Here is a 115343-nt window from a genome sequence, read left to right as displayed (position 1 = left end):
CTGCTTCAAAGCAATGTGAGAAAGCGTTTCGCTCATTCCGTAAGTCTCGAAAATTCTAGTGGGAGAATTGGAGAATTGGAGAGTAGTAGAGATTTCATTTTTCAACTTTTCTGAAACGGTTGCTCCTCCAATGATGAGATTTTTGATGAAATGAATTTTATCTAAAGAATTTTGAACTTGCAATGGTGTCATTGCACAGAATTCCACATTTTCAGAAATTTCAGGAGCGGAACTTGGCACAGAAATAATGATTTTCAGTTTTCTTTCGATGGCTCTTACCAGCATCATTTTACCAGAAATATATTGAACTGGTAAACAAAGCAAAGCTGTGTGACCTTCTTTCAATCCTAAAAAATCGCATGTCATTTTCGCAGAACTGAGCATTCTCTTTTTTTCGATTTCAAAGACTTTCGGAATTCCTGTAGAACCCGAAGTTTGAACCGAAACGGTTTCAGAATGAGAAAACCAATCTTGCAAAAAAGAAATCACCTTTTCCTCGAATTCATTCTCTGGAAAAAGTAATTCTATATTGATATTTTTAGAAAAATCTAAAATCATTTTACATTCTATTTACGACTCCAATTCCTAAAAGATTTAAAGCTTTTTTGATGGTTTTCGCAGTTAAATCTGAAATCTGGAGTTTGAATTGCTTAGCGTTTTCGTCTTCCAAAGTCATTATAGGATTGTTTTGATAGAAAGAATTATACGTTTTCACCAAATCATACACATAATTCGCAACTTGAGCCGGACTTAATGTTTCAGCTGCTTTTTCTACAACTTCCTTAAAATTAGATAATTGCATAATCAATTCTTTTTCGGAATCATTTGGTTGATAACTTCCAAAATCTGCTTCTACAAAATTTGCTCTATTCAATAAAGACTGAATTCTAGCATACGTGTATTGAATAAAAGGCCCTGTATTTCCATTGAAATCAATACTTTCGGCAGGGTTGAAAAGCATTTTCTTTTTAGGATCTACTTTCAGCATAAAATATTTCAAAGCACCTAAACCTACAATTTCGTAAGATTTTTCTTTTTCTTCGTCTGAAAGACCTTCTAATTTTCCTAATTCTTCAGATTTTTCTTTGGCAGTAAGATACATTTCTTGCATTAAATCGTCTGCATCTACCACTGTTCCTTCTCTAGATTTCATTTTACCTTCTGGCAATTCTACCATTCCGTAAGAAAGGTGATACAATTGATTTGCCCAATCGTAACCTAATTTTTTCAGAATTAAAAATAATACTTGGAAGTGATAATCTTGTTCATTACCAACCGTATAAATAAGTTTTTGAATGTCATTTTGTTTGAAACGTTCTACAGCAGTTCCCAAATCTTGAGTCATATAAACAGAAGTTCCATCACCACGCAGAACGAGTTTTTGGTCGAGTCCGTCTTCTGTTAAATCAATCCAAACGGAATTGTCTTCTTTTTTAAAAAAAACACCTTTTGCAAGACCTTCCTCGATGATATCTTTCCCTAAAATATAAGTGTTACTTTCGTACTGAACTTGATCGAAATCTACGCCCAATCTTTTGTAGGTCTCGTTAAACCCTGCATAAACCCAAGAATTCATCTTTTCCCACAAGTCTCTGACTTGCTTATTTTCTTGCTCCCAATCTAAAAGCATTTTTTGAGCTTCAAGAATAATTGGTGCTTGTTTTTTTGCAGTTTCTTCGTCTAAACCTTGTTCTTTGAGCTCAGAAATTTGGGCTTTATAATTTTTATCGAATTCTACATAATAATTCCCCACCAATTTATCTCCTTTAAGACCAGAAGTTTCGGGAGTTTCTCCGTTTCCGAATTTTTCCCAAGCGAGCATAGATTTACAAATGTGGATTCCTCTATCATTGATGATTTGAGTTTTTACCACATTGTAACCTGCTTCTTTAAGAATCTGAGCCACAGAAAAACCTAAGAGATTATTTCTGATGTGCCCTAAGTGTAATGGTTTGTTAGTATTCGGAGAAGAATACTCTACCATTACGGTCTGATTTTTATTTTCCTTTACATCAAACTGAACTTTTATTTCTTTGAAATTCTGAATAAAAGCTTCGTTATTGATTGATAAATTCAAGAAACCTTTTACTACATTAAAATTTTCGATTGCTCCTTGTTTTTTTAATTCATTACCTAATTCATTTCCTAAAACATCTGGACTTTTCTTGGCTAATTTAACCAAAGGAAAAATAACCACTGTGAAATCTCCCTCAAAATCTGTTTTGTTTTGTTGAACTTCTAAAGTGAGATTTTCAATTTGATACTTGTTTTTAAGGATTTCAGAAATTGAATTTTGTATATTTTGTTTGATATCCATTCTAAAGATTTTTGCAAAGATAATAAATAAAAAAACCACCCGAAAAATCGGATGGTTTTTGAAAATATTTTTGAGAATTTTTTATTTTAAATTGTCATTAATATAATTTGCTAATTTCGCAAGGTCTAGGTCGTCTTTTACATCTATTTTATTATCGTCAATAAATTTTTCAAGACCTTGTACTATGGAAAACTTATTTATAATTTCTTTTTTATTTTTTGGTAAAACAGAATACTTATTATCAAAAAGACAAATATATACAGGCTTTTGGTTTGAAAAAACAGCACCTCTATGATCAACAATACCATTATTTAAACCATCTCCTTCTCTTAATTTAATACTTTCTTTTTTATATAACGCAAGGAATTTCCCTTCTGATACTATCGTTAAAAAACCATCATAATTTTTACCATCTAAAGTATATTTCATTTTTTTGAAATTCTTATTAAATTCAAAAAAATTCAAAACTGCATTATCTGGAATTTGTGCATCATAAATTTTCCCATCTTTTTCAAATTCCATTTTATCAGAATAGGCGTTATATCTCAATTTTTGAGGCATCAAAAAATCATCAATTTTAACTTTTTTATAAGTACTATCTAAATATGGAGAACCTTTAAAAAGTGAATAATCATCATTCTCTCGATAAATCAAAGTATTATTATTTACATTGTCAATATAACTTTTCAACTGATCATGAGTTAAACTTGCTCCACTAATATTAATTGGAGCCACTGGATTTATATGTTGAGAATAATAAAAATTCCCTAATAAAGCCATTATTATTAATGATATTTTTTTCATTTTTTATATAAATTTTACAATCAAATATACAATTTATTTTATATATAACAAAAAAAGACCGACTTAAGTGTCGGTCTTTAAAAAAGATTTTTTTTAATTTCTATTCCAAAATGGTGTAAAGTTATTTTTAACAAAAACATCATTAGTGGTTACATTTGGAACATTAGCAGAGTTACCTACATATTCAGATTGAGGATACACCAATCTATATGGTTTATTAGCATGAGTTGCCGTTAAAGCAAGAGGCGTATCCGGATAACCAGTTTTTAAATAATTAATATATGTTTCAACAGGTCTAGTAAGATTTAGACATACCAATCTCTGATATTGTATTGCTGCAATTTTATTTGGAGCACCTGTCCAACCCACAGATTTAGAATCTAAACTTGCCAAGTATGTTGAAGCGCCTGAAATACCATAAAAAGTGAATGAATCTTCTACTGCTTGATTATAATGTCCTTGAGCATCTGTAAAATACTGAGGATAAAGTACTGCTGCTTCAGCTTGAAGCAATTCACTTTCAGAAGCGGTCATTAAATAACCTTTACTAGAAGCTCCTGACATATCTCCAACAGCCGTTCGATCATAAATCCAGCCCAATCTTGAATATTGTGCTTCTGCTGTATTAGCTGGCTTTACAGAACCTTGTTCTATACCTTTTACAGTACTACTTACAGCTCTATACATTTTTGTTCTTCTAGGATCTGCCACCCCTGATGTTGGCTTAGTAGAATCACCTCTTAATAATTTAGCAAAATGATCTGAAATCATGATATATCTATTACCAGAATTATTTCTAGAACCATCATACAAATAATAACCATAATTACTATACAAAGGATTCATTCCTGCCTGTGTGCCTGTATTATAACCCGGCTGTATTGTCACATCTGAATCTACAAAAGTCTCTCCTGCTAATGTAGCCAACTGAGCATCTACAAATGTTTTAATGGTTGCATCTGTAACTTTTGATTGACGTAATAAGATTCTTAACTTAATCGTCTTAGCAAATTTAACCCATTCATCTACATCTCCACCGAAGATAACATCTTTTGATGAAGAAACTTCTTCCCCCGAATGAGAACTCAATGTAGCTATAGCTTCATTCAATTTAACAACCAAATCATGATAAATATCTTCTCCTTTATCATATTTAGGTGTTAATAAATCTTGCTGTTTAAAAGCTTCAGTATATGGTGCATCACCATAAAAATCCACAATATATTGCATAGAATTTGCTAATAAAACTTTCGCAATTGCAGCATGATTTGGATAATCCACAGCTTTACTAGATGTTATAATCTGCGATAAGTTAGCCATTGCTAGATAATTACTATTCCATATCCCATTATAAAATGTAGAAGTAACATCCATTTGATATTCTCTTGTCATTGGTGCTGCGTAATAATAATAATTACCTGCCCAAGTATTTGTCCAAATATTAGACAATTGTAACATCGATCCTGTTTGCGCAGCATAAGAAGTTGTTTCTGCAGCTGTTATTAAATCTGTAGGTGATAAGTCTTCAGTCCTTGGAAGATTTGGATCGATATTGTCGTCTAGCTTACATGCAACCAATGCAAGTGTTGATAGTATTAATAATATTTTTTTCATTTTTATTCAATTAAAAAGTTAAAGAAACACTTCCTCCAAAAGTTTTTAAATTAGGATATTGCCCAGCGTTTGAAATCCCTCTATATCTAGGGTCAAACGCAGTTTCAGGATCTCCATATCCTTTATTTTCATCTGCAAATTTGTAGAAAGGATTACGAGCGTGGACACCTATAGTCAAATTCTTAATTTTACTCCCCGTTAAAGAATCTGGGAAAGTATAACTTAAAGAAATCTCTCTTACTTTAAACGCTGTAGCATCTAAAACAAAATTATCCGCCACAGTATTATATCTAGAACCACCAAAATAATTCTGTAAAGCAGTTTGAGGATCTGTTGTACCTGCTGTTAAATTACTTTGATATATTGCTATACTCGTATTTTGAACATACTTAGCTCCATCCCAATAAACAGAATTAGGGACAATATAAGGTTGTGATCTATCAAATCCTGCAGAAGCAACATTTAAACCATTAAATGTAAATCCTTGTAATGCCCCAGAATAAAACTTATGTCCTGTTCTATAATCCATTACAACACCTAATTTAAACCCTTTATAAGATAAATTAGTTGTAAATCCTAATATATATTTTGGAGTTGTTCTTCCCATAACTTCTTGTGTAGAAGTAATGTTTGGTAAACCTGTTGTAGCATCTACAATGATATGTCCTTCTTGATCCCTTTCATACGCAATACCTTTAATTACAGAAAGTTCTTGTCCTTCATCAGCATAAACTCCTAAAAAACTGTTTCCTGCCAAGCGAACAGATTTAGAATCATCAGTTAATTTTGTAACAATTGTTTTATTTTGTGTATAAGAAACACCAACATCCCATCTTAAATCTTGATTTTTAATAGGTGTAAAATTCAAATTCGCCTCAATCCCAGTACCTTTAAGCTTACCAATATTCATAAGACTTGTACTAAGTCCCGTTGCATTACTTGTTGTTACCCTTGTAATTAAATCATCCGTATCCTCTCTGTAGATGGCTCCATCAAAAGTAATTCTATCTTTAAATAGACCAAATAATAAGTTAATTTCTTTCTTGGTCGTGAATTCTGGTTTAATTGCATTAGAAGTAGGCGCAGTATCAATCACAAAACTTAAAGAACCTCCTGTTGGTCCAGAAACACTGTAAGGAAACCCACTTCCTAAAGAAGCTCTACTGTATGCATCATAATAACCTATTGCACTAGAGTTTCCCGTTTTACTTATTGAAGCTGCTACTTTTAAATAATTTAATACTCCATTATTGGTTAAACTTTCAAAAGCTTTAGTAGGAATAAATGACAACCCAACAGACGGATAAAAATAATCTCTATTATTTACTGGTAAAACTGAAGATTTTTCATATCTAGCGGTAGCATTTAAATAAAGATAATTTTTATATGCTAAATCTAAACTTCCAAAGAAAGAATGCATATTTTTATAATACTTATTATTATCTAAACTGTACGGCAAAGAAGGATTTGTTAAATTCCATACCTGATATATTCCTGGTATAATAATCCCAGTACCTCCAGCTTGCGCATTATCTAATCTTGTTTCTTGATAGTTATGCCCTAATGTTAATTTAGAATTCAAATCAGTAAATAAGTCATAATCAAAATTAGCTAAAAAATCACCATAATAAGTGAAATTATTTTGTTTATACTTATTATAATATGATGTAACCGCTGTTGCATCTAAAATTACTGGCTGCCACCCATCTCCATGATTATCATTCTCTTGTCCTGTATATTGAACATTGGCTCTATAAGCAAAATTAATATGTTTATTCAACTCAAATTCAGCACTAGCAATTACATTAAAATAATTAGACAATCTATTGTGTCTATCATGTTTAATATACCAATATGGGTTGTTATAATAAACATTCCATGCATAGGCTGTTTCAGGATAATTTTTCCAAGCTGTAATAGGAATATCAGTAGAACTTTGAAGTAATTGACGATATATATCCTGATCAGTGGTTGAAGTTTGCTGTCTTGAATAATTCAAAATTGTTTCAAATCTCCATTTATTCACTTTCATACCAGCTTTAAACAACGCAGTAGTTCTTTTCAATTCATCATCTTGAACCATAAAGCCTCTATCCACATTTCCTAAAGATAACAATACATATCCATCACCATCACCAGCATTTACGGTAACTGTATTTTGGAAGATAGATCCTGTTTTAAAAAAATCTTTTACTTGTTTTTTACCAAAAGAAGCAAACGGTGATTGAACAGACCCTCCTTCATCTCCGGCTGGAGTAAAATCATTTGGATTATAGTCAATATGTCCATTTCCGTTAAAATCATACAAAGGAATACCATAAGGTAAAATTTTGTTTGCATAAGCTGGATCGCTAAAAGAAGGCCCCCAAGCTCCATTTTCAACATTGATTTTATTTCCATCCCAACCTTGTCCATATTCTGTCTGTCTATCTGGCATAAATGCAACAGTTTCAAAATCTACTGCTCCAGTATAAGAAACGGACATTCTTTTTGATTTTGCGCCTCTCTTTGTTGTAACCACAACAACCCCATTAACTCCTTGAGAACCATAAAGAGCTGCACCTGCACCACCTTTAATAATGTTTACAGATTCTATTACTTCTGGAGGAAGCTGCTGCAAAACTCTTGCACTAGAAACGACATTGTCTATAACAACTAATGCTTCATTAGATCCAGTAATAGATCTAGTACCTCTAATTAAAATACTATAAGTATCATTAACGCCAACGTTAGTTTGGGTAATCTGAACCCCTGAAACCTTACCTGTTAATGAACTTAACGCATTAGGGTTAGCAGCCTGGGTAATTTGCTCAGAGCTTACTACTTGTTGTGCTGAAGTTTGTGCGTCCACTTTCTTTTTAATACCAAGTGCGCCGGTAACAATTACCTCACCAATCTCTCTAGTCCCAGCTGTATCTACCTTCATTTTACTTTTTTGTGCATACGACACAGTAAAAGAAGCAGTAAGAACAACAGCTAAAACGCTTTTTGTTAGTTTCTTCATATCAAATTAAATTTTTCATTGAGACAAAAATGCAAAACATTATTAACATATCCAAATTTTTTGTTAATAAAACCTTAAATAATTATTAACTTTGCAATGTTTTCAATAAGAAGGTTGGTTTTTCGTTAAAATTTATGGAATTGATAAAAAAATGGTCTGAAAATTATGTGGAGGCAGGGTGCGATGAAGTAGGAAGAGGGTGTTTATGTGGTCCTGTAGTCGCTGCCGCAGTGGTTTTAGACGATAATTTTGAGCAAAATTTAGTTAATGACTCTAAAAAACTAAATTTCAAAACACGTTTAGAGCTAAATGATTACATTAAAAATAATGTAAAAGATTATGCGATTGCAGAACTTTCACCAGAATTTATTGACCAGCATAATATTCTTAATGCTAGCATACATGCTATGCATAATGCTCTTGATAAACTTACTATAAGACCAGAATTAATTTTAGTGGATGGGAATAAATTTCATCCTTATAATTATATACCTCATCAGTGTATTATAAAAGGCGATTCTAAAATATTATCTATTGCTGCGGCTTCTATTCTTGCTAAAAATTACAGAGACCAACTCATGATTCAATTGCATGAAGAATTTCCAGAATACGGTTGGAATAAAAATATGGGGTACGCTACTAAAGTCCACATAGAAGCTTTGAAGAAATTTGGTCCCACGAAATATCATCGACAATCTTTTAGATTAAACTATGATTAACACCAATAAAAAAGTCGGTTAAAAATTTAACCGACTTTTATTTATTTTAAACTGAATTATTTCTTATTCATTTTTTTGCGTTGCTCTTCTTGCATTTTTTGTTGCTCTTGAGCTTTTTCCATCATTTCACGCATACGTTTCTGGAATTTACCTTCTGGTTTTGGCGCTTTAGATTTATTTTGTTGAATCTGAGCATGAATTTTCTTTTCATCTAAAATCCAATATTTTATCGCAAGGATAATTAATATATTTAAAGCATTTGATACAAAATAATACCAAGAAAGTCCAGAAGAAGAAGTGTTCAAGAAGAAAAAGAAAGTAATTGGGAAAATATACATTATAATTCTCATATCTGGCATTCCTTCTTGCTGTGGTTGTTGCATTTGTCCAGAAGTCATAATCGTATAAATTAAAACTACGATGGTACATGCTACCGCAAAAATACTGATATGCTCCCCGATTAATGGAATATGAAATGGCAATTTAATTAAATCATCATAAGCAGTAAGGTCATTAGCAAACCAAAATCCTTTTCCTCTCAAGTCAATCATATTCGGGAAGAAACGGAAAAGCGCATAGAAAATAGGAATCTGAACCAGCGCTGGTAAACAGCCCGCCATCTGATTAATTCCAGCTTTTCTGTAAATTTCCATAGTTGCCTGTTGACGCTTCATCGCGTTTTCTTGACCTTTAAATTTCTCTGTAACTTCTTCTATTTCTGGCTTTACCACCTTCATCATCGCACTTAATTTGTGCTGCTTAAACATCACTGGAGACAAGATAAGTTTAGTGGCAATCGTCATTAAGAAAATTACCCAACCTGCAGGAATTCCCCAATCAGACAACCAATTATATACCGGCACAAAGAAGATTCTGTTCAAAGTTCCAATGAAACTCCAACCTAAAGGTAATATTGTGTCAAATTCTTTCCCTTCAAAAGTTTTAAGCAATGGCAAATCAAGTGGTAAGAAATACCATTTGAAATTTTGATTCAATTCATTTCCTGCCAATTTTACTTGACCTTCAAAATTGAATTTTTTCAAAAATTCTCCTTTTTCTATTGTTTCTTGAGTTCCTTTAGTTTGCGTAAAACCATTAGTAGACTCTATAATTGAAGTGAAAAACTGTTGTTTTACTGCTAACCAATTTAAGGTTTCTTCTGGCTCTTCAAATCCATTGGTATCATAATCGGTAGAACCATAATTATCAAAAGCGTAATTAAATTCTGAATGGGTTTGCTCTTGCGAACGCCCTTTTTCCATTCCTCTTACTGTATAATTCCAGTGAAAATCTGTTTTTTCATCTGTAACAATAGAAGATAAACCTTGAGTTTTAACATTAAAATCTAAAGTATAATTATCTAAAAGTTGATACACATACTGAATTGTAGCACCAGAAACTTGAGCAGTCATAGTAACTGTGTTATCTTTTACACTAGGTACAAAAACTAAATCTTTAGTATTAAAAACCTTTCCTGTTTTATCTTTAAACTGAAACCCGTAGCTAGAATTATTTTTTTCTATTAAATAAAGTGGCAAATCATGCTTATCGGTTTTAGCATTATAAGCTTTGTATTGATTAATTTCTACAGACGAAAGTTGACCTCCCAAACTTGCAAATTCTAAAGTAAGTTCTTTATTTTTTACTGTAACATTTTTTATTGCAGCTGCATTTACTGTAGCATTAATATTGTTAGCAATAGTTTTAGAAGCTACTTTTTGCTCCGTTTTTGCTTTAGCATCTGCTACTTGTTTTTCGTCTGATTGTTTGTTTTGAAAATAAAACATGAAAGCCATCAAAATGGCAGAAAAAATCACAAAACTAATCAGTTGATTTTTATCTAATCCGTTATTCTTTTGCATTACTTTAATTTAAGATTTGAAATTTAAGATTTGAGATTTAATTTTCTCAAATAGCATTCCTTATTAATTTGGGTGACAAAAATATGAATTTTTTGTCAGATTGTCATTTCTAAAAAATTAAACTCTCAAAAATTGAGAGTTTAAGATTTATTTTTCTGCAGCTGCTTTTACCAAAGCTACAAACAGCGGATGCGGCGTAGCTACAGTACTTTTATATTCTGGGTGATACTGAACACCTATATAAAAAGGATGATTCTTCAATTCTAGCGTTTCTACTAATTTAGTATCTGGATTAATTCCCGAAGCGTACAAACCATTTTTCTCGAAATCTTCTAAGTAATCTGAGTTAAATTCGTAGCGATGACGGTGTCTTTCGATAATATTTTTGTTTCCGTAGATTTCTATAAGTTTAGTGTGAGGTTTTAATTGACACTTCCAAGCGCCCAACCTCATCGTACCACCTTTATCCACTACATTTTTTTGTTCTTCCATTAAAGAAATGACAGGATTTTTAGTCGTTAAATCAAATTCTGCAGAATTGGCATCTTTTAATCCCAAAACATTTCTCGCAAATTCGATGGTCATAATCTGCATTCCGAGACAAATGCCCAAAAGTGGAATTTTATTTTCTCTCGCAAATTTTGCCGCAAGAATTTTTCCTTCTATTCCTCTATCGCCAAAACCTGGTGCGATAAGCATTGCATCGATTCCTTTGAAATTTTCTGCTAAATTTTCTTCGGTTAAATCGCCACTGTAAACCCATCTCAGTTTCACTTCAGTATCTTGTGAAGCTCCTGCATGAATAAATGCTTCGGCAATAGATTTGTAAGAATCTTGAAGCGAAACATATTTTCCAACTAAAGCAATTTCTACTTTTTTCTTAGGATTTTTATATTTTTTGAGGAAGTTTTTCCAGTCTTTTAAATCAGATTCTTGATTCATTGGCAAAGCCAATTCCTTAAGAACCACTTCATCAAATTTTTGTTTTTGTAATTCTAACGGGACTTGATAAATCGTTTCTACATCTATACTTTCGATTACATTTTCCGCAGGAACGTTACAGAATTGCGCCAGTTTAGCTTTAATTTCTTTGGTAATTTTATGCTCTGTTCTGCACACCAATACATCTGCTTGAATTCCACTTTCCATCAATTGTCTTACAGAATGCTGAGAAGGCTTGGTTTTCAATTCACCACTTGCTGCAAGATATGGAAGCAAAGTAAGATGAATGACCATAGAATTATTTTCGCCGAGCTCCCATCTTAATTGACGAACACTTTCTATATAAGGTAATGATTCTATATCGCCTACTGTTCCGCCAATTTCTGTAATGATGATGTCGTAATTTTCTTTGGCAAGAATTTTTATTCTGCGTTTAATTTCATTCGTAATATGTGGAATTACCTGAACGGTTTTTCCTAGAAAATCTCCTTTTCTTTCTTTTTCTATTACGGTTTGATAGATTTTTCCTGTAGTAACGTTATTATTCTGAGAAGTGGCAGAATCTAGAAATCTTTCGTAGTGACCCAAATCTAGGTCAGTTTCTGCACCATCTTCAGTTACATAACATTCTCCATGCTCATAAGGATTAAGCGTTCCTGGGTCTATGTTAATGTAAGGATCAAGTTTTTGGATGGTTACATTAAATCCTCGGGATTTTAAAAGCAGGCCAAGTGAAGCCGAAACAATGCCTTTTCCCAAAGACGAAGTTACACCTCCTGTCACAAAGATGTATTTGGTATTCTTTTTACTCATTAGATTAGGTTTGTGCAAAGTTAATGGATTTTGACTAAAGTCCCAAAAACGATTAATTATTTCAAAAATTCTGTAAATTGCAACATCATTTATCAATTATAAATCTGTGGCAAAAATAAAAACAGCATACTATTGTCAGAAATGTGGAACGCAATATCCGCAATGGCACGGACAATGCAAAAACTGTGGAGAGTGGAATACTCTAGTAGAAGAAATCGTAGAAAAAAAATCTTCTCACTATGATATTCTAGGAAGCGGGAAACAAAAAATCATCAATATTACCGAAGTAGAAACAGGAACAGAAATTCGTCTGAAAACCGTTTCAGAAGAGCTGAACCGTGTTTTAGGAGGCGGAATTGTTCTAGGCTCTGTTATTCTCATTGGTGGAGAACCTGGAATTGGTAAATCTACGCTTCTACTACAACTCGCCTTAAAAATGAAGAAGAAAATTCTGTATGTTTCTGGCGAAGAAAGTGCTTCGCAAATTAAAATGCGTGCCGACAGAATTACGGATGTTCAAAATCCAAACTGTTTCCTATATACCGAAACTTCTATCGAAAAAATATTGATGGAAGCCAAAAATCTTCAGCCAGATTTGATGATTGTAGATTCTATTCAAACTTTACAATCTCAATTGCTAGAAAGTGCTGCAGGAACGGTTTCACAGATTAGAGAATGTTCTGGAGAATTGATAAAATTTGCCAAAGAAAAAAATATTCCCGTTATTTTAGTAGGTCACATTACCAAAGACGGACAAATTGCCGGCCCGAAAGTTCTGGAACACATGGTAGACGTAGTTCTTAATTTTGACGGAGACAGAAATCACCTTTTCAGATTATTAAGAGCTCAGAAAAACCGTTTTGGTTCTACTCAAGAAATAGGAATTTATGAAATGGTGACTCAAGGTTTAAAAGAAATTAAAAATCCTTCGGAAATCTTAATCACCAAAAAATTTGAAGAACTTTCAGGAAACGCAGTTGCCGTTACTTTGGAAGGAAACAGGCCGATGCTTATAGAAATTCAGGCTTTAGTTTCCACAGCAGTCTATGGAACTCCACAACGCAGTTGCACTGGTTTTGATAGCAAAAGATTGAACATGCTTCTTGCTGTTTTAGAAAAACGCGCTGGTTTTATGTTGGGTGCAAAAGACGTTTTCCTGAACATTACCGGTGGAATAAAAACAGATGATCCTGCACTAGATTTAGCGGTAATTGCAGCTGTTTTGAGCAGTAACGAAGATTTAGCCATTTCGGAGAAATATTGTTTTGCGGGCGAAATAGGTTTGAGTGGAGAAATTAGACCGATTCCTCAAATTGAACAAAGAATTTCGGAAGCTGAAAAATTGGGCTATGAAAAGATTTTTGTTTCCAACCTCAACAAAATTCCTAAAAGAAAATTCGGGATTAGAATAGAAGAAGTGAGTAAAATAGAAGAGTTCCACGAAAAACTTTTTTAAGGATGAAATATGAAGGATGAAGGATGAATTTATGAACTAAATAATTAATAAAACTAATAACAAACATGTCAGATATCGTTAGAGATAAAAGTATGAACTTTGCAATTGAAATTGTAAACCTTTATAAATTTTTAAAAGACGAAAAGAGAGAATTTGTAATGAGTAAACAAATTTTAAAGTCTGGAACATCAATTGGCGCTAATCTTCGTGAAGCAAAAAACGCTCAATCTGATTTAGATTTTATCCATAAAAATGCTATTGCACAAAAAGAATGCGACGAAACATTATTTTGGCTAGAATTATTAAGAAAAACTGATTTTATTTCTGAAGAAAATTTTGTAAATTTATCTTCACAAGCAACAGAATTATTAAAAATAATAAGAAGTATTATTCTTACTAAAAAATCAAACTTAAAAAAGACATTATAAATCATACTTCATACCTCATACTTAAAAAAATGAATTTCCTTGCACACACTTACCTTTCTTTTACCGATGAGCAAATCGTGGGGAATTTGATTGGTGATTTTATTAAAAATAAAAAGCGAGATCATTTATCAGAAGGGATTCAGCAAGGAATTACGCTTCACAGAGCTATTGATGCTTTTACGGATGTTCACCCAAAAGTTTTAGAAGCCAAAACCGTTTTCCAACCGATTGTAAGATTGTATTCTGGCGCTTTCGTAGATGTGGTTTTTGATTATTTTTTAGCCAATGATAAAAATGTAAAATCTGCCAAAGAATGGCGGGATTTCACTGCTCATGTTTATCAAGTTCTCAATAATCACGAAGCCATTTTACCTGAAAATTTCAGAAAAGTCCTTCCTAGAATGGAAAAAGACAATTGGCTCTATAATTATCGTTTTGATTGGGGAATGGAATACAGCATTAATAATGTCTTGAATAAAGCAAAATATCTGGACAATTCTATTCCTGTTTATGGTTTTTTCCAGCATCACAAAGAGTTTTTGCGCTCTTGCTACGAAGAATTTTTCCCAGATTTACATCAGTTCTGTATTTCCTTGAATGATAATTTTAAAACATCTGATACAGATATCGATCCGGATAGTTTAGTTTAGAACTTTTTCGTTCGCCATTTACAATAATGTGAACTATGTTCATTTGATCATCAAAAAAACTGTACAATAAACTCACTGCGGTTTCTACTTTTTTAGGCATTTCTGTCGCCTCAGATTCTAGATAAACATTGACAGATTCTTTATCTTCTTCAAAACCTAAATAATTGATTTTCAAAAATTTATTATTAGATTTCAATTTAAAATATTCTGCAAAATAATTTTCTAGAGCTTGGTCTAATCCTGCTTTACTTTTTTCTTCGCCAAAGTGTAACGTTTTATTATACTTGGCATTAAGACTATTTTCTAAATCGTCTAAGAAAAATTTGGCGGAAATCTCAAAAGTTTTGGTTTTAGCATTATAATTAATTTCCACCGAACCTACATGATAAGGATGAATAGGTTTCGCAGAAACTACAAAACCCAGTAAAAAAGTAAAAAGTAAAAAGAATTTTTTCATGCTTTCATTATTTCAAAATCCGTTCCGAAATTAATCATTATTTTCGTAACTCAAATTTTAAAACATGCAAGATTTTTTATTTTATTTACAATTAGGTTGGGAACACATCATCTCAAAAGACGCTCTAGATCATCAATTATTCATTTTGGCACTTATTGCTATTTTCAGTTTTAGAGATTGGAAAAAAGTTTTAATTCTAGTAACTGCATTTACGATTGGACATTCTTTAACATTGGTTTTAAGCGCATTAGATGTGTTCAGATTTCCTTCTGATTGGGTAGAATTTTTAATTCCTTGCACTATTGTTTTCACTGCTTTAGACAACATTATTTTTTCTAAAAACGAGAAAAAACTCATTCAACTCAATTATTATTTGGCTTTATTATTCGGCTTAATTCATGGAATGGGATTTGCGAATTCTGTAAGAATGATGCTCGCAAGTGAACAAGACATTACTTTACCTTTATTTGGATTTAACGTGGGACTTGAACTAGGGCAAATTGTAGTCGTAGCCATCGCACTATTCATACATTATATTTTCTCGGAAGTTCTGAAACTTTCTAATAAAATTTGGATTTACATTATATCTGTTCCTATCTTCATTTTTGCACTAAAAATGGCTTTAGAAAGGATTCCTTAATCAATTTTATCTGCATAAAACTACATTAACAGTTATTTTTTATAAAAAAAACATGCTCTGTTGTAACAAATTTTTATATTTGTTGACAAATCGATAAAAATTAAAAATTTATAATGAAAAAAGTTCTAAGTATTTTTGTTTTTCTTTACGCTTTCGTAAGTACTTCCGCCCAAAATCATCAGAATAATCCTGGTAGCAATCATGGAAATAAATTTGAGCAACTAGGAACCATTTTACCTACGCCAAACAGTTACAGAACCGCTTCTGGAGCACCTGGTCATGAATATTGGCAACAACGTGCTGATTATGAAATCAATGCATATCTAGACGAGGAAAAACTTAACTTAAAAGGCTCAGAAACAATTACTTATTACAATAATTCGCCAGACGAATTAGAATATCTTTGGTTACAATTAGATGAGAATGACACCAGCAACACTAAAGATGCTGGTTATCAATCTTCTTCTACTCTAGCTAAACAAATTTCATCTGATAGATTAAAAGCTACTGAATTACCCGTAAAAGATAATGGTTTCGGGATTAATTTAGAAAAAGTAACAGATGCGAATGGTAATGCGCTTTCTTATGTGGTTAATAAAACCATGATGAGAATAGATTTACCTAAAAAATTAAAAAAAGGCGAAACTTTTAAATTTAAAATCGATTGGAATTATAACATTCCAGATAGAATGAAGCAAGGAGGAAGAGGCGGTTATGAATTCTTCCCAGAAGATGGCAACCACCTTTTTACCATGACGCAATGGTATCCTAGACTTTGTGTTTATTCGGACAATCAAGGTTGGCAAAATCACCAATTTACAGGTCGAGGAGAATTCACCCTTACTTTTGGAAATTTCAAAGTAAATATGAATGTTCCCGCTGATCATATTGTAGCTTCTACTGGTTCTGGAAAAAATTTCTCAGAAGTTTTAACCGCTGAACAGTTTGCAAGATGGCAAAAAGCGCAAAACACTAAAGAACCAATAGAAATCGTTACACTAGACGAAGCTAAAAAAGCAGAAAAATCTAAATCAAAAAACAGAAAAACTTGGACTTTCGAAGCAGAAAATGTAAGAGATTTCGCTTGGACTTCTTCTAGAAAATTCATTTGGGACGCAATGCCTCAATTGATTGAAGAAAATAACAATAAAGTAATGTGTATGAGTCTTTATCCTAAAGAAGCATACAATTTATACAGAAAATATTCTACTAAAGCAGTAGCTCATACAATTAAAACGTATTCAGAATTTACCATTCCTTATCCATATCCAGTAGCACAATCTATAGAAGCGTCAAACGGTATGGAATATCCTATGATTTGTTTCAACTATGGTAGAACAGAAAAAGACGGAACCTATTCAGAAGGAATTAAAAACGGAATGATCGGCGTAATTATCCACGAAGTAGGACATAATTTCTTCCCGATGATTATCAATTCAGACGAAAGACAATGGTCTTGGATGGATGAAGGCCTTAATACTTTTGTAGAATATCTTACCGAAGAACTTTGGGATAATAAATTCCCTTCAAGAAGAGGACCAGCTCACACCATTGTGAACTACATGAAATTGCCAAAAGACCAATTAGAGCCTATCATGACCAATTCTGAGAACATTATTCATTTCGGTCCGAATGCTTACGCAAAACCTGCAACAGGTCTTAATATTTTGAGAGAAACCATCATGGGAAGAGAACTTTTTGACAAAGCTTTCAAAACATATTCTAAAAGATGGGCGTTCAGACATCCTGAACCTGCAGATTTATTCAGAACGATGGAAGATGCTTCTGGAGAAGATTTAGATTGGTTCTGGAGAGGATGGTTCTACAGCACAGATGCAGTAGATATCGCCATAGACAAAGTTACTGTGGCAACTCCAGATTTTGACGGAAAACCACAAGCTAGAGATTTTAAATATAAAGTAGACGAACCAGAAGTAAATGACTTCGAAGATATTTCTAAAATCAGAAATAAAGAAGATAAGAAAGTTACTTTCAAAACTGATGAAGACCAATCTTTAAGAGATTTTTATTGGAGATACGCAAGAGGTTTAGAAAAAGTAGACACTCAAAAAGAATACACCATAAAAGGTGAAGCTCCGAAAAATCTTGACACCAAAGAAAGAGAAAGTCTAAAAAATATCACAGGCTACCAAATTGACTTCTCTAACAAAGGAGGAATGGTAATGCCAATTATTTTAGAATTCACTTTCGAAGATGGAACTAAATTAAACGACAAAATCCCAGCGCAAATCTGGAGATCAGACGAGAAAAAAGTTTCAAAAACATACTATTTTGACAAAAAATTAAAGTCAATTCAATTAGACCCAATGTTAGAAACTGCCGATATTGATACAACTAATAACCTATGGACAGCTGATAAAGTTACACCAGAAAGCACTTCTAAATTCCAAGTGTTCAAACAGAACCAAGAAAACAGAAGAAGAGGAGCTGCTGGTGGAATGGTAAACCCAATGCAAGCCGCAGGAAAGAAAAATTAAACCTTAAATAATTGATATAACCCTGAAGCCACTCACAAAATTGAGTGGCTTTTTTCTGCCAAAATTTCACTTCATTTTGAGAAAAATCTGCCAAATTATCTCTCAATTTTCAATTTATATTGCAGAATTGCCATTGGCACAAAATTGGAGAATTCCATCACAGAAAATTTAAAAATAATTATACATATGTCAGTAAATTTTAAACCATTAGCAGACAGAGTTTTAGTAGAACCTGTACAAGCAGAAACTAAAACAGCTTCAGGAATCATCATTCCTGATACCGCAAAAGAAAAACCACAAGAAGGAACTGTAGTTGCTGTTGGCAACGGAAAACCAGACGAACCAATGACAGTAAAAGTTGGCGATAGAGTTCTTTACGGTAAATATGCCGGTTCAGAATTAAAACTAGACGGTAAAGATTATTTAATTGTAAGAGAAAGTGATTTATTAGGAATTCTTGGATAGCATTCTGCTATCAGCAATCAGCAAAGATTGTTGATGTTTTTTGAAATTTTTAAACTTTATAATTTTAAATGCTGAAAGCAGAAAGCTGACAGCCAAAAAGTAAAAATATTATGGCAAAAGAAATTAAATTCGATATTGAATCAAGAGACGCTCTAAAAAGAGGTGTTGATGCATTAGCAAATGCAGTAAAAGTAACTTTAGGACCTAAAGGAAGAAACGTAGTGATTGAGAAAGCTTTCGGTGCTCCTCACGTAACTAAAGACGGTGTTTCTGTAGCAAAAGAAATTGAGCTAGAAGACAAAGTAGAAAACATGGGTGCTCAAATGGTAAAAGAAGTTGCTTCTAAAACTAATGACATTGCTGGTGATGGTACTACTACCGCTACAGTTTTGGCTCAGGCTATCGTAAGAGAAGGTCTTAAAAACGTAGCAGCTGGTGCTAATCCTATGGATTTAAAAAGAGGAATCGACAAAGCAGTAACTGCTGTTGTAGAAAATCTTAAATCTCAATCTCAATCTGTAGGTGATTCTGCTGAAAAAATCAGACAAGTAGCTTCCATTTCTGCAAATAATGACGATACTATCGGTTCATTAATCGCTGAAGCGTTTTCTAAAGTAGGTAAAGAAGGTGTAATTACTGTAGAAGAAGCAAAAGGTACTGATACTACTGTAGATGTAGTAGAAGGTATGCAATTCGATAGAGGTTACCAATCTGCATATTTAGTAACGAATGCTGAGAAAATGGTTGCGGAACTAGACAATCCTTATATTCTTTTGGTTGAGAAAAAAATCTCTTCTATGAAAGAATTATTGCCAGTTCTAGAACCAGTTGCTCAACAAGGAAAATCTCTTTTAATTATTTCTGAAGAAGTAGAAGGTGAAGCTTTAGCAACTTTAGTAGTAAACAAATTAAGAGGTTCTCTTAAAATTGCTGCCGTTAAAGCTCCTGGTTTCGGAGACAGAAGAAAAGCAATGCTAGAAGACATCGCTATCTTAACTGGTGGACAAGTTGTTTCTGAAGAAAGAGGTTTCAATATGGATAATGTTACTATTGAAATGTTGGGTAGAGCAGAAAAAGTAACTATCGACAAAGACAATACAACCATCGTAAACGGAGCTGGTAACGAAGAAGAAATCAAAGGTAGAGTAAACCAAATTAAAGCTCAAATGGAATCTACAACTTCGGATTACGACAGAGAAAAATTGCAAGAAAGATTGGCTAAATTAGCTGGTGGGGTTGCTGTTCTTTACGTAGGTGCTGCTTCTGAAGTAGAAATGAAAGAGAAAAAAGACAGAGTTGACGATGCACTTCACGCAACAAGAGCTGCTGTAGAAGAAGGAATTGTAGCTGGTGGTGGTGTTGCTTTAGTAAGAGCAATTTCTGCACTAGACAATCTTTCTGGAGCGAATCAAGATGAATCTACTGGTATCAAAATCGTAAAAAGAGCCATCGAAGAACCATTGAGACAAATCGTTGCAAATGCAGGTGGTGAAGGTTCTGTAATTGTAGCTAAAGTAGCAGAAGGAAGCGGAGATTTCGGTTACAATGCTAAAACTGATGAGTATGTAAATATGCTAGAAGCTGGTATTATAGACCCAACCAAAGTAACAAGAGTTGCTTTAGAAAACGCTGCTTCTGTATCAGGAATGCTATTAACTACAGAATGTGTAATCACAGAAGTTCCAAAACCTGAAGGTGCAATGCCACCAATGGGAGGAGGAATGCCAGGAATGATGTAACAGCGTGTCGCTGAAACAATAAATTTTAAAATCCGTTCAATTTTTTTGGACGGATTTTTTTATTCAACGATTTGAAACTTTTTTTTACTTTTAAAATGCTTACTTCAATAAATTCTTTTGTCAATTTTGCGGTTTTAAAAATTTTTTATTTCCAAAAAATTTCAAGAAATTAGTAAAATGAAACCATACATCGCCATCAATGCTTCTGCCGGTTCTGGTAAAACTTACACTTTGGTACAAAGAGTGTTGATGATTTGCCTTGAAAATCCATATCAAAAAGACGCTATTCGTTATATATTAGCGCTCACTTTTACCAATAAAGCAGCCAACGAAATGAAGGAAAGAATTCTTTCTTGGCTCAAAGAATTTACCCAAGAAAACTACACCGAAAACGATAAATTACTCGGAATTCAGCAGAATTTTGAAGAACAAGGCAAGAAAATTACCTTAGACGATTTACATCAACGTTCGCAAAAAGTGCTTGATTATATTTTGCACAATTACTCTACTTTAAACATCGGAACGATTGATAAATTCAACGCAAAATTGGTGAGAAGTTTTTCTTACGAATTGGGTTTGGCACAAAATTTTAACTTAGAAATTCAACCAGAACCTTTCTTGATTGAAGCGGTGGATCAAATGCTCAATAAAATTGGCGAAGACGAACAAATTTCCGAAGCTTTTCTCGATTATGTAAATTATAGCCTCGACCAAAATGAGCGTGTCAACATCAACAAAACCCTACTCGATTCTGCCAAAGAATTTGTAAATGACAAGCATTATCATTGGCTCGAAGAAAATAAAGATTTCGATTGGAAAGCCTACGAAAACACTAAAAATAATATCAGAACTGAAATCCGTGAACTGAAAGAAAATTCTAAAAAAATTGCCCAGGATTCTTTAGATTTAATTAAAAATAACGGTTTGGAAATCGAAGATTTTTCACAAGGAGCAAATGGAATTGGAGGCTTTTTCAAAAAAATTATTGAATTTACTTCGGGAAAAAGAGATTTTCCTTTTCCTGTAAACGAAGAAAACTTCTTAAATAATGCTGCTAAAGGCGCTTCTGGAAAAGGCAAAAACAAAGAATCTGAAATTTTTGGAATTTTAGAAACTTTAATTGAAAATCGCAGAAAAATTATTCAAAATTATATTCTCGGAGAGAAAAAAGAGAAAATTTTGCGTGCTTTGTTGCCTTTGAAAGTTAACAAAGAAATTCAAGACCAATTGCAACTCATTGAAGATGAAAACGATTTGGTTTTGCTTTCCAAATTCAATGTTTTGATTAATGAAAACCTTCGAAACGAGCCTTCTGCATTCATTTATGAAAAAGTAGGAACACAATTTCATCATTATTTTTTCGATGAATTTCAAGATACATCAGCGTTGCAATGGATGAATTTCCTTCCGCTTCGTGACCACAATATCGCTACCGAAAATTCTAGTTTTACGTTAGTTGGCGACCCAAAACAAAGTATTTACAGATTCAGAGGTGGAAATGCAGAAATAATGCTCGACATTATCAATAAAAAAGATTTTTCGCCAATTAAAGTAGAAATAGAAACGCTTCAACAAAATTTTAGAAGCGCCAAAAACATTGTGAAATTCAACAATGAATTGTATCATTTTTACGGAAGTTACCTGAATGAAGAACACGCCAAATTATTCGGGAAAGATGCAGAACAAAGTGCTTTTTCTGGAAAAGAAGGAAGAGTGAAAGTCCATTTTTTAGAAAATGATTTGAAGGAAATTTATTACCAAGATTGCACCGAAAAAATGCAACAAGATTTGCAAGAGTGCATCAATAATGGTTTTGAACTTAGCGACATCACCATTCTTTGCCGTGGAAATAATGATATTTTCAATTTTTCTAAATTGTTGGGAAACCTAAAAGTGAATTACAAAGGCGAAGAAACGTATATAAAAACGATTTCGGAGAAAGGTTTAACACTCGAACTTTCTGGAACGCTTCGAGCTTTAATTCAGTTTTTGTATTGGGAAACTTTCCCTAAAAACAGAAGATTTTTGGTGAAAATGATGTACGAATTGGCAAAATCTGGCAGAATAACAATGCAGGATTTTTCAGTAGAAATGAAGCAGATTTTAGACATCGAAAACAAAAAAGATATTGAAACCTTCATCAAAGAAAAATATGGAGTTTCGCTGAAACAGGAAGATTTTCCGCATCTTAATTTGTACAATTTTATAGAATATTACATCCACGAATTTTCGGTGAAAGATAAAGAAACCGATTTCTTACTCAATTTTTTGGAATTGCTTTACAATTACACCCAAAATGCAGGCGCAACTTTGAAGGATTTTCTCCAATTTTGGGAAGAAGAAGGTAAAAATACGAGCATTCAAGCTTCGGAAAACATTGATGCTATTCAATTAATGACCATTCACAAAGCGAAAGGTTTAGAGTTTCCTGTGGTTTTTCTTCCGATGGAAAATGCGCATAAGGACAGTAAAATTCAGGATTGGTTTTCTTTGGAAGAAAATACCGCTTTGAAATCGGTAAATATTGGTGGTTTTGACAAGAAATTACAAACCTACGATGACCAAATTTCTGAATTTAACAAAGAAAATGCTTACAAAAATTTCATCGATAGATTGTGCCTGCAATATGTAGCCACAACCAGACCTGTAGAACAATTGTTTCTTTATGTCCAAAAACCAACTACAGATAAAAACGGAAACGAAAATCCATCAAATATTGAAATTTATGATTTCTTGAAATCTAAAAATGTAGAAAATTTAGATAGTTTTGATGTTTTTAAAATCGATGAAAATTCATTAAAAAAACAAAGTAAAAAAGAAGAAAAACAGCACATTTCTCAACAGATTACATCTCTCACTCAAAAGCACGAAAAATCTGCAAATATTACGATTGCTACACCTTCTAAAAATTATCAGGAAAGAAATGAAAAGGTGAGAAAAGGAATATTTACCCACGAAATTTTGGCAAAAATTAATGATAAAAATGACATTGAAAAAGTGTTGAAATCTTATCTTTTAGAAGGTTTAATTACCAAAACTGAAAAATCTGAAATTGCCGATAGAATTTTTGAAATAATAGAAAAATACCCCAAATATTTTACAGAAAATCAAGAAGTTTTAAGCGAAAGAGAATTGATGATTGAAGGAAAAACCTACAGACCAGATAGAATGGTGAAAATAGATAACGCTTGGTTTATCATCGATTTTAAAACCGGAAATCCATCAGAAAATCACCAAAAACAAATTGATTTGTACCAAAAAGCGATGGAAAATCTCGGCAGAAAAATTGGTGGAGCCGAATTGATTTATTTGTAACTTTATAAAATTAATACCATGAAAAAATTATTTTTTCTCCTTGCTTTGTCTTTTGTTCAAATGAATTTTGCTCAAGAAAATAACCTCAGAAAAATTATTTCTAACAACTCTCAGAATGTAAAAATCCGAGATAACAAAAACTTCCAAAATGTTCTATATGTGATTAACGGAATGCCAACTTTTTCTGATTGCTTTGCAATTAATGTTCAAAATATCGAAAGTATTAATGTTTTAAAAGGAGAAAGGGCAACGGAATTATATGGTTATAGAGCAAAAAATGGAGTTTTAATCTTTATAACTAAACCTGAATCTAAACTATTAAATCTCCGAAATTTTTACACTGAATATAACATTTCAAAAGCCAACCAATTCTTGCCAATTGTGCTCAACAAACATTTCGTAGATAAAAAAAAATATCTTTTGCTTGATAAATCTGCCATCATTTCTGTGAAAATTTTGGAGGAACAACCGTTTGTAGAACCTGTTCTCTTACCAAAAGGAAAAGCAATTTATATTGAAGCAATAGAAATGAAATAGCAGAGAAAAAATAATTGAGATGGTTGTATGAAACGTTAAAATCTCGAAACACGTATCTCGTATCTCAATACTTTTTCACTATTTTTGTTCAATGAATTCAAATCTCGAACTTCAACTCAAAACACTTCCTTCAGAACCCGGAGTTTACCGTTATTACGATAAAAACGGACAACTTTTGTATGTAGGAAAAGCCAAAAATTTGAAGAAAAGAGTACTTTCTTATTTCAACAAAAATCAAAACGGTTACAGAACCAGAATTATGGTTTCTAAAATCGTACGATTAGAAACAACCGTTGTAAACTCTGAATATGACGCACTTTTACTGGAAAATAATCTGATAAAAGAACATCAGCCGTTTTACAATGTCATGTTGAAGGACGACAAAACCTATCCTTGGATTTGTATTAAAAACGAAAATTTCCCGCGTGTTTTTTTGACCAGAACCATAATCAAAGATGGAAGTGAATATTACGGACCTTATGCTAAAGTTCGTCCTGCCAAAATTTTGTTGGAAACGATTAAAAATTTGTATAAAATTCGTTCGTGTAATTTAGATTTGGCACCAAAAAAAATTGAAGACGGAAAATATAAAGTTTGCTTAGAATATCACATCAAAAATTGCAAAGGTCCTTGTGAAGGCTTAGAAAGTCTGGAAAATTATGATGAAAAAATAGATGCCATCCGTGGAATTATCAAAGGAGATTTCCGAAAAGCGAGGAAATATTTAGAAGACGAAATGTTTCGTTTTGCTGCCAATTTAGAGTTTGAAGCAGCACAAAATGTAAAAGAAAGATTAGATATTTTAGAAGATTACCAAGCAAGAAATACGGTTGTCAATCCAAACATAGATGATGTAGATGTTTTCGGAATGACGAGTGATGAAACCGCAGCTTATGTGAATTTCTTTAAAATCAGAAACGGAAATATTGTCCAAAGTTTCACTACTGAAATCAAAAAAATGCTGGAAGAAACCGATGAAGAAATTTTGGAAGAAGCACTCATAGAAATCCGACAAAAATTCGCTTCTGAATCTAAGGAAATATTGCTTCCTTTTCATTTAAATATAGAAATTCCGAATATAAAACTCATCGTTCCGAAAGTGGGTGACAAGAAACGAATTGTAGAACTTTCTGAAAAAAACGCCAAAGAATACAGACTGGAAAAACTGAAACAAGTTCAAATTGTAGATCCAGAAAGACACACCAACAGAATTATGGCAGAAATGCAAAAACTTTTGCGAATGCCAGTAGAACCAAGACATATAGAAGGTTTTGACAACTCCAATATTCAAGGAAGTAATCCTGTTTCTGCTTGTGTTGTTTTCAAAGATGGAAAACCTAGTAAATCTGATTATAGAATTTTCCATGTAAAAACAGTAGAAGGACCGAATGATTTTGCGACGATGGAAGAAGTGATTTACAGACGTTACAAAAGAATGCTCGATGAAGGTGAAAATCTTCCGCAATTGATTTTGATTGACGGTGGAAAAGGTCAACTTTCGTCTGCGGTGAAAAGCTTGAAATTATTAGGTTTGTACGGAAAAATAACCATTGTAGGAATTGCAAAACGTTTGGAAGAAATTTTCTTTCCAGAAGATCCAATTCCGTTATACTTAGACAAAAAATCTGAAACGCTGAAAATTTTGCAAAGAGTTCGTGACGAAGCACACCGTTTTGGGGTGAAGCATCACAGAACGCGCAGAACCAACAATACCATAAAATCTGAATTAGAAGAAATTCCTGGAGTGGGCGAAAAAACCATAGAATTGCTTCTAAAAAAACTAAAATCTGTAAAACGCGTAAAAGAAGCCAACCTAGAAACTCTGGAAGAAATTCTTGGGAAGCAGAAAGGGAAAATTGTTTGGGAGTTTTTTAATCAATAAAAAAGCATCAATTTCTTGATGCTTTTATTTTTTATTTCGCTGTAAAGACTTCTTTTTTGTAATTCCCATCGTTGGTTTGGATTTCTATGATTAGGTTTCCGTTTTCTGTGTAACCTAGAGTAGAAGTTCCATTTTCTAAAGTGACTCTGTAAACATCTGATTTTGTAGTATTTTTAAAAGTGGCAAAAGGAACAGAACTCCTAGAACTTACCAAGATGAATTGATCTTTAGAAATCTGAATTTTTTGGAAACTCATCGTTCCATTGCTATAACTTTCTGCTTTTTTGGAAACTTCAGGAGTTGCAGAATTTGTAGAAGCTACTACAGCTTGGACTGGCTTTTCTAGAACGGTTTCTACTACGGTTTTTTGTGTTGGTTTTGCTAAAATTTCTATTTCTTTAGGTTGAGAATTTTGTAAATTTTTGAGTGAAATATTCATCGCGTCTTGATAACCTAACTCGAAATCCTTAATCATAGAAGTTCCTTTGGTTTCAAAAACTACGTTTTTCTCGCAATTCGAAAACTGTAATTTCACTCGATTTCTGAACATGTTAGAATCATTAAGCAAATCTGCATTTAAAACTTTGCAAGGATTTTGTCTTAATTCTAAAGGCCAATTTACAATGTCATCTTGAATTACTTTATATTTCTTTGCTTCTAAAGATTTTTTCAAAAGGGTATTGAGATTATATTCATTTGCTTCAAAATCTTTGAACTTTTTAGGAACATAAATGTATTCGTAATCGGTAATATTTTGAGCGGAAAATATAAGAGTGAAAAACAAGAAAGCAAGTGCAAATGATTTTTTCATTGTGAGAAATTTTAGTGAAGTAAATGTAAAAAATAATTAAGTTCTAATGAAATTAATTTCCTGAAAACTTGCTTACGAAGAAATGAAAGTGAAAAATAGCCCTGATTGAGCCTTTGTTTGAGCTCTTTTTGTTTTTTTTTTGTCATTCTGAGAGAATTCGAAGAATCTAAAAAACAAAAAAGCGAGTGGCGAAAGCAGGTGAAAACGTGATTAAAAACTGAAAACGGGTTGTGCTTCTAATATTTAAAATCCCTCATATCCAATTTCAGAGAAAAGAAATTCGAGAAATAATTGCTGCCGCCAATTCCTGTATTGGTGATGGCGTAATCTAGCGTAAGTCCCTTGTATTTGATACCAATTCCGGCGCTTGGTTGCATAGAAACTTTGCGTTTTAGGTCTTCGATATCGGTAACAGTTTGAAATCTATTGAGACCAGCTCTTACAAAAATCATTTTCTGGAAACTGAGTTCCGCACCAATATATGGCGAAATACTCGCAAAATCGGTAGAAATTACTGCGGCGGTTTTGGCAAAATCTACATTAAGACCAGCTTCTGGCAATAATTCTAAATCTCTATTGATTTCAAAATTTTTTGAAACGCCTAGATTCAATTTAGGCATGGTAATTTCCATTTTATCTTTTGGAGCGGGATTGAATTCTTCTCCATTTACTACTGCTGACAATTCTTTTTGGTTGATGCTCCAAAAATTCACTGTAGTAGTGGCATCTCTCAACATTGCTCCAAATTGGTAACCAGAATCCGCACGATAAATGGCTCCTGCATCAAATCCAAAACCAAAACCATTGGCAAATTTCCCAATATTTCGGTAAACGATTTTGGCATTAATTCCCACGCTTAGTTTTTGGTTTCCAGCAGGACGAAAAGCATAAGAAATAATTCCCGCGTAATCTGAAGTGGAAAATTTAGAAATTTTATCATAATCTATATTTCCTTCGGAATCTATCATCTGAGTAGTGTTCAAAATATTATCCACTCCCAATCTCACAATAGAAATTCCCAAAACGCCATCTTTAGAATCGAGCGCTTTGGCGAAAGAAATATAATCGTATTTCGCAATAGATTCGAAATATTCTGCGTGCATTGCTGCGCCTTGCCAATCACTTTCTACTTCGGTTAAACCAGCTGGATTCCACATCGGAGCATAGACATCATTCTGATTAGAAATCACAGCTCCTCCCATTGCTAAACCTCTGGCTCCAGCTCCTATATTGAGAAATTCGTTAGAATATTTTCTTACGATTTGTGCGTTGCCAATGACTGACAAAAAGGTTAAAAGAAGTAAATATTTTTTCATCAAATTTGTTTAATATCACTCTTGAGTGTTTTCTATTGCTATTTCTTTGGATTTTTTTCTGGCTTTAATGACTCCATTAATGACAATTGCCAAAATCATAACCAAAGAAGCTCCATAAAAAACAGCACTCATTTTTTCTGATTCTCCAAAGATAAAAAAAGCCAATATAATTCCATAAATAGGCTCTAAATTTACTGTAAGAATCAAGGTAAATGGTGAAATGTACTTCATCAAATTCACTGACTCAAACATAGGATATGCTGTAAAAACACTCGCCAATAAGGTTAATAACGCTAAATCACGGTAACTTATTTCGCCAACTTGCGAAATATGACCAGAAAAAACATAATACAAACTAATCACCAGAAAGCCTCCGGAAATTTCATAGAAAATAATATTCCCAGATGATGTTTTGCCATATAATTTTCCGTTAAAAACTGAAAAAATCGTTCCGAGTAAAGCGCAAATTAAACCGTAAATAATCCCTAGTTTATATTGAAATTCTACTTTGAAAATTAATGAAATACAAATCACAATCACGATTCCCATCACAATCTCCGAAACGTCTATTTTTCTTTTAAAAATCAAAGGTTCTAGTAGTGCGGCAAACAAAGTAGATGTTCCCAGACAACTCAGCGCAATAGATACATTAGAAACCTTAATAGAACTGAAGAAAAACAACCAGTGAAATGCCATTAAACTTCCTATTCCTACTAATTTTAAGAGCAATTTCTTAGAAACTTTTATGCTGTCTTTTTTGATAATCCTAATGAATAAATAGAGAAAAACCGAAGCGAAAAGCATTCTGTAAAAAACCAAAACTTCTGCATTCGCATGAATCAGTTTTCCCAAAATAGCAGTAAATCCCCATAAAAAAACAATCAAATGAAGCCTAAAAGTAGAAGTTTTATACATATCTCAAATTTTCTGTACAAAAATATCATTAATTTTCTTTTTATCATAGGGTTTCCTCAATTCATTCCTATAAACACGCCCCGAATTTTCTTCGAAAATTCGGGGCGTTGCTCAAATAATAAACTATAAAAACTAATTAGGAAAAATAAATCATTTAATTCTTTTTTTAATAAACGGAGAAACAAGATTCAATATTTCTTAAAAATTAGTTAAATTTTATTTTTTTTGGCGCCAATTTCGTGCCGTCGCCAGTCGCTTCCCGAAAGCCAAATTCATTCCCATTTCATTTCGGGAGAGCTCCAACAATGGCTCCATCACGGGCGCAGTTCGGTCATAAAAACACTTTCAGAGTTAAAATTTAAATTTATGGTACATCTCATTCAGAATTCATTTCTTATTTTTTATAAAATGTGTATTTTTAGAGACACAAAATAAATTATGGACTTACAATTCAATAAAAACGAAGACACTAATAAACTCAGGCTTTCAGAAATTAATCAACTCTACGCCAAAATCAAAAAAGGTGGCGGAGAAAAAGCTTTACAAAAACAGCACGAACAAGGTAAACTCACCGCTAGAGAACGTATCGCTTATCTACTTGATAATGATGATGAAGCGATAGAAATAGCCGCTTTTGCAGGCCACGAAATGTATGAAGAACATGGTGGTTGTCCAAGTGCAGGAGTAGTTGTAAAAATTGGTAAAATTTCAGGTAAACAATGCATTGTTGTAGCCAATGATGCTACCGTAAAAGCAGGAGCTTGGTTTCCTATTACAGGAAAGAAAAACCTTAGAGCGCAAGAAATCGCCATGGAAAACAGACTGCCAATCATCTATTTGGTAGATTCTGCTGGTGTTTATCTCCCTATGCAAGACGAAATTTTCCCAGACAAGGAACATTTTGGTAGAATTTTTAGAAATAATGCGAAAATGTCTGCAATGGGAATCATCCAAATTTCTGCCATTATGGGAAGTTGTGTAGCAGGTGGAGCTTATCTCCCAATTATGAGTGACGAAGCCATGATTGTAGATAAAACAGGTTCTATTTTCTTAGCTGGAAGTTATTTAGTAAAAGCCGCAATTGGTGAAAATATTGACAATGAAACTTTGGGTGGAGCCACTACACATTGCGAAATTTCTGGAGTTACAGATTACAAAGCCAAAGATGATAAAGACGCTTTAGACAGAATTAAAAACATTATGAAATCCATTGGTGATTTCGAAAAAGCAGGATTCGATAGGACAGAAAGTTTTCCTCCAAAAGAAAATCCCGAAGAAATTTTTGGTATTATCCCCGCTTCTAGATCAGAACAATATGACACTTATGAAATTATTAAAAGACTTGTAGATCAATCAAAATTCGAAGAATACAAACCAGATTATGGCAAAACTATTATTTGTGCTACAGCAAGAATTGATGGTTGGTCCGTAGGAATTGTAGCCAATCAAAGAAAAATGGTAAAATCTGGGAAAGGTGAAATGCAATTTGGAGGTGTTATTTATTCAGATTCTGCAGATAAAGCTACTAGATTTATAGCCAATTGCAATCAAAGAAAAATTCCTTTGGTTTTCTTACAAGACGTAACTGGATTTATGGTAGGTTCTAAATCAGAACATGGAGGAATCATCAAAGACGGCGCCAAAATGGTAAATGCTGTTGCCAACTCCGTAGTTCCCAAATTTACCATAATAACAGGAAATTCCTTCGGAGCTGGGAATTATGCCATGTGTGGAAAAGCTTATGACCCTAGATTAATCGTTTCTTGGCCTTGGGCAGAATTAGCCGTTATGGGAGGCTCACAAGCAGCAAAAGTTTTGGTTCAAATTCAAGAATCTACTCTCAAAAAACAAGGAATGGAAATTACAAAAGAAGAACATAATGCACTTGTAGAAAAAATCACTCAAAACTACACCAAACAAACAAAAGTAGAATATTCTGCTGCTAGGATTTGGGTTGATGCTATTATTAATCCGTTAGACACCAGAAAATGGATATCTGCAGGAATAGAAGTTGCAAATAATTCTCCTATAACCGATAAGTTTAATTTGGGAGTAATCCAAGTATAATATATTTAAACATACATAAAATTATAAAGTAAAAAGCCTCTGTTCTAATGAAGGACAGAGGCTTTTTAATGCTTTTCTTTCTTTAAATATAAATTGATGTTTATAATTTATATATGCAAGTCAAGTTTCATGAGTATTTTCTCATTTAATGTATTATGCTGTCAAAATGATAGCTTGATGAGATTGGATTAGATAGAATAGTGATAAAACAAAAAATCCTCATCATGTAAATGATGAGGATTTCAAAATAAAAACTGGCGGCGACCTACTCTCCCGCGTTAGCAGTACCATCGGCGCTAGAGGGCTTAACTTCTGTGTTCGGAATGGGAACAGGTGAGCCCCTCTGCTAAAACCACCCTAAAGGCTTTATATGAGGGATTAGTTGTTAGGTTTTAGGACTTAGGTTTAATCTAAATCCTTAGCCCTTTCAAGACTAATTCCTTTTTTATCGATAAAAACGTTCACAAAGAGCTAACCTTATCTCTTTCGAGTGCCTATTAGGCTATAAATCTACGGGTAATTAGTACTACTCGGCTATGACATTACTGCCTTTACACCTGTAGCCTATCAACGTCGTCATCTCCAACGACCCTTAAAAGAAGTCTCATCTCGCGGCGAGTTTCGCACTTATATGCTTTCAGTGCTTATCTCTTCCAAACATAGCTACTCAGCGGTGCACCTGGCGGTACAACTGATACACCAGAGGTTTGTTCAACACGGTCCTCTCGTACTAGAGTCAACTCCGCTCAAACTTCTAACGCCCGCAATAGATAGAGACCGAACTGTCTCACGACGTTCTGAACCCAGCTCGCGTGCCACTTTAATGGGCGAACAGCCCAACCCTTGGGACCTTCTCCAGCCCCAGGATGTGACGAGCCGACATCGAGGTGCCGAACCTCCCCGTCGATGTGAGCTCTTGGGGGAGACTAGCCTGTTATCCCCGGAGTACCTTTTATCCTATGAGCGATGGCCCTTCCATACGGAACCACCGGATCACTATGTCCTGCTTTCGCACCTGATCGACTTGTAGGTCTCACAGTCAAGCACCCTTATGCCATTACACTCTACGCACGGTTACCAAGCGTGCTGAGGGTACCTTTGAAAGCCTCCGTTACTCTTTTGGAGGCGACCACCCCAGTCAAACTACCCACCACGCAATGTCCTTCTTTCGAAGTTAGGCTCCAAGTAAACAAAGGGTGGTATTTCAACGTTGGCTCCACAAACACTAGCGTGCCTGCTTCAAAGCCTCCCACCTATCCTACACATTATTTACTCAGAGTCAATACGAAGTTATAGTAAAGGTTCACAGGGTCTTTTCGTCCCATTGCGGGTAATCGGCATCTTCACCGATACTACAATTTCACCGAGCTCGTGGCTGAGACAGTGCCCAGATCGTTACACCATTCGTGCAGGTCGGAACTTACCCGACAAGGAATTTCGCTACCTTAGGACCGTTATAGTTACGGCCGCCGTTTACTGGGGCTTCAGTCAATGCCTTCGAATTACTTCTAAGCACCTTCCTTAACCTTCCAGCACCGGGCAGGTGTCAGACCCTATACAGCATCTTTCGATTTAGCAGAGTCCTGTGTTTTTGATAAACAGTCGCCTGGGCCTCTTCACTGCGGCCAGCATTACTGCTGGCGTCTCTTCTTCCGAAGTTACGAGACTATTTTGCCTAGTTCCTTAGCCACGACTCACTCGAGCACCTTAGGATTCTCTCCTCGACTACCTGTGTCGGTTTTGGTACGGGCTGTATAAATCGCTTTTCTTGGAAGCGGGTCCTTAGGATTATCAGCGCATCCGAAGACTTGCTGTACTATCGTAACCTCGCAGTTACTTCAACGTACTATTCCGTCAGTACGCACCTAATTTCCAACTCCGTCACTTTATTATTATACAGGTACGGGAATATTAACCCGTTGTCCATCCACTACCCCTTTCGGGTTCGCGTTAGGCCCCGACTAACCCTCAGCTGATTAGCATGGCTGAGGAAACCTTAGTCTTTCGGTGAGGGGGTTTCTCGCCCCCTTTATCGTTACTTATGCCTACATTTTCTTTTCTATCCGCTCCACAATACCTCGCGATACTGCTTCGGCGCAAATAGAATGCTCCCCTACCAGATGTACTATTGTACAAATCCATAGCTTCGGTAATATGCTTATGCCCGATTATTATCCATGCCGGACCGCTCGACTAGTGAGCTGTTACGCACTCTTTAAATGAATGGCTGCTTCCAAGCCAACATCCTAGCTGTCAATGCAGTCCAACCGCGTTGTTTCAACTTAGCATATATTTGGGGACCTTAGCTGTTGGTCTGGGTTCTTTCCCTCTCGGACATGGACCTTAGCACCCATGCCCTCACTGCTGCGAAACATTTATTAGCATTCGGAGTTTGTCAGGAATTGGTAGGCGATGAAACCCCCGCATCCAATCAGTAGCTCTACCTCTAATAAACTTATCGCAACGCTGCACCTAAATGCATTTCGGGGAGTACGAGCTATCTCCCAGTTTGATTGGCCTTTCACCCCTACCCACAGGTCATCCGAAGACTTTTCAACGTCAACCGGTTCGGTCCTCCACTCTGTGTTACCAGAGCTTCAACCTGCCCATGGGTAGATCACAAGGTTTCGCGTCTAATCCTACTAACTATGCGCCCTATTCAGACTCGCTTTCGCTCCGGCTCCGGACCTGAAGTCCTTAACCTCGCTAGTAAAATTAACTCGTAGGCTCATTATGCAAAAGGCACGCCGTCACACCATATAGGTGCTCCGACCGCTTGTAGGCGTACGGTTTCAGGTTCTATTTCACCCTTCTATTCGAAGTGCTTTTCACCTTTCCTTCACAGTACTTGTTCACTATCGGTCTTTCAGGAGTATTTAGCCTTGGAGGATGGTCCCCCCATATTCAGACAGGATTTCACGTGTCCCGCCCTACTCATTTATCATCTATGTATGCCTTTCGATTACGGGGCTATCACCCTCTATGGCTGTTCTTTCCAGAACATTCTTCTAAACATATAAAGACTTTTGGGCTAATCCGCTTTCGCTCGCCACTACTTACGGAATCTCTTCGATTTCTTTTCCTCCGGGTACTTAGATGTTTCAGTTCTCCGGGTTTGCTCCCATTGCTGGGTGACATGTCTTCAACATGCCGGGTTGCCCCATTCGGACATCTGCGGATCAATTCGTGTGTGCCAATCCCCGCAGCTTTTCGCAGCTTACCACGTCCTTCGTCGCCTCTGAAAGCCTAGGCATCCGCCATACGCCCTTAACGATTTCTTTCCTAATATTATATTAGTATATTTTTATACTCGGCACTCGAAAGTGCTCGGTTATCTCTTTGTGATGTCTTTATCGTTAATGTCAATGATCTATTTTTCTTCTTAAATGTCTAATAAACAAATATTGTTTTTGGCTCTATTCGTCACTTTTAAATTAGACCTCTAAAACTGTGGAGAATAAGGGAGTCGAACCCTTGACCTCCTGCGTGCAAGGCAGGCGCTCTAGCCAGCTGAGCTAATTCCCCTCTAATTCTTTAGTAGTCTCGGGCAGGCTCGAACTGCCGACCTCTACATTATCAGTGTAGCGCTCTAACCAGCTGAGCTACGAGACTTTAAATCTCTTCCCTCTTACTAATGATTAGGGGTATATTTTTATATATCAACCAGTAAAAAACCAAAGCGAACTGAGTAAGTTCTTATTTTAATTTTGTTTTACGTCTAAAGACGCTCTAAAATGAGATGTTCCAGCCGCACCTTCCGGTACGGCTACCTTGTTACGACTTAGCCCTAGTTACTAGTTTTACCCTAGGCAGCTCCTTTTACGGTCACCGACTTCAGGCACCCCCAGCTTCCATGGCTTGACGGGCGGTGTGTACAAGGCCCGGGAACGTATTCACCGCGCCATGGCTGATGCGCGATTACTAGCGATTCCAGCTTCATAGAGTCGAGTTGCAGACTCCAATCCGAACTGAGACCGGCTTTCGAGATTTGCATCACATCGCTGTGTAGCTGCCCTCTGTACCGGCCATTGTATTACGTGTGTGGCCCAAGACGTAAGGGCCGTGATGATTTGACGTCATCCCCACCTTCCTCTCTACTTGCGTAGGCAGTCTCACTAGAGTCCCCAACTGAATGATGGCAACTAGTGACAGGGGTTGCGCTCGTTGCAGGACTTAACCTAACACCTCACGGCACGAGCTGACGACAACCATGCAGCACCTTGAAAATTGTCCGAAGAAAGTTCTATTTCTAAAACTGTCAATTCCCATTTAAGTCTTGGTAAGGTTCCTCGCGTATCATCGAATTAAACCACATAATCCACCGCTTGTGCGGGCCCCCGTCAATTCCTTTGAGTTTCACTCTTGCGAGCGTACTCCCCAGGTGGCTAACTTATCACTTTCGCTTGGTCTCTGAACCCTAAAGCCCAAAAACGAGTTAGCATCGTTTACGGCGTGGACTACCAGGGTATCTAATCCTGTTCGCTCCCCACGCTTTCGTCCCTCAGCGTCAGTTATATCTTGGTAACCTGCCTTCGCAATTGGTGTTCTAAGTAATATCTATGCATTTCACCGCTACACTACTTATTCCAGCTACCTCAAATATACTCAAGACTTACAGTATCAATGGCAGTTCTATCGTTAAGCGACAGGCTTTCACCACTGACTTATAAGTCCGCCTACGGACCCTTTAAACCCAATAAATCCGGATAACGCTTGCACCCTCCGTATTACCGCGGCTGCTGGCACGGAGTTAGCCGGTGCTTATTCGTATAGTACCTTCAGCTACCCTCACGAGGGTAGGTTTATCCCTATACAAAAGAAGTTTACAACCCATAGGGCAGTCGTCCTTCACGCGGGATGGCTGGTTCAGGCTTGCACCCATTGACCAATATTCCTCACTGCTGCCTCCCGTAGGAGTCTGGTCCGTGTCTCAGTACCAGTGTGGGGGATCACCCTCTCAGGCCCCCTAAAGATCATCGCCTTGGTGAGCCGTTACCTCACCAACTAGCTAATCTTGCGCGTGCCCATCTCTATCCGCCGGAGCTTTCAATATCAAACGATGCCGTTCAATATATTATGGAGTATTAATCTTCCTTTCGAAAGGCTATCCCCCAGATAAAGGCAGGTTGCACACGTGTTCCGCACCCGTACGCCGCTCTCTCATTTCCGAAGAAACAATACCGCTCGGCTTGCATGTGTTAGGCCTCCCGCTAGCGTTCATCCTGAGCCAGGATCAAACTCTCCATTGTATGTTTGTCTGACTCACTCAAAGTTGACTTCGCTTTGGTTTATTTTTTTTACTTGGTTGTTATATTGTATTTCAAAGATCTCTTTTTCTTTCGCGCCTCAGAAAACTTTTCTGTCATCTTGCATTTCTGATTTGCGAGTGCAAAAGTATTAATTATTTTTTAATCAACAAAACTTTTTTTGATATTTTTTTTCAAGACCCTCAGTCGCACTATTTCTTACTTTAGCTTAACTTAACGTATCTCTCTCAAAAAAACTTTACTCTTCTGCGCTCCCTCATTTAAGGGACTGCAAAGGTAATGCTTTTTTCTAAACTTCCAAATATTTTCTTAAAATATTTTTACGTTCTTGTTTCGTATCTTTCTACTTAATTAGCTCCTGCGCTTTCCCGTTGTTTCGGATTGCAAAAGTACGAAGTTTTACAAAATCCCCAAATTTATTTACATGTTTTTTATGTCATAAATCACAACTTACTGAATACTAATAGGAAAAATTTACTTCTACCTTATGTTTAATTCGGAATATCAATTTGCAATCTCCATTTAGCCCCGATTGAAACGGAAATCCTTTTTTAGCGAGAGGCCTTGACGAGCCAAAAAGATTGCAGTGGAAAGCGGGAAATAGCTCCTAAATTTTATCATAAATCGTTAAAAGAAACTCTGCAAAGGATTTTTCGAGGGCTATAATGTCTCCTGTTTTATAATTTATACCTGGAGAAACTTGTGAATTGGCCGAGATTTTCTTCCCTGAAATCTGGAAATATTGTTCGGGCTGGTTATTTTTTGCCTGAAGTTTTATTCTAGAGCCTAAAAATTTACCCACTGAAATATCTGTAATCTCTTGTTGAGTTAAATCTAACTGAAGAAAACTTCTCTGTGGCAACTTTATTTTTTTATTATTAATCCTTACTTCTATTTCTTTTTCTGGATTAATGAGGTAGACTGTATTTTCTTTTTGAGGAATGGTTTGTTTTTCCTTATAATATATATATAGTATATAGTGATGTGGATTAAAAGTAGAATTGCCTTCTATATTTTCGGCGGGCTTCATAAAATAGGAATTGCCACCGATGGATTTTGCTTTTTTATAAATTTCTGAAAAAACAGCAGCATCATCGTTAGAAAATCCTGAAACTTCTATTTTTCCTAAATATTGAGCATCTGTTTTGGGTTCTTCCTTGAGAGCATACAGAAATTTATCATTATTGGCATGAATTTCTTTGGCTTCAGTAAGAAATATATTCTGTGAGAAACAAAAACTACTATATAATACTATATATATGTATAAGATTTTTTTCATTTTAATTATTTTGTAATATTTGAACACAGTCTTCTATACTTTCTTCCCAAGGTTTTAATGGGACTGCATAGGTTTTAGAAATTTTCCCTAAATCTAGAACGCTATTTTTCGGTCTTTTTGCTGGTGTAGGATATTGTGAAGTTTCAATGGCGTTTAATTTAATCTTAGCTTCTGAAAGTTCTGCAATTTTTTCCGCAAAATCAAACCAAGAAATCCTTCCCAAATTAGAAAAATTAAAAATCCCAGGGGTAATTTTTTCTGATTTTATAATTTTCATAATCGCTTCTGCTAAATCATTGGCATTGGTTGGTTGACCAAATTGGTCTGCTACAATATTTAATTCTTCCTTAGTAGCGAAAAGACTCAGCATGGTTTTTACAAAATTTTTGCCAAATTCTGAATACACCCATGATGTTCTGAGAATAACCGAACATGGATTTACTTCTAAAGCCAATTCGTCTCCTGCTAATTTAGATGCACCATAAACTCCCAAAGGATTAGTAAAGTCTTCTTCGGTGTAAGCTAAATTATTTTCGCCATCAAAAACATAGTCTGTAGAAACGTGAATAAACTGCGCATTATTTTCTGCACATGCTTCTGCCAAGTTTTCTGTTCCATCTGCATTCACCAAAAAAGCTTTTTCTATATCTGTCTCTGCTAAATCTACCGCAGTGTAAGCCGCAGCATTAATACAAAAATCAGGAGCATTTTGCCAAAAGAAATCGTTTACTTCTTCTTTATTGGTAATATCTAGTGTTTCTGAATCTGTAAAAATAAATTCGAACTCTTCAAATTGAGAAGAAATTTTCTGAAGACATTGTCCTAATTGTCCGTTTGCTCCAGTAACTAAAATTTTTTTCATTATAAAATAATTTCAGGAAGTTCTAAAAAAGAAATAGCGTTTAAATCTTTTTCGGAGATTAATTGTTGCTCTGCTGTAATTCTCCAGTCAATATTTACGGTTTTATCTAATGGATGAATGCCGCATTCTGACTCTTTATTATAAAAATCATCACACTTGTATCCAACTAATGCTGTTTCTGAAAGTACAGAATACCCATGCAAAAAACCTTTTGGCACAAATAATTGCCATCTGTTTTCTTCGGTGAGTTCTACAGCAAAAGACTGACCAAAAGTGGGAGAGTTTTTTCTTACATCTACTGCAACATCTAAAATTCTACCTTGTACGCAATACACCAATTTTGCTTGCGCATAAGGTGGAAGTTGCATGTGTAAACCTCTGATTGCTCCGTAATGTGAAAACGCAAGGTTATCTTGAATAAAATCTACTTCTTTGCCAGAAAGTTTTTGGAAAATATTTTTATTATAATTTTCGAAAAAATAACCGCGATTATCGTTCCAGATTTTCGGTTTTAAAATAAAACAATCTAAAAGAGGTGTGTTTTCTAGTTCCATCTTATCCTTTATTTAAAATTCTAAAATATTGAACTCTGTCTTTGAACTCTTGATGAGGAATTTCTACCAAATATTGAGAAAAAAGCTCTTTAGTTTCTGGAGGTAATGCTTCAGATTTTCTGGTTTTCATATTGAAATAAATAACCGTAATCCAAAGTACTGCAAAGACTTCTTTTTCGTTTTCGTCTTTCATCAGAATTTCTACTTTAGAAACCCTGTCAGACATTTCGATGGTTTTACTGCTGATTATAACTTTGGTATTTGCTTTTACTTCTTTCAAATAGGCAATTTCATTTTGAACTGCTACCCAAGTACAACCTGTTCTTCTGAAATAATCTTCGTAAGTAAAGCCGTAAAATTCTTCTACATGATCTTCTCTAGCGTTGAGCATGTACTCCAAATATTTTACATTATTAAGATGACCAATTGGGTCGCAATCGCTGAATCTAATTTTTACAACACTCGAAACTTCTTTTTCCATTTTCATAATTTAAGATTAATGTTCTTTATTTTTTTATAAAGAATGATGGTACAAAAATAAATAAAAAAACCACCTTATGGTAAGGTGGTTTTATAATATTTAGGATATAAATTAGATTCCTAATTCTTTTTTTACAGCAGCGGTAGCATCTGGACCAGCTTTGTAGATTAATCCATTAGTTGCAGAATCAAAGATAAAATCCCAACCGTTTGCTTTAGCAGCTCTGGTAATAGCATCGTTTAATCTTTTTTCGATTGGTGCATAAGCTGCGTCTTGTCTGTCTAATAAATCTTTTTGAGCAGTCTGAGACATTTGCTGAAGATTTTGTTGAGTTTTTCCCAATTCAGCTTCTTTAGCTTCTCTTTGCTGAGGAGTTAATTTAGCTCCTTCTTGTTGATATTTCTGAACATCTGCTTGGAAAGCAGTCGCTAGTTTTTCTAATTCTGCTTGTTTAGCAGTAGAGAAAGCTTTTAATTGTTCGTCAGCCTTTATTTTTTCTGGCATCATGTTAAGAATAGCTGCCACATCTACTGTAGCTATCTTCTGAGCCTTTGCAACTCCGAACGACATAAACATCATCACTGCTGCAAATAATACGCTTAATTTTTTCATGTTTTTCTAAAAATTTAAATTGTTTATTATTTTACTATTTTTTATTTTTTGCCTTAGCGTCTTTACTTTTTGTATCTTCTTTAGAAGGACCTTTAAGCAATTGGTCTAAAACTTTGTCGGTGTAATCATATCTTTTATCAAGAAAAATAACACTCATATTACTACTTTTATCAAGAACTATGCCCAAACTATTTTTTTCTGTAACTGTTTTGATGGCATTCCAAATTTGGTCTTGAAAAGGTTTTGCTAAATTGGCTCTAAATTTATTAATTTCTCCTTCTCCGCTGAATTTTTCTGCAATAAATTTTTTAATTTTTTTATCGAGATTTTTCACTTCTGCCTCTCGTTGTTTTAATTGCTCTCCTACTAAAAGTACTTTTTCATTTTCAAAAGCGGCTTTTTTTGCATCATATTCTGCTTGTAGGGTTTGCAATTCTGTTTCCCAAGCTTTGATTTGTTCTTCTAGTCTCGCTTGTGCTTCTGTATACTGTGGCATTTTACTCAATATATAATTGGTATCTACCACTCCTATTTTTTGTGCAAATGTAACAGAATTAGCAGTTAAAAAAATTAAAAATATTAAAAAAACTTTTAAATTTTTCATATTAATGATGATTGTGTGTTATAATGACTGGTTCATCAAGAAGTGAGTCTGCCATCCTGAAGGTTCTGAGCCACCAATAGTTTTATCAAATCCATAAGCGAAATCAAATCCTATTAAACCAAATGCACCCATGTAAACTCTAATCCCCACTCCTACTGATCTTTTTAACTGAAACGGATTAAATGAAGAATAATTGTTCCAAGTGTTTCCTGCTTCAGCAAAAGTTAATGCAAAAATCTTTGCAGTTTGATTCATAGAAATAGGATATCTTAATTCTGCTGCATATCTGCTGTAGATTGTTCCACCACCAATTGTTGTAATATCTGTAGCCGAACCACCTTCTGTAGAAGCATTTTCGTAACCTCTTAACGGAACCAATTCTCTACCATCAAATCTACCACCAAATAAACCTGTACCTCCTACATAGAATCTTTCGAAAGGTGGAGCTCCTAAATCTTTATTATATCCGTCTAAGAATCCCATTTCTGCGGTACTTCTTAGAACTAACTTGCCAATTACTTCGTTATAAGCATCTGCTTTAAACTTAATTTTATAGAATTCCATCCATCTGTATTTCTCTTGTGGAGTCATAGATGTATAATCTTTATTTTGGAACAATGAATAAGGTGGCGTAAATTTAATTGTAGCTTCAATATTAGAACCTGTAGTTGGGAAAATTGGGTCATACCCTGCAGAATTTCTACTTAGACCAACATTGAAACTAAAGTTATTAGCATTACCATTACTCACAGTAGTAGAACCAAACTGGAATGGATAATTCTTGAAATTATAACTCTGGAATGAAATCCCTGTATATAGAGAAAAATAGTTATCCGGCCAATTTAAAAGTCTATTCAAACCTGCACTTGCAGAGAAGATATTTAATTTCTGACTAGCTCCAGTATAATCTTTATAATTAACCATAGATTGGTTAAGACTTACTGATAGCGCTGTAGGTCTGTTCCCAAATAACCAAGGTTCTGTAAATGACAAACTGTAGTTTTTGAAATACTGACCCGCTTGCGCTTGTACAGAAAGCATCTGTCCGTCTCCTTGTGGAACTGGTTTGAAATCTTTAAGTTTCAAGAAATTTCTTAATGAAAAATTATTGAAAGTTAACCCTAAAGTTCCGATAAATGAGTTACCACCGTAACCAGCTTGTAACTGAACCTGTGATGAACCTTTTTCTACTAAAGTCCAATGAACATCTACGGTATTATCTTGTTGATTTGGTTGGATATCTTGACCAATTTGTTGTGGGTCAAAGAATTGCATCCCTGCTAAATCAAAATAAGTTCTTTTGATATCTAATTTAGAGAATAAATTCCCTGGTTTTGTTCTTAGTGAACGTAGAATTACGTGGTCATGAGTAGTAGTGTTACCAGACCAAGTTACTCTATTCCAAGTTGCTTTTTCGCCTTCTTTAATTCTAATTTCTATATCGATAGAATCTCCTCTTACTGCTTTTTCTACGGGAACAACAGTAGAGAATAAATATCCATTATTTAAATAGAGTGATTTGATATCTGTATCATCTTCTTTACCGCCATCTTCTCCTACTTTTTTGTTAAAACCTACTGCGTCATAGATTTCTCCTTTTCTGTAGCCTAATAATTTTTGCAAAACTTCTGTAGAATAAGAAGTATTTCCAATGAAATTGACATCACCGATGTAATATTTCTTTCCTTCGTTTAGTTTTACATTGATATTAAATCCTTTATCATTTCTCCAAACAGAGTCAGAAACAATTCTAGCATCTCTGAATCCTAAAGAGTTATAATAACTGATAAGATTTATCTTGTCTTCTTCGTATTTATCTTTAATGAATTTTGATGGTTTTAGAATTCCTTTGATACCAAATCTTTTCTGTTTTGTTTCTTTGAAACCTTTTTTTCTAAGTTTCGCATCAGAAACTTGGTCATTTCCTTCGAATTCTATTTTTGCAATTTTAACTTTTTTTCCTTTAGCTACTTCTATCGTCCAGTCTACAAGGTTAGGGTCATTTGCATTAATTTTATCTTGAATGGTGATTTTAGCATCAGCGAAACCTTTCTTCACATATTCTTGAGGAATTTTATTTTTAAGTGACGAAATTAAGTCATTGGTAATTTTAGTTCCAGGTTTTAGGTTATTATCTTTAATGAGTTTTTCATTTTTAGATTTTCCTACACCTTTTCCTACGAATTTCACTTCACCTAATTCCATAAGGTCTTGTAAGTAGAATTTAAGAACTACGCTTTGTCCTTCTACATCTTCTACATAAACTTCTACTTCTGAGAATGATTCAGTTTCCCAAAGTTTTTTAACAGCGCTGCTGATTTTTTGTCCAGGAATATCTACTACTTCTCCTTTGCTAAGTCCTGTAAATCTCAAAATTTGAGCAGGAGTGTATTTTTTCACACCATCTACTACAATGTCTTTTAAGATATAAGAAGAAGGCTGATTTTGAGTAGCGGCAGTTTCTTGGTTAGGAGTTACCTGCGCCGAAAGGTCTACAGACGCAAAAAATAAAAAAATTGGGATTAAAATATATCTCATTGGTTATAATATTCTATAAAAAATTAATTAGTGATTTGTTCACTGGTTTTACCAAACCTTCTTTCTTTGTTTTGATAGTTTATGATACATTGGTAAAGATGTTCTTCTTGAAAATCTGGCCAAAATATATCTAAAAATTGTAATTCTGCGTAAGCAATTTGCCAAAGTAAGAAATTACTGATTCTCACTTCTCCGCTGGTTCTGATTAATAAATCTACTGGAGGTAAATCTTTAGTATAAAGATGATTTTCAAATAGTGTTTCGTCTATATCTTCTGTAGAAATTTTTCCTTCTTTTACTTCTTGGGCAATTTCTTTTACTGCGTTTAGAATTTCTCTTTGTGAGCCATAGCTTAATGCTAAAACCAAATTACTTTTAGTATTATTTTTAGTAAGATCTACTACATTGAGCAATTGTTCTTTTACCAAGTAAGGCAGTTTTTCTATTTCTCCAATTACATGTAATCTAATTCCTTTAGAGAAAAGTTCTTCGGCTTCTTCTAGTAAAGTTTCAGAAAGCAAACTCATTAAAGTGTTTACTTCATCAGAAGGGCGATTCCAATTTTCAGTAGAAAAAGTGTATAGCGTAAGATACTCTATTCCTACCTTATCACATGCAGAAATTGCATTTCTTACAGAAGTAACGCCACTTTTATGGCCAAAGGTTCTTTCTTCTCCTCTAGATTTCGCCCATCTTCCATTTCCATCCATGATTATTGCGACATGTTTTGGAAGACTATCTTTATCTATTTTTTCTAATATATCCTGCATCATTATTTACTTATTGACAATAACATGGTGGCCTTCCGAAAGAATAAGAAAGCCCCAGAGAAAGAGAATTCATCCAGTCTTTAGAATTAAGATTTCCTAAATTGAATTCATCACTGTAATCTAGTGTATCTGTATTAGTAGCTCGGAACATGAGTTCTGTAAAAAGCGACCAATTATAATCAAACTTATATTTAAAACCAAGACCAAAAGGAATTGCAAAAGCGAATTTATTACCATCTAATCTTGTATTAAAAACCAAACCTGATATCCCTCCGAAAATATAAGGGCTAATCATACTTTTTTGTTCTTCATTAACAGGAAAAAAATTATAATCAAAAATGGCTGAAGCTTCATAAACAGAATTAGAACCTTTAGCTCTTCTACTTAATCTGTATAATTCTTGAGCATATCTATCATCAAAAGAAATACGATTATAGGCTAATCTAAATCTTACAGATTGATAAGGGTTAAAATTCATTCTATACATAATAGCACCATAAAAAGGAAGTTTATCCTTTGTAAAGCTATTTCCATCTGGTAATGGATTAATATATTTGGTCTTGCCAATATCTCCAGTGAGATTACTTGTTCCTAACTGTATACCTATCTCATGTCTTTGAGCATACGCTAAAAAACTAAAAAAGAATAGAATAATGATTACTAATGTTTTTCTCTTCATGGTGCTGTTTGCTATTGTACAACTTCAGCGGTATTATAATCTGCAAATATAACATATTTTTACATTAAGAATTATCTTAATGTTTAGTTAAATATCACCACTTAAAGTATAAATTTTATTTAAATATTTTTTATTTAAACCGAAATACGTTTTAAATATTGTTTATCCTCTTGAAAACTCTGTTTAACAATACAGTTTTTTTTATTCTTTCAAAAAAACTATTTCATCAATCTCTCACTCAAAACTCCATTCTTTGCCAAATCATACTCATACTGTGAACAAGGAACACATTTTTGAATATTTTCATCACTTCCGAAATACCACAATCCCGTGAAACTGTCTCTTTTGAAAGCAAATTCCTGATCATCTATCAACACCCAAAAAGTATCGTAATGACGTTCTTTCGGATGCGTTTTTTGAATATCTATTCCTTCCAACAAATACCAAAGCATTTGTGCCAACAATTGATGATTCAAGATATTTTCTGCATCTGCATTAAAGTTGAAAATTCCCGCCATTTTAAGGTTTTCGCCTAAACCAATTTCTTTCATCACCGCACAAATTTCCCTTCTGTTCAAGCCATTAATTTGAGGATTTACCGAAAAAGGTTCTGCAAAACTTTCCACCGCATCACAATTCAGCGTAACCAAATCAGCTCTTCGGAAAAAAGGCTCTATTCGGTCGGTATTTCCCATCATTTCGGCCAATCTTATCACATCAAACTCTACACTTTTCATGAGTTTCACCGCATCGATTTCGTTCAAATGCTTCTGATAACCAAGATGATGATAATCTTTAAGACTCAATAATTTAGAATTGAAAATTTTCTGTAAAAAGTTTTGTTCAGAAATTTCATCGCCTTCATTGGAAAGGTCAATTTTATTATTAATCTGAGTGTATCTGATGTTTTTTTGATGAAAATTAAGCGCATGAATCATTGCAATAGACAAATCATTTCCGCCACCTACCACAATCGGAACCGTATTTTTATACAAACACGAAGAAAGAATTTCCTGCAAAATATAGTGCGTATCTTCAAGAGATTTCCCGGAAATAAGGTCTCCCAAATCACAAATCGAGATTTCAAAATCAAATTTCGAAAGTTTGTAAAATTCTTCTCTTACCGTATCAAAATTTTTGGCAACCGCATTTCCTTTTCCGCCTCTATAATCGCTACAAAAAACCAACAAAATCCCATTTTCTGGAATTTCATTCGTAATCACACTTCCTAATTGCCACGGTTGAGTTTCTATTTTTTTTGGTGAGATGATAATGTCTTCTATGTTCATTTTTTGAGTTTACTGTTTTCTGATTCGGTTCTTTTAAAAACCTTTACTACAAACTTACAAAATAAGTTCTGCTAAAAGAAAAACTTATACTTTTTTTTCAATTTTAAATCTGCGGGAAGTAATTTTAAGTTTTGGCTAAAGCCAAATAGTTTCTCCACAAAAAAAGCGGACTAAAGTCCGCTCCTATTGATTTTATAATCTTTTGAAAATTATTTCTTCTTCGTTGCAGGTTTTTTAGCAACTGTTTTCTTTGCCGCAGGTTTTTTCTTTTCAGCAAAAGCTGTTTTATCCTGATCAGTAATCCATTTTTTTACTTCATCCAAAGAAACAGTTTGCAATTCTTCTGCTTCATACTTGCTTCCGTCTTCTTTTTTAGGAATTTTGAACATTCCTTTGCCAAATTTGATGAAAGGTCCCCATCTTCCGTTTTCAATAGAAATTTTTTCTTTTTCCCATTGCTGAATATAACGATTCGCTTCTTTCTCTAATTTGGCAGAAATAAGTTCTTCAATATCTCCTTGAGAAAGATTGTCAAAATCATATTTCTTAGGAACATTTACATATAAATCTTTGTATTTTACAAATGGTCCAAATCTTCCTGTTCCTTTCGTCACAGGTTCACCTTTATAAGTGGCAATTGGCGCATCTGCTTCTATTTTTTCTTTGATAAAATTTTCTGCAACCTCTTGAGTTACCGAAAAAGGATCTGTTCCTCTTCCAATAGAAATAAAAGCATCTCCCCATTTTACATAAGGCCCGAATCTTCCTACGCCAACAGAAACTGGTTTTCCTTGGAATTCATTTAAATCAAAAGGAATTTTAAATAATTCTAGCGCTTCTTCAAAACTGATAGTATTGATATTCTGCGTTGGCAAAAGTGAAGCGTAAGTTGGTTTCTCTTCATCATCATTTTCCCCAATTTGAATCATCGCACCATATCTTCCCATTCTAGCGTAAACATTTTTGCCAGATTTAGAATCTACACCTAATAATCTTTCGCCAGTAGCTCTGTCTGCATGTTCTTCTACATCTTCAATTTTCGGGTGGAAATTATCATAGAAATGTTTCAGTGTTTCTTTCCATTTTTCTGAACCATTGGCAATATCATCAAAATCTTGTTCTACTTTTGCAGTAAAACCATAATCTAAAATTTCATTGAAATTATTGATTAAGAATTCATTCACCACTTCGCCAATATCTGTAGGAACGAATTTATTTTTATCTCCACCGAATTTCTCCGTCAAAACTTCTTTTTTCAGTCCAGATTTTCCTAGAGAAAGTTTTACAATTTCTCTTTCCTGTGGAAGAATTTCTCTTTTATCTACATATCCTCTATTCTGAATCGTCTGAATCGTTGGTGCATAAGTAGAAGGTCTACCAATTCCCAATTCTTCTAATTTTCTTACCAAAGCAGCTTCCGTATATCTTGCTGCTGGTTTAGTAAATTTTTCGGTAGCTGTAATTTTTTTATAGCTTAAAACTTCGCCTACATTTACTTTTGGCAATAGTTTTTCGTTGTTTTCCTCATCATCTTCTTCAGTTTTCGAAATTCCATACACTTTTAGGAAACCATCGAAAACAATTACTTCACCTTGCGCTTCGAAATGACTTGGCAAAGCAGAATTCCCGATTTCAATTACGGTTTTTTCAATTTTTGCATTTGCCATCTGAGAAGCTAGAGTTCTCTTATAAATGAGTTGATATAATTTATTGAGTTGTGCATCACCAATGGTTTTCACCCCAAAATCAGTCGGACGAATTGCTTCGTGCGCTTCTTGAGCAGATGCAGATTTCGTAGTGTAATTTCTTGGCGAAGAATATTCTGCCCCAAATTCTTTTTCTATGAAATCTTTAGCAGCACTAATCGCATCTTGAGATAGATTTACGGAGTCTGTTCTCATATAAGTAATGTACCCTTCTTCGTAGAGACGCTGTGCAATTCTCATGGTAGAAGTTACATTATACCCTAATCTATTAGACGCTTCCTGCTGCAATGTAGAAGTAGTAAAAGGTGCAGAAGCAGAACGTGTTCCTGGCTTTTTCTCTACATTTAAAACTTTGAATTCAGTATTTTGAGATTTTTCTAAAAATGCTTCCGCTTCTTTTTCTTGAGCAAAATCTTTTTTCAGTTTTGCAGCAATTTCTTGCTTTTCGGCATTTAAGAAAGTTCCTTCCACTTTATAAGTAGAAGTCGGTTTGAAATTTCTAATTTCTTGTTCTCTTTCTACTACCAATCTTACTGCAACAGATTGTACTCTACCTGCCGAAAGTCCTGTTTTCACTTTTTTCCAAAGTACTGGCGACATTTCAAAACCTACAATTCTGTCTAAAACTCTTCTTGCTTGTTGAGCATTTACGAGATTCTGGTCAATTTTTCTAGGATTTTCAATCGCTTTTAGGATTGCGTTTTTGGTAATTTCGTGGAAAACAATACGCTTAGTATTTTCTTCTTTGAGTTTTAATTCTTGTGCTAAATGCCAAGCAATAGCTTCTCCTTCACGGTCTTCATCGGAAGCCAACCAAACGATTTCCGCTTTTTTCACCGCTGCTTTCAGTTCAGTTACCAATTTCTTTTTATCCGCAGAAACTTCGTAATCTGGCGTGAAGGTTTTAAGGTCTATTCCCATTCCTTTTTTGGGTAAATCTCGGATATGACCGAAGCTAGATTTCACTTCGAAATCCTTTCCAAGATACTTCTGAATGGTCTTCGCTTTTGCTGGTGACTCTACGATGACTAGATTTTTTGACATGCACAAAATTTTTGCAAAAGTAGAAACTTTTTTTTAAACAATCGTTTTTAGCAATTTTCTTACGTTTATCTTTTCTTCAAATAAAGTATTTTATCTTCGTTTCATTCATTTTTTCTATAATAAGAAGTTGGTTTTTCTTGGCATTTAATTTGATGAAATTCTGACAATGATTTGTTTTTGCAATACTAAAATATGGAAACCTCAACATCTACTTTTACAAAAATTCAAAAAAATGAATTGCTGTTGTCCTTTTAAAAACCAAAAGAGGACAGATTAGGTTATATATTTTTTAAAAAACACACATGTTATCATATATCACTGAGTCCTCGAAATGAGGACTTTTTTTATTTAATTTTTTAAAAATTTTTTATTTATGCCCACAGAAAACAAAATCAGAATAACCGCATTTTTAGTATTTATCTTAACCATTTTATACATCACAACTCATTCCGTTTGGATTCCTCTTTTTCTATTAATAGATTTTGCTTTGAGAGGTTCTGGATACGGAAAATGGAGTGTTTTAGGATTTTTAGCTGAGAAAATAGTTTCGATTTTTAATTTAGAACAAAAACCCATTTATTTTCCACCAAAACAATTTGCTGCACAAGTCGGATTTATTTTTTCATTTACATTATTGGTTTTTAATCTTCTCGAAATCAACAGTCTTATTGTAAGCGGAATTTTGCTGATTTGCGCAGGTCTGGAAGCGTTTTTCAATTTCTGTGTAGGGTGTTATGTGTACAATGCTTATTATCACATCAAAAATAAATAGCATTTATTTAACATTTTCAAAAGGTACAACTGCACTAAATTCTACTATTTTTGTAGGATCCAAATCTTATTTTATTGAAAAACTTCATTCAAAATTCCATTAAAAGTCAGAAAGTATTCTATCGATATTTTCGCAGGAAAGGTATTAAAAGACTTTTCAAAGAAAATATCTTAGAAAGTGATGGAGACAACAAAAGTAAAGCACTTTCTATCGCCTTAGGAATTTTTATTGGAATTTCTCCTTTTTGGGGATTTCATACTGTTTTAGCGCTTTCATTGGCAACAGTTTTTAAACTGAATAAATTTTTATCCTTCGTTTTCTCTCAAGTTAGCATTGCTCCTTTAGCACCTTTTATTATAGGGATTTCTATGTTTTTCGGTTCGTTTTTCGTGGAAGGAAAAACCGATTTTTCTCATCAAGAATTGAATTTAGAAATGGTAAAACACAACTTGTTACAATACGTCGTGGGAAGTTTTATTTTCGCCACTTTGTTAGCGATTAGTTTTGGTTTTACATTTTTCTATTTATTGAATCTTTTCCGAAAAGAAAGTACGTCTTAACTCACTTAAAACCAATATTTTTAACCAAAAATTAATAAAAAATCCACGAAAATTCATTATATTCGCACACTTAAATTTTAACAGTAGAAACCGAGATATAATGAAGAAGTTCACAGAATACAAGCAACTTAACCTAAATGCTGTAGCAGAAAACGTTGCCAATTTTTGGAAAACCAATCAAACCTTTAAAAAATCCGTAGAAACACGCGAGGGAAAACCTGAATACGTTTTTTACGAAGGACCGCCTTCTGCAAACGGAATGCCGGGAATTCACCACGTAATGGCGAGAGCATTAAAGGATATTTTTTGCCGTTATCAAACGCAAAACGGAAAGCAAGTTTTCCGTAAAGCTGGTTGGGACACGCATGGTTTACCTGTAGAACTAGGTGTAGAAAAAGAACTCGGAATTACCAAAGAAGACATCGGTAAAAAAATTACCGTTGAAGAATATAACCAAGCGTGTAGAAATGCTGTAATGCGTTATACAGACGTTTGGAACGACCTTACCGAAAAAATTGGTTATTGGGTAGATTTAGACAATCCTTACATTACCTACGAACCAAAATATATGGAAACAGTTTGGTGGTTACTCAAACAATTGTACAACAAAGATTTATTGTACAAAGGTTACACTATTCAGCCATATTCTCCAAAAGCGGGAACTGGACTTTCTTCTCACGAATTGAATCAACCAGGAACGTACAGAGATGTTTCTGACACTACGGTTGTTGCTCAGTTTTCTGTAAAAAATCTTTCTGAAAAAGCTTCAGAAAAAATCTCAAATCTCGAATCTCAAATCTCGAATCTAAGTATTCTTGCTTGGACAACTACCCCTTGGACTTTGCCTTCTAACACAGCTCTTGCAGTTGGTAGAGACATAGAATATGTTTTGGTAAAAACCTTCAATCAATATACTTTTGAGCCGATTAATATCATTTTGGCTCGTCCGTTATTGGAAAAACAATTCGGGAAAAAATTTGTAGAAGGAACAGATGAAGACTTCGCCAATTACACTTCTGAAAGTAAAACCATTCCTTACCAAATTTTAGCAGAATTTACAGGGGAAGATTTAGCAGGAACTACTTATGAACAATTGATTCCTTGGTTTTTACCAGCAGAAAATCCAGATCAAGCATTCCGTGTAATCATCGGAGATTTTGTAACTACGGAAGACGGAACGGGAATTGTACACATTGCGCCAACTTTCGGTGCAGATGACAACAGAGTTGCCCAAGAAAACGGAATTCCGCCAATGTTGGTAAAAGATGAAAATGATAATCTTGTTCCGTTGGTAGATTTAACCGGAAGATTTTTAAAAGGCGAAAACGTTCCTGAAATTTTCAGCGGAAAATATATTAAAAACGAATATTACGACGAAGGAACTGCTCCCGAAAAATCTTGGGATGTAGAACTCGCAATTTTGTTAAAAACCGAAAATAAGGCCTTCAAAGTAGAGAAATATGTTCACAGTTATCCGCATTGTTGGAGAACTGATAAACCAGTGCTGTATTATCCTTTGGATTCTTGGTTTGTAAAAATGACTTCCGTGAGAAATCGTTTGGTAGAACTCAATGAAACCATTAATTGGAAACCAAAATCTACAGGTGAAGGAAGATTTGCCAACTGGTTAGAAAATGTAAACGATTGGAATCTTTCTCGTTCAAGATATTGGGGAATTCCTTTGCCAATCTGGAGAAGCGAAGATTTGAAAGAGCAAAAAGTTATTGGTTCTGTAGAAGAATTGGTGAATGAAATTCAAAAATCTATAGATGCAGGTTTTATGACCGAAAATCCTTTCAAAGATTTTGAAGTAGGAAATATGTCTGCTGAAAATTATGCAAAAATAGATTTACACAAAAATATAGTTGACGCCATCACTTTGGTTTCAGAAACTGGAAAACCAATGAAACGTGAATCTGATTTGATAGATGTTTGGTTTGATTCTGGTTCTATGCCTTATGCACAATTGCATTATCCTTTCGAAAATAAGGAAATGATTGACAGCGGAAAAGCTTTTCCGGCAGATTTTATTGCAGAAGGAGTAGACCAAACTAGAGGTTGGTTCTACACACTTCACGCAATTGGAACTACGGTTTTCGATTCTATTGCTTATAAAAATGTGGTTTCCAACGGTTTAGTCCTTGACAAAAACGGACAAAAAATGTCTAAACGTCTCGGAAATGCAATCGACCCTTTTGAAACTTTACAAAAATATGGACCTGATGCGACGCGTTGGTACATGATTTCTAACGCCAATCCTTGGGAAAATTTAAAATTTGACTTAGAAGGAATTGATGAAGTTCGTAGAAAATTCTTCGGAACGCTTTATAACACTTATTCTTTCTTCAGTTTGTACGCGAATGTTGATGGATTCAATTATTCTGAAAAAGAAGTTGAAAATCGCCCAGAAATTGACCGTTGGATTTTATCTGAACTCAATTTATTGGTAAAAGATGTTACAGAATTCTACGAAGATTACGAACCTACGAAAGTGGCAAGAGCGATTAATAATTTCGTGAATGACAATTTAAGTAACTGGTATGTAAGATTGTGCAGAAGACGTTTCTGGAAAGGAGATTATTCTGAAGACAAAATTTCTGCTTACCAAACTTTATATACTTGTTTAGAAACTGTCGCGAAAATTTCGGCGCCAATTGCTCCTTTCTTTATGGACCAATTGTACCAAGATTTGAACGCGGTTACTGGAAAAGACGCAGCAGAATCTGTTCACTTAACAGATTTTCCGAAAGTTGATGAAAGCTTAATCGACCAAAATTTGGTAGAAAAAACACATTTGGCACAAACCATCACATCTATGGTTTTCTCTTTGAGAAAGAAAGAAAACGTGAAGGTTCGTCAACCACTTCAAAAAGTAATGATTCCTGTTCTAGACAAGAAAACGGAAGAGCAAATTTTAGCAGTTTCGGAACTCATCAAACAAGAAGTGAATGTAAAAGAATTACAATTAATTAATGCAGAAGAAGCAAGTCATTTAATTGTAAAACAAATTAAGCCGAATTTCAAATCTTTAGGTCAAAGACTAGGAAAAGACATGAAAACGGTCGCTGGTGAAATTACTAATATGACTTCGGAGCAAATTTCCACCATTGAAAAAGAAGGAAAAATGACCATTGCAGGTTATGAAATCGGTTTGGAAGATGTAGAAATTTCTACGAAAGACATCCCAGGTTGGACGGTTGCTAGCGAAGGAAAAACAACGGTAGCGCTTGATTTAACCATTACAAATGAATTAAAATCTGAAGGAATTGCAAGAGAATTCATCAATAGAGTTCAGAATTTAAGAAAAGACAAAGATTTCGACCTAACAGACAGAATTTCAATCAGATTAGAAGAAAACTGTCCGTTTAGAAAAGAACTTACTAACAATGAACAATATATTTGTACAGAAGTATTGTCAGATAAAATAGAATTTGTAATTTCACTCGCAAATTTTGAAGAAATCGAAATTGACGAAGTTAAATTTAATGTTAATATTGAAAAAATATAACAAAGATGGCAGAAGAAAGAGTAAGATATAGTGACGCTGATTTACAAGAATTTAAGAAAATCATACAAGACAAAATAGCAAAGGCTGAAAAAGATTTAGCCCTTATTAACGAAAGTTTCATCAATGACCAAAATAATGGTACAGATGACACTTCTCCTACCTTCAAAGCTTTCGAAGAAGGAGCAGAAACGCTAAGCAAAGAGCAAAATTCTATTTTGGCTGGAAGACAAGAAAAATTCATTCGTGACCTAAAACACGCCCTAATAAGAATTGAAAACAAAACTTACGGCGTTTGTAGAGTGACTGGCAAATTAATCCCAAAAGAAAGATTAATGGCGGTTCCTCATGCTACATTAAGCATTGAAGCGAAAAATATGCAAAGATAAATTTGTACTTTGTACAACGTATAATGTGCAATGTATAATGTGTTTTGAAAAAGATTCATTGTACTTTGTGCATTTTATATTTTTATACCATCAACTATGGAACTTTTATTTCTAATCCTTGCCATTGCAGTCATTTTTATCTTTTTCTTTAGAAAAGACATCAAAGAAAAAATAAATCCTGACAAAACTAAAAACTACACCATAGACGATAAATATAACGCTGCTAAACGCGAAAGAGAAAAAGAAATTGACCAACTCTTAAGCAAAATAGGAGAAAACGGAATTTCAGATTTAAGCGAAAAAGACCGAAAAAGATTAGAAGAATTATCTAAAAAATAAATCAATAAGCGTTATCAAATTGTAAAGTTTTAATGCTTTTAAATAAACCAAAAAATGGAATCACTTATCGTTCACCTAAAAAACCAAATGGAACTCAATGCACTGAAAAGTGTAATGAAGGAAATGGGAATTAAATATGAAAAATTTCACACCAGAAATAATAAAACAAACCCTTTTGTAGAAAAGAAAATTTCAGCTAAAAAAGCGGTAAAAGCCACTAAAAATTTTAAAGAAAAACCAAAACCAGGATTATAATGAAAAAAATCGTACTTGTTACTTTTATCGTTTTATTAATCGACCAACTGTCTAAAATTTACGTAAAAACTCATTTTAATCTCAATGAAAGCATAGAAGTTTTCGGGCAAGATTGGTGGAGATTCACTTTCGTAGAAAATCCCGGAATGGCTTATGGTTTACAATTCGGTGGTTTACTCGGCAAATATGCACTTGTCATCATCAGAATTTTCTTAATTGGAGGAATGATTTATCTTTTTAGAAAATGGCTCAAAGAAGGCGCTTCTAATTATTTACTAATCCCGATGTCTATGATTTTTGCTGGAGCCATCGGAAACTTGATTGACGGAATGTTCTACGGATTAATTTTCGATTCTGGAATGGTTTATGACTCAACGATTGATAGATGGATTGGTTATGACGGGATTTCTCAATTTACAGAATTCGGGAAAGGCTATTCACATTTCATGAAAGGTTGTGTAGTAGACATGTTTCATTTTCCTATGTTCTCATTCAATCTTTTTGGAAAGCATTTTGAATTTTTCAGTTACATTTTTAATGTAGCCGATTCCGCAATCACCATTGGTGCCATTTTCTTACTTATTTTCAAGAGGAAAGCTTTTCCTAATGGATTTGAATTGTAAAGAATGAAAACATTAAAAAAAATAATATATTTTGGTCTGATTTTCTTCGGAATCTCAGTCCTTTTTATCTTTTGGGCAAATTATAAAATAGAATCTGAAACCAAGGATTTAGTTACTTATGATATTCAAAAACTACCCAACGAAAAAGTGGGCTTACTGCTAGGAACTGGCAAATTTTTAAAAAATGGATGGAAAAATCTCTATTTTTTCAACAGAATAGATGCCACCGAACAGCTCTATAAATCAGGGAAAATACAATATATTTTGATTAGCGGAGATAATTCTACAAAAAATTACAGCGAACCAGAAGATATGCAAGCTGAATTGATAAAAAGAGGAATCCCAGCTGATAAAATCGTGCTGGATTTCGCAGGTTTTAGAACTTTAGATTCTGTAGTGAGAGCTAAAGAAATTTTCGGACAAAATTCTTTCATCATCATTTCACAGAAATTCCACAACGAAAGAGCAATCTTTCTTGCTAGAAAATACGGAATTGAAGCCTATGGTTTTAATGCAAAAGATGTTAATAAATACTTCGGTTTCAAAACCAAAATAAGAGAATACTTTGCTAGGGTTAAAGTTTTTGTAGATTTTACATTAGGGATTGAACCTAAATTTGGTGGGGAGAAAGTAGTTATGAAATAAATTAAACTAAAACTTCAAAAAACTCCAAGGAATTTTTTATATTTTTGTATAAAATTAATAAATCATGAAGTTTTATTTATATTTTTTTATTTTATTATCATATATATCTTGTTCTAGAGATAATGAATCTATCACAATTGAAGAGGACTTAAAACCAGAAAAAATCGGCATATTATTGCCTTATTTAAGGTATGATTTTATTATGCCAAATTCTGACTTCAATTACTATTTTATTTATGACAATCAAGGAAGAGTAATAAAAAGAAAAGGAGGGCAAGTTTCTGCTCCTACTTCATCTGGAGCTTTAGGTATTTTTTCAAATGCAGTTATTACAGATATAAATTATCTTCCTAATAAAATTATTGTAACTAAAAAAAGTGATGATACAAATATATATGTATCTCCAGATGTAAAAGAATACAAAACTGACAATATTGGAAGAGTTATAGAATCAAATAAATTATTTAAATCAAGCCCTGTTTTTGACGAATACTATTATTATAAGTACAATAAAGAAGGGCAATTAATTGAAATTGAAACAAAGCTTCCAAATTATCCTTATGACCCAAATGATCCCACAGATTTTATCTTGAGCTATAAAGAAATTTTCAATTATAATAATGGCAACCTTGTTAGTTCAATAAAAACTACTCTTAAAAATGGTATTCCTACAAAAAATAGTACAGAGAAAATATTTAGCAACTATGATAATGCAAAGAATCCTTTTAAAAGGCTCTTAATTTTTAATGAATACTTTTACCAAGGATTATCAAAAAATAACTGTCGTAAAATTGTAACTAAAACCTACAATGAAGACACAATGCTTACATCAGAAAATATAAGTGAATGGTCTTATAATTATGATAAAAATGGTCAAGTAATATTAGAATTATAACAAAAAAAACATATATTAATCAAAATGTCAAGAATCCTCACCGGAATACAAGCAACAGGAACTCCACATTTAGGAAATCTTTTGGGAGCCATCATTCCTGCCATAGAATTATCTAAAAAATCTGAAAACGAATCGTTTTTGTTTATCGCAAACATGCACTCTTTAACACAAATTAAAAATGCAGAAGAACTGAGACAAAACACCTACGAAATCGCAGCAGCTTGGTTAGCTTGCGGTTTAGATACCGAAAAAACTTATTTCTACAGACAAAGTGATATTCCTGAAGTTTGTGAACTTTCTTGGTATTTATCTTGCTTCTTTCCTTTTTCTAGATTACAACTGGCGCATTCTTTCAAAGATAAAGCAGACCGTTTAGAAGATGTAAACGCAGGACTTTTCACCTATCCTATGTTGATGGCGGCAGACATTTTATTGTATGATGCAGAAATCGTCCCTGTAGGAAAAGACCAGTTACAGCATTTGGAAATGGCGAGAGATGTAGGTGCGAGATTCAACAATCAAATGGGAGAAATTTTCGTACTTCCACAAGCTGAATTACAAGAAAATACGAAATACGTTCCAGGAATTGATGGTCATAAAATGTCTAAATCTAGAGGAAATATCATCAATATTTTCCTTCCAGAAAAGCAATTAAAAAAACAAGTGATGGCTATCGAAACGGACTCTACCCCGCTAGAAGAACCGAAAAATCCTGATACTTGTAAAGTTTTTGCCATTTATTCTTTACTCGCAAATGAAACGCAAATCGCAGAAATGCGTGCTAAATATTTGGCAGGAAATTACGGTTATGGTCATGCTAAAACAGAATTACTCAATTTAATTCTTGAAAATTTCAAAACTGAAAGAGAAAAATTCGAATATTACATGAACAATCTTTCTGAACTGGACGCTAAATTGCAAGAAGGTGCAGAAAAAACCAGAAAGATTGCCGCAGAAACTTTAAAAAGAGTGAGAGCGAGTTTGGGAATGTGATTCTTTAAGTATGAGTTATGAATTATGAATGACTAGTCCTAAAAAACCGATACAGATTATAGGACAAAAATAAATAATTAAACCAAAGTAAAAACGTTTTTGCTTTGGTTTTTGTTTTTATAGGTTTTGATTTTTAATTTTTCTTGTTTGTGCATTTGGTTCGGAGTAAGATAATGATTAGAAAAATGAGGCCTTAATTCATTATAAATTTTAATTGATTCGTCTACTATTTTTCTTTTGATTTTTGTTTCAACATCAAATTTATCAATATCAAATTCTTGTTTTAAAATTCCATTTATTCTCTCTGCCACCGCATTTTCATAAGGGTCAGAGTTTTGAGTCATGCTACATTTAATATTGTTTTTTTCTAAGATTCTTTGATATTCATCACTACAGTATTGTAATCCTCTGTCTGAGTGATGAATTATTGATTTTAGAACAGGTTCCTGATTTTTTATCGCTTTATTTAATGCCAATAGACTTCCTTCTGTTGTTAAGTTTTCGGCAACATGATGCCCCACAATTTTCTTGGAATACGCATCAGTTATTAAACTTAAATAACTTGGGTTTTTTCTATTTCCAATGTAGGTAATATCTGCTACCCAAACTTGGTTGGGTTTTGTAACTTGATAATCTGACACTAAATTTTTATGCTTTCTAAAGCGATGATGGGAGTTCGTGGTAACGTGGTAACTCCTTTTGGGTATTATTAATAAATGGTTGGCCCGTAAAATATTAAAAAATTTATCCCTTCCAATTTTTAGCTCTTTTAAAGGTTCGCTTAATAAAAAATACAGTTTCCTTCCGCCAAGTTTTGGCATCTTTATTCGGATATCTTCCACTAAATCCACCACTTGTTCTGCTTTATTCCTACAGGCTTTACTACGCTTTGTACTTCTATAATAGACTTGTCTATTCCAACCAAACAATCCACAGGTAAAAATTAGGGTTTCTTTTTCTTCTCTGCGGAAGTCATTGATTGTTCGGGTGGTAAGTTTTTTCTGATATCAATTTGATACTCTTTTTCTGCAAGGTTTATCATCATATCAAAAATGATGGCCTTTTTATCTGCAACATAAGCCTGTTTTTCTAAAAATGCTTTCTGTTTTTGAAGCAGTTTTACTTCAGCTTCTAACTCCATGATGCGTTGTTCTGGTGTTTTAGACATATTGGTTGGTGTTTGGTTTTCCCAATCAAAGTTACCATATTTTCTTAACCAACTCACTACTGTAGAGCGTGATTGGATACCGTACTTTTTCTTGCAAGCGGTAATTCCTAGTTTTCCTTCTTCGATATCTTTCACGATTTGAAGTTTTAAACTTAAACTGTAATCTTTCTGTGTTCGCTTTAAATAAAGCATTTCTTGTTGTTCTTGCATAACGATGTTTTTTTGTGTATCGCTATTTCAGGACTAGACAGAATTATAATATAAAACCTTTCAGAAATCTGAAAGGTTTTTATTTTATAAATAGTTTTTAATTTCTTCCAAATTTTGAATGGTTTTCAGACCTTCTTCAGATTTATCTTCTTTCAGTGCATCAAAGAAAATAATATCTAAACCAAAATTCTGAGCACCTTTTACATCTGCCACCCAGTCATCACCAATAAATATTGACTCAGATTTTTCAGCATTGGCTAAATTCAAGGAATATTCGAAAATTCTTTCATCTGGTTTCATGGCATGAGCATCTTCTGCACTCGTTACCGTTTCGAAATATTTTTTAAGTCCAGATTTTTCTACTTTTCTGTTCGTCACTTCATGGAAACCGTTAGAAACTACGTGAAGTTGATACCCTTTCTCTTTTAAATATTCTAAAACTTCAATAGTTTGCGGAATCAATTCATTGAAATTGATGATTTCGTCTAAGAAATGCTTCTCAAAATATTGCGCTAACTGTTCATCATCTATCCCGAAATGTAGAAAAGTATCATAAAATCTATGTTTTCTTAAGAAATCCTTATCTATTATTCCGTCTCTAATTTTCACCCATAAATCTTCATTAATTTCATCATATTTAGCATGAAATTCATGAAAAAGGATGTTGTATTTTTCGGAAATTTCTTTTCTTGAGAACAATTCTTCTAAGGTAAGAACTGCATTTTTGCGGTGATCCCAAAGTGTATTATCGAGGTCAAAAAAAATGTGCCTTATGTTTTTCATAGGGCACAAATTTAAGTAAAATAAGCGGTTTATTTAATTTTTAGAAATGATAAATTTCTTTTCATTTGAAGTTAAAACAGCTATACTTTTAGAAAAATTTAATAAAAAATTTACTGTTGATTTCTTAGGATTCAAAACAGGATTTTTAAGAGAGTAATTATTTTTCATAGGCTAAAAAATTCGTTTTTACAAGAACGGAACTATTTGGCCTTTATTGTATTACCTCGTTAAAATTATTTGATTTTCTTCCATAATTTTTCTCATGTTAATCAGTGCATAACGCACTCTACCTAGTGTAGTATTGATACTTGTGTTGGTTTGCTCTGCAATTTCTTTGAAACTTAATCCATCAAAAAATCTTAATTTAATGACTTCCTGTTGGTTTTCGGGTAAGAAAACGAGCATTTTCATCAGGTCATCATAAATTTGATTCGTAATTAATCTTTCTTCTATGTTTTCCTCAGTTTCTTTAAGCAAATCAAAAATAGAAAACTCTTCGTTTTCATAAGTTGTTTCAGAAACTTTTATGTGCTTAGATTTAAGTCGATAATGGTCTATAATAAGATTGTGCGCAATTCTTTTTGCCCAAAGAATAAATTTACCATCATCATTATATCTTCCTTCTTTTAGGGAAACAATGATTTTCATGAAGGTATCTTGAAAAACATCATTAGCGAGTTCTTCATCCATCAATTTATAGAAAATAAAAGAGAAAAGTTCTTTTTGGTGTCTTGAAATAAGAATAGAAAGTGCGCTTTCGTCGCCTTTTTGATATCTCGAAATCAGCAAACTATCAGTATGTGTTTCCATAACTTTAACTTCATTATTAAGAAACAGACTAACAAAAGCTAGCTATTTCTGGTTTTTACAGTTTATTAAATGAAGTAAAGTTTGCTCAATAGGCGATTCGATTTACGTTTTGTATGACAAATTTATAAAAAATGTTAAATATTCAAAATAATTTTTCAAAAAAATCGTTATTTGATTATTTATTTTTCTTTGATTTACTGAAAACAACTAACGGAATATTAACCGTGAAATTTAAATTAAGTCCTTCCATTACTCTATCATTCAACTGGCTATTTCCTAGCTTAAATGCGTAACCACCAGTAAAATCTATAATTCCGAAAAGGGAGATTCCTGCTTTTGGTGCAACAAATTGAGGCGTAATTTCTGTACCTGCAAGAAAATAATAAGAATGCTGTATATCTACGTTTTTTTCGAAGTTCAATAAAATATCTCCTTGAAACTTAGGCAAAATCGCAAATTCACCGTTTACTTTTCCCATCAAAGCAGAACCTGAAACTCGGTAAAGAACATTATCGTTCTTTAGAAAAATGAATCTTGCTCCAACTTCTCCAAAGTTTGAGTTTTGATATTCGTAACCTGCAAAAACCATCGGATGAATCGTAACCTGCGATTGCGCACGAAATCCAATGAAGAAAATACTGAAGAAAAATATATGTTTAAGAGCTTTCATACTGAAAATTTTTGTAAAAATAAGAAAACCGTTCATTTCTGAACGGTTTCTTGATTATAAGTTGAAGGCTTTCTTAATATCTTCTACTCTGTCTAGCTTTTCCCAAGTAAAGAATTCTAGATTATCGAGTGTAATTTCATTTTTTTGACCTTTATTGAAAGTCTTGCTTCCTACGTAGTAATCTCTTCCCATGTGTCCGTAAGCTGCGGTTTCTTGATAGATTGGATTTCTCAATTTCAAGTTTTGCTCAATTGCGTAAGGTCTTAAATCAAATAATTCTTGCACTTTTTTCGCTAATTCACCATCATTGATTCCTACTTTAGAAGTTCCGTAAGTATTGATAAATAATCCACAAGGTTCTGCTACACCAATTGCGTAAGAAACTTGCACCAAAACTTCATCTGCAACTCCTGCAGCAACTAAGTTTTTAGCAATGTGTCTTGTTGCATAAGCAGCACTTCTGTCTACTTTTGATGGATCTTTTCCAGAAAAAGCACCACCACCGTGAGCTCCTTTTCCGCCGTATGTATCTACGATAATTTTTCTACCAGTTAAACCAGTATCACCGTGAGGTCCACCAATTACAAATTTTCCAGTTGGATTGATGTGATATTTAATTTGGTCATTAAACAATGCTTGGATTTCTGGCTTTTGCTGAGCGATTACTCTAGGCATTAGAATTTCGATGATGTCTTTTCTAATTTTTGCAAGCATTTCTTCATCTTCTGCAAAATCATCATGTTGCGTAGAAACTACAATAGCGTCTATTCTTTGTGGTTTATGATCATCTGAATATTCAATTGTTACTTGAGACTTCGCGTCTGGACGAAGATATTTAATCTCTGTTCCTTCTCTTCTGATTGCTGAAAGTTCTCTTAAAATAGAATGCGCTAAATCTAATGCAAGTGGCATATAATTTTCGGTTTCATTGGTTGCATAACCGAACATCATTCCTTGGTCTCCTGCTCCTTGAGCATTTGCTTTTTCTTCAAAAGATTCTCCAGATTTTCTATCAACTCCTTGATTAATATCTGAAGATTGCTCATGAATAGCAGAAATTACGCCACAAGAATCACCATTAAACATATATTCACCTTTGGTATAACCTATTCCATTGATGACTTCTCTGGCGATGGTCTGTACATCTAGATAAGCTTCTGATTTTACTTCTCCTGCTAGTACAACTTGTCCTGTAGTGACTAAGGTTTCACAAGCGACCTTAGAATTTCTATCATAAGCTAAAAAATTATCGATAAGCGCATCAGAAATTTGGTCTGCTACTTTGTCTGGATGTCCTTCTGAAACAGATTCAGATGTAAATAAATAAGGCATATTATTATTTTCTTTTTAAGGATTAAAACAGAAAAAATTGGAAGGCAAACCTTATGAGAACTAAAAAGAAGAAATCTGTTTTAGCATTTTTTATTGAGGTTGCAATCAGTCCAAATTTTTCCTCTAAAATTTGTTGGGCAAAATTACAGAGTATTTTATTAATATCAAAATACTTAGAAAAAAAGCTCCTCAAAAATTTGAAGAGCTTTTTGACAAAAATTATTGTGGTTTTATTTTTACAAAATCTTGTGGGAATTGGGTATAATTCAACTTCGGTTCTAGGGAAGTTTTAATAGATTTCACCAATTCGTCTAGAATTTTTTGTTTGTAAGTAGGTTTGTAGTAAATCATGCTGATTTCTCTACTTGGGAAAGGCTTTTTGAAACGGTGAATTTTATCTTTTTGATTTTCCTGAAGCTGTGATACTGCTAATTCTGGTAAAACAGTTAAACCGCCTACTTTATCTACCATTTGCACTAAAGTATTAATGTTAGACGCCATAAAATCTAAATTTTTAGGCTTCAGAGAGTTTTCTTTAAGGTTGCAGATATTTTCGAATTGTGTTCTTAAGCAGTTCCCTTCTTCTAAAAGCCAAACTTTATTCACATCTACATCTTCCGGCAAGATGAATTCATCTTTATTATCATTCGCAATTTTATCTGCTGAATACACCATCAACTCTTCATTGAACAAAAAGTCGCTGAAAAACTCTTCTGCATCAGAATAAGGTGTAGAAATAATTCCTGCATCTAATTCTCCTGATTTCAGTGCTTTAATAATGTTTTCAGTGGTCATTTCTTTTACATTCAACTCAATTTTTGGGTTTTTAGAAAGAAAATCAAAAATTTCTGTTGGCAAAATAAAACTGGAAACGGTAGGAATAATCCCTAAATTAATTCTACCAGCAAGAACATTGTTTAAAATGCTTGCTTTGTTTTTCAATTCCATTACAGAATCTACTACTACTTTTGCTTGATCAATAATTTGCGCACCAATATCTGTAGTTCTAATAGGATGGGTAGTTCTATCAAAGATTTTTACTTCCATCTCATCTTCGAACTTCTGAATCATTGCACTTAAAGTAGGTTGGGTAATAAAACAAGCTTGAGCAGCTTTTCCGAAGTGTTTATATTTATCTACTGCGATAAGATATTCTAATTGTTGAATATTCATTTGTAGGGTACTTATTTATAAATTCTATTACAAATATAGAGAAGATATGCGAGAAAAAATAATATTTCTACACGATAGACGTCATGCGTTGAATTCTAATTTTTAATTGATTTTATAAATAAAACTACTCTCAATTTTTCCTCTCAAAATTTAATTTTTATTTGTTACTTTGTTATCCAGAAAAAACAACCATCATGAGTAAGAAGCTAACCAATTCATCAGGAATGCCGTATTTTGAACACCAAGATTCTCAAACGGTTGGAGCAAGAGGACCTGTTTTATTGCAAGATTTTATTCTACAAGAAAATCTAGCGCATTTTGTAAGAGAAAGAATTCCAGAAAGAATCGTTCATGCAAAAGGAACAGGCGCTTACGGAAAATTTACCGTAACTCACGATATTACTAAATACACCAGAGCCAAATTATTCTCTAAAGTAGGAAACACTTGTAGAATGTTTGCTAGATTTTCTACTGTTGGCGGAGAAAAAGGAAGCGCAGATACAGCAAGAGACCCTAGAGGTTTTGCGCTAAAATTCTATACAGAAGATGGAAATTGGGATTTAGTAGGAAATAACACACCGGTATTTTTCATCAAAGACGCTAAAAAATTCCCAGATTTTATTCATACCCAAAAACGACACCCTAAAACCAACTTGAAATCTCATACCATGATGTGGGATTTTTGGAGCTTAAATCCAGAAAGTTTACATCAAGTTTTAATTTTGATGAGCGACAGAGGAACTCCTTATGGTTACAGACATATGCACGGTTTTGGTTCTCATACTTTTTCGATGATTAATGATAAAAATGAGAGAATTTGGGTGAAATTTCATCTAAAAACCAAACAAGGCATTAAAAACTTCACCGATGCTGAAGCCACTAAAATGGCGGGAGAAAATCCAGATTTTGCACAAGAAGATCTTTGCAATGCTATAGAAAATGGTGATTTCCCGAAATGGACCATGTACATACAAGTAATGACCGAAGAAGAATCTAGAGAATTTAAATGGAATCCTTTTGACATTACTAAAGTTTGGCCACAAGCAGAATTTCCACTGATTGAAGTCGGTGAAATGGAACTCAATGAAATTCCTAAAAATTATTTTGCTCATGTAGAACAATCTACTTTTTCGCCAAGTAATTTGATTGATGGAATTAGTTTTTCGCCCGATAAAATGCTTCAAGGAAGATTATTTTCTTATCCGGATGCTCACAGATACAGAGTGGGTGTAAATGCACATCAATTAGAAGTTAACAGATGTCCTTTTGCAACTCATAATTATCAAAGAGACGGATTTATGGCAGATTCTAGAGACTATGAAGACGCACCGAACTACCATCCTAATAGTTTTGACGACATAAAACCTGATCCTTCTTACAAAAAATTTGAAGAAGAATTAGACAGCAATCGTGTAGCGCATTTCGATAGAAATGAAAATGATAACGACCATTATACACAGCCAGGCCTACTCTACACCAAAGCGATGAACCAAGAAGACAGAACCAATTTGGTCAATAATATTATTGGTCACATGAAAAAAATTGACGGCCCGAAAAGAGATGAAATCATCAACAGACAATTGTGTCATTTCTTTAGAGCGAATGTAGAAATGGGAATGAGAATTGCGGCAGGACTTCAAGTAAAACTAGATGATGGAATTATGAACCACGCCAAATAAGAACAAACTTATACCAAACTTAAAAGAGTCAAGCATATAAGTGCTTGGCTTTTTTGTATTTTAGGCCAAAAATTAGTTATTTTGCACTTATCCTAAAAATCGTAATTTAATACTACCCTACCATGAATTTCCAAAATATTCTCCTAGAAAACGAAGGTCAAATTTCTACCATTACCATTAATAGACCACAGAGTTTAAACGCTTTAAATGGAGCTACTATCAGTGAATTGAGCGAAGCTTTATCTCAGCTAGAACAAGATTCTAATTGCAGAGTCATCATCATCACAGGAAGTGGCGAAAAATCATTTGTAGCCGGAGCAGACATTAAAGAGTTTTCTGATTTCGGTCAAGACAAAGCAGAGGAATTAGCCAGAAACGGACAAAATTCGCTATTCAATAAAATAGAAAATTTAAGAAAACCTGTTATTGCCGCTGTAAATGGTTTTGCATTGGGTGGTGGTTTAGAACTTGCGATGGCTTGTCACATAAGATATGCTTCAGAAAATGCAAAATTAGGTTTACCAGAAGTTACTTTAGGTCTTATTCCTGGTTATGGAGGCACCCAAAGATTACCAAAATTAGTAGGAAAAGGACTTGCGAATGAATTGATTTTCTCTGCTAAAATGATTTCGGCGAGTAAAGCAAAAGAAATGGGTTTGGTAAACGAAGTTTTTAGTTTAGAAGAATTATTACCAAAAACCAAAGAATTAGCCACCCTTATTTCTAAAAATTCACCGCAAGGAATTTCTAAAGCCATTGCTGCGGTGAATGCATCAGATTCTGCTGAAGGTTATGAATTAGAAATCAAATCTTTCGGAGAATTATTCGAAATGGAAGATAAAAAAGAAGGCGTTTCTGCATTTTTAGAAAAAAGAAAGCCTAATTTTTAAAAAATTCAGAAAAAAGTAAGAAGCTAATTTTAAAAATTTTAAAATGAATCACAATAAATTTGACTTAGCCTATCTTAAAATGGCTAAAGAATGGGCAAAACTTTCTTACTGCGAAAGAAAAAAAGTAGGAGCACTCATTGTAAAAGACAGAATGATTATTTCTGACGGATATAACGGAACTCCTTCTGGTGCAGAAAATTGTTGTGAAGACGAAGGCGGAAAAACGCATTGGTACGTGCTTCATGCAGAAGCAAATGCCATTTTAAAATTAGCTTCTAGTACTCAGTCTGCAAAAGGCGCTACTCTTTACCTTACACTTTCGCCGTGTAAAGAATGCAGCAAACTTATATTACAATCTGGCATCAAAAGACTAGTCTATATAGACCAATACTCAGATACAGAAGGATTAGAATTTTTAGAAAATGCTCAAGTAGAAGTTCTTCAAATTAAAGAAGAAAACTTAAAATAAAAAACTAGCATGATATTTGCACCTCAAAAACACACTTAAAAACACAATAAAAACAAAATAAAAACAAAAAAACACAAATGACCTGGAATGAAACGATTGAGAATTTTTCACATTTTCTCAAATTCGAGAGGAATTTCTCTGACAATACTTTAGATGCATACATACGAGATGTGAAGAAACTAAAAGCTTTCTCAGAGGAAAAACTAGATAACACTACTCCCGACAAAATAACTTTTGAAAACTTACAAGAATTTCTCCTTTATCTTACCAAAGAAAAAATAAGCGAAAGAACTCAAGCAAGAGGAATATCTTCTATTAAATCTTTTTTTAAATATCTTATCGAAGAAGAAATTAGAGAAGACAATCCTTCCACACTTCTTGAAGGTCCAAAATTAGGCTTATATTTACCTGATACGCTAAGCTTCGAAGATGTAGAAAAAATCATTAAAGCCATCGATTTAAGCACTGATTTAGGCGTGAGAAATCACTGCATCATAGAAGTATTGTATGGTTGCGGTCTTAGAGTTTCTGAATTAATAGAACTTAAAATTTCTGATGTTAATTTCAAAGAAAACTTTATAAAAGTAGAGGGAAAAGGAAAAAAAGTAAGATACGTTCCGCTTGCTAATTACACTGCAAATCTTATTTTGAACTACATCAATAATGTAAGAGCAAACAATAAAATTGGCAAAAAATATGAAGACCACATTTTCCTTAACAGCAGAGGTTCTTCCATGTCTAGAGTGATTGTATTCATCATTATCAAAGAATTGGTAGAAAAGGCGGGAATCAGAAAAAGTATTTCTCCACATACTTTCCGTCATTCTTTTGCTACTCATCTTTTGCAAAACGGTGTAGATTTAAGGTTTATCCAAGAAATGCTAGGACATTCTAGCATTACCACCACAGAAATTTACACCCATTTAAAAACCGAAGAATTGCATGATGTAATTCTGAAATACCACCCAAGAAACAAATGAAACATTTAAAATATTGCCCAAAATGCGGACAAGAAACGCTGATTTTTGATGGAGAAAAGAAATTTTCTTGTTCACAATGTGATTTTGTGATGTATCATAATTGCGCCGCCGCAGTTGCAGTATTAATTAGATTCGAAGACGAATTATTACTAACCAAGAGAAATCAAAATCCTAAAATCGGGAAACTAGATTTAGCGGGCGGTTTTACAGACCCAAAAGAAAGCGCCGAAGAAACTTGCTCAAGAGAATTAAAAGAAGAATTGGGGATAGAAATAGACCTCAAAAATTTAAAATTCGTAGGAAGTCTGCCCAATGTTTATCATTACAAAGAAGTAGACTATAATACTTTGGACTTATTCTTTGAATATCGAGTGGAGGAAAAAATAGCAATCAAAAAACTAGAAGCTCACGAAATTTCAGAAACCATTTGGGTGAAAATTTCTGAACTCAATCTTGAAGAAATCGCTTTCGATTCGCAGAGAAAATTTTTAGAAAATTATCAATAAAAAAAGCTCCGAAAAGGAGCTTTTTTAGTTTTTAATATTGACCAGATTTTTGTAATCCTTTAAAATAATCAATCAATATTTTTCTTTGAGTATCAGTAAGATTAGCTTCTGGATGCATCGGAATATAACCTTTAAATGGCATTTCTTTACGCTCTATCGTTTCAATGATTTCATCTAAAATGTGGTCTTTTTGGTCTTTGTTATACATCATCCATTCAGAGAAATTTACATTTTCTTTGCCTTCATTTACGTGATGCTTAATCGACCAAGAAATAGGAGCAATGTAAGCATAACTAGGATATTTCACCTCGTTGCTATGGCAATCGTAACACGCATTTTTCAGCATTTCGGTTACATCTTTCGGAGTTTTGAGCACCTCTACAAAATTCTGTTTCGGGTCTACTGGTTTATTGGTTCTGTCGATAGGAATAAGTTGTATTAAAACCAAGAAAACAACGATTCCGATGAGTACTTTTTTCATTTGAATATATTTATGAGTTCAAAATATTCTAAAATTCTACTTTTAACGATTGGTAAGTTCCCAATCTTCCTTAATTTCCCAGAGTGGTCTTACATTAATTTCTTTTTCAAAAATGTAGACGTCTTCAGCAGCGATATTTTGCGCAAAATCTGCTTCGTCCCAGAATCCATTTCCATTATTGTCTACTCTAATTCTGGCAATATAAGTCGCTGGTTTCAAATTTTTAAAGGAAACTTCTGAGGCATTGGTGAACTGAGAATATAATATTTCACCTTTTTCATTGGTCAATTCTACCCAAAATTTAGCCGTAGGTTTATTTTTAATCACAGCCGTAAAAGAACCATAATTTTCTGGTTTATCAATCTCAAATTGAAATTGGAACGACTTATCGTTACTGCTGTAATAAGAAGAAACGGTTTCTTTTGGTATCGTTAAAACATACTTTTTCGTCGGTTTAAAACTAGAATTCACTAGAATTTTAAAAGGATTTTTCTCTGAAATTTTCGCAGTGAAATCTTGTGCAATGCTATCGCTTTCCAATTTCCAAGAAGAAGTGTTGAGATTTTCTATGGGCAACGATGTATTAATGACAAAATTATTTTCTGGGGCGATTAAATTCCCGGCTTCATTAGAGAGTTTAAACTCATCTTTCACTGCTTTATAACTCACGGAAATGGTATCGCTAATCGTAGGCGTGAAATAACTTAATTTCAATTGTTTAGAAACAGTTCCACCCAAATTACTCTTCTCTGCATCAAACCAAATATTCACAGAATCCGAACGTTTTGCATGCGTTACTTTAAAATCTTTCAGTTCTTCTGAAAGCGATTTTACTTCCACCGTTTCCGGATTTCCTTCAAAAGTCATCAATAAACCACCATTAATAGCTTTACTTTCTTTGTATTTTACCATTTTTTTAGAAGGGTAAAGTTTCAATTTGAGACCTCTTACACTTGTGCTGTCTAAGGTAATTTTTTCTTTCAAAAAAGAAACTTTTTCTTTTCCTGCATCGTAAACAGAATTTTGATTTTCGTCATCAAAAGCTATAATTACAAATTCCCCTTTTGGTAAAAAATTGAGTTCAAAATAATTTTCTTCGTCTACTTTGGTAATATAATCGGGTTTCTGTTTGTAGTCTAGATTTTCGCCTGCTTTATAGAGACCTACTACCATTTTATTGTCTTTTGCCGTTTGATTTTCTTTGATGAGCGTCATGGCATCTTTCACGGTTCCACTCACGAAAAGGTCATCTATTTTATCTCCTGTAGAAAACGCAAAATTAAAGTAAGGCAAAGGATTAGACTCGTTATTGTCTACAATGGCATTTCCAAAATTAAAATTATAGGTAGTATTGGCTTGAAGCGTATCTTCCCACTGTATCAAAACATATTTATTAGCCAGATTAGAAGGAATGACTTTTTTAATTTTCTTAATCGGTGGCGATACATTGAAATTTTTATTAAAATCTTTCAGCATTACATATTCATCAAAATCCAGCCTCAATTCCTTTACCGTTCTAGAAACATTTAATCGAGTAGTATCAATATTAGAGCCTAAAAATTTAGGAGCCAAAGAATCTCTAGTACCGCCATTTGGTGCGCCAACTCTAGCACACGAAAAAAGCAACAGATTAAGCAGAAGGAGAAAAATTATTTTTTTCATTGATGAAATTTGAGCAAAATTAAGAATACCTTTTCTATTGAGAAAATAAGTTGTGAAAGTTTATGATATATTAGGCTAAAACCCCAACGTTTCGGTTCAGAAATTATAAATAATAGGTTCACAACTCATCTATTGCGGTTCTTAAGTATAAAATATACGTGGCTCAACTCATCATTTTCGGTTGTTAAGCATAAATTTGGGGTTCGAGACCCCAAATTTCAGGTTACATAACCCTATCAGATTACTACAGAACCTCTACATAACACTTCTGAACGTATCTAAACTAGTAATTTAAAGGTTAAGATGAGTTAAAAATATATCCGAAGGAATAAAAAATATCCTGCAGTAGTATTTGCAGGATATTTTTATGTTTTCTATTATTCTGTAGGTGGCGTTTCTGTGGTCTTAGAAGTTTTACCAAAGAATTGTTTGGTTTCATTCAGCTTAGTTTCGAAACCTGGGGAAGCTGTACCTGCCTTATAATTGGTATAGGCATAATCTGTAAGTGCAGCTTGGTAATTGTCATAATCGTGAAGAATTTTTGCGTTTTTAAGTTTAGTAGATAAGCTGTCTAAACGGGTAATAAATGCTTCTAGATTTTTTCTGCTGTTATAATCATTCTCAAATTCTTCCCAATCTACATCAGAAGATGATAAGGTAGGTTGACTCTTGTGAAAATCATAAACCTTGTTTACGAAAAGTTTGTTTTGCTCATTGATGCTCCCATACTTTTGGCGGTCTTCTGCATTTAGGTTTACATTAATGATTTGTAGTGCTGTTTCTAAGTCAGTAAGTGCATTCTGCGCATCTGTAATTTGCTGAGCGGTAAGATGCGTGTTGTTTAAATTAGTAATTCCCATATTGTTTAATTTTTTTTAAATGGTTTTAGTTTTTGGAAGTTTTAAGAATTAAAATACATGATCATAATGTAAACTAATCCTTATCTCAAAAATAATAAAAAAACAATTAAAATGATTATTTTCATTTAAAAAATACTCAAAAAAAGTAATTATGTTAAAAAAATGATTTTTTATGTGAAATTCACGTATTTTTTATGAAAAGACAGTGATTTTTTTCAAATAACGAGCTCTGAAATGAGAAAGTAATAGTAGATTCTTCTAATTTTACAGGAACTAAATAACCCGAACTCATGACTCTAAAAATTTTATTACTCTTTGAGACGCTTCCCGAATAATTTTATGATTTGGAATTATTCGGGGAGTCTACATTTTTACAAATCATTTCAAAAACAAAATAATCATATCAATAAAACAATCTTAAATGAAAAAAATAACAATTATTTTTAGTGTTATTTTTATTATTGCAATTTCAGTGTTATCTTGTCGAAACGAAGATGTGTATAACTCTGTGGAGCAAAATAAAGAATATGCTTCTAAATCTCTTTGGCAAGAAGATCAAGTGTATATTAAAAATATAAATAAAGTATATGACAATAATGCAAATATTGAATACATATATAAAACCTACGGAACGGTAGCTTGGGAGTATGCAATGAGTATGGGGCGATTTAATGAATCATATCTTATAGTTCCAGTTACTAAAAACCATAAAGTATTATACACATTAGAAGTTTATAGGAAAGGCAGCAAAGTGTTTTTTTATTTTTCTAATAAAGATAATGAAGCAAAAAATTTTTTTGAAGCTATTATTTTTAATAATCCAAATAAAATTAAGGTAAATAGTAATAATGCCAAAGTTACTTCTCGTTCACTTTCCTGTAGAACTATAACACTAATAGTAGGATCTTACGAAGGAGTAGGTGGAGAGCAATACCCTATAGAAAAAAGAGAAACAATATGCAAGTTTGTAGATGAAGAGCTTGTGACCCCAAGTGACTGTCTAGACCCTTCTGGGGATTGTAGCAGTGGGGGAGGTAGCGGTGGGGGCTATAATTATCCTAATCAAAATACTGATCCTTGCGCAACCGCAAAAATAGGCGTTAATAATGCAAACACAACCCTCTCTGATGCAAGAATAAAAACAGATTTTACAGATAAGATGAAAAACATAGCAGCCTCTTCTACCAATTCTGAAACAGGGATGACTATAGGAAAAGACAGTAATGGAAATATTAAAGTAACTGAACCTATTACCGTTACCGGCACTGCTGGGCAAGTACCAGCTGCACCTGCAGGTTATAATGCTATTGCAGATGGGCATAATCATAATTATTCTAACCCGCCCTCTCCTGGAGATCTGTGGACAATGATGGAGAATTTAGTGAATAACCCGTATTTTGAAACTAGATATATTTTTGGGCAAGACGGTTCTATATATGCCCTTACGGTAAATGATAGGCAAGCTGCTATAGATTTCTTAGCTGCATACCCTAGAAGCCAATACCTAAAACCTAATTCGGGAGATTTTATTCAGAGTGGTGCATTATTTGATGATTTTGATAACGCAAAAGAAAGATTAATGAACTATACTCCTTTTATGTCTCAAATTGATGCTACAAAAAATGCAATGGCATACATTATGGATAAATATGGGATGGGAATTTCATTAAGCAAAAGCAATGGCACAAAATTAGAAGCTGTAAATGCACAGCAAAACCCAGACGGAATATATTCTACCTCTACTTGTAACTAAAATTTTAAAATTATGAAAACAAAAATATTTTTATTAAGCATATTACTATTTGCTTTTTCTTGCAAATCTCAAATTAATACCTATAGCGAAAAAACCTTAAAAAAACAAAGCGAGAAAATAACCAATTTTCAGCAGCAAAGAAGAACAGCTAAAATATCAAAAATAACCATAGGAGATGTCGTAAGCAAATTAGAGGTACCCATTATTTCTTTTAGTTTTGATAATGAATCTTGGGAAAGTGACAAGGCGAATTTAATAATGTTAAACTTTTATACACAAAGAGAGTTTGTTTATAAAATGGACAATAAAATTAATTTACATAAGATATATATTTATATAAAAAATCCAGTAAAAAGTGATGTGGTATTGCAATTAATTAGAAGAAACCAAGGTAAATGGACCAAAGAAGTAAATGATTATTTTAAAGATATGGAGGTAGAAAGTGTAAAAGCAAACTAAAACATCCAAAAGAAGCCAACTCTTCGAGGTTGGCTTTTTACTCTATGCAAGTTTACACATCAATGGCGTACATTATGGATAAGTATGGAATGGGTATATACCTCAGCAAAAGTAATGGCACAAAATTAGAAGCTGTAAATGCACAGCAAAATCCAGACGGAACTTATTCTACCTCTACTTGTAACTAAAATTTTAACATTATGAAAACAAAAATATTTTTATTAAGCATATTACTATTTGCTTTTTCTTGTAAATCTCAAATTAATACCTATAGCGAAGAAACCTTAAAAAAACAAAGTGAAAAAATAACCAATTTTCAGCAGCAAAAAAAAATATCAAAAACACAAAAAATTACTATAGAAGATATTGTTAGTAAATTAGATGTACCCATTATTTCATTCAGCTTTGAAACTGAGTCCTGGGAAAGCAACAATGTTAATTTAATAAAATTAAAATTTTTTACAGATAAAGAATTCTATTATAAAAATAATAATAACTTGAAATTATATTATATATATATATATTTAAAAAATCCGGTAAAAAGCGAAGTGGTATTGCAACTAATTAGAAAAAACCAAGGAAAATGGACAAAAGAAGTAAATGATTATTTTAAAGATATGGAGGTAGAAAGTGTAAAAGCAAACTAAAACATCCAAAAGAAGCCAACTTTTCGAGGTTGGCTTTTTACTCTATGCAAGTTTACACAGCAATAGTATACATTATCGACAAATATGGAATGGGTATATCTCTTAGCAAAAGCAATGGCACCAAACTAGAAACTGTAAATGCGCAGCAAAACCCAGACGGAACATATTCCACATCAACTTGTAATTAAAATTTTAAAATGAAAAACAAAATTATTTTATTTGTATTAGCGTTATTTTTAATACAGAATTGTTCAGCACAATTCAATGATTATAAAAAGAAATATAATGAATTATTACCTGCATTGCAGAAAAGCGCTAATAATAAAAAACTTTATTATGGAAAAGAATTTTCTGAGTTTTATCAGAATTTTACAGTAAAAGATAAAATAGTGTCCTTTGGTTATGACGGTAAATATGCTAATAGTAGGAAACTCTATATTTTGCGGTTATATTTTTCAAGAATAGAAGAAAGAGGTCCTCTAATTGACAATAAGCTCCCAATTCCTATGCTTAATATTACGTTTCAAGATCAGATACCAGATGAGATAATACCCTTGACAAGGAAGTATGAAGGAATATGGAATGAAGATATGGTAAAATTCTTTTCTAAGCTTAAAATTGAAAAGATTGAATACTATGGAATAAATGGATGGGATAATAAGGATAGAAGAGCTAGATAAATTAGAAAAAATATTTTCAGCAATAAAAGAATTCTAAAAGCTCCTCAATATTGTAGACTGCACCCAAAAGTTTAGACAAAATTAAACAATATTTTCAAAGGAAAGAGTTCGGTACTGTACCGGACTCTTTCCTTTGAGATTGAGTCTTATTCTATCATTGTTGTAATAGTGAATGTACTTCACTATTTCCATCTTAAGTTCCTGAATGGAACCAAACTTTCTGGCATAAAACATTTCTGATTTTATCGTTCCAAAAAAGTTTTCTATCACCGCATTGTCCAAACAGTTTCCTTTTCGGGACATACTTTGAATAATACCTTTTTCTTTTAACAAGTTTTGGTAATGTTTCATTTGATATTGCCAACCTTGATCAGAATGTAGAATGATGTTTTGTGTAGATTTTACTTTTCTGAATGATTTCTTTAGCATTCTGATGATTTGGCTAAACACAGGTCTTTCAGATAAGTCAAAACTGACAATTTCACCATTAAATAAATCGATGATTGGAGATAGATAAAGTTTATTACCCGATACATTAAACTCTGTAACATCGGTTGCCCATTTCTGATTAGGAGTGTCCGATTTGAAATTCCTCTGTAGAACATTGGGCGCAATTTTCCCTTGCTCTCCCTTGTAAGATTTATATTTCTTCACTCGGATAATACTCTTTAAACCTAATATTTTCATAAGTCGTAAAACAGTTTTGTGATTAATCAAAATTCCTTTTTCTTTCAAAAGCAAAGTAATTCTTCTATAGCCCAACCTTCCTTTGTGACGATGATAAATCTGCTTAATCATTTCTTTTATTTCCGCATATTTATCTTTCATTTGAAAGCGTTTTTGATAGTAATAAAAACTGCTTCTTGCCATCGATGTACAATGCAGTAGTACTGCTAAATCAAAGTCCTGCCTTAACTCTTCGATGGCTTTGGATTTTTCCTTTCCTGAATTAAGGCGTCTAACTTTTTTAAAATGGCGTTCTCGGCTTCTAAACCCAAATTCCGCAATAGAAAAAAAAGAGTATTTTAGTATTCTAATATCCAACTGCGTAGCAGTAGAAAAAAATAAGCGATGAAATTCGAGCTATCCTTTACCAATAAAGAGATTACGCCTTGGGGAGGCATGGTGTTTTTAAAGCAAATGTTGGACAAAATCGGCTTTAGAGAGCAAATTGAAAAATGCGAATCTTTACCTGTGTCACTTTCCAATAATTCTTATAAAAAAGAAGTTTTGCTTGAATCTTTTATTACGAGTATTTGGTGTGGTGCCAATCGTTTTTTGCACACAGAAATTACCCGTGCAGATAAGGCTCTTGGGGAAATATTTGACTGGCGAAAGACCCCTGCTCAGGACGCATATAAACGCTATTTTGGCAAGTTTACACAACACATCAACCAGCAAGTTGGGCATTATTTTTTCAGTTGGTTTTTTCAGAATTTGAACCTCAATTATTTTACGTTAGACATTGATTCATCTGTAATTACTCGATACGGAGAGCAAGAGGGAGCAAAAAAAGGCTACAATCCTAAGAAAAAAGGAAGAAACAGCCATCATCCTATCATTGCATTTGTGAACGATGTAAAGATGGTCGCTAATTTTTGGCTCAGGAGCGGCAATACTTCTTCGGCAAATAATTTTGTAGGATTTTTAGAAGAAACACTCTTAAATTTTGGGGATAAGAAAGTAGGATTAGTTCGTTTGGATAGTGGTTTTTTCCAGAAAGACATTATGGATTATCTTGAATTAAAAACACTCCAATACATCATCGCTGCAAAATTTACTCACCCCATTCAACACTTGATAGACCAGCAAGATTTTTGGATAAAAGTTGATGAGGGCATCGAAATTTGCGACAAATATTATCAAGCAAAAAACTGGGAAAAGCCAAGAAGGATAGTCATTGTAAGGCAAAAAATAGCACAACGGCCGAATGCGGCAGGCCGAATATTAAGCCTGTTTCCGGAAGATGAAATCCATAGAAATTATCGCTATTCAGCCTATATTACCAACCAAGAACAATCGGCAACAGATGTTTGGAGAACGTACCGAAACAGAGGCGATGCAGAGAATCGAATCAAGGAATTAAAGGCAGATTTTGGAGCCGAAAGTTTTAACCTTAAAGGCTTTTTCCCTACAGAAGCTGCACTTATATTTTCGATGATTGCTTATAATCTGATGTCAATTTTCAGACTGTTTGTTCTTCAGGAAAAAACGCAGAAAACATTATCTACACTACGATATAGAACCTTTGCTATTGGAGCTTATTTTGAAAAAGTAGGTGACACACTCAAACTGAAGATTGCACTCACCAAAAAACGCAGAAAATGGTTCGTCGGAATTTGGGATTACCCCATAGACTTATCTCAAAAAATTTCAACTGCGTGATTTGGGCTAAATAATAAATCCTCTCCAACAGTTCTTCCTCCCTTGTTAAGGGTTTGCCTGTTTTCTTTTTTTTTCGCGTGTAATTACTCATGGTTTTAGGTCTTCCTCTGGGTATGTTTTCTAAACCTAAAATACCATTTTTTTTGTAATTACGCTGCCAACTAAGAATACTGGACTCCGCAGGAATATTAAACCTTCTCGACGCTTCTTTTAAACTTAAATTCTCTTTCTCAATTACTGATAAAATCTTTAATTTAAAATCTTTTGTGTAATGCGTATTGGAAAGCCGAACAAGTCCTGAAACTCCATAAAGTTCATAAAATTTTATCCATTTACGAACCAAGGAACCACAAACTCCAATGCGTTTTCCTAAATCGTCTGTTCCAATATCCCCTTTGTGATATCTCTTTATAGCTTTTAATTTAAAGTCTAATGAATATTTACTTTTCCCCATAAAAAATGCCCCTAAAAAGTGTCTAACTTTTTGGGGGCAGTCCATTGTTGAGGAGTTTTAATTATTCGGTAGATTCTGCCGCAGCATCGTGATTCTCTTTTGTAGTATCTATTTCCTTGTTCATGAGTTTATTCAATTTTTCTCTTTCTAAAGGAAAATCTTCAAACAATGAAGAAAGTGTGAGCGCAGAATACACTCTTCTAGAAAATTTGTTTCCAAGAGCAATAATCGTGACTTTAGATTTTTGTAAATGAACAAAAGCGGTATTGCTTCCGTGCCACCAACCATTATGAAACGTAAGTTTTTCTCCGTTGTCAAAAACTTTCATTCTAAAACCAATTCCATAATTGTTTACGCCTCTTCTTTCATTACTGTAAGGTGTAAAAATAGAATCTTTAAGACTTTTTCTCAAGAAATTTTCAGCGTACATCGCTTTTGAAAACTTAAATAAATCTCTTGGCGTGGTGTAGCAGTTTTTGTCCCCATAAATCCCATCTAATTTATCTGTAGGATACAATCTGCTTCCTTGATAGTAAAAAGATTGAGCAGCTCGCAGTGAATCTTTTTGCTGAAAAATATATGTATGTTCCATTCCTAATGGTTTGAAAACGATTTTCTGCATCGCCAAAGGAAAAGGATGTGCAGTAACTTTTTCTACAATCAGTGCAAGAAGCGCATAATTGGTATTACAATACATAAAGCCAGTGTTGGTATTTCTTGCCAAATCTGGTTTATGCTGAATAAGTAAATCGAGAACTTCTTGGTTGGTGAAATATTTATTTTTGGGTTTAAGTCCTAATTTTTCGATGAAATATTCGTATTTCGGTAATCCACTTCTATGATTAAGCAAGTGAATCACTTCTACTTCTTTGTAAGGAAATTTCGGAAAATAATGGGTGACTTTATCGTGAAGATTTATTTTTCTAGCTTCTACCAATTTAAGAACTGCCATCGCAGTAAGCGATTTAGAAATAGAAGCTATATGAAGCGGAACATCTTTATTGATGGGAACTTGATTGTTTTCTTTGGCAAAACCTCTATAGCTTTCGAATAGAATTTTATCGCCTTTTGCTACGAGGAAACCTCCACTTAAATTCCCTTTTTCCCAAACTTTATCATAGTATTGCTGAATGGCATTAACCACATTTTGTTTATCTTGAAGCTGAGAATCTTCTGCAGTAAAGACATTTTCTACATCTACGTTTCCGTAATTAGGCAAACCATTTTCATTCTCTTGCTGAAAAAAATTAAATTCTTTTTTACAAGAAACCAAAGTCAATAAAAGGATAAGAATTACTACAATTTTCTGCTTCATCTTCTGATTAATTATTTAGGCGGGGCAATTTAACATTTTTTTGAAGCAGTGTTTTATGATTGCGGTAATATTAAGATTTTTTTAACAGAATTGCTGTACGATTTTATCTACGATAAATTGCGCCAGTTTTTCCTTGCTTTGATGCGTCCAACCTGCAATGTGCGGTGTAACAATAACTTGATTTGATTCCAAAAGAAATTGCAAATCTTCTTTGTTTCTTGTGCTGAGCGAAGTCGAAGTATCTAGGTTTTCGAAGGAAGATTTTTCGTATTCTAAAACATCTAATGCTGCTGCTTTTACTTTGCCGGATTTCAGCGCATCTACCAAAGCAGAAGTTTTCACATTTTTTCCTCTTGCCGTATTGACCAAATAGAAATTTTTCTTCATTTTCGAGATGAAATTTTCATCAACTAAATATTCCGTTGAAGCATCTAAAGGAATATGCAAACTAAGAATATCTGCGCGTTCCTGTAATTCTTCTAAGGAAACTTGCTTAGCAAATTCATCTTCTAAATTTGGCAAAATATCATAGAAAATAACTTCCACTCCAAAACCAGAAAGTCTTTTTGCAGTAGCTTTCCCCATGTTTCCGTAGCCAATAATTCCAAAGGTTTTTCCTAACAATTCATCACCTCTATTTTCCTCACGTTTCCAGATTCCGTTTTTCACCTCTTCTGAAGCGATAAAAAGTCTATTCATCAGAATAAGCAACATCCCAACAACATGTTCCGCAACTGAATCTCTGTTTCCTTCTGGAGAATTAATCAAAGAAATTCCTAGATTTTTGGCAGTTTCTAGGTCTATATTCTCCATTCCTGCTCCTACTCTCGCAATGAATTTGAGATTTCGAGCATTTTGTAGAAAATTTTTATCGAGAGGAATTCTGCTCCTGATGATAATTCCATCATATTGATTGATTTTCTGCAAAACCTCATCATAAGACGAAGTAAAATCTTCTTCCAAAACAAAACCTTTTGTTAGAAGTTGCTCGGTAATTAATGGATGATTGCTATCGAGAAGGAGAATTTTCATTTTTTTGAAATGGTAAAATTGTTGTTTTGTAAACCGTAAAATCGCTTAATGCCAAATTCTTAAAATATTTAAAACTTCAGTTTTACAACTTAACGACTCTGCGACTTTACAATAAATAGTCTAACCAAATAACTTTTTAAGCTCTATAGAATCTTGAGCTTTCATTTTTCCCGAAAGAATTAGAGAAAGTTCTTTTCTACGAAGTGCTGCATCAAATCTTGCTTTTTCAACATCAGATTGCGGAATAAGCTCAGGAATAGGAATTGGATGGTTATTTTTATCTACTGCTACGAAAGTATAAATTCCTTCGTTGGTATGAATTTTTTCTTTGGTGATTGGGTTATCTAACCACACATCGCAATAAATTTCCATAGACGTAGAAAAAGCTCTAGAAACTTTGGCTTCTACCACTACCACACCACCTTCTGGAATAGGATATTTAAACGAAACATGATTGACAGAAGCGGTAACAACGGTAGATTCACTATGTCTTTGCGCAGCAATAGCAGCCGCTCTATCCATTCTAGAAAGAAGTTCACCACCAAACATATTTCCTAATGCATTGGTTTCATTGGGAAGCACAATATTGGTCATAATAGTCCTGGTTTCTGCAGGAGTTTTCGCATTTTTTTCCATAGAAATTATTTAGAAATTCTTAATGAATCTGTTTTTGAAGTTTGTAATGAATCTTTTGGTACAATAGGATTTACCTTTGGCTTTTCGGGAATTCTATGGGTAGAAGTTTTCACCGTAACTTCATCAAAAGATTTTTTCCCAAAAATTTGGTCTTGATAATTAATCGCCAAATAAATGATGGCTCCTACTGGTAAAATGAATAGGAAAATCCAAAGAATAGAGTTATTAAAAACGTATTGATTGTCTGATTCTGTTAAGTTTTCAGAGTTTTCACTGTTTTGAATTTGCTCTAAACTGATTTCTTCGAGGCCAAAAAATTTAGGCGTATTGGTATATTTTTTTTGGTCTAAAAGTTTTATTACATTTTCCTCTAGTGAAAATTCACCTATTTCGTCTATCGTAATTTTTTGTTCTGCAGACAATGTTCCCAGCCAAGAAGAAACTTCTTCTTTGATTAGAGACTGCACTACAAATAAATTTTCGCCTGTTTTCTCAACAATATATTTAGAAAAATCTGCATTGAAAACATTTTTATTTTCTACGAAAGAAATTTCATAAGTGGGTGGCAAGATTTTAGAGGATTGCTCATCTAAAGTAGCCGATTTTTTCTTGAGGGTAAAAACGCCAAAACCAGGAAGTTCTGCACTTCCTTTTTCTTGCAAATAATTGTATAGATGTAATCCTAAATTCATTTGGCACAAATTTAATATTTTTTGTTGAGTTGAGTTACAAAAAAAGGTTGCTAAAAAGCAACCTTGTATAAAAACATTTTTTCTTTTGATTAATAGGCGAATTTAATTACCTCATCATTAAGTTTAAGAAAATAATTTCCTTTTTTTGGAAGATTTAGTTCTATACCATTGCTAGAAGCTTTTGTAGTAATGGTTTTAATGATTCTTCCAGAGAAATCTACTACTTGTACACTTAGGTTTCCTTGTTTATTGGTATACAATTTCCCTTCAGATACGAATGATTTTGATTTCTTAACAGTTTCGCCAGTTGCTAAAGTACTGACTGTAAATGCATATTCTCCTGTTAAACGGTCAAAAGTCACATCATAGGTTCCTGGAGTTGTAGGAATATTATTATTACTATTTAAAGCACCTGTTCCTGAAGGGAAGGTTGTGCCACCCCAACTCGTTACCCAAGCATTATTTACTCTAAACTTAACTCCTCCTGCAACAAGTTGCAATCCAGATTTAGTAAAAGTTTTACCTCCGTCTGTAGAAGTAAGAGCCACATCTGTTGTCCAATTACCACCAGAAATACCATTTCCAATTAAAGTAACAGGAGCTACTTGAAATGAATAAGCAAGAGTATTTTTGTTAAAGGTTATATTGTAATATCCTGATGTCAAAGGAATATCACCTCCATTTTCTACAGCAGTACCAGAAGGGAAAGTAGTTCCTCCCCATGTTGTAATTGGAGCATTTGACCTATAAAACTTAACATTAGCAGCATTGAAATAAAAATCAGTTTTAGAATAAGTAATACCGTCTGGTGTAGAAAGAGATTCACCTGGAGTTGCATTGCTATTAAACCCTCCATAGAAACTAATATTATCAGAAACAATAGTTGATGCGAAATTATAGGCACCTGTTGTTCTATTAAAAGTGATATTGTATGTCCCTGGAGTAACTGGTATATTTCCTCCATTTTGAGTACCTGTTCCACTAGGAAAAGCGTTTGCCCCCCAGCTCGGAGTCCAACCGCCATTTTGTCTAAACTTCACTCCTCCATTTGCAGTAAAAGTATGAGTAAGAGTATAATGTACATTATCTGTAGTAGCCATAACTACATCACCTGACCACGAATTAAAGTCACCAATCAGACCAATTGATTGTGAACTAAATAGGCCAAAAACAACGGAAAACAAGAAAGAAAATAAAAGTTTTTTCATAATATTTTTTTTTTAGGATTAATAACTCAAAATTAACAAAAATTTTTAATAAAAAAATTTTTTTTCAAAAAAAATCAAAATTCATTGATTTTCAATTAATTACCAACCTGAAATAATTTTTATTTTCTCATTTATAAGACAATACAAATTGCTGATTAACAGTATTTTAAACAAAATTGAGAAAAATCAGGGAATTCACTAAAAATCACTAATTTATCCTAAAATTAAGCCCTAGCATAAAATTTCTGCCAGCTTGTGCATAATAATATGGCCCTCCATATACAAATCCATTATTTACATATTTTTTATTAAAAATATTGTTTAATAAAAACTGCAAACTCATTTCTTGCTTAGCAATTCTAAATTCATATTGAGCATTGAAATCCGTTAAAAAGTAATCTTTTAGCTGCAATTCTTTTGTTTCAGTATTGTCTAGATATTGTTTTCCTATGTATTGATTATTAAGATTTAACTGTAAATTTTTAATAGGCTTATACTGAATTACTGCATTGGCAATAATATTAGGAGAGAAAGAAATGTCGGTATTGCCCAGATTGGTCACGGTAGAATTTTCTTCAATTTTGAAATCTACATTTTTATTCTGACTCAAAGTAATATTTCCTAATAGGTTCAGTTTTTCTGAAACTTTAGCCAAAGTTCCCAATTCTAAACCTAATCTGTAAGATTTTCCAGAATTAATTTTAATGAATTCTCCCACCATATTGATTTCTCCACTCAGAACCAATTGATTCACATAATTCATGTAATAAGCGTTTGCGGTGAAAGTAACATTACCAAAAGTTTTTTCTAAACCGAGCTCAAAATCATGTAATTTCTCTGGCTTTGTATTAGGATTGGCAAATAAATCATCACGGTTGGGCTCTCTGTGAGCATGAGCATAAGAGAAAAATAATTTCCCGTTTTCAATTTGATAATTCACCCCAAATTTTGGATTAAAAAACGTCCATTTCTGACTTAAATCTGCTCCTTCTTCTGCATTTTCATCTAAAATATATGTTTTATAGTCAATGTTTCTAAGTTGTAAATCTCCAAAAAATTCAAGTTTTTCAACTTTGTAAATGGCTTTCGCAAAACCTGAAACTTCATTTTTCAAAGCATTATTTCTGTAATATTCATGCTCGTAAATATTGGTGTAAGTAACTCCAGAAACATTACCATAATGTCTCCCAAAATATTGATTGACAGCAACTCCAAAGTTCAAATTCAGATTTTCAAAATTTCCATAAAGATTAGAAACCACACCATAAAAATCATTGTCTAACCATTTTTTTCTAATGAAATCTGTTCTGGTAATGGTATTTCCGTTTTCTACGATATTGGGCAAATCATATTTAGAAAATTTAGCATCTTGCTTATAATTTTCATAGTAACCTTCTCCGTGAGTAAGATGAAAAGTGGTTTCTAGATTCCAAATTTTACCGAGTTTTTGTTCCCAAAGTAAATGATAATGGTTTTGTCTGTAATTATCGGTTTCATTATCATAAAACCCAATAATATTTTCCCAATTAGCATCATAAATCGCACCCGAATAATTGAATTTCGGATTAGCTTCATAGGTAGCTTTATCAATTCCATTCCACGCTTGATACGTTTTTTCTTTTCCACCGAAAGTTAAAAATCTCAGTTTCGTATTTCCTTTTTCGAAGAGCGCATTGATATTGTAAGAATTGAGTTTAGAAAAAGCTCTATCAATATAACCATCTGAATTAATGATAGAATACCTTGCCGAAACCGACAGTAAATTGTTCAAAAACTTTCCTGTTCCTGCTTCAAAGGAATGTTTAAAGGTGTTAAAACTTCCTGCGCTTTGATTGGTCAAAAAATAAGGTTTCTCCTCTGGATTTTTGGTCAAAATATTCACACTTGCTCCGAAACTTGCTGTTCCATTGCTAGAAGTTCCTACTCCTCTTTGGATGACAATCTGCGATGCCGAACTTGCCATGTCTGGAATATTCACAAAAAAAGTCCCTTGACTTTCCGAATCGTTATACGGAACACCATTCAGCATTACATTAATACTTGTTCCAGCGCTTCCTCTAATCCTAAAACCAGTGTAACCCACTCCGTTTCCAGCATCGGAAGTTGCAACTACAGACATTTGATTTTTGAGCAAAATAGGCAAATCCTGACCTAGATTTTTAGCTCCTAAATCTTTTTGTACGTTAATAATTTCTTTGGAAACCGGCAGCCTTTTCGTAAAGCTAACCTCTTGAATTTCTTTTACTTGCGCTGTATCTATTTGCGCAGAAAGAACAGAGCTCATTCCTAGCCCTAAAATAATAAATCCTTTCATTCTGATGTTGTAAAAAATTAAACAAATCGAATAAAAGGATGCCACGTGTGAAAAATACATCAAAGACGTTTCCATAAACAGCATTACCTGTTCTATGTTCTTTGGGTATAATCTCAGCTTTTTACAGCACCCCTTTTTCTTGAGTGCAAATGTATAAAATTTTTATAAATTTCTAAAAATCCCGAAAAGAATTATGAAAATGAACAAAATTAGTATTGTTTTCTTGCCGATGAGAAACTGTCTTAGTTTAGCGAATTTTTCTTGAAAAAAACTAGTAAAGAAAATCAATGAAAAATAGGGAATTCCTAATAGTACAAGTGCATTTTGGTGAAACGCTTCTTTGAAGTTCAGATGTAAAATTTCGTAAAATGCTCTTTGTGAACCACAACCTGAACACTGGTAACCCGTAATCTTATAAAAAGGACAAGAAATAAAAAAATACTCTTGTTCATAAGGATTTAGAAAAAAATAATAACCTGTTAAAACCAGTATTATAACTACAAAAATCCATTTTTTTTCACCCTTGTACATAAAACAAATGTAATTCTAAACTTTATATTTTACAAGATTGATTTAAATAATATGCTTCATCTATAAAATTTTAAAAAAAGATATCCTCTGCAAATTAAATTTTCTTACTTTTGAGCATCATTATAAAAAGATTGATGATTATAAAAATTTTAACTACTAAAGTACAGTAAATCATCTAATTATTAAGTTTAAAAAGACTTCAAAAATTATGAATATTTATCAGGATTACATCCAGGAAATCGAAGAAAGAAAAGCACAGGGGCTTCACCCAAAACCTATTGACAGTGCAGAATTACTAAGCGCAATTATCGAGCAAATTAAAGATTCAGCGAATGAGCACAGAACTGATTCTCTTAACTTTTTCATCTATAATACTTTACCCGGCACAACTAGTGCAGCTGGTGTAAAAACTAAGTTTTTAAAGGAAATAATCCTTGGTGAATCTATAGTGGCAGAAATCACTCCTACTTACGCTTTTGAATTGCTATCTCACATGAAAGGAGGTCCTTCTATCGAAGTTCTTCTTGATTTGGCTTTAGGAAATGATGAAGCTACTGCAAAACAAGCCGCTGAAGTTCTTAAAACTCAGGTTTTCTTGTATGATGCTGATACAGCGCGTTTAAAAAAAGCTTATGAAACGGGAAATGTAATCGCTAAGGATATTTTGGAAAGCTATGCAAAAGCAGAGTTTTTCACTAAACTTCCAGAAGTTCCAGAAGAAATTAAAGTTGTGACTTACATCGCTGCAGAAGGTGATATTTCAACTGATTTATTATCTCCGGGTAATCAGGCTCACTCACGTTCTGACCGTGAGTTACACGGAAAATGCATGATGTCTCCTGCTCAACAGGAAGAAATAAAAGCTTTACAAGCTCAACATCCTGATGCAAGTGTAATGCTTATTGCAGAAAAAGGAACAATGGGAGTTGGTTCTTCTCGTATGTCTGGTGTGAACAACGTTGCGCTTTGGACTGGGAAACAAGCAAGTCCTTACGTACCATTCGTAAACATTGCTCCAATTGTAGCTGGAACTAATGGAATTTCTCCAATTTTCTTAACTACAGTTGATGTAACTGGAGGTATCGGAATCGACCTTCAAAACTGGGTGAAAAAAGTGGACGAAAACGGAAACCCTGTTAGAAATGAAAACGGTGATATCGTTTTAGAAGAAAAATATTCAGTTGCTACAGGAACTGTTTTGACCATCAATACCAAAGAAAAGAAATTATATAACGGAGAAACTGAATTGAAAGATATTTCAAAATCATTTACTCCTCAAAAATTAGAATTTATAAGAGCTGGTGGTTCTTATGCTATCGTTTTTGGTAAAAAAATCCAAACATTTGCTGCAAAAACTTTAGGAATTACAGCTCCTACAGTTTTCGCTCCTTCAAAAGAAATTTCTATCGAAGGACAAGGACTTACCGCTGTTGAAAAAATCTTTAACAGAAATGCAGTAGGCGTTCCAGAAGGTAAAGTTTTACACGCTGGTTCTGATGTGAGAGTTGAAGTAAATATCGTTGGTTCTCAGGACACTACAGGTTTAATGACCGCTCAAGAACTAGAATCTATGGCAGCAACGGTGATTTCTCCAATCGTAGACGGAGCGTACCAGTCAGGATGTCACACCGCTTCAGTTTGGGATAAAAAAGCACAGGCTAATATTCCTAAATTAATGAAATTTATGAACGATTTCGGGGTTATCACAGCTCGTGACCCGAAAGGTGAATATCACGCCATGACAGACGTTATTCATAAAGTTCTAAACGATATTACGGTAGACGAATGGGCAATCATCATCGGAGGTGATTCTCACACAAGAATGTCTAAAGGTGTTGCTTTCGGAGCTGACTCTGGAACGGTAGCTTTAGCTTTGGCAACAGGTGAGGCTTCAATGCCGATTCCTGAATCTGTAAAAGTGACTTTCAAAGGCGAAATGAAAAAGCACATGGATTTCCGTGATGTAGTTCATGCAACTCAGGCTCAGATGTTGAAGCAATTTGACGGAGAAAACGTTTTCCAAGGTAGAATTATTGAGGTTCATATCGGAACGCTTCCTGCCGACCAAGCATTTACCTTCACAGACTGGACTGCAGAAATGAAAGCGAAAGCTTCAATTTGTATCTCAGAAGACGATACTTTGATCGAATCATTGGAAATTGCAAAAAGCAGAATCCAGATTATGATCGATAAAGGAATGGACAATAAAAATCACGTTCTACAAGGATTAATCAACAAAGCAAATAAGAGAATTGAGGAAATCAGAACTGGTGACAAACCTGCTTTAACTCCAGATGCTAATGCTAAATATTACGCTGAAGTTGTGGTAGATTTAGATCAAATCGTTGAACCAATGATTGCAGACCCAGATGTAAACAACGAAGACGTTTCTAAAAGATATACGCACGATACCATTAGAGACCTTACTTATTATGGTGGTGAGAAAAAAGTTGACCTTGGTTTCGTGGGTTCTTGTATGGTTCACAAAGGTGACCTTAAAATTGTTTCTCAAATGTTGAGAAATCTTGAAAAACAAAATGGTAAAGTAGAATTCCAAGCACCATTGGTTGTAGCCGCTCCTACTTATAACATCATCGATGAATTAAAAGCTGAAGGGGACTGGGAATTATTAGAAAAATATTCAGGTTTTGAATTCAATGATGCAGCTCCAAAAGGCGAAGCTCGTACTCAATATGAAAATATGATGTATCTTGAGCGTCCAGGTTGTAACCTTTGTATGGGTAACCAGGAAAAAGCGGAGAAAGGAGACACGGTTTTGGCAACTTCCACCCGTCTTTTCCAAGGAAGAGTAGTAGAAGATTCTGATCGTAAAAAAGGAGAATCTCTATTGGCTTCTACTCCAGTTGTAGTATTGTCTGCAATCTTAGGTCGCATTCCAAGTATTGACGAGTACAAAACAGCTGTTGAAGGAATCAACTTAACTACTTTCGTTCCATCTATTAAAGAACTGGTAACTGTTGGCCATTTTTAATACATTGTAAACTAAAGTCGAAAGGCTTTTTAAATACAAATTGGAAGATTTCTTGAGAAGTCTTCCAATTTTTTTTATCATAAAATATTACATTTCACAAAATAATATTAATTTTAGCTTTAAATAAAATTCAATTTCAAAAGTGAATTAATAGGTATTAAAAATTCAAACCATAGACCATTTTAATATTTTATCAATCCTGTAGGAATAGAATTTGATGGAGAATAATAACATCATTATCCTTTCATTTGATTCTCAAATGCAAACTTTAAACAAAAAATAAATAGATATGACATTCGACATCAACATGATTAAAAAAGTGTACGAGCGCTACCCTGAAAGAATTGCTGCGGCAAGACAAGTAGTACAAAAACCTCTTACACTCGCTGAAAAAATTCTTTACGCTCACCTTTGGGAAGGTAATGCTACAGAAGCTTACGAAAGAGGAAATTCTTATGTAGATTTCGCTCCGGATAGAGTTGCAATGCAAGATGCAACTGCACAAATGGCACTTTTACAGTTTATGCAAGCAGGAAAAGCTAAAGTTGCCGTTCCTTCTACAGTTCACGCTGATCACTTAATTCAAGCTAAAATTGGTGCCGATAAAGATTTACAAGAAGCACTGAATAAAAATAACGAAGTTTTCAACTTCCTAAGTTCAGTTTGTGATAAATACGGAATTGGTTTCTGGAAACCAGGAGCAGGTATTATTCACCAAGTAGTTTTAGAAAATTATGCTTTCCCTGGTGGAATGATGATTGGCACCGACTCTCACACTGTAAATGCAGGTGGATTAGGAATGGTAGCAGTTGGAGTTGGAGGAGCAGATGCAGTAGACGTAATGGCAGGAATGGCTTGGGAACTTAAAATGCCAAAATTAATTGGTGTTAAATTAACTGGTAAACTAAACGGTTGGACTTCAGCAAAAGACGTTATTTTAAAAGTTGCAGGAATTCTTACTGTAAAAGGTGGAACTGGTGCTATTGTAGAATATTTTGGAGAAGGAGCTGTATCTCTTTCTGCAACAGGAAAAGGTACTATCTGTAACATGGGTGCGGAAATTGGCGCTACTACGTCTACTTTCGGTTATGATGATTCTATGAGAAGATATCTTACTGCAACAGGAAGACAAGAAGTAGTAGATGCTGCTGATAAAATCGCAGAACACTTAACTGGTGACGCAGAAGTATACGCAGAACCAGAAAAATATTTCGACCAAGTAATTGAAATTAACCTTTCTGAATTAACTCCACACCTTAATGGTCCTTTTACTCCAGACTTAGCAACTCCAGTTGCTGAAATGAGAGATAAAGCTATTGCCAATGATTGGCCTCTAGATATAGAATGGGCTTTAATTGGTTCTTGTACCAATTCTTCTTACGAAGATTTATCTAGAGCAGCCTCTATTGTAGAAGATGCGGTAGCGAAAGGAGTAAAACCAAAAGCAATTTTAGGAATTAACCCAGGTTCTGAACAAGTAAGATATACTGCAGAAAGAGATGGATTAATTGATACTTTCAAAAAATTTGAAAATGCGAGAATCTTTACCAATGCTTGTGGACCATGTATCGGACAATGGGACAGAGAAGGCGCTGAAAAACAAGAGAAAAACTCTATCATTCACTCTTTCAATAGAAACTTTGCAAAAAGAGCAGATGGAAATCCAAATACTCACGCATTCGTAGCTTCTCCTGAAATGGTAGCAGCTGTAGCAATTTCGGGAAGATTAGATTTTAATCCAATTACAGATACTTTAACCAACGAATCTGGAGAACAAGTAAAATTAAAAGAACCAATAGGTTCAGAATTGCCAGCAAAAGGTTTTGACGTAGAAGATAACGGCTACCAAGCTCCTGCAGAAGACGGTTCTGCTGTTCAAGTAATTGTTTCTCCTACTTCAGACAGATTACAATTATTAGAACCTTTCTCACCTTGGGATGGTAAAAATATTACGGGCGCTAAACTTCTCATTAAAGCTGAAGGAAAATGTACTACTGACCACATTTCTATGGCTGGTCCTTGGTTAAAATACAGAGGTCACTTAGATAATATTTCTAACAACATGTTGATTGGTGCTGTAAACTTCTTTAACAAAGAAACCAACAGAGTTAAAAACCAATTAACTGGAGAATATGGTGAAGTTCCTGCTGTACAAAGAGCATACAAAGCAGCAGGCGTTCCTTCAATTGTAGTAGGAGATCAAAACTACGGAGAAGGTTCTTCTAGAGAACACGCTGCTATGGAGCCAAGACATCTTGGTGTAAAAGCAGTTTTAGTAAAATCTTTCGCGAGAATTCACGAAACCAACCTTAAGAAACAAGGTATGCTTGCATTAACTTTCGTAAATCCTGAAGATTACGATAAAATCCAAGAAGATGATACTTTTGATTTCTTAAATCTAGAAGGTTTCGCACCGAATACGCCACTTCAAATTCAGATTACACACTCAGACGGAACTACGGATACTATTCTTGCTAATCATACATATAATGAGCAGCAAATTGGATGGTTTAAAGCAGGTTCTGCGCTTAATCTAATCGCTGAAGAAGCTAAAAAAGCATAAGTTTTTTTCATAAATACTAAAAAACCACTCGAAAATTCGGGTGGTTTTTTATTGGCATAAAAATTTTTTTTTTAAAGTTAATCATTGGAATTTTAATTAAAATTCAATTTTCGATTTGGCAATAAATCTTTTGTAACAAAATAGCATTTCGACAGTCTTATAGAAGAATTTAAAAATGAATATGAAAAAAAATTATATCATCGCTATTGGATTTCTTTTTACCACAACTTTCGTTTTTTCTCAAAATACTAAAAATGAAACGCTAAAAGAGAAACAAATAGACGGTGTAACCCTTACCAAAACCAAAAAAGCAGTAGAACAAAAAGCAGACAGAACTATTTTTGATTTTTCAGAACAAGCTCATCTCAATACTGGAAATGTAAGTGAAGGTCTTAAAAAATTGCCAGGACTTATCGTTTCTGATGTTGCAGGTATGATGTATCAAGGGAAGCAATTAGATGTTTATATGGACGGAAGACCGCTAAATATTGGCGGTAATCAGTTGCAAGCTTTTCTCGAAGGAATGCCTGCCAATTCTGTAGAACGTGTAGAAATTGTAACGCAACCAGGTTCTGAATTTCCTGCCACTTCTGGTGGTGCAATCATTAACATTATCACCAATAAAAACGCACAAAAATATCTTTCTGCAACTTACACCGGGAGATACGCTTTCACCAATTACGAAAAATACAGAAACAGAACCAATAATTCTATTTTGTTAAATGCCAAAAATAAATATTTCGGGTGGCAACTAAATTTTGGACAAAATTATAGAGAAGCATACAGAGAATCTATTATAGACAAGGTTTCTAACGTATTTTCGGAGCAAGTGAATAGAGGTTATTTTGTGAAATCTGCACTTACTTTTAACATTGGGAAAGACAGATTATTGGTAAATTATGACATCAACCATAATAATAATGACACCGAAAATAGCAGTTCTGGTTTTATAGCCAATAGAACGGGAACCGCGCCTAATTACATTTACAGTATAGACGATTATACCACCAAAGATTTCGGAGAGACAGAAAACTGGAGAAAAGATTTAAGCGCAACGTATCAAATAAAATTTGACGATAAAAATAAAAAATTAGATTTGAACGCCAGTTATAACACTTTTGATTCAAACTATAATCTTGATGGTAAAAAATTTATCAACTCTACTACTCAAAACAATAACATAGAAACCACTTCTCATCAAAACGTAGCGACCTTCAGAATTGATTATTCGCAACCTATTAAAATTTTAGACGAAGGGAAAATTTCTTTCGGTGGTTTGTTTGAAAAATTAAACTACGACACAGATTTTTTCGGCATTACTAATTTAGAATACCAAAGACAAACTACTTCTACGTATGCAGAACTTCAAGCAAAGAAAAAGAATTTTGATTTTATTTTAGGAACCAGAGCAGAAGCGTATGATATTTCTGGAAAAACCATAGATTTAACCACCGGAAAACTTACTAAAGATCTAATTCCTTTTAAAAAATTCAGCCTTTTCCCGAATGCAAGCATTCAATATAACTTTGGGAAACAAGTCTATTTTGCACTAAATTACAACAGAAAAATTCAACTGCCTAATATTTCTTGGCTTAACCCAAATAACACCAATTACCAAAACGGAAACATCAGTTTCGGAGGAAATCCTAATCTACAACCCACTATTTTTAATAATCTCGAAGCAAAATTTTCAGTCTTTGATTATGCTTTTATTGGCTATAATCTAAGTATCGCCGAAAATCAATCTATACAATTTGCCGAAAAGAAATATTTCTTTGCAGAGAAACCCATCATAGAAAATAGAGAAGCTTATGGAGTAAGTAATGGTTTTATAAACGTTTCTTCTATGAAAGTTCATAATTTTAATTTCGGTTTACCTATTCCTTTTATGCTTTTTACTAAAGGATTAAAGGAAACAATGAAATTTAATATCAATCCAGATAAAATGAACTTCTTATACGTTTACACAGGTTATCAACTTCATCAGTTACCAGATAATGACAATAAAGGATTCTGGATTTTTAACATCATGGCTCAATTTATTTTACCAAAAGACATTAAACTAGTTGCTAATTACGGAACCATGACCAAAGGTAACTGGTACTACTACAGAATGGAAAAACCTTGGATGAATAGCTTCGACCTTACTGCTACTAAAAAATTCTTGAATGATAGACTTACCGTATCTGTTTTTGCAAATGACTTGTTTAGAAGCAACGTAAATGCGGTAACCTCGCTTTATAACAATTCTAATCTTTATTTAGGAAATAATTTTGATTCTCAAAATTTTGGAATTTCTATCAATTATAAACTTCCTACTAAGAATAAATTGGTAAAAGAAGATCCGAACTTATTGAAACAAGACAAAAAAGAAGATTCTGGATTACCGAATCAGTAAATACGAAAAAGATTTCTAAAATTTAGAAATCTTTTTTTGTTTTAAGACGCAACCAATTGAATGTTTTTACCTCTTAATAGTAAAATATAAAATTATGAAACTTTTAAAACTCATTTTATTGGTTATCTTGTTTATTGGTTGCAGACAAGACTTAGATGAAACCAATATCATCGGAACATGGAAACTAAGTGCACAATTAATGGATCCAGGCGATGGAAGTGGTAAATTCTTACCTGTTAACAGTAGCAGAACTGTAACTTTTAGAAATGATGGAACATATATCTCTAACGGAAGTTTTTGTAACATGAATATTGAAGCCAATCAAAACACAGACGGAAATTATATTTATTCTTCTACAGAAAAAAAATTAACGCCAAAATGTTTTACCATAGGATTGTTATTACCTACCGTTTTATCAATAAATATTGAAAACGGCAACCTCATTATTTCTAATTATGGTTGTGACGAACCTTGTGCACAAAAATTTACCAAAATAAAAGATTAAGATTATGAAAAAATTATTTTTTACTACAATGGCTTTATGCACTCTTGGATTTCTATTTTCTTGTGATACTAGAGAAGAAAACAACATTAGTATTTCTAGAATTAAAATAGATAGTGTGAAAATCCCTCAAGAGAAGATGGATTTATTTACTACTCAAACCATTAAAACTTACTCTACTTATGCTTCTGGCTGTGATAGATTTTATGATTATGATTATAGAATTGATAATCTGAATAGATTTGTAACTTCTTATATTTACAAAGAAAATAATGTTTGTACACAAGTTGCTTATGTAGGCGCTAATCAATTTAACTTTAAACCTGTAGAAAAAGGAACCTACACTTTTAAGTTTTGGAACGGAAAAGACAATGCTGGAAATGATTTATGGATTACTAAAACCATAGTTGTAGAATAAAATCACTATTTTCGGTACTGTAAGTTGTATTACATGAATTTTAAAGAACTAATCTCTTCTTGTTTACAAAAAAATGCACAATCACAACGTGAATTGTATGATTATCTCGCACCAAAACTTTTTGGTGCTTGTTTAAAATATGCTCAAAATCAAGATGATGCCAAAGATTATTTTCAGGAAAGTTTTATTTTAATTTTCAAAAATTTACATCAATTTAACTTTAAAAGTGATTTGTTTTTTTGGGCAAAAAAAATCACTATTAATCATTGTATTTCTCAACTCAAAAAAAACAAGAATTTAGCTTTTACAGACTTAGAAACTATAGAAACCTATGAAGAAATAAATGAAGAAGAAGAATTCTCTATAGACCAACTTCTAAAATTGGTACAAGAATTACCTACTCAATACAAAATGGTTTTTAATCTCTATGTTTTAGACCATTATAGCCATCGTGAAATCGCAGAAATGCTTAATATTTCTGAAGGAACCAGCAAATCTAATTTGAGCAGAGCCAAAATGATTTTGAAACAAAAAATTACATCACAACAGAAAAATACGCTTTATTACCATGAAAAATAAAAAAGATATAGAGCAAATTTTTAAGGAAAAACTCGGAGATTTTGAAGCCAATACGCCACAAGAATCTTGGGATTTTATTTCCGAAAAAATAAATGAAAAAGAAGAAAAAAGAAGGATAATTCCTCTATTTTGGTTGAAATCTGCAATTGTTTCTACAAGTGTAGCTGCGGTTTTATTGATAAGTTATTTCTTATTTAATGATAAGATTGACAGCAATTTACCAAAAAACAATACTGAAATCGCTCATCAAAACACTGAAATTCAGAATCAAAAAGTTACAGAAAACAACTTACATAATCATTCAAAAATAGATGCAAAGACTGCTGAAATCATTAATAATAAAAACAATATTAACGATTCTAAAAACACAAATTTTTCCGTTAATACAATTACTGCAAAAAGTTCTTTGCCTAAAAGCAATACTTCAAAAAATATAAAATTAACAAACAATACCCTAAATTCTGTAGAAAAAAATAAGACAAATCTTGAAAATCCATCTTCAGAGGAAAAAAACTTGGCGAAAAATCTTCAATCAGAAATTACACCAAATCAAAAAAATATAGAAGAAAAATCGCCAATTGTTTTAGCTGAAAACAATCTCGTAAATTCAGCTAAAAAAGAACAAGAAGTTTTGAAAAAAGAAGAAAATATTTTAGTTCAAAATAATTCAGAAGAAGATATTTTTAAAACAAAACTAGAAAAAGAAACGCAAAAAGTAACGCAAAAAAAATCTAAAAAATTATCCGTTTTTGCTAATTACACTCCACTTTTTGCTTCTTCTACTAAAGGTTCTGCGATAAGTAATTCCTTTGATAACAATACTAAAACTTTTGATGATAATAACAGTTTTGGAGCAGGAATTCAGTATGCTATTAATGATAAAATTTCTGTAAGAACGGGCGTAAGCAATTATAGCCTTAACCATAAAACCGAAAATGTAATTTTCTTTAAAGCCAACAGTACGGCTTCTATTAGTTACAACAATAGCTATAAAACATTGTCTTTAAATGAAAACGGACAGAATATGGTTATCCTTAATAATAATGCTTCTTTTTACAATGCAGATGTAGTAGGTTCTGTGAATTCAGGGACACTGAACCAAGAGATGAGTTTTATAGAAGTCCCTGTTGAATTTTCTTATACTTTACTCAATAAAAAATTGAAAATCAACACCATAACTGGTTTTAGTTCTGTCATTTTAAATAAAAATGCAGTTTCCGTTTCATCTAATAATACGAAAACAGAAATAGGTAAGTCTAACAATATCAACGATGTACATTTTACAGGAAATGTAGGACTCGGTTTTTCTTATCCTTTTTCTAAAAATTTAGACTTGAAATTAGAACCTACTTTTAAATATCATTTTAATACATTTAAAGACAAACAAAACTCATTTTCTCCATATTTCATTGGCGTTTATACTGGTTTTGTTTATAAATTTTAAATTAAATCACCATGAAAAAATTATTTTTACTTCTAGTTCTTGTTTGGGCAATATCATGCGAAAGACAAGATGAAAATTCTACTAAAGAATCATTAATAGGAAACTGGGAATGGATTTCTTCTACAGGTGGAATTGATGGCAGAACAGAAACGCCTGATTCTACAGGAAAACAAGTGAAAATTGTTATTACAAAAGATTCTGTAAAAGTTTATGAGAATAGCGTTTTAAAACAAAAAAACAGTTATAAAATTTCACGAGAAAAATCTGTTCTAGACAATAAAATTAAAGACATGATTATTTACAATAGTGGTTTTAGAGACAGTTTTATGATAGAATCACAAAACCAACTGCATCTAATTGGTGATTGTTTTGATTGTTTTGCAAGTCTTTATAAAAAAACAGAAAATCAACCTTCGCAAGCACGCCAAATTGCATCATTCTGAGGAACTGGCGCTGTAATTTCTATATTTTCTTTCGTAACAGGATGTATAAATTCTAATTTTCTGGCGTGTAAATGAATGCCACCATCAGGATTAGAACGTGGCGAACCGTATTTTAAATCGCCTTTTATGGGCGTTCCGTTTTTAGATAATTGTGCTCTGATTTGGTGATGTCTTCCTGTTTCTAAATCGATTTCTAAAAGAAGATAATTGTCCAATGCTTTAACAATATTATAAGTAAGAATCGCTTCTTTTGCACCTTCAGTTGGTTTTGGGAAAACAATTGCTTTGTTATTTTTCTCATTTTTTTTGAGATAATGAACCAATCTTTGAGAAGGCGGAATCATTTCCTTGGCTACCACTGCCCAATATGTTTTCTTAATTTCTCGATTTTTTACCATTTGTGTGAGGCGAGAAAGCGCTTTAGAAGTTTTGGCATAAATCACCAAACCAGAAGTAGGCCTATCAATTCTATGAACTAATCCTAAGAAAACATTTCCAGGTTTATTATCTCTAATTTTGATGAAATTTTTAATGGAATCTAGCAGAGATTCGTCGCCAGTTTTATCACCTTGAACCAATTGCCCCACTTTTTTATTGATAACCAGAAGGTGATTATCTTCATAGATGATTTGAGAAGCGATATTTGAGTTTATGTTTTGCATTATTCTTTTTGAGTGATAGAATATTGATAATCATATATTCCATCATTATGAAAATTACTAATTTCTTTAGCTGTTAATTTAGCTGACAAAAGTCGGAAATTTTCTTTAGAAAAAACATATACTTCATCAGCAATTAATTGATAGTGTTTCTTTTCCTTTTCCACATCTTGGTTAAATCTAAAGATATTATAGTCGTCATCTTCGGCTTTATTTTTATCAAACTCGTTTTTGACATTGATTTTCAAGTCTTTTTCTTCACTCAAAACAGACAAAACCACTTTAAAAGGCTTGCTTTTTAACCCAAATGGAAAATTATTTCTTTTGGCAAAAAGAGTATTCACCGAATTTTTATTTTCTAAACCAAAATATCTTGAGAAAATAATTATATCTTCTTCTATATTAGAAATTACACCTTCTGGATTTCTTTTAACCCTTTCAAAAATGTTTTTATCTTTTTTGCTCAGTTGTTTTTCTTGTTCTGCAATGTTTTTCAAGAGATTTCCTCTTACTTGAGCCAGATTATTGATTTTTTTATAAGCACCTAAAGAATCTGTTCTAAAATAAATGGTCAACTGATTTCGGTAGGCTACTTTATTACAATTGCAATCGTTTTTCTCCTCTTTCTTGCCTTCATGTAGGTGTTCATAATTGATGATTTTCCAACTGAAAATTTTATCATTTCCATCATTAAAAAGATAAGTTAATTCTACATCTTGATTCACCGTAAATGGAGCGTGATACGATTTTCCTTTTGGAGATTTAAGAGAAGAAGCTGAAGAAATGTGATACTGGTAAACTTGATTTTTGGGTAACTCTGGAGTGATAAATTTCTTTTCCTGAGAGAAAATACAAAAAGAAATTAACGTGAACAATAAAGAAAGTTTTTTCATGGTTATAATTTTCCATAAAAATAAAAAAAGTTGAGCAAAAAACTCAACTTTTTATTTATCTAGTAACTTTCGTTCTTATTCGGGAAGGAAACGTCTTTCACATCTTTCACATATTGCGAAACGGCGCCTGTAATTTCTGTATAAAGGTCTAAATATCTTCTTAAAAATTTCGGCGAAAATCCTTTATTCATTCCTACCATATCATGATAAACCAGAACTTGACCATCACAATCTGGTCCAGCTCCAATTCCTATCGTTGGGATAGAAATACTTTCTGAAACTTTCTTCGCTAAGTCAGCAGGAATTTTTTCTAAAACTAAAGCAAAACAGCCCAGTTCTTCTAAAATTTTAGCATCTTTTATTAGTTTTTCGGCTTCTGCATCTTCTTTAGCGCGAACTTTATAAGTTCCAAATTGATAAATTGATTGCGGTGTTAAACCTAAATGTCCCATTACTGGAATTCCTGCATTAATTAATCTAGAAACAGAATCTGCGATTTCTTCGCCGCCTTCTATTTTCACAGCATGAGCTCCAGATTCTTTCATCATTCTTACGCCAGATTCCAACGCTTTTTGTGGGTCTGACTGATACGTTCCGAATGGCAAATCTGCAACTACTAATGCTCTATCTACTCCTCTTACTACGCACTGAGCATGATAAATCATTTGATCTAAAGTAATAGGCAAAGTAGTTTCGTGACCTGCCATTACATTCGCTGCCGAATCTCCGATTAAAATAGCATCTACTCCACCTGCATCTACCATTTTGGCAGTGGTATAATCATAAGCAGTAAGCATTGTGATTTTTTCCTTATCGAACTTCATTTTTCGTAAGGTTTCGGTCGTTACTTTTTTAATTTCGGAATGTACTGACATGGGAATAAATTTTAAAGAGTAAAAATATAAAAAAATGCCGACTCTCGGTCGACATTTTTAATTTTTATAAAACTACGTGTCCTAATTTTCTTAGTTTTTCGTGGTTTAAGATTTTTAAGTTTCTTCCTTCCACTTCTATGTAGTTATCTTGTTTAAATTCTGAGATTAATCTGATGGCACTTTCTGTAGCAGTTCCGATTAAGTTAGCAATTTCTTCTCTTGTTAAAGAAATTTTGATAAAACCTTCTGGGTCTGTTCCTAATTTCTGCTCTAGAAGAAGAAGCACTTCTGCTAATCTTTCTCTTACTGTTTTTTGAGCCAAGAAAGTTACTGTATTAGAACTTTCGCCCAATTCGAAAGAGATTTTTTGAAGCATTGCAAAAGACAATTGTGGGTCTACTTCTAGCAAATGAAGAAATACATCTGCAGGAATATAAGTAGCTTGTAAATCGCTCATCGCTTCAGCAGTAGCTTGATAAGCTTCACCAATTAATAGCGCTCTATAACCAATAATATCACCTTCTTTGATGAATCTTAAGATTTGTTCTTTTCTATTAAAACCTAGTTTATAAAGTTTTGCTGTACCACTTTCTATAAAAAAAACACCTTCTACATTTCTTCCTTCCTCGAAAAGAGATTCTCCTTTATTAAAGAAAAGAGTTTGCTTAGCATTGATATATTTAGTGTAATCTTCTTTAGATAGAATTTCCTTAAAAGCCTTGTCATTAAAAACACTTTGAAACTTGTTTTCAATAAAAATTTGTTTTTCTAAAGACATAGATGAATTTTTATGATTTTCGTCAGCAAAATTATCATTTTTTTCTTATTAATCATAAAGAATTTTTGTATTATTTTTGCACATTTAATAAAAACAGATGGCAGAAAATTGTTTCCATTGTGGGCAAGAAATAGAAAAAGATAGAATTTTCTTCGATGAGAAGGCATTTTGTTGTAACGGATGCAAATCTGTTTATGAAATTCTTAATGCAAATAATCTCGGAAATTTTTATGAATTAAATAAAAATTCTGGAATTAGACCAGATGAAAATCTTTCTCAGTTTGATTATTTAGATACTCCAGAAATTTTCGAAAAAGTAGTAGATTTTTCTGAAGGGAATACTAGTGTAGTTACCTTTAAAATCCCAGTGATTCACTGTAGCTCTTGCATTTGGTTACTAGAGAGTTTGCAAGATTTGAACACGAATATTAGATATTCTCAGGTAAATTTCACCAAGAAAACGCTACAAGTTTCTTTTAACCAAAACGAATTACCTCTGAGTGAATTGGCAAAATTCCTAACGAATCTTGGTTATAAACCTGTAATTTCATTAGAAACGGCAGACAAAAAAGAAGCCGCAGTAGACAGAAGCCTCACGATAAAAGTAGCAGTTGCAGGATTTGCCTTCGGAAATGCGATGATGTTTGCATTCCCAGAATATTTAAACACGGGTTCTTCCGTAGATTTCTGGTTAGAAGAGTTTGCGCCGTTTTTCAGATTTTTAACCTTCTTACTTTCCATTCCAGTGGTAGTGTATTCTGCATCAGACTATTACAAATCTGCGTGGTTTGGTTTGAAAAATAAAATTGTAAATATAGATGTACCGATTGTTTTAGGTATTCTCGTTTTATTCTTTAGAAGTGTCTACGAAATCGCGACCAATTATGGTCCTGGATATTTTGATACACTTTGTGGATTGTTATTCTTCATGTTGTTGGGTAAAATTTTCCAAAAGAGAACTTATTCTGCACTTTCGTATGATAGAGATTACAAATCTTTTTACCCAATTGCGGTAACCAAAGTAGATTTCGGAGGACAACAACAAAATATTTTACTTTCGGATATTAAAGTTGGCGATAGAATTTTAGTAAGAAACCAAGAAATTATTCCTGTAGATGCAGTTTTAATTAATGGTGAAGGAAACATAGACAATAGTTTCATTACTGGTGAAAGTGCTACGATTACCAAAAACCCTGGCGATAAAATTTTTGCTGGTGGAAAACAAATTGGCTCCATTTTAGAACTAGAAGTCATCAAAACTGTGAACCAAAGTTATTTAACTCAACTTTGGAACAAAGAGGCCTTCAGAAAAGAAGAATTAGGACTCGATACTTTGGTGAATCAAATTTCAAAATATTTCACCTTTATTATTATAGGAATTACGCTTCTTGCTGGAATTTATTGGTATCAAATAGATTTTGAAAAAATGTTCCAAGTGGTTTCTGCGATTTTGATTGTGGCTTGTCCATGTGCATTGGCGCTTTCTACTCCATTTACGATGGGACATATCATGAGAATTTTGGGCAGAAATAAAATGTATGTGAAAGATGCTCACACCATTGAAAAAATGGCAAAAATTGACACTTTGGTTTTCGATAAAACTGGAACAATTACCTATAACAAAAAAGCCAACATCAGTTTTGAAGGTAAAGAGATCGCTGAATTTGATTTAAAAAACATAAAATCTTTACTCAAAAATTCTAATCACCCGCTTTCTAAATCGCTTTACGAATTTTTAGAAGTACAAGACGAATATTTACCAATTGAAAACTTCAAAGAAACTGCCGGAAAAGGTTACGAAGCCACAGTAAGAGGAAAAGTTTACAAAATTGGTTCTGCAAAATTCACTCATAAAGAAGCTAAATCACTAGAAACTGCCGTTTACATAGAAAGAGATGGTGAGTTTTTAGGAAAATTTATCTTCAAGAATGAATACAGAGATGGTTTAGCCGAAATGGCAAAAGAACTGAAAGATTATAAAATCCATGTATTAAGTGGAGACAATTCTTCAGAAGAGCAAACACTTAAAAATCTTATTCCAAATATCACTGAAATGAGATTTAGTCAATCTCCGGAAGATAAATTAGAGTATATCAAGCATTTACAAGATCAAGGAAAAAAAGTTGCCATGCTTGGAGATGGACTAAATGATGCGGGTGCGCTGAAACAAAGTAACATAGGAATTGCGATTGCAGATGACACCAATTCTTTCACGCCGAGTTCAGATGTGATCATGAATGGAGGTGTTTTGACAAAGTTGCATGACTATTTTGCACTCACAAAAGATGCCATAATCATTGTGAAATTAACATTTGGAATTAGTTTTCTATATAATGTGGTAGGTTTAACCGCAGCTGTAATCGGTGAAATGTCACCATTATTCGCTGCAATTTTGATGCCTTTAAGCTCAATAAGCGTAGTTGCATTTACCTCATTATCAACATGGTTAAGGTCAAGAAAATACTTCAAATTTTAATAATAAGATAAAAAAATCTTATTTAGAATATTTTTAAATTAACGTTTTTTTAACAGACTATGATGAAAGTCATTAAAAAACATTAATTTTGAAGCGCAAAATCCTTTTATATTTGTAAAATCGTGGAAATTCTCTATTTAATGATCATCTGCAGTGTCTCAATCGCTGTAATTTTTCTAATAGTCTTTATTATTAGTGCCAAGAATGGTCAGTTTGACGATGACGAATCTCACGCAGTAAGAATTTTATTAGAAGACAAAAAAACAGATATAGAAGAAGAAAAATCTGAAGAAAAAAATTAAAATTAAAGTGATTAGTTAATATGGAAACACAAAAGTTTAGTTATGACAATGGCATTGTGCGTGCGTTTCTTTACGCTACAATAGTCTGGGGAGTACTTGGTTTTACATTTGGTGTAACTGTTGCATCAATGTTATTTTATCCAGAGTTACCAGAATACCTTTTTGGAACAGATGACCCTACAATTGCAAGTTTAAGAAGTGGAGACATTCAAGGACTTGTAAGTACTAATGGTGCGTTTGGATTTGGCAGATGGAGAATGTTGCACACCAGCACAGTTATTTTTGCATTTGTAGGTAATGGATTCTTTGCAGGTGCTTATTATTCTTTACAAAGATTATTAAAGGCAAGAATGTTTAGTGACGTCCTTTCTTGGATTAATTTCTGGGGATGGCAATTAATAATTGTTACAGTAGCAATTACCTTTCTAATGGGTATAAATACTTCTAAAGAATATGCAGAACATGAATGGCCAATTGACATTATGATTGCTATTATTTGGATTGTAATGGGTATTAATATGTTTGGTACTATTGCCAAGAGAAGAGTAAGACACCTATATGTTGCTATATGGTTTTACATTGCAACATGGGTAGGTATTACGATGCTACACGTATTCAACAATCTAGAAGTTCCTTTATCATTTGCAGGATGGAAATCTTATTCAGCTTATGCTGGTGTAAAAGATGCTTTAGTACAATGGTGGTATGGTCACAATGCGGTAGCATTCTTCCTAACAACTCCAGTACTTGGTTTAATGTATTACTTTATGCCAAAAGCAGCTGATAGACCTGTGTTTTCTTATAAACTTTCTATCATCCACTTCTGGTCATTAATATTTGTTTACATTTGGGCTGGTCCTCACCACTTGTTATACACAGCAATTCCAGGTTGGGCACAAGCTTTAGGTACTACGTTCTCTATTGCTCTTATTGCTCCATCTTGGGGAGGTATGCTTAATGGTTTATTAACCTTAAGAGGAGCTTGGGATAAAGTAAGAGAAAATCCTGTTCTTAAATTCTTCGTGGTTGCAGTTACTTGTTATGGTATGGCTACTTTCGAAGGGCCGCTTTTAGCAACAAAAACATTAAATAAAATTGGTCACTTTACAGATTGGGTAATTGGACACGTTCACGTAGGTGCATTAGGATGGAATGGTTTCATGGCATTTGGTATGATTTATTATTTACTACCAATTATGTGGAGAACAAAATTGTGGTCTGTAAAATTAGCAAATTGGCATTTCTGGTTAGGTACTTTAGGTATTATTTTCTACGCAGTACCAATGTATATTTCAGGATTTACACAAGGTCTAATGTGGAAACAATTTAATCCAGATGGAACTTTAGTATATAAAAACTTTTTAGATACTGTTACGGCAATTATTCCTTACTATCAAATGAGATTTTTTGGTGGGTTATTATATCTTACTGGCTCTATTCTTATGGTTATTAATGTTATTGCTACTGTAAGACAAGGTTCATTCGAAAAAGAAGTTCCAGTAGAAGCTCCTGCATTAGCTAAAATTTCTGACGCTAGAAAAGAAGGAGAAGGAAAACACCTTTGGTTAGAAAGAATGCCGTTATACTTTTCTGTTTTATCAGCAATTGCTTTAGCAATTGGTGGTATGGTAGAAATTATTCCTACATTAACTGTAAAAGATAATGTTCCTACCATCGCATCTGTAAAACCTTATTCTCCACTAGAATTAGAAGGTAGAGACTTATACATTAGAGAAGGCTGTAATGCGTGCCACACTCAAATGATTAGACCATTTAGAGATGAGGTTGTACGTTACAATGGTAAAAACGGTCAATACTCTAAAGCTGGTGAATTTGTTTTTGATAGACCTTTCTTATGGGGTTCTAGAAGAACTGGGCCAGACTTACACAGAGAAGGTGGTAAAAACCCAGATACTTGGCATTTCAAACACATGTTAAACCCAAGAGTTACATCTCCAGGTTCTATCATGCCAAGATATCCATGGTTAATCTATAACGAACTAGACAGAACTAAAACTAAGGATAAATTAGTATTATTGAAAAATGTATTTGGTCACCCTTATACAGATGAAGAAATCAATAATGTAGACAAATTAGTAGACGAACAAGCTGCTAAAATTGTAGAAGGAATCTATTCTGGTGATGCTGAAATCAAAAAAGCATTTGATGCTCAAAAAGCACAACAAGGTGCAGCATTTGTTCCTGTAGAAAAAAGAGAAATCGTTGCTTTAATTGCTTATTTACAAAGATTAGGTACAGATATTAAAACTACCGAAGTAAAAACAGCAAGCAATAATTAATAATCTAATAAAGGAGTTTTTTCAATATGATACCAAGTAATATAAAAGATATCTTAGCAAATATAGATAATGCAGGAATCTACCAAACATTATCTATGATTATCTTTATCATATTTTTCATCAGCACTGTGTTATACGTTCTTTCAAGACCTAAAAAACACTACAGCGAAGTTGAAAGAGCTCCTTTAGAAGATGATCATAACAATTAAAAGTTCTAAAAAACAAGAGTCATGAAACATAGAACACCCGTACTTGTAAACATAGTAGCAATATTATTTATCTTAGTATTTTTATTTTACATGTTTATACAAAATACCTCTTTCTTATCTTCTCCTTATTTCTGGGGAACTATCGTAATAGGTATTGTTTTAGCATACATTTTCAATGCAATCGGTGCATTAGCTGAAAACGAAAGATTCAAGCAAATGACAGATGCAGAAAAAGCAACTTTCTTAAAAGAAAAAGAAATACCATATTTCAAAAGATTATATGATAGTGCTTTCAAAAAACAATCGGATGTTGAAGAAAAAGACATCCTTATTGACCACGGTTTTGATGGCATCAAAGAATTAGATAATCAATTACCAAAATGGTGGTTAGGTCTATTTTACTTTGGCGTAATTTATGCAGTAGTTTATTTAATTGCATACTCAGTTTCAGATTTTGCTCACCCAGACAAAGAATATGAAGCAGAGCACAAACAGCAATTAGCAGATATCGCAGCTTATGACGCTGTTACTCCTAAAGCGACTATCGAAACTGCAAAATACAATGCAGATAATATTGCAGAAGGAGAGCAAATCTTCAAAACAAACTGCGTATCTTGTCACAGTGAAGGTGGAAAAGGAGGAATTGGACCAAACTTAACTGATGATTTCTGGATCAATCAACCAGAAAAAACATTATTCAAAAATGTATTTAACATGGTAGAAAATGGTAGTCCAAACAATCCTACAATGCAAGCTTTCGGTAAAAATGGAGTTCTTAATGGTAACGACATCGAAAAAGTAGCTGCATACATCTACCACATTAACCAAGAAATGCCAGATGCTGCTGGTGGAGCTGCTCCACAAGGAACCAAGGCAAATTGGGAAAAATAAATTAAAAAAATTATATTTGTTATAAAAGAAAATATGAAAAGTTAGTTTTTATAATAAATAACATACAAAAATGGCTAATAAAGAAGAACAAATTGGCGCTGGTCAAGTAATTCATGCAGAAACCTTCAGAGATTCTGTAGCAACTATAGAACAAACGGGTTCTAGAAAATGGGTATATCCTAAAAAACCAAAAGGGAAATTTACCAATTACAGAGATATTGTCACGTTCATTTTATTAGCCATTTTCTTTATTACTCCATTTCTTAAAATAAATGGAAATGCAATGCTCAAAATAAATATTATCGATAGAGAATTTTTTATTTTCGGGCAACCATTCTATCCGCAAGACTTCTTTATTCTTGCATTAGGAGCAATTACATCTCTTGTATTCATCATTCTTTTTACCGCAATCTTCGGAAGAATTTTCTGTGGATGGATTTGTCCACAAACTATTTTTATGGAAGGGGTTTTCCGTAAAATAGAATTTTGGATTGAAGGAGATAGAAACAAACAAATTAGATTAGCCAGTCAACCTTGGAATGCAGAAAAAATCTGGAAAAAAGGATTGAAATGGTTTGTATATGTAGTAATCTCTCTTATCATTACGCATTGGATGTTCATGTACATCGTAGGTGTAGAAGATACGCTAAAAATTATGAAAGGCGGTCCTGTAGAATACCCTACCAATTTCATTGTAATGGTAATTTTCACTGGATTATTTTACTTCGTTTTTGCTTGGTTCAGAGAGCAAGTGTGTACACTCGTATGTCCTTATGGTAGATTACAAGGTGTATTGATTGACAAAGAAACTGTAAACGTTTTCTACGATTATAAAAGAGGGGAAAACAGAGCAAAATGGAGAAAAGGTGAAGACAGAAAAGCTGCAGGAAAAGGAGATTGTATCGATTGTAATCAGTGCGTAGTCGTTTGTCCTACTGGTATTGACATCAGAAATGGTCAACAGTTAGAATGTATCAACTGTACCATGTGTATTGATGCTTGTGATGAAGTAATGATCAAAACAGGTTTACCTACAGGTCTTATTCGTTACGCTACAGAAGACGAAATCGAAAAAGAAGAAAAATTCAAATTTACGAATAGAATGAAAGCGTACTCGCTTGTTCTATTAGCATTAGTAGGTGTTTTAGGTTATTTATTAAACAATAGAGGTGGTTTAGAAGCAAAATTCATAAAACCAGCGGGAAGTTCTTTCTATGTGAAAGACGGAAAAATTAATAATACCTACAATTACACCCTTCTAAACAAAACCAATGACGATAAAATGGTTACCATTAAAGTAATTAAGCCTACACATGGTGAAGTTATTTTCAGTGGAAACAGTACTATCGCTCTAAAACGTGACAAAATCACCAAAGGAACTGTAAATGTAAGTTTCCCTGAAAAAGAAGTGAACCAACCAAAATTAATTGTTACTTTTGGCGTTTATGATTCTAAAGGAAAACTTTTAGACACTTTCGAAACTAATTTTGAAGGTCCATTTAAGTTACAATTCTAATTTTTTAAAAAATATTTTTAATGAAATTCACTTGGGGACATGGTATAGTAGTCGCTTTAGGACTTTTTATATCCTTTATTTTGTATTTAATTTTCATTTTTCCAATTGGTAAACAGAATTCTGAGTTGGTTACCGAAAATTATTATGAAGACGAATTATCTTATCAAAAAGTGATCGATGCTAAAAATAATGCTGAAACTTTAGCTACAAAGCCTCAATATGCACAGTTGCCTTACGGAATTAGAGTTGCTTTCCCTAAAGATATCAACAATCAAAATGCTAAAATAGAATACTATTTATACAGAACCAATGACAAAACACAAGACAAAACAGGTTCTGTGCAACTAGATGCAGATAATAGCTTTTTAATCCCAAAGAATTTTATGATTCATGGTTCTTATACACTAAAAGTTTTATGGACCAAAGACGGAAAAGATTACCAAGTAGATTATGACGTAGAATGGAAATAACCCTTATTTTAGCGGCACTAGGTTTAGGTTTTGCAAGCGGATTCCACTGTATAGGAATGTGCGGTCCCATTGCGCTTTCACTAGGATTGTCTAAAAAACAACAAGTTAATTTTCATCTTCAAAATCTTACTTATCAATTCGGGAGAATTCTCACTTATTCTATTTTAGGAGCCATTGTAGGTATTGTAGGCGAAGGTTTTCAGCTCGCAGGAATTCAGCAATACATCAGCATTTTTGCAGGAGTTTTATTAATGGTTATGGCACTTTTCTCTTTCGGAGGAGATTTTGCCTCAAAAATTCCAGCCATCAATAATGCTTTACTCAAAGTTAAAATCAATCTCGGAAAATTTTTACAAAAATCTGATTATTCCTCTCGATTTTTAACAGGATTATTAAACGGACTTCTTCCTTGCGGAATGGTTTACATGGCTCTTACCGCGAGTTTAGCAGCAGGCGGAATTTGGCAAAGTGCAAGTTTTATGGCCATTTTCGGTTTGGGAACATTTCCGTTCATGTTTACCACTGTTCTTTTCGGAAATCTAATTAACACTGCCCTTAGAAACAAAATTCTTAAGGTTGTACCAATTATCATGCTCATTTTAGGCGGTTTATTCATTCTAAGAGGTCTAGAATTAGGTATTCCTTACATCTCACCTAAAAAGGAAGCTTTAAAGGTAGAAAAGAAAATGAACTCAGAGAAAACTTCAGACGAAAACTGTCACTAAATTTTCTTACTTTTAGCTCAGAATTTTAAAATCAAATCTATGCTTAAAAAATTTACTTTTTGGCTAATTCCACTATTGGCCATTATTCTCCAAGCTTGTGCTGTAGATTCTGTTACCACTTATCATCAAGATAAAACCACTAGTGTTCTCATGAACATTGACATGAAAGACTTACTTGCGATGGCAAAAAACATGGGTGGTGATTCTGCAAATTCTGATAATAAATTTAAAGATTTCGAAATGTACCCTAGAGATTGGAAAAACATGTACGAAATCATGAAAGAAGATTCAGAAAAAAAGGGAATCGCGATGACTAAAGACAAAGACAGCATTCAATTAATCAAAAAAATGTTTGTAAAATCTAATTTTGAAAATAATGAAATGACGGGAATTGCTTTTAAAATGGATAGATTAACTCCAGAAGAAATCAAAAATTTCTCTAGAACATCTAAAAAAAGCAATTTTATAAGCGCCACAAGTTCTGACAACACCATTTGGGACGGGAAAACATTAACATTAGATACAGAATATTTTAATCCTCAAACTTTTTCTGAAACCTTAAAAAAAGAAATGACTTTAGAAGCTAAAACGGATTCAGCTAAAGCAGAAGCAGAATCTGCACTTGCTATGATGAAGATGTTTAATACTAAATTCAACAACAAAATTAAGTTTGAAACCAAAATAAAATCCATTCAAGGAAAATACGATTGGGTAAAGAAAATAGACGATTATACCATTGATATGTCTTTCTCTTTTGAACAACTTCTTGACGAAAGTTTAAAACTCAACGAAAAGGACAAAAAAGTAATCATCATTACAGAATAAAACAAAAACCACCGAAACTTCGGTGGTTTTTTTATACTGAAAGCTAATTGCTGAATGCAAAAAGCATATTAATCTATCATTTCAAATCTAGCGTATTCCGCTACTTTTTTCGGTAACTTAATTCCGCCTTCTACTTGATTGTTTTCTAACAAAGCTGCCATAATTCTCGGTAAAGCCATTGCAGAACCGTTTAATGTATGGGCTAATTGCGTTTTTCCGTCACCTTTGAATCTGCATTTTAAACGATTCGCCTGGAAAGTTTCAAAATTAGAAACCGAAGAAACTTCTAACCATTTTTCTTGAGCTGCACTCCAAACTTCAAAATCATAAGTCATCGCAGAAGTGAAACCTTGATCTCCTCCACACAATCTTAAAATTCTGAAAGGCAATTCCAAATCTTCTAAAATAGATTTTACATGAGCTACCATTTCTTCTAAAGCAGCATAAGAATTTTCAGGCTTTTCTATTCTTACAATTTCTACTTTTTCGAATTGGTGTAATCTGTTCAAACCACGAACATGAGCACCATAACTTCCCGCTTCTCTTCTATAACATTGTGAGAAAGCAGTATTCTTAATTGGTAAATCCTTTTCTTCTAAAATAACATCTCTATAAATATTCGTTACGGGAACTTCTGCAGTTGGAATTAAATATAAATCATCAATTCCTACGTGATACATTTGTCCCTCTTTATCAGGCAATTGTCCAGTTCCATAACCAGAAGCTTCATTTACAACATGAGGCGGATTTACTTCTAAATAACCAGCATCTGTATTTTTATCTAAGAAATATTGAACTAAAGCTCTTTGTAATCTCGCTCCTTTTCCTAAGTAAACTGGGAAACCTGCACCTGCGATTTTTACACCTAATTCAAAATCAATCAAATTATATTTCTTTGCCAATTCCCAATGCGGAATAGCACCTTCTCCCAATCCATGAACTTCGTGAGACTGATAAACGATTTCGTTATCATCAGCAGAAACACCAGCTTTCACCAAATGATAAGGAATATTTGGAATTTGGTATAAAATATTAAGCAACGAAGTTTCTATTTCCGAAAGTTTTGTAGTAAGTTCTTTGGAAGACTCTTTGTATTGAGCGGTTTTAGATTTAGCAGCTTCGGCTTCTTCTTTTTTACCTTCTTTCATTAAAATTCCTATTTCTTTAGAAATTTTATTGATTTCAGCCAATTGCGAGTCTAATTCTTGTTGTGTTTTTTTACGTTCGTCATCTAATTGGATAGCTTCATCTACCAATTCTAATTGCTTAAAATTTCTTTTTTTAAGACCTTCTAAAACGCGTTCTTTTTCTTCGCGCAAAAAACTTACTTGTAACATCTTATTTGGTTTGAGAGTTAAGATTTGAGTCTAAATAAAACTCAAATTTTAATGATTTATGCAAATTTACGGAATTATTTTACGATATGAATGATGTTTGGCTGTCCTTCCACTTTAGAAAATGAAAGTTTATTGTTATACCAAACTTTGGAAACTTGAAACAAGTTAGGAGACCAATTGTACACTACTTTTACTGTGTCTACATCTGTTACCGTTTCTTTATTTACTATTTTAGAAAGATTGATGTAAAAATCAGACTGATACGTTTTTTGACTTGGCGAAATAGAATCCTTTAAAATTCTAACCGCACCAGTTGCATAATCAACATAAGCAATCGTGTCTTGGTCTTTTTTGACGGAAATTCCTGTAATATCTTGCAAAGCTCTATCTGCATTTAAATCCTGGGCTCTCACAGCGGTAAAACCTCCAGGAATATTGGTGTTGAGCAAATCTTTCCCAGCAGCGTTTTTGATGTAAATATTAAGAACTTGGTCTATTTTCTGCAAGTCACTTTCATCTTCTCCTCTACAAGAGCTAAGAAAAATTAAAATCCCTAAAATGATTAATCTGCTGAACTTCATATTGCAAAGATAATTTTTCTAATCTAATTTTTTAAAATACTTCCAGAAAAAAAACATCCCTAGAAATCCCGAAAAAGTCATCGCTAAAAAAACACTGACTCCCATCCCTAAAATTTGAAATTTTGGGACTAAAATAAAAGCAGAAATACCCAAAACATTCAACGAAAACACAGAAACAATGGTATTTTTCTTCATTTCTCCCACTGCAGAAAGTAAATTCCCAAATAAATTTCTAAATAACATATTCATTAAAAATGTTATGACCAAAATTAAAAACACTTGGGTTTCATGAGCATATTGAGATGAGAAAAATAGCGTTAAAATTTCTTTGGCAAAGAAAAATGAAACTCCAAAAATGACTAAACAAATCGGAATGAAAATTTTATAGTAATTCGAAATATAATCTTTTACAAATAATTGATTATGAGCGTTTTTAGCAATTTTTGGAAAATCTGCTTGCAACATAGATACGGCTAAAAAGGTAAGATTGGAAGGCAAAATAATCGCTACTTTATAATCAGCTACCGCATTTTCGTTTAATAAAAATCCTAGAAGTAAAATATCTAAAGAAAATAATAAATCTGATAAAAAAGCAGTAAAAACTGCATGAAACGAATAACTCCAAAGTTCTTTTTTCTGAAGTTTTATCCTCTGAAAGTTTAGAATTTTATATTTAAAAAACCAGAATAAAGATAAAAAAGGAGCAACTGAAATAGCCAATAAATAACCCTTTAACCCGAATAAGTAAGTTAAAATAATAATTAAAATCAGTCCCAAAACATTAACCACATTATTCACTCGAGCAAAGTTCTTGTTATCATGATACACTCTAAAATAAGATTGTATATGATTGAAAAAATAAAAACCAATTAGCCGAATGGTAAAAAATATAAAAATCAGCAAAACATCTCCGTATTTCTGAACGAAAAAAATGCTCGAAAAAATAAATAGAACAGAAAGAATTAACTGATATAAAAATCCTTGAAGAAAAAAATGCTGATGAAGTTTTTCTTTTTCTTCTGTTTGTTCTGCAATGGCCCCGAATCTTAAAAATCCTTGCGCAGAACCAAATCCACTAAAAGTCGCAAAAACTGCAAAAACAGAAGCCACGATCGTCATCATTCCAAAATCACTTTGCGGAAGCATTCTTACCACCGCAATAGACGAAATAAGTCCACAGATTTTTGCAATCAAAAGTGAAAAAAATACATATTGACCTTTATTTTTAAAAAAATTCTGCAAAAATTCTTGAAGACTCTTCATTTACGACAAATAATATTTAAAAATAGCTAAAATATTGACTGCAGAAGATTTAGAGAAAAAATCTTTATGATGATATAACTCTAAAATATCTTTTTGAAGTTCTTTATAATCGTCTAAAAGCTCAATATTTGATTGAAAATAATCGTTATAAAAAGACTGAATTTCTGGACTTGAATCAAAATAATATTGATACGGATACATGCTTATTTTATATTCCTTTCCGAAAATTTTATTGTAAAAAACATTCACCAATCTTTTGTTAAAATGATCTCCAAGAGTCGTTTTCCAATGAGCATTGGGTTTCATCATGGTTCGTTCCCATTTAAACAGAGTCGCCTCTTTGCAATGTTCTTTAATCCATTCTAAGTAAAATCGATGATTAAATTTCCATTTTTCTGGTAAACTTACAGCGAAACTCATAAAATCTTTGGTCATAAAAGGAGAAGTCTGATACGAGAACTGTTGGAACACTTGACCTCCAAAAACCGCTCTGTTAAAAGCGATATTCCTGAGATAAAAAAGCTCTTCTCTCTCATATTGAGATGTTATTTTTTCTAAATTTTCATAAACTTTTGGCAAAAAAAGACTATTGACTACTATTTTCTTGTTGGTAGGTTTTTGTACATCGGGAATCATGTTAAATCCACCTAAAACGCCATCACCAATTTGCCCAGAATGAATAAGCCCAAATTGTTCCTGATAAAACTGCTGCATTGCAAAGTCTACATGAATAGAACCCGTATATAAAACCATTCCTTCAGAAATAGAAACCATTTTATCTATATTTTTCAAGAAAATCCCTCCATCTAATGGAGCAAAATGGTAATCAAAATTAAATTTCTCTGCAATTTTTCTAGAAATGGTTTCGTCTAAATAATTGCTCTGCGAAAAACAAAACATTTTATTAGGATTTAGCTGTAGTTTTTCCGCATATAAAACGGCGACTCTACTGTCTAAACCTCCGCTTAAAAGAGAAAAATGTTCTTTGCCAAGTTCATGATCTTTTTCATATTCTAGAGCGACAGATTTTGAGAAAATCTCATCAATGGTATCAATTGCTTCTTCTTTACTTCCTGAAAACCTCTCTGCTTCTACATTAAAATATTGCTCTTCTTTTATAGATAAATCTTTCGCATCTACTTTTATATAAGATGCGTCATAAATTTTAAAAATATCCTTTATCGGTGTTTTATTTTCAATGATATTGGTAAAAGCCAACATTTGGTAAATACTATCTAAATCTATAGAAAAAGGAATTTTATTGGATTTTAAATCCTCCACAATATTTTTAATAGAAGTATCAATGATGATTAAATCCTTTGAACGATAATAAAAAACCTTTTGTGTAGAAGTAACATTGGTAAAAGCAAACACTGTTTTTTCACTTTTATCAATAATGAACCCTGAAAATTCACCTTCCAAAAGCGCAAAAAAATGTTGTTTTTTTTGCTTGAATAAATCAAGAACCAAGTTTTTAAAATTTGTTGAAGCAAATTCTTGGCAAAGTGATTTTTTATTGAGAATCACCCCTTCTATTGCAATGAGAAAACTTTCATTCTCTACAATCACATTATCAAACAAACCCTCTTGGAATCTACAAAAAGATTCTATTTCTCCATTGAAAATTCTAACCGAAAATCCCTTTCTCATGATAAAACTTGATTATAAATTTCAGAAAATTTTTCGGCGATTACGGACTTAGAGAAATTTTCTACAACATATTTTCTTAAATCCTCAGACGAATCTAATTCTACATTTTTTTCTAACATGCTTTTCATAGCCTCCAAAAGTACGTCTTCATTGTTATTTTCAACTAAAATCCCTCGTTTTTTATCTACAATTTCTGGAATTCCACCCACATTTGTCGCAATAACAGGAACGCCTATAGATAAAGATTCTAGCAATACTATTCCTTGAGTTTCCATATCACTGAAAAGCACAAAACAACTGGATTGTTGCATTTTTTTAGCTACTTCTTTATGAGAAAGTAATCCGAAAGTCTTTGTAAAAACCTCTGCTTTATATTTTTTAACCCAATTTTTTAACTTTTCTTCATCTCCATCACCACCAATTTGCAACTGAAAATGAGGATACTTTTCGTACAACTTTGAAGCAACTTTTATAATTTTTTCTGAATTTTTTAAGGGAATTAGATTAGAGATGTGTAAGAAAATAAATTGGTCTTTTGCTTCTTGACTTATGCAAAACAAATC

At 33.3% G+C, this 115343-nt stretch carries 99 protein-coding genes, 2 tRNA genes and 3 rRNA genes (2 of these 104 running past the window's edge); 49 read left to right on the top strand and 55 right to left on the bottom strand.

Features of this window, described 5'->3' with window-relative positions:
• From KKQ79_RS12850 to KKQ79_RS12830, 5 genes are all read right to left on the bottom strand, one after another.
• Positions 1-558, bottom strand: partial view of an AMP-binding protein gene (locus KKQ79_RS12850; protein WP_213190474.1) — the 5' portion only. It extends 489 nt beyond the left edge of the window; only the first 558 of its 1047 coding nucleotides appear in the window; the start codon lies at positions 556-558; the stop codon falls past the left edge of the window.
• Position 559: 1 nt separating this feature from the next.
• The gene (argS, locus tag KKQ79_RS12845) at positions 560-2317 is read right to left on the bottom strand and encodes an arginine--tRNA ligase (protein ID WP_213190473.1); all 1758 of its coding nucleotides are present in this window, start codon (positions 2315-2317) and stop codon (positions 560-562) included.
• A gap of 81 nt (positions 2318-2398) precedes the next feature.
• A complete protein-coding gene (locus KKQ79_RS12840; protein ID WP_213190472.1) occupies positions 2399-3121 on the bottom strand; it encodes a hypothetical protein in 723 nt (240 codons plus the stop codon).
• Between the two features lie 93 nt (positions 3122-3214).
• On the bottom strand, positions 3215-4735 hold the full coding sequence (locus KKQ79_RS12835; protein WP_213190471.1) for a SusD/RagB family nutrient-binding outer membrane lipoprotein: 1521 nt from the start codon (positions 4733-4735) through the stop codon (positions 3215-3217).
• A 10-nt stretch (positions 4736-4745) separates the two neighbouring features.
• Positions 4746-7739, bottom strand: a complete 2994-nt coding sequence (locus KKQ79_RS12830; protein WP_213190470.1) for a SusC/RagA family TonB-linked outer membrane protein — start codon at positions 7737-7739, stop codon at positions 4746-4748.
• Between the two features lie 134 nt (positions 7740-7873).
• Between KKQ79_RS12830 and rnhB the strand changes: the two genes are divergently transcribed.
• Entirely contained in the window at positions 7874-8458 is a 585-nt protein-coding gene (gene rnhB, locus KKQ79_RS12825; protein ID WP_213190469.1) for a ribonuclease HII, read from the top strand.
• A gap of 56 nt (positions 8459-8514) precedes the next feature.
• Here the strand turns inward: rnhB and yidC are convergent, their stop codons facing one another.
• Together yidC and pyrG are read right to left on the bottom strand one after the other, a co-directional pair.
• Positions 8515-10320: a membrane protein insertase YidC gene (gene yidC, locus KKQ79_RS12820; RefSeq protein WP_213190468.1), complete on the bottom strand. Its 1806-nt coding sequence runs from the start codon at positions 10318-10320 to the stop codon at positions 8515-8517.
• Positions 10321-10467: 147 nt separating this feature from the next.
• On the bottom strand, positions 10468-12075 hold the full coding sequence (pyrG, locus tag KKQ79_RS12815) for a CTP synthase (RefSeq protein ID WP_213190467.1): 1608 nt from the start codon (positions 12073-12075) through the stop codon (positions 10468-10470).
• Positions 12076-12181: 106 nt separating this feature from the next.
• On the opposite strand from pyrG, the gene radA reads away from it, so the two are divergent.
• The 3 genes from radA (at position 12182) to KKQ79_RS12800 (ending at position 14609) form a co-directional block, all read left to right on the top strand.
• Positions 12182-13531, top strand: coding sequence for a DNA repair protein RadA (gene radA, locus KKQ79_RS12810; RefSeq protein ID WP_213190466.1), 1350 nt, complete (start codon positions 12182-12184; stop codon positions 13529-13531).
• A gap of 65 nt (positions 13532-13596) precedes the next feature.
• Complete coding sequence (locus KKQ79_RS12805) at positions 13597-13959, top strand: four helix bundle protein (protein ID WP_213190465.1); 363 nt, start codon at positions 13597-13599, stop codon at positions 13957-13959.
• Positions 13960-13988: 29 nt separating this feature from the next.
• Positions 13989-14609, top strand: coding sequence for an acyl carrier protein phosphodiesterase (locus KKQ79_RS12800; protein ID WP_213190464.1), 621 nt, complete (start codon positions 13989-13991; stop codon positions 14607-14609).
• On the opposite strand, the gene KKQ79_RS12795 is transcribed toward KKQ79_RS12800, so the two are convergent.
• Entirely contained in the window at positions 14566-15066 is a 501-nt protein-coding gene (locus KKQ79_RS12795; RefSeq protein ID WP_213190463.1) for a DUF6702 family protein, read from the bottom strand. The genes KKQ79_RS12800 and KKQ79_RS12795 overlap by 44 nt on opposite strands.
• Before the next feature lie 64 nt (positions 15067-15130).
• Between KKQ79_RS12795 and KKQ79_RS12790 the strand changes: the two genes are divergently transcribed.
• The 7 genes from KKQ79_RS12790 to uvrC all read left to right on the top strand — a co-directional run bounded on the left by KKQ79_RS12790 (position 15131) and on the right by uvrC (position 26142).
• Positions 15131-15706, top strand: a complete 576-nt coding sequence (locus tag KKQ79_RS12790; RefSeq protein WP_104794212.1) for a HupE/UreJ family protein — start codon at positions 15131-15133, stop codon at positions 15704-15706.
• A 113-nt stretch (positions 15707-15819) separates the two neighbouring features.
• Positions 15820-18204 (top strand): M1 family metallopeptidase, encoded by a 2385-nt coding sequence (locus tag KKQ79_RS12785; RefSeq protein ID WP_213190462.1) that lies wholly within the window; start codon positions 15820-15822, stop codon positions 18202-18204.
• Between the two features lie 186 nt (positions 18205-18390).
• A complete protein-coding gene (locus KKQ79_RS12780) occupies positions 18391-18669 on the top strand; it encodes a co-chaperone GroES (protein ID WP_213190461.1) in 279 nt (92 codons plus the stop codon).
• A gap of 110 nt (positions 18670-18779) precedes the next feature.
• On the top strand, positions 18780-20408 hold the full coding sequence (gene groL, locus KKQ79_RS12775) for a chaperonin GroEL (protein ID WP_213190460.1): 1629 nt from the start codon (positions 18780-18782) through the stop codon (positions 20406-20408).
• A gap of 177 nt (positions 20409-20585) precedes the next feature.
• Positions 20586-23723, top strand: a complete 3138-nt coding sequence (locus KKQ79_RS12770) for a UvrD-helicase domain-containing protein (protein WP_213190459.1) — start codon at positions 20586-20588, stop codon at positions 23721-23723.
• A gap of 18 nt (positions 23724-23741) precedes the next feature.
• Positions 23742-24260 carry a TonB-dependent receptor gene (locus tag KKQ79_RS12765; protein ID WP_213190458.1) on the top strand — a complete coding sequence of 173 codons (519 nt, stop codon included), beginning with the start codon at positions 23742-23744 and terminating at the stop codon, positions 24258-24260.
• A gap of 91 nt (positions 24261-24351) precedes the next feature.
• Positions 24352-26142 (top strand): excinuclease ABC subunit UvrC, encoded by a 1791-nt coding sequence (gene uvrC, locus KKQ79_RS12760; protein ID WP_213190457.1) that lies wholly within the window; start codon positions 24352-24354, stop codon positions 26140-26142.
• A gap of 31 nt (positions 26143-26173) precedes the next feature.
• On the opposite strand, the gene KKQ79_RS12755 is transcribed toward uvrC, so the two are convergent.
• The 3 genes from KKQ79_RS12755 to KKQ79_RS12745 form a co-directional block, all read right to left on the bottom strand.
• Positions 26174-26953, bottom strand: coding sequence for a hypothetical protein (locus tag KKQ79_RS12755; protein ID WP_213190456.1), 780 nt, complete (start codon positions 26951-26953; stop codon positions 26174-26176).
• 236 nt (positions 26954-27189) lie between these two features.
• A complete protein-coding gene (locus tag KKQ79_RS12750) occupies positions 27190-28269 on the bottom strand; it encodes a putative type IX sorting system protein PorV2 (protein ID WP_213190455.1) in 1080 nt (359 codons plus the stop codon).
• Positions 28270-28284: 15 nt separating this feature from the next.
• Positions 28285-29184 carry a DMT family transporter gene (locus KKQ79_RS12745; RefSeq protein WP_213190454.1) on the bottom strand — a complete coding sequence of 300 codons (900 nt, stop codon included), beginning with the start codon at positions 29182-29184 and terminating at the stop codon, positions 28285-28287.
• A 438-nt stretch (positions 29185-29622) separates the two neighbouring features.
• Here KKQ79_RS12745 and KKQ79_RS12740 point away from each other — a divergent pair, with 438 nt between their 5' ends.
• On the top strand, positions 29623-31251 hold the full coding sequence (locus tag KKQ79_RS12740; protein ID WP_213190453.1) for an acyl-CoA carboxylase subunit beta: 1629 nt from the start codon (positions 29623-29625) through the stop codon (positions 31249-31251).
• A gap of 252 nt (positions 31252-31503) precedes the next feature.
• On the opposite strand, the gene rrf is transcribed toward KKQ79_RS12740, so the two are convergent.
• The 16 genes from rrf to topA form a co-directional block, all read right to left on the bottom strand.
• Positions 31504-31611: ribosomal RNA gene (gene rrf / locus KKQ79_RS12735) — 5S ribosomal RNA — on the bottom strand.
• Positions 31612-31751: 140 nt separating this feature from the next.
• A 23S ribosomal RNA gene (locus tag KKQ79_RS12730) occupies positions 31752-34532 on the bottom strand.
• 170 nt (positions 34533-34702) lie between these two features.
• Positions 34703-34776: transfer RNA gene (locus tag KKQ79_RS12725), tRNA-Ala, on the bottom strand.
• A gap of 13 nt (positions 34777-34789) precedes the next feature.
• Positions 34790-34863, bottom strand: a tRNA-Ile gene (locus KKQ79_RS12720).
• A gap of 120 nt (positions 34864-34983) precedes the next feature.
• Positions 34984-36500 (bottom strand): 16S ribosomal RNA (locus KKQ79_RS12715).
• The 16S, 23S and 5S rRNA genes sit together here with 2 tRNA genes alongside, the layout of an rRNA operon.
• A gap of 625 nt (positions 36501-37125) precedes the next feature.
• Positions 37126-37797 (bottom strand): hypothetical protein, encoded by a 672-nt coding sequence (locus KKQ79_RS12710; protein ID WP_213190452.1) that lies wholly within the window; start codon positions 37795-37797, stop codon positions 37126-37128.
• 1 nt (position 37798) lies between these two features.
• On the bottom strand, positions 37799-38659 hold the full coding sequence (gene rfbD, locus KKQ79_RS12705; RefSeq protein ID WP_213190451.1) for a dTDP-4-dehydrorhamnose reductase: 861 nt from the start codon (positions 38657-38659) through the stop codon (positions 37799-37801).
• A complete protein-coding gene (gene rfbC, locus KKQ79_RS12700; RefSeq protein ID WP_213190450.1) occupies positions 38659-39213 on the bottom strand; it encodes a dTDP-4-dehydrorhamnose 3,5-epimerase in 555 nt (184 codons plus the stop codon). The genes rfbD and rfbC overlap by 1 nt, the downstream gene beginning before the upstream one ends.
• A 1-nt stretch (position 39214) precedes the next feature.
• Positions 39215-39694: an acyl-CoA thioesterase gene (locus KKQ79_RS12695; protein ID WP_213190745.1), complete on the bottom strand. Its 480-nt coding sequence runs from the start codon at positions 39692-39694 to the stop codon at positions 39215-39217.
• 111 nt (positions 39695-39805) lie between these two features.
• Complete coding sequence (locus tag KKQ79_RS12690) at positions 39806-40306, bottom strand: OmpH/Skp family outer membrane protein (protein WP_213190449.1); 501 nt, start codon at positions 40304-40306, stop codon at positions 39806-39808.
• A 34-nt stretch (positions 40307-40340) separates the two neighbouring features.
• A complete protein-coding gene (locus KKQ79_RS12685; RefSeq protein ID WP_069800204.1) occupies positions 40341-40910 on the bottom strand; it encodes an OmpH/Skp family outer membrane protein in 570 nt (189 codons plus the stop codon).
• An 18-nt stretch (positions 40911-40928) separates the two neighbouring features.
• Entirely contained in the window at positions 40929-43448 is a 2520-nt protein-coding gene (locus KKQ79_RS12680; RefSeq protein ID WP_213190448.1) for a BamA/OMP85 family outer membrane protein, read from the bottom strand.
• Positions 43449-43471: 23 nt separating this feature from the next.
• Positions 43472-44218 carry an undecaprenyl pyrophosphate synthase gene (uppS, locus tag KKQ79_RS12675; RefSeq protein WP_213190744.1) on the bottom strand — a complete coding sequence of 249 codons (747 nt, stop codon included), beginning with the start codon at positions 44216-44218 and terminating at the stop codon, positions 43472-43474.
• A gap of 10 nt (positions 44219-44228) precedes the next feature.
• Entirely contained in the window at positions 44229-44897 is a 669-nt protein-coding gene (gene porG, locus KKQ79_RS12670) for a type IX secretion system protein PorG (protein ID WP_213190447.1), read from the bottom strand.
• Positions 44898-45115: 218 nt separating this feature from the next.
• Positions 45116-46186, bottom strand: coding sequence for a formimidoylglutamase (locus KKQ79_RS12665; protein WP_213190446.1), 1071 nt, complete (start codon positions 46184-46186; stop codon positions 45116-45118).
• Positions 46187-46395: 209 nt separating this feature from the next.
• A complete protein-coding gene (gene topA / locus KKQ79_RS12660; RefSeq protein ID WP_213190445.1) occupies positions 46396-48936 on the bottom strand; it encodes a type I DNA topoisomerase in 2541 nt (846 codons plus the stop codon).
• Between the two features lie 373 nt (positions 48937-49309).
• Between topA and KKQ79_RS12655 the strand changes: the two genes are divergently transcribed.
• The 10 genes from KKQ79_RS12655 to trpS all read left to right on the top strand — a co-directional run bounded on the left by KKQ79_RS12655 (position 49310) and on the right by trpS (position 57912).
• On the top strand, positions 49310-49708 hold the full coding sequence (locus tag KKQ79_RS12655; protein ID WP_213190444.1) for a DUF4395 domain-containing protein: 399 nt from the start codon (positions 49310-49312) through the stop codon (positions 49706-49708).
• A 74-nt stretch (positions 49709-49782) separates the two neighbouring features.
• Positions 49783-50268, top strand: coding sequence for a DUF2062 domain-containing protein (locus KKQ79_RS12650; protein ID WP_213190443.1), 486 nt, complete (start codon positions 49783-49785; stop codon positions 50266-50268).
• A 100-nt stretch (positions 50269-50368) separates the two neighbouring features.
• On the top strand, positions 50369-53776 hold the full coding sequence (gene ileS, locus KKQ79_RS12645; RefSeq protein WP_213190442.1) for an isoleucine--tRNA ligase: 3408 nt from the start codon (positions 50369-50371) through the stop codon (positions 53774-53776).
• 5 nt (positions 53777-53781) lie between these two features.
• On the top strand, positions 53782-54162 hold the full coding sequence (locus KKQ79_RS12640; RefSeq protein WP_213190441.1) for a TraR/DksA family transcriptional regulator: 381 nt from the start codon (positions 53782-53784) through the stop codon (positions 54160-54162).
• A 96-nt stretch (positions 54163-54258) separates the two neighbouring features.
• Positions 54259-54501: a DUF6576 domain-containing protein gene (locus KKQ79_RS12635; RefSeq protein WP_213190440.1), complete on the top strand. Its 243-nt coding sequence runs from the start codon at positions 54259-54261 to the stop codon at positions 54499-54501.
• Between the two features lie 54 nt (positions 54502-54555).
• The gene (locus KKQ79_RS12630) at positions 54556-54756 is read left to right on the top strand and encodes a DUF2683 family protein (protein WP_213190439.1); all 201 of its coding nucleotides are present in this window, start codon (positions 54556-54558) and stop codon (positions 54754-54756) included.
• The gene (locus KKQ79_RS12625; RefSeq protein ID WP_069800243.1) at positions 54756-55379 is read left to right on the top strand and encodes a lipoprotein signal peptidase; all 624 of its coding nucleotides are present in this window, start codon (positions 54756-54758) and stop codon (positions 55377-55379) included. Before KKQ79_RS12630 ends, KKQ79_RS12625 begins: the two co-directional genes overlap by 1 nt.
• Before the next feature lie 3 nt (positions 55380-55382).
• Positions 55383-56024 carry a SanA/YdcF family protein gene (locus KKQ79_RS12620; RefSeq protein WP_213190438.1) on the top strand — a complete coding sequence of 214 codons (642 nt, stop codon included), beginning with the start codon at positions 55383-55385 and terminating at the stop codon, positions 56022-56024.
• 64 nt (positions 56025-56088) lie between these two features.
• Positions 56089-56919 (top strand): hypothetical protein, encoded by an 831-nt coding sequence (locus KKQ79_RS12615; protein WP_213190437.1) that lies wholly within the window; start codon positions 56089-56091, stop codon positions 56917-56919.
• A 24-nt stretch (positions 56920-56943) separates the two neighbouring features.
• Positions 56944-57912: a tryptophan--tRNA ligase gene (trpS, locus tag KKQ79_RS12610; protein ID WP_213190436.1), complete on the top strand. Its 969-nt coding sequence runs from the start codon at positions 56944-56946 to the stop codon at positions 57910-57912.
• A 77-nt stretch (positions 57913-57989) separates the two neighbouring features.
• On the opposite strand, the gene KKQ79_RS12605 is transcribed toward trpS, so the two are convergent.
• The 7 genes from KKQ79_RS12605 to KKQ79_RS12575 form a co-directional block, all read right to left on the bottom strand.
• The gene (locus KKQ79_RS12605; protein ID WP_213188993.1) at positions 57990-58841 is read right to left on the bottom strand and encodes an IS3 family transposase; all 852 of its coding nucleotides are present in this window, start codon (positions 58839-58841) and stop codon (positions 57990-57992) included.
• A 14-nt stretch (positions 58842-58855) separates the two neighbouring features.
• On the bottom strand, positions 58856-59290 hold the full coding sequence (locus KKQ79_RS12600; protein ID WP_213188994.1) for a hypothetical protein: 435 nt from the start codon (positions 59288-59290) through the stop codon (positions 58856-58858).
• 84 nt (positions 59291-59374) lie between these two features.
• Positions 59375-60073, bottom strand: coding sequence for a YjjG family noncanonical pyrimidine nucleotidase (locus KKQ79_RS12595; protein WP_213190435.1), 699 nt, complete (start codon positions 60071-60073; stop codon positions 59375-59377).
• Positions 60074-60292: 219 nt separating this feature from the next.
• Complete coding sequence (locus KKQ79_RS12590; protein ID WP_213190434.1) at positions 60293-60883, bottom strand: RNA polymerase sigma factor; 591 nt, start codon at positions 60881-60883, stop codon at positions 60293-60295.
• Positions 60884-61058: 175 nt separating this feature from the next.
• The gene (locus KKQ79_RS12585; protein WP_213190433.1) at positions 61059-61553 is read right to left on the bottom strand and encodes a hypothetical protein; all 495 of its coding nucleotides are present in this window, start codon (positions 61551-61553) and stop codon (positions 61059-61061) included.
• A 54-nt stretch (positions 61554-61607) separates the two neighbouring features.
• On the bottom strand, positions 61608-62885 hold the full coding sequence (gene metK / locus KKQ79_RS12580; protein ID WP_104792825.1) for a methionine adenosyltransferase: 1278 nt from the start codon (positions 62883-62885) through the stop codon (positions 61608-61610).
• A 219-nt stretch (positions 62886-63104) separates the two neighbouring features.
• Positions 63105-64058, bottom strand: a complete 954-nt coding sequence (locus KKQ79_RS12575) for a hydrogen peroxide-inducible genes activator (RefSeq protein ID WP_069800253.1) — start codon at positions 64056-64058, stop codon at positions 63105-63107.
• A 191-nt stretch (positions 64059-64249) separates the two neighbouring features.
• Between KKQ79_RS12575 and KKQ79_RS12570 the strand changes: the two genes are divergently transcribed.
• The 5 genes from KKQ79_RS12570 (at position 64250) to KKQ79_RS12550 (ending at position 68582) form a co-directional block, all read left to right on the top strand.
• Entirely contained in the window at positions 64250-65737 is a 1488-nt protein-coding gene (locus KKQ79_RS12570; protein WP_284070075.1) for a catalase, read from the top strand.
• A gap of 122 nt (positions 65738-65859) precedes the next feature.
• Positions 65860-66627, top strand: a complete 768-nt coding sequence (locus KKQ79_RS12565; RefSeq protein ID WP_213190431.1) for an enoyl-CoA hydratase-related protein — start codon at positions 65860-65862, stop codon at positions 66625-66627.
• A 43-nt stretch (positions 66628-66670) separates the two neighbouring features.
• A complete protein-coding gene (locus KKQ79_RS12560; protein ID WP_104792827.1) occupies positions 66671-67096 on the top strand; it encodes a deoxycytidylate deaminase in 426 nt (141 codons plus the stop codon).
• Between the two features lie 77 nt (positions 67097-67173).
• Positions 67174-68076 (top strand): site-specific tyrosine recombinase XerD, encoded by a 903-nt coding sequence (gene xerD / locus KKQ79_RS12555; RefSeq protein ID WP_213190430.1) that lies wholly within the window; start codon positions 67174-67176, stop codon positions 68074-68076.
• A complete protein-coding gene (locus KKQ79_RS12550; protein ID WP_213190429.1) occupies positions 68073-68582 on the top strand; it encodes an NUDIX hydrolase in 510 nt (169 codons plus the stop codon). The genes xerD and KKQ79_RS12550 overlap by 4 nt, the downstream gene beginning before the upstream one ends.
• Positions 68583-68613: 31 nt before the next feature.
• Here the strand turns inward: KKQ79_RS12550 and KKQ79_RS12545 are convergent, their stop codons facing one another.
• From KKQ79_RS12545 to KKQ79_RS12535, 3 genes are all read right to left on the bottom strand, one after another.
• On the bottom strand, positions 68614-69063 hold the full coding sequence (locus KKQ79_RS12545) for a heme-binding domain-containing protein (RefSeq protein ID WP_213190428.1): 450 nt from the start codon (positions 69061-69063) through the stop codon (positions 68614-68616).
• 42 nt (positions 69064-69105) lie between these two features.
• Positions 69106-70725, bottom strand: coding sequence for an Ig-like domain-containing domain (locus KKQ79_RS12540; protein ID WP_213190427.1), 1620 nt, complete (start codon positions 70723-70725; stop codon positions 69106-69108).
• Between the two features lie 377 nt (positions 70726-71102).
• Positions 71103-71585: a hypothetical protein gene (locus KKQ79_RS12535; protein WP_213190426.1), complete on the bottom strand. Its 483-nt coding sequence runs from the start codon at positions 71583-71585 to the stop codon at positions 71103-71105.
• 421 nt (positions 71586-72006) lie between these two features.
• On the opposite strand from KKQ79_RS12535, the gene KKQ79_RS12530 reads away from it, so the two are divergent.
• The 5 genes from KKQ79_RS12530 to KKQ79_RS12510 all read left to right on the top strand — a co-directional run bounded on the left by KKQ79_RS12530 (position 72007) and on the right by KKQ79_RS12510 (position 75124).
• Positions 72007-73338 (top strand): hypothetical protein, encoded by a 1332-nt coding sequence (locus KKQ79_RS12530; protein ID WP_213190425.1) that lies wholly within the window; start codon positions 72007-72009, stop codon positions 73336-73338.
• A gap of 12 nt (positions 73339-73350) precedes the next feature.
• On the top strand, positions 73351-73797 hold the full coding sequence (locus KKQ79_RS12525; protein ID WP_213190424.1) for a hypothetical protein: 447 nt from the start codon (positions 73351-73353) through the stop codon (positions 73795-73797).
• A 44-nt stretch (positions 73798-73841) separates the two neighbouring features.
• Entirely contained in the window at positions 73842-73985 is a 144-nt protein-coding gene (locus KKQ79_RS12520; protein ID WP_213190423.1) for a hypothetical protein, read from the top strand.
• Positions 73986-73997: 12 nt separating this feature from the next.
• Positions 73998-74444 (top strand): hypothetical protein, encoded by a 447-nt coding sequence (locus KKQ79_RS12515; protein ID WP_213190422.1) that lies wholly within the window; start codon positions 73998-74000, stop codon positions 74442-74444.
• A gap of 197 nt (positions 74445-74641) precedes the next feature.
• Positions 74642-75124 (top strand): hypothetical protein, encoded by a 483-nt coding sequence (locus KKQ79_RS12510; RefSeq protein ID WP_213190421.1) that lies wholly within the window; start codon positions 74642-74644, stop codon positions 75122-75124.
• Positions 75125-75205: 81 nt separating this feature from the next.
• Here the strand turns inward: KKQ79_RS12510 and KKQ79_RS12505 are convergent, their stop codons facing one another.
• Positions 75206-76168, bottom strand: coding sequence for an IS3 family transposase (locus KKQ79_RS12505; RefSeq protein WP_213190420.1), 963 nt, complete (start codon positions 76166-76168; stop codon positions 75206-75208).
• Positions 76169-76195: 27 nt separating this feature from the next.
• Here KKQ79_RS12505 and KKQ79_RS12500 point away from each other — a divergent pair, with 27 nt between their 5' ends.
• Positions 76196-77509 carry an IS1380 family transposase gene (locus KKQ79_RS12500; RefSeq protein ID WP_213188815.1) on the top strand — a complete coding sequence of 438 codons (1314 nt, stop codon included), beginning with the start codon at positions 76196-76198 and terminating at the stop codon, positions 77507-77509.
• On the opposite strand, the gene KKQ79_RS12495 is transcribed toward KKQ79_RS12500, so the two are convergent.
• The 8 genes from KKQ79_RS12495 to KKQ79_RS13995 form a co-directional block, all read right to left on the bottom strand.
• Positions 77430-78008 (bottom strand): helix-turn-helix domain-containing protein, encoded by a 579-nt coding sequence (locus KKQ79_RS12495; protein ID WP_213190419.1) that lies wholly within the window; start codon positions 78006-78008, stop codon positions 77430-77432. The two genes, KKQ79_RS12500 and KKQ79_RS12495, sit on opposite strands and share 80 nt — an antisense overlap.
• Before the next feature lie 16 nt (positions 78009-78024).
• Positions 78025-79278, bottom strand: a complete 1254-nt coding sequence (locus KKQ79_RS12490; protein WP_213190418.1) for a serine hydrolase domain-containing protein — start codon at positions 79276-79278, stop codon at positions 78025-78027.
• 81 nt (positions 79279-79359) lie between these two features.
• Positions 79360-80310: a 2-hydroxyacid dehydrogenase gene (locus KKQ79_RS12485; protein WP_213190417.1), complete on the bottom strand. Its 951-nt coding sequence runs from the start codon at positions 80308-80310 to the stop codon at positions 79360-79362.
• A gap of 120 nt (positions 80311-80430) precedes the next feature.
• Positions 80431-80946, bottom strand: coding sequence for an acyl-CoA thioesterase (locus KKQ79_RS12480; RefSeq protein WP_213190416.1), 516 nt, complete (start codon positions 80944-80946; stop codon positions 80431-80433).
• A gap of 5 nt (positions 80947-80951) precedes the next feature.
• The gene (locus KKQ79_RS12475) at positions 80952-81638 is read right to left on the bottom strand and encodes a hypothetical protein (RefSeq protein ID WP_213190415.1); all 687 of its coding nucleotides are present in this window, start codon (positions 81636-81638) and stop codon (positions 80952-80954) included.
• Positions 81639-81727: 89 nt separating this feature from the next.
• Complete coding sequence (locus KKQ79_RS12470) at positions 81728-82846, bottom strand: T9SS type A sorting domain-containing protein (RefSeq protein ID WP_213190414.1); 1119 nt, start codon at positions 82844-82846, stop codon at positions 81728-81730.
• 208 nt (positions 82847-83054) lie between these two features.
• Entirely contained in the window at positions 83055-85160 is a 2106-nt protein-coding gene (locus KKQ79_RS12465; protein ID WP_213190413.1) for a TonB-dependent receptor, read from the bottom strand.
• A 162-nt stretch (positions 85161-85322) separates the two neighbouring features.
• Positions 85323-85691 (bottom strand): DUF2752 domain-containing protein, encoded by a 369-nt coding sequence (locus KKQ79_RS13995; protein WP_213190412.1) that lies wholly within the window; start codon positions 85689-85691, stop codon positions 85323-85325.
• Between the two features lie 208 nt (positions 85692-85899).
• Between KKQ79_RS13995 and KKQ79_RS12455 the strand changes: the two genes are divergently transcribed.
• The 8 genes from KKQ79_RS12455 to KKQ79_RS12420 all read left to right on the top strand — a co-directional run bounded on the left by KKQ79_RS12455 (position 85900) and on the right by KKQ79_RS12420 (position 97030).
• Positions 85900-88683: a bifunctional aconitate hydratase 2/2-methylisocitrate dehydratase gene (locus KKQ79_RS12455; protein WP_213190411.1), complete on the top strand. Its 2784-nt coding sequence runs from the start codon at positions 85900-85902 to the stop codon at positions 88681-88683.
• Between the two features lie 289 nt (positions 88684-88972).
• Positions 88973-91246, top strand: a complete 2274-nt coding sequence (locus KKQ79_RS12450) for an aconitate hydratase (RefSeq protein WP_213190410.1) — start codon at positions 88973-88975, stop codon at positions 91244-91246.
• Between the two features lie 181 nt (positions 91247-91427).
• The gene (locus tag KKQ79_RS12445) at positions 91428-93644 is read left to right on the top strand and encodes a TonB-dependent receptor domain-containing protein (RefSeq protein WP_069800500.1); all 2217 of its coding nucleotides are present in this window, start codon (positions 91428-91430) and stop codon (positions 93642-93644) included.
• A gap of 94 nt (positions 93645-93738) precedes the next feature.
• On the top strand, positions 93739-94149 hold the full coding sequence (locus KKQ79_RS12440; protein WP_069800285.1) for a hypothetical protein: 411 nt from the start codon (positions 93739-93741) through the stop codon (positions 94147-94149).
• A 4-nt stretch (positions 94150-94153) separates the two neighbouring features.
• Entirely contained in the window at positions 94154-94564 is a 411-nt protein-coding gene (locus tag KKQ79_RS12435; RefSeq protein ID WP_213190409.1) for a hypothetical protein, read from the top strand.
• Positions 94565-94597: 33 nt separating this feature from the next.
• The gene (locus tag KKQ79_RS12430) at positions 94598-95143 is read left to right on the top strand and encodes an RNA polymerase sigma factor (RefSeq protein WP_213190408.1); all 546 of its coding nucleotides are present in this window, start codon (positions 94598-94600) and stop codon (positions 95141-95143) included.
• A complete protein-coding gene (locus tag KKQ79_RS12425; protein ID WP_213190407.1) occupies positions 95133-96587 on the top strand; it encodes a hypothetical protein in 1455 nt (484 codons plus the stop codon). The genes KKQ79_RS12430 and KKQ79_RS12425 overlap by 11 nt, the downstream gene beginning before the upstream one ends.
• A gap of 11 nt (positions 96588-96598) precedes the next feature.
• A complete protein-coding gene (locus tag KKQ79_RS12420; protein WP_213190406.1) occupies positions 96599-97030 on the top strand; it encodes a hypothetical protein in 432 nt (143 codons plus the stop codon).
• On the opposite strand, the gene KKQ79_RS12415 is transcribed toward KKQ79_RS12420, so the two are convergent.
• The 4 genes from KKQ79_RS12415 to KKQ79_RS12400 form a co-directional block, all read right to left on the bottom strand.
• Complete coding sequence (locus KKQ79_RS12415; protein WP_213190405.1) at positions 96994-97692, bottom strand: RluA family pseudouridine synthase; 699 nt, start codon at positions 97690-97692, stop codon at positions 96994-96996. The two genes, KKQ79_RS12420 and KKQ79_RS12415, sit on opposite strands and share 37 nt — an antisense overlap.
• Positions 97692-98582: a hypothetical protein gene (locus KKQ79_RS12410; protein WP_213190404.1), complete on the bottom strand. Its 891-nt coding sequence runs from the start codon at positions 98580-98582 to the stop codon at positions 97692-97694. The genes KKQ79_RS12415 and KKQ79_RS12410 overlap by 1 nt, the downstream gene beginning before the upstream one ends.
• Positions 98583-98641: 59 nt before the next feature.
• Entirely contained in the window at positions 98642-99457 is an 816-nt protein-coding gene (panB, locus tag KKQ79_RS12405) for a 3-methyl-2-oxobutanoate hydroxymethyltransferase (protein WP_069800297.1), read from the bottom strand.
• Between the two features lie 64 nt (positions 99458-99521).
• On the bottom strand, positions 99522-100235 hold the full coding sequence (locus KKQ79_RS12400) for a Crp/Fnr family transcriptional regulator (protein ID WP_213190403.1): 714 nt from the start codon (positions 100233-100235) through the stop codon (positions 99522-99524).
• Positions 100236-100332: 97 nt separating this feature from the next.
• Here KKQ79_RS12400 and KKQ79_RS12395 point away from each other — a divergent pair, with 97 nt between their 5' ends.
• The 8 genes from KKQ79_RS12395 to KKQ79_RS12360 all read left to right on the top strand — a co-directional run bounded on the left by KKQ79_RS12395 (position 100333) and on the right by KKQ79_RS12360 (position 109949).
• Complete coding sequence (locus KKQ79_RS12395) at positions 100333-102711, top strand: heavy metal translocating P-type ATPase (RefSeq protein WP_213190402.1); 2379 nt, start codon at positions 100333-100335, stop codon at positions 102709-102711.
• A 122-nt stretch (positions 102712-102833) separates the two neighbouring features.
• Positions 102834-103013, top strand: a complete 180-nt coding sequence (ccoS, locus tag KKQ79_RS12390) for a cbb3-type cytochrome oxidase assembly protein CcoS (protein ID WP_262897644.1) — start codon at positions 102834-102836, stop codon at positions 103011-103013.
• Positions 103014-103033: 20 nt separating this feature from the next.
• Positions 103034-105313: a cytochrome-c oxidase, cbb3-type subunit I gene (ccoN, locus tag KKQ79_RS12385; protein ID WP_213190400.1), complete on the top strand. Its 2280-nt coding sequence runs from the start codon at positions 103034-103036 to the stop codon at positions 105311-105313.
• Between the two features lie 230 nt (positions 105314-105543).
• Entirely contained in the window at positions 105544-106413 is an 870-nt protein-coding gene (locus tag KKQ79_RS12380; protein ID WP_213190399.1) for a cbb3-type cytochrome c oxidase N-terminal domain-containing protein, read from the top strand.
• A 70-nt stretch (positions 106414-106483) separates the two neighbouring features.
• Complete coding sequence (ccoG, locus tag KKQ79_RS12375; RefSeq protein WP_213190398.1) at positions 106484-107929, top strand: cytochrome c oxidase accessory protein CcoG; 1446 nt, start codon at positions 106484-106486, stop codon at positions 107927-107929.
• A gap of 20 nt (positions 107930-107949) precedes the next feature.
• Positions 107950-108399 (top strand): FixH family protein, encoded by a 450-nt coding sequence (locus KKQ79_RS12370; RefSeq protein WP_371462717.1) that lies wholly within the window; start codon positions 107950-107952, stop codon positions 108397-108399.
• Positions 108390-109124 (top strand): sulfite exporter TauE/SafE family protein, encoded by a 735-nt coding sequence (locus KKQ79_RS12365; protein WP_213190397.1) that lies wholly within the window; start codon positions 108390-108392, stop codon positions 109122-109124. The genes KKQ79_RS12370 and KKQ79_RS12365 overlap by 10 nt, the downstream gene beginning before the upstream one ends.
• A gap of 39 nt (positions 109125-109163) precedes the next feature.
• Positions 109164-109949 (top strand): hypothetical protein, encoded by a 786-nt coding sequence (locus KKQ79_RS12360; RefSeq protein ID WP_213190396.1) that lies wholly within the window; start codon positions 109164-109166, stop codon positions 109947-109949.
• A gap of 68 nt (positions 109950-110017) precedes the next feature.
• Here KKQ79_RS12360 and serS read toward each other — a convergent pair whose 3' ends face one another.
• From serS to KKQ79_RS12335, 5 genes are all read right to left on the bottom strand, one after another.
• Positions 110018-111286: a serine--tRNA ligase gene (gene serS, locus KKQ79_RS12355; protein WP_213190395.1), complete on the bottom strand. Its 1269-nt coding sequence runs from the start codon at positions 111284-111286 to the stop codon at positions 110018-110020.
• A gap of 74 nt (positions 111287-111360) precedes the next feature.
• A complete protein-coding gene (locus KKQ79_RS12350) occupies positions 111361-111867 on the bottom strand; it encodes a hypothetical protein (protein WP_213190394.1) in 507 nt (168 codons plus the stop codon).
• 18 nt (positions 111868-111885) lie between these two features.
• Positions 111886-113130, bottom strand: a complete 1245-nt coding sequence (locus KKQ79_RS12345) for an oligosaccharide flippase family protein (protein ID WP_213190393.1) — start codon at positions 113128-113130, stop codon at positions 111886-111888.
• On the bottom strand, positions 113131-114780 hold the full coding sequence (locus KKQ79_RS12340; RefSeq protein ID WP_213190392.1) for an asparagine synthase-related protein: 1650 nt from the start codon (positions 114778-114780) through the stop codon (positions 113131-113133).
• Positions 114777-115343, bottom strand: the 3' portion of a protein-coding gene (locus KKQ79_RS12335; protein ID WP_213190391.1) for a glycosyltransferase. Its footprint extends 558 nt past the window's final position; 567 of the gene's 1125 nt are visible here — the last part of the coding sequence; the start codon falls outside the window, past its right edge; its stop codon occupies positions 114777-114779. The genes KKQ79_RS12340 and KKQ79_RS12335 overlap by 4 nt, the downstream gene beginning before the upstream one ends.

This window comes from Cloacibacterium caeni (genome assembly GCF_907163125.1).
GTDB classification, from domain to species: domain Bacteria; phylum Bacteroidota; class Bacteroidia; order Flavobacteriales; family Weeksellaceae; genus Cloacibacterium; species Cloacibacterium caeni_B.
This window is presented reverse-complemented; position numbering and strand designations above follow the sequence as displayed.

Coding starts and splice junctions, on each gene's coding strand:
- KKQ79_RS12485 (WP_213190417.1), bottom strand. CDS start 80,310: ATGAAAATTCTCCTTCTCGATAGCAATCATCCATTAATTACCGAGCAA.
- KKQ79_RS12420 (WP_213190406.1), top strand. CDS start 96,599: ATGAAAAAATTATTTTTACTTCTAGTTCTTGTTTGGGCAATATCATGC.
- KKQ79_RS12550 (WP_213190429.1), top strand. CDS start 68,073: ATGAAACATTTAAAATATTGCCCAAAATGCGGACAAGAAACGCTGATT.
- rfbD (WP_213190451.1), bottom strand. CDS start 38,659: ATGAAAAAAATTTTAGTTACTGGAGCAAACGGACAATTAGGACAATGT.
- KKQ79_RS12615 (WP_213190437.1), top strand. CDS start 56,089: ATGAAGTTTTATTTATATTTTTTTATTTTATTATCATATATATCTTGT.
- KKQ79_RS12620 (WP_213190438.1), top strand. CDS start 55,383: ATGAAAACATTAAAAAAAATAATATATTTTGGTCTGATTTTCTTCGGA.
- KKQ79_RS12695 (WP_213190745.1), bottom strand. CDS start 39,694: ATGGAAAAAGAAGTTTCGAGTGTTGTAAAAATTAGATTCAGCGATTGC.
- KKQ79_RS12800 (WP_213190464.1), top strand. CDS start 13,989: ATGAATTTCCTTGCACACACTTACCTTTCTTTTACCGATGAGCAAATC.
- serS (WP_213190395.1), bottom strand. CDS start 111,286: ATGTTACAAGTAAGTTTTTTGCGCGAAGAAAAAGAACGCGTTTTAGAA.
- KKQ79_RS12475 (WP_213190415.1), bottom strand. CDS start 81,638: ATGAATTTAGGATTACATCTATACAATTATTTGCAAGAAAAAGGAAGT.
- KKQ79_RS12490 (WP_213190418.1), bottom strand. CDS start 79,278: ATGAAGCAGAAAATTGTAGTAATTCTTATCCTTTTATTGACTTTGGTT.
- KKQ79_RS12530 (WP_213190425.1), top strand. CDS start 72,007: ATGAAAAAAATAACAATTATTTTTAGTGTTATTTTTATTATTGCAATT.
- KKQ79_RS12410 (WP_213190404.1), bottom strand. CDS start 98,582: ATGAAAAAACTTTCTTTATTGTTCACGTTAATTTCTTTTTGTATTTTC.
- KKQ79_RS12455 (WP_213190411.1), top strand. CDS start 85,900: ATGAATATTTATCAGGATTACATCCAGGAAATCGAAGAAAGAAAAGCA.
- KKQ79_RS12535 (WP_213190426.1), bottom strand. CDS start 71,585: ATGGGAATTACTAATTTAAACAACACGCATCTTACCGCTCAGCAAATT.
- KKQ79_RS12740 (WP_213190453.1), top strand. CDS start 29,623: ATGGACTTACAATTCAATAAAAACGAAGACACTAATAAACTCAGGCTT.
- KKQ79_RS12435 (WP_213190409.1), top strand. CDS start 94,154: ATGAAAAAATTATTTTTTACTACAATGGCTTTATGCACTCTTGGATTT.
- KKQ79_RS12515 (WP_213190422.1), top strand. CDS start 73,998: ATGAAAACAAAAATATTTTTATTAAGCATATTACTATTTGCTTTTTCT.
- KKQ79_RS12685 (WP_069800204.1), bottom strand. CDS start 40,910: ATGAAAAATTTAAAAGTTTTTTTAATATTTTTAATTTTTTTAACTGCT.
- ccoN (WP_213190400.1), top strand. CDS start 103,034: ATGGAAACACAAAAGTTTAGTTATGACAATGGCATTGTGCGTGCGTTT.
- groL (WP_213190460.1), top strand. CDS start 18,780: ATGGCAAAAGAAATTAAATTCGATATTGAATCAAGAGACGCTCTAAAA.
- xerD (WP_213190430.1), top strand. CDS start 67,174: ATGACCTGGAATGAAACGATTGAGAATTTTTCACATTTTCTCAAATTC.
- KKQ79_RS12465 (WP_213190413.1), bottom strand. CDS start 85,160: ATGAAAGGATTTATTATTTTAGGGCTAGGAATGAGCTCTGTTCTTTCT.
- KKQ79_RS12450 (WP_213190410.1), top strand. CDS start 88,973: ATGACATTCGACATCAACATGATTAAAAAAGTGTACGAGCGCTACCCT.
- KKQ79_RS12480 (WP_213190416.1), bottom strand. CDS start 80,946: ATGGAAAAAAATGCGAAAACTCCTGCAGAAACCAGGACTATTATGACC.
- pyrG (WP_213190467.1), bottom strand. CDS start 12,075: ATGAGTAAAAAGAATACCAAATACATCTTTGTGACAGGAGGTGTAACT.
- KKQ79_RS12425 (WP_213190407.1), top strand. CDS start 95,133: ATGAAAAATAAAAAAGATATAGAGCAAATTTTTAAGGAAAAACTCGGA.
- ileS (WP_213190442.1), top strand. CDS start 50,369: ATGAAGAAGTTCACAGAATACAAGCAACTTAACCTAAATGCTGTAGCA.
- KKQ79_RS12440 (WP_069800285.1), top strand. CDS start 93,739: ATGAAACTTTTAAAACTCATTTTATTGGTTATCTTGTTTATTGGTTGC.
- rnhB (WP_213190469.1), top strand. CDS start 7,874: ATGGAATTGATAAAAAAATGGTCTGAAAATTATGTGGAGGCAGGGTGC.
- KKQ79_RS12445 (WP_069800500.1), top strand. CDS start 91,428: ATGAAAAAAAATTATATCATCGCTATTGGATTTCTTTTTACCACAACT.
- uppS (WP_213190744.1), bottom strand. CDS start 44,218: ATGCAGGATATATTAGAAAAAATAGATAAAGATAGTCTTCCAAAACAT.
- KKQ79_RS12525 (WP_213190424.1), top strand. CDS start 73,351: ATGAAAACAAAAATATTTTTATTAAGCATATTACTATTTGCTTTTTCT.
- ccoG (WP_213190398.1), top strand. CDS start 106,484: ATGGCTAATAAAGAAGAACAAATTGGCGCTGGTCAAGTAATTCATGCA.
- KKQ79_RS12665 (WP_213190446.1), bottom strand. CDS start 46,186: ATGAACATAGAAGACATTATCATCTCACCAAAAAAAATAGAAACTCAA.
- KKQ79_RS12360 (WP_213190396.1), top strand. CDS start 109,164: ATGCTTAAAAAATTTACTTTTTGGCTAATTCCACTATTGGCCATTATT.
- KKQ79_RS12655 (WP_213190444.1), top strand. CDS start 49,310: ATGCCCACAGAAAACAAAATCAGAATAACCGCATTTTTAGTATTTATC.
- trpS (WP_213190436.1), top strand. CDS start 56,944: ATGTCAAGAATCCTCACCGGAATACAAGCAACAGGAACTCCACATTTA.
- KKQ79_RS12635 (WP_213190440.1), top strand. CDS start 54,259: ATGGAACTTTTATTTCTAATCCTTGCCATTGCAGTCATTTTTATCTTT.
- KKQ79_RS12350 (WP_213190394.1), bottom strand. CDS start 111,867: ATGAAGTTCAGCAGATTAATCATTTTAGGGATTTTAATTTTTCTTAGC.
- KKQ79_RS12380 (WP_213190399.1), top strand. CDS start 105,544: ATGAAACATAGAACACCCGTACTTGTAAACATAGTAGCAATATTATTT.
- KKQ79_RS12840 (WP_213190472.1), bottom strand. CDS start 3,121: ATGAAAAAAATATCATTAATAATAATGGCTTTATTAGGGAATTTTTAT.
- KKQ79_RS12710 (WP_213190452.1), bottom strand. CDS start 37,797: ATGAAAAAAATCTTATACATATATATAGTATTATATAGTAGTTTTTGT.
- uvrC (WP_213190457.1), top strand. CDS start 24,352: ATGAATTCAAATCTCGAACTTCAACTCAAAACACTTCCTTCAGAACCC.
- KKQ79_RS12835 (WP_213190471.1), bottom strand. CDS start 4,735: ATGAAAAAAATATTATTAATACTATCAACACTTGCATTGGTTGCATGT.
- KKQ79_RS12400 (WP_213190403.1), bottom strand. CDS start 100,235: ATGTCTTTAGAAAAACAAATTTTTATTGAAAACAAGTTTCAAAGTGTT.
- KKQ79_RS12595 (WP_213190435.1), bottom strand. CDS start 60,073: ATGAAAAACATAAGGCACATTTTTTTTGACCTCGATAATACACTTTGG.
- KKQ79_RS12370 (WP_371462717.1), top strand. CDS start 107,950: ATGAAATTCACTTGGGGACATGGTATAGTAGTCGCTTTAGGACTTTTT.
- KKQ79_RS12495 (WP_213190419.1), bottom strand. CDS start 78,008: ATGGACTGCCCCCAAAAAGTTAGACACTTTTTAGGGGCATTTTTTATG.
- KKQ79_RS12770 (WP_213190459.1), top strand. CDS start 20,586: ATGAAACCATACATCGCCATCAATGCTTCTGCCGGTTCTGGTAAAACT.
- KKQ79_RS12345 (WP_213190393.1), bottom strand. CDS start 113,130: ATGAAGAGTCTTCAAGAATTTTTGCAGAATTTTTTTAAAAATAAAGGT.
- KKQ79_RS12395 (WP_213190402.1), top strand. CDS start 100,333: ATGGCAGAAAATTGTTTCCATTGTGGGCAAGAAATAGAAAAAGATAGA.
- KKQ79_RS12560 (WP_104792827.1), top strand. CDS start 66,671: ATGAATCACAATAAATTTGACTTAGCCTATCTTAAAATGGCTAAAGAA.
- KKQ79_RS12745 (WP_213190454.1), bottom strand. CDS start 29,184: ATGTATAAAACTTCTACTTTTAGGCTTCATTTGATTGTTTTTTTATGG.
- KKQ79_RS12365 (WP_213190397.1), top strand. CDS start 108,390: ATGGAAATAACCCTTATTTTAGCGGCACTAGGTTTAGGTTTTGCAAGC.
- KKQ79_RS13995 (WP_213190412.1), bottom strand. CDS start 85,691: ATGTACAAGGGTGAAAAAAAATGGATTTTTGTAGTTATAATACTGGTT.
- KKQ79_RS12785 (WP_213190462.1), top strand. CDS start 15,820: ATGAAAAAAGTTCTAAGTATTTTTGTTTTTCTTTACGCTTTCGTAAGT.
- KKQ79_RS12510 (WP_213190421.1), top strand. CDS start 74,642: ATGAAAAACAAAATTATTTTATTTGTATTAGCGTTATTTTTAATACAG.
- KKQ79_RS12755 (WP_213190456.1), bottom strand. CDS start 26,953: ATGAAAAAATCATTTGCACTTGCTTTCTTGTTTTTCACTCTTATATTT.
- KKQ79_RS12590 (WP_213190434.1), bottom strand. CDS start 60,883: ATGGAAACACATACTGATAGTTTGCTGATTTCGAGATATCAAAAAGGC.
- KKQ79_RS12690 (WP_213190449.1), bottom strand. CDS start 40,306: ATGAAAAAATTAAGCGTATTATTTGCAGCAGTGATGATGTTTATGTCG.
- KKQ79_RS12780 (WP_213190461.1), top strand. CDS start 18,391: ATGTCAGTAAATTTTAAACCATTAGCAGACAGAGTTTTAGTAGAACCT.
- KKQ79_RS12765 (WP_213190458.1), top strand. CDS start 23,742: ATGAAAAAATTATTTTTTCTCCTTGCTTTGTCTTTTGTTCAAATGAAT.
- KKQ79_RS12565 (WP_213190431.1), top strand. CDS start 65,860: ATGAATTTCCAAAATATTCTCCTAGAAAACGAAGGTCAAATTTCTACC.
- KKQ79_RS12795 (WP_213190463.1), bottom strand. CDS start 15,066: ATGAAAAAATTCTTTTTACTTTTTACTTTTTTACTGGGTTTTGTAGTT.
- panB (WP_069800297.1), bottom strand. CDS start 99,457: ATGTCAGTACATTCCGAAATTAAAAAAGTAACGACCGAAACCTTACGA.
- KKQ79_RS12640 (WP_213190441.1), top strand. CDS start 53,782: ATGGCAGAAGAAAGAGTAAGATATAGTGACGCTGATTTACAAGAATTT.
- KKQ79_RS12340 (WP_213190392.1), bottom strand. CDS start 114,780: ATGAGAAAGGGATTTTCGGTTAGAATTTTCAATGGAGAAATAGAATCT.
- KKQ79_RS12805 (WP_213190465.1), top strand. CDS start 13,597: ATGTCAGATATCGTTAGAGATAAAAGTATGAACTTTGCAATTGAAATT.
- KKQ79_RS12630 (WP_213190439.1), top strand. CDS start 54,556: ATGGAATCACTTATCGTTCACCTAAAAAACCAAATGGAACTCAATGCA.
- KKQ79_RS12430 (WP_213190408.1), top strand. CDS start 94,598: ATGAATTTTAAAGAACTAATCTCTTCTTGTTTACAAAAAAATGCACAA.
- KKQ79_RS12790 (WP_104794212.1), top strand. CDS start 15,131: ATGCAAGATTTTTTATTTTATTTACAATTAGGTTGGGAACACATCATC.
- KKQ79_RS12500 (WP_213188815.1), top strand. CDS start 76,196: ATGAAATTCGAGCTATCCTTTACCAATAAAGAGATTACGCCTTGGGGA.
- KKQ79_RS12625 (WP_069800243.1), top strand. CDS start 54,756: ATGAAAAAAATCGTACTTGTTACTTTTATCGTTTTATTAATCGACCAA.
- KKQ79_RS12600 (WP_213188994.1), bottom strand. CDS start 59,290: ATGCAAGAACAACAAGAAATGCTTTATTTAAAGCGAACACAGAAAGAT.
- KKQ79_RS12415 (WP_213190405.1), bottom strand. CDS start 97,692: ATGCAAAACATAAACTCAAATATCGCTTCTCAAATCATCTATGAAGAT.
- KKQ79_RS12830 (WP_213190470.1), bottom strand. CDS start 7,739: ATGAAGAAACTAACAAAAAGCGTTTTAGCTGTTGTTCTTACTGCTTCT.
- metK (WP_104792825.1), bottom strand. CDS start 62,885: ATGCCTTATTTATTTACATCTGAATCTGTTTCAGAAGGACATCCAGAC.
- KKQ79_RS12575 (WP_069800253.1), bottom strand. CDS start 64,058: ATGAATATTCAACAATTAGAATATCTTATCGCAGTAGATAAATATAAA.
- KKQ79_RS12545 (WP_213190428.1), bottom strand. CDS start 69,063: ATGAAAAAAGTACTCATCGGAATCGTTGTTTTCTTGGTTTTAATACAA.
- argS (WP_213190473.1), bottom strand. CDS start 2,317: ATGGATATCAAACAAAATATACAAAATTCAATTTCTGAAATCCTTAAA.
- KKQ79_RS12520 (WP_213190423.1), top strand. CDS start 73,842: ATGCAAGTTTACACATCAATGGCGTACATTATGGATAAGTATGGAATG.
- KKQ79_RS12585 (WP_213190433.1), bottom strand. CDS start 61,553: ATGAAAGCTCTTAAACATATATTTTTCTTCAGTATTTTCTTCATTGGA.
- topA (WP_213190445.1), bottom strand. CDS start 48,936: ATGTCAAAAAATCTAGTCATCGTAGAGTCACCAGCAAAAGCGAAGACC.
- porG (WP_213190447.1), bottom strand. CDS start 44,897: ATGAAGAGAAAAACATTAGTAATCATTATTCTATTCTTTTTTAGTTTT.
- KKQ79_RS12750 (WP_213190455.1), bottom strand. CDS start 28,269: ATGAAAAAATATTTACTTCTTTTAACCTTTTTGTCAGTCATTGGCAAC.
- KKQ79_RS12470 (WP_213190414.1), bottom strand. CDS start 82,846: ATGAAAAAACTTTTATTTTCTTTCTTGTTTTCCGTTGTTTTTGGCCTA.
- rfbC (WP_213190450.1), bottom strand. CDS start 39,213: ATGGAACTAGAAAACACACCTCTTTTAGATTGTTTTATTTTAAAACCG.
- yidC (WP_213190468.1), bottom strand. CDS start 10,320: ATGCAAAAGAATAACGGATTAGATAAAAATCAACTGATTAGTTTTGTG.
- KKQ79_RS12540 (WP_213190427.1), bottom strand. CDS start 70,725: ATGAAAAAAATAATTTTTCTCCTTCTGCTTAATCTGTTGCTTTTTTCG.
- KKQ79_RS12680 (WP_213190448.1), bottom strand. CDS start 43,448: ATGAGATATATTTTAATCCCAATTTTTTTATTTTTTGCGTCTGTAGAC.